Below are 115,343 nucleotides of genomic sequence, written 5' to 3'. Positions count from 1 at the left end.
GGCCTTGGCGGTGATTACGTACTGCTTGTTGATTTCGTCGAGAAAGCTGTTCTTGGTCAGCAGGGTCATGGTGGCGAAGTTACCGATCACCAGAGCCGTGACCGGTAGCGCCAGGTGCCAGAAGTAGTCGAGGATCTTGGCGCCCCAGCTCAGCTCCTCGAAGTTGTTGGACGTCAGCCCGCGTAGCGGAAACCAGTCGAAATAGCTGCCACCGGCAAACACCACGATCAACAGGATGGCAAACAGGAACGCCGGGATCGCATAGCCGACGATGATTGCCGAACTGGTCCATACGTCAAAATGGCTGCCATGACGGGTGGCCTTGGCGATCCCCAGGGGGATCGACACCAGGTACATGATCAGGGTGCTCCACAGCCCGAGGGAGATGGACACCGGCATCTTCTCCTTGATCAGGTCGATGACCTTGGCATCGCGAAAGAAGCTGTCGCCAAAATCCAGCTGGGCGTAGTTCTTGACCATGATCCACAAGCGTTCCGGCGCCGACTTGTCGAAGCCGTACATCTTTTCGATTTCCTTGATCAGCGTCGGGTCCAGGCCCTGGGCCCCCCGGTAGCTGGAGCCGGCCACCGACACTTCGGCACCGCCACCGGCGATGCGGCTGGTGGCGCCTTCAAAGCCTTCGAGCTTGGCGATCATTTGCTCCACCGGGCCGCCGGGCGCGGCCTGGATGATGACAAAGTTGATCAGCAAAATGCCGAACAGCGTCGGGATGATCAGCAGCAACCTGCGAAAAATATAAGCCAGCATGTCAGTCGCCTCCGCTCGCCGGGTCGGCGCTGGTGTCGGTGGGTGGCGTTGTGGCCGGCGGTGTGTCGGGTTTGATCCACCAGGTGTTGATGCCTACGTCGTAGCGCGGCGGGACCTTGGGGTGGCCGAGGTGATTCCAATAGGCCACACGGTAGGTTTTGATATGCCAGTTGGGGATCACGTAGTAGCCAAACTGCAGTACCCGATCCAGAGCCTTGGCGTGGGCCACCAGGCTGTTGCGTGAGTCGGCGTTGATCAACTGTTCCACCAATTCGTCGATGGCCGGGTCCTTGAGGCCGATGTAGTTGCGGCTACCGGGGTTGTCGGCACTGCCCGATTGCCAGAATTCACGCTGCTCGTTACCCGGTGACGAGGACTGTGGGAAGCTGCCGACCATCATGTCGAAATCCCGCGAGCGCACGCGGTTGACGTACTGCGAGACATCGACCCGGCGGATCACCAGCTCGATGCCCAGGTCTGCCAGGTTACGCTTGAAGGGCAGCAGGACGCGCTCGAAGTCGGTCTGGAACAGCATGAACTCGATGCTCACCGGCTTGCCGGTGGTGTCGACCATCTTGTCGTCAACGATGCGCCAGCCGGCTTCCTGCAACAGTTGGTAGGCTTCGCGCTGCTGGGTGCGGATCATGCCGCTGGCATCGGTTTTCGGTGGAGCGAAGGCCTGGGTGAAGGCTTGCGGCGGGACTCTGCCGCGCAGCGGTTCGAGAATCGCCAGCTCGGCCGGGCCCGGCAGGCCGGTGGCGGCCATGTCCGAGTTTTCAAAATAGCTGCGGGTGCGGGTGTAGGCGCCGTTGAACAGTTGCTTGTTGGTCCATTCAAAGTCCATCAACAGGCTGATGGCCTTGCGCACCCGCACGTCCTGGAACATTGGCTTGCGGATATTGAACACAAAACCCTGCATCCCGGTGGGATTGCCGTTGGGCAGTTCTTCCTTGATCAGCCGGCCCTCGGCCACGGCCGGGACGTTGTAGGCATTGGCCCAGTTTTTGGCCGTCATTTCCTGCCAGTAATCGAACTGCCCAGCCTTGAGCGCCTCCAGGGCCACGGTGTTATCGCGGTAGTAATCGCTGATGCGGTAATCGAAGTTGTACAGGCCCTTGTTGATCGGCAGGTCCTTGCCCCAGTAGTCCTTGACCCGCTCGTAGCGGATCGAGCGCCCCGGCTTGACCTCGGCCACTTTGTACGGCCCGCTGCCCAGCGGGACCTCCAGGCTGCTCTTGGCAAAATCACGGCCGGCCCACCAGTGCTTGGGCAGCACCGGCAACTGGCCAAGGATCAACGGCAGCTCACGGTTGCTGGTGTGCTTGAACTTGAACAACACCCGCAGCGGGTCTTCGGCCACCACTTCGGCGACGTCGGCGTAGTAGGTGCGGTAGATCGGCGTGCCTTGCTTGATCAGGGTTTCAAAGGTGAACACCACATCTTCGGCACGTACTGGATGGCCATCGTGGAAGCGCGCTTCGGGCCGCAGGTAAAAACGCACCCAGCTGTTATCCGGAGCTTTTTCGATCTTGCCGGCGATCAGGCCATATTCGGTGATGGGCTCGTCCAGGCCCTGCTGCGCCAGGGTGTCGTAGACCAGGGTGATGTTATCGGCCGGCACGCCCTTGCTGATAAACGGGTTGAGGCTGTCGAAGCTGCCCATGGCCGACTCACGGAAGGTGCCGCCCTTGGGCGCGTCCGGGTTGACGTAGTCGACGTGCTTGAAGTTGGCCGGGTACTTGGGCGGCTCGTCATACAGGGTCAAGGCATGTTGAGGGGCAGCAACAGCCTGGGTGCACAGCAGCAGGCCACTGATAATCGCAGTACGCAAAGCCATCATTGGGGTTTCTCCGATGCTTTCAGCCACCACGCGCTCAGGCCCAGGCTGTAGGGCGGCGTGGTCACGAAGGCGAACCGGTTACGGTACGCCAGGCGATGATAGTTGAGATACCAATTGGGAATACTGTAGTGCTGCCACAATAGGACCCGATCCAGGGCCCGGCCGGCGGCGACTTGCTGGTCGCGGGTTTGGGCGGCGAGCAACTGCTCGAGCAGGTGATCGACCACTGGGTTGGCGATGCCCGCGTAGTTCTTGCTGCCCTTGATCCCGGCCTGGCTGGAGTGGAAGTACTGCCACTGCTCAAGGCCGGGGCTGAGGGTCTGGTTGAGGGTCATCAGGATCATGTCGAAGTCGAACTGGTCGAGGCGCTGCTTGTACTGCGCACGGTCCACGGTGCGCAAGCGCGCATCGACGCCAATACTGCGCAGGTTTTCCACATACGGTTGCAGGATGCGCTCCAGGTTCGGGTTGACCAGCAGGATTTCAAACCGCAGCGGCTGCCCATCGCTGTTGAGCAGGCGTTGCCCGGAAAGTTTCCAGCCACCTTCGGCCAGTAGGCCGAGGGCACGGCGCAAGGTTTCCCGGGGGATGCCGCGCCCCTCCGTCTGCGGCAGGCTGAAGGCCTGGGTAAACAGATTGGCCGGCAGTTGCTCGCGGTAGGGCGAAAGCATCAGCCATTCATGGCCCACCGGCAGGCCGCTGGCGGAGAATTCGCTGTTGGGGTAGTAGCTCAGGGTGCGTTTATAGGCGCCGCTGAATAGGGTGCGGTTGGTCCACTCGAAATCGAACATCAGCCCCAGCGCTTCGCGCACCTTGGCCTGGCTGAAAGTGGCGCGCCGGCTGTTCATGAACAGGCCCTGGCTCTGGGTCGGGATCTGGTGGGCAATTTGCGCCTTGATCACTTCGCCGCGATTGACTGCCGGGAAGTTGTAGCCATTGGCCCAGTTCTTGGCCTGGTGTTCGATGTAAATGTCGAACTCGCCGGCTTTGAATGCCTCGAAGGCCACGTCGCTGTCACGGTAGAACTCCACCTCGACCTTGTCGTAGTTGTAGAACCCGCGATTGACCGGCAGGTCCTTGCCCCAATAGTCCTTGACCCGCTCGAACACCAATTGCCGGCCCGGTTGGACCTGGCTGATCCGGTAGGGCCCGCTGCCTAGCGGCGGCTCGAAGGTGGTGGCCTTGAAGTCGCGGTTTTTCCAGTAATGCTGGGGCAGCACCGGCAACTCGCCCAGGCGCAGGATCAGCAACGGGTTGCCGGCGCGCTTGAACACGAAGCGAATGCGGTGGGGGTTGAGTACATCCACCCGGGCCACTTCCTGCAGGTTGGTGCGGTATTGCGGATGGCCTTCGGTCAGCAACGTGCGGTAGGAAAACGCCACGTCGTCGGCGGTAATGGGCTTGCCGTCATGGAAACGCGCTTGCGGGCGCAGGTTGAACACCACCCAACTGCGGTCTTCGCTGTATTCCACCGATCGGGCAATCAGGCCGTAGCTGGACGTGGGCTCGTCGCCGGACGGCGCGTACTGGCCGGTGCCAACCATCAGCGGCTCGTTGAGCTCATTGACCCCGTATTGCAGGAAATTGGCGGTGGAGACCGGGCTTGAGCCCTTGAAAGTATAGGGATTGAGGGTGTCAAACGTGCCAAAGGCCATGACCCGCAAGGTGCCGCCCTTGGGCGCTGCGGGGTTTACCCAATCGAAGTGGGTGAATTTGGCCGGGTACTTGAGCGTACCGAACTGCGCATAACCGTGGTTTTCGGTAATGGTCGCATTCGCGCAAAAGCTCAAGGCCAGACTTATTAGTAGAAGGAGGGGACGCTTCAAGTCAGAGATCCGATCCGGGCGGCTTGGGCTTTATGATCGGTACAGTAACAGCTTGTTCCACTTGGAAAAAGACTGTTGAAAAGGCCATTTTCAGGCGCGGCGGGATCTTGAGCGGTGCATAGATCAAATGTGGGAGCTGGCTGGCCTGCGATGCACGCACCGCGGTGAATCAGTTACACCGCGTCGATGCAAGCGCAGGCCAGCCAGCTCCCGAACAAGCCTGCTTGCGCTTGGTTTATCTTGGTCCGGAAACCACCAGCATCTGCCCCGGCTTCAACGCCTGGCCAGTGCGAGGGTTCCAGCGCTTGAGATGTTGCATCTCGACGTTGAAGCGCTTGGCAACCATGTACAGCGAGTCACCTTTCTTGACCTTGTACTGCACCGGCTTCTTGCCGCCAGCCTTGGCCACCAGCTTGCGGGTGTCCTGCATCACCAGGGTCTGGCCGACTTTCAAGGCCTGGCCATTGAGCTTGTTCCAACGCTGCAGGTCATGCACGTCGACCTTGTTGGCCTTGGCAATCAGCGTCAGGTTGTCGCCGCTCTTGACCTTGTAGCTGCGCGAACGGCCGGCCACGGCCTTGTGCTCGACTTCGTCAAACACTGGCTTTTTCGGGCGCAGGCTCAACAATTCCTCGGGGTTCATCGAGGACAGGCTACTGGCCAGCAATTGCGCCTTGGAGGTGGGCACCAGCAAATGCTGGGGGCCATCCAGGGTGGTGCGTTGCTTGAAGGCCGGGTTGAGCTGGAACAGTTCGTCTTCGTCGATCTCGGCCAGCGCGGCGACCCGGGACAGGTCCATGCTTTGCTTGACTTCAACCATCTCGAAGTACGGCGTGTTGGCAATCGGGTTCAGGTTGACGCCGTAGGCCTCAGGGGCCAGCACCACTTGGGACAGCGCCAGGAACTTGGGCACGTAGTCCTTGGTTTCCTGGGGCAGCGGCAGGTTCCAGTAGTCGGTGGGCAGGCCGAGTTTCTCGTTGCGCTCGATGGCCCGGCTGACCGTGCCTTCACCGGCGTTATAGGCCGCCAGGGCCAGCAGCCAGTCGCCGTTGAACATGTCATGCAGACGCGTCAGATAGTCCAGGGCCGCGGTGGTGGAGGCGGTGATATCGCGGCGGCCATCATAGGCGCGGGTCTGGCGCAGGTTGAAGTAGCGCCCGGTGGAGGGGATGAACTGCCACAGGCCGACCGCATCGCTGCGCGAATAGGCCATTGGGTTGTAGGCACTTTCAATCACTGGCAGCAGCGCCAGCTCCAGGGGCATGTTGCGTTCTTCAAGGCGTTCGACGATGTAGTGAATATAGAGGCTGCCGCGTTCGCCGGCGTTCTCCAGGAACGATGGGTTGCTGGCGAACCACAGGCGCTGTTGCTCGATACGCGGGTTGACGCCGACACCGTCCTGCAATTGAAACCCCTGGCGCATGCGCTCCCAGACATCCTGGGGCACCTGCGGGCTTGGCTTCTCTGAGAGCCACAGGGGTTTTTGCTTGATCTTGGCAGTAAAAACGGGTTTGGGTTGCACGGTGGATTGTGCAGCGAAATGAGTGGTTTGGCAGCCCGCCAGAGTTGCGGAAACGGCCACCGCAATGGCTTGAGCCAGGCGGGTCAATGCGTCTGAATGGTTGGATTTACGAATAGATGACGACATTGGCTGGAAGTTAGTTCCGGGCAAAAATGTCGGGCGATTCTAGAAAGCGCTTTGGTTCCGGTCAACCATTCAGAAATTTCGTATCAGAAGCTGTCTGCTTAGAACGTATCTTTCCAAGCCCGCAAGCTAGCAAACACCTCGCTCCCAGGGCGGTTGTCGCGGCCATTCCGCTCGTCCGCTTTTTGTTTAACGGATGTTTCCGCGGTACGTAAGAAAGGGTTAGTCAATTTTTCCAGGGCCAGGGTCGACGGTAAGGTCATCTTGCCGGCTGCCCGCAGTTCGCCGACTTTTGCTACACGTTCGGCGATATCTGCGTTATCCGGTTCCACGGCCTGGGCAAAGCGCAGGTTACTTTGTGTGTATTCGTGGGTGCAGTACACCAGCGTATCAACTGGCAGGGCGGCCAGGCGTTCCAGGGAGTTGTACATCTGTTCTGGCGTGCCCTCGAACAAACGCCCGCAGCCGGCGGCGAAAAGGGTGTCGCCGCAGAACAGCAAGCCGTGATGATAAAAGGCTATATGTCCCAAGGTGTGTCCGGGCACGGCGAACACATCGAGGTCCCAGCCCAGCACCTGGATACGGTCGTTATCGTTGAGCGCGACGTCACGGGCCGGGATCTTTTCGTTGGCCGGGCCATACACCTTGGCGCCCGAGACTTGCTTGAGCTGCTCCACACCGCCGACATGGTCGTGGTGATGGTGGGTCACCAGGATGTCACTGAGGGTCCAGTCTGGATGCTGTTCAAGCCACGCCAGCACAGGCGCGGCGTCACCGGGATCGACCACCGCGCAGCGATGGCTGCGATGGTCTTGTAACAACCAGATGTAGTTATCGGTGAAGGCGGGCAGGGCACTGATCTGTATCATTCTTCTATTCGCCAAGCTGAACACATTGGTGCATCTTAGAACGTCTTGGCGAGTTGGAGAATGCAATGACTGATAAAGCGTTCGCCCAGGCCGATCCCGAGTGGCTGGCCTTGATCAGCGCAGCCCGTGAATGGCTGTCCGGGCCGATCGGGCAATTTCTGCTGGAACAAGAGCGGCTTATGCTCGAAGAAGAGCTGGAGCGCTTCTTTGGCGGCTACCTGGTGCACTACGGCCCTTCGGCCCAGAATCCGCCGCCTGCGCCCCAGGTGCAGCGCAATGTACGCCTGGGCGCGCCGTTGCCGGGGGTGGAGATTGTCTGCGAGGAACAGGCCTGGCCCTTGAGCGAGCATGCTGCCGATGTAGTGGTGATGCAGCATGGCCTGGATTTTTGCCTGTCGCCCCATGGCTTGCTGCGTGAAGCGGCGAGCGCCGTGCGCCCGGGCGGCCATTTGTTGATCGTTGGTATCAACCCCTGGAGTTCATGGGGCCTGCGGCACGTCTTCGCCCATGATGCGCTGCGCCAGGCCCGCTGCATCTCGCCCTCGCGGGTCAGCGACTGGTTGAACCTGCTGGGCTTCGCGCTGGAGAAACGCCGCTTCGGGTGCTATCGTCCGCCGCTTGCCTCGCCCAAGTGGCAGGGCCGTTTGGCTGGCTGGGAGCGCCGGGCTGGGGCCTGGCAGTTGTCCGGCGGCGGTTTCTACCTGCTGGTGGCCCGCAAGATCGTGGTCGGGCTGCGGCCGGTGAGCCAGGTACGGCGCGAGCCCATGGGCAAGTTGGTGCCGATGCCCCTGGCCAAGGTCAACCGTCGCTCCAGCGAGCCATAAATCACTTTTCTGGAATTCAGGTCGCAGTGTTCGACCTCGGGAGCTGCCGGTCGATTACCGGCAACCCGCTTTGATGGATAGCGTAATGACCGATAGCGTAGAACTCTTTACCGACGGCGCCTGCAAGGGCAATCCTGGTCCTGGCGGCTGGGGCGCCTTGCTGGTGTGCAAGGGCGTGGAGAAGGAGTTGTGGGGCGGCGAAGCCAACACCACCAATAACCGCATGGAACTGATGGGCGCCATTCGCGGCCTGGAAGAGCTCAAGCGCCGTTGCGATGTATTGCTGGTGACGGACTCGCAATACGTGATGAAAGGCATCAACGAGTGGATGGTCAACTGGAAAAAGCGCGGCTGGAAAACTGCAGCCAAAGAGCCGGTAAAAAACGCCGACCTGTGGCAGTTGCTGGATGAGCAGTGCAACCGCCACAACATCACCTGGAAGTGGGTACGCGGGCATATCGGTCACCCAGGCAACGAGCGGGCCGACCAGTTGGCCAATCGCGGCGTGGATGAAGTGCGCGGTTACAAACAGAGCTGACCGTCAGTCACACCGCAGCGGCCATTCGAGCTGCTGCTTCACGCCTCGCATCGCGCGGGGCGAATCCACCAGCACCGCATCGATTTTACGGCACGCCGCTGCTCGATAATCATCTTGGGTGTTAATGCCAATCGCCAGGATATGTACCTTGCCCCTGGACTGGAAACAGTCGATGGCAGGCCTTGTCCATAGCTTGGCATTCACCGGTGAGCGTGCTTCCCCAAGGGTGAAGGTTTCCACCAGCTCGACCTTGCGCTGATACTCAAACGCCACCCAACTTCCCGCTTCGGGGGCGGGCTGGCAGTTGTGGGCCAGGGCGACGTTGGCCAAGCGGTCGCGTGTTCGGTCCCTGGATTCGAACAGGCGGGCCTGGGGGTACTGGGCAAACGCGTGTTGGTAGCTGGCGTCCGTGGAGTAGATCAACACCCGGCCCCACGCATGGTTTTGCTCCAGTACCCGGGCCACGGCCCTGGCCTGGGTGTCGGCGGGCAGGGCTTTCATATCGAGGATGATCGGCGTGGTAGCCGGGATTACGGTCAACGCTTGCTGCAATGAAGGCAGCGGCACGGGACGGGTACGGTAGGGGTAGGTCACCTGGCCATTGGCCCCGTCCTGCTTGAATTGCCAGCCGGCATTGAGCTGTTGCAACTGGGCCAGGGTTTTTCCGGCCACGGCGCCGGTGCCGTCGGTATTGGCGCTCAGGTCTGTCGGTCGATACAACACCGGTACCTGGTCCAGGCTCAACTGCACCGTGAGCCATAGCACATCCACGTTATTGGCCAAGGCCTGGTCGATAGCCAGCAAGGTATTTTCCGGGAAGTCCGCCGTGCCCCCGCGATGGGCGACGATCTGCGGCAGCTGGCCAGTGGCGGCGGGCGGGGATGCGCAACCTGCCAAAAGAAGGCTGGTGACCAGCAGTACAACGGGATATCGGGTATCAATCATGGGTGTTTGCGTTCATCTATCACAGAATCAGGATCGCACCGGCGAGTTGCTCGTCAGTATCGCGTAAATCCGGCAGGGTGCGGCGAATATGCTGCAATGCCGATTCCAACTGAACGCCGCGTACCTTGCCCTGGCTGGCGACAAACGCTGCCGCATCGTCCTTTGCCGCCAGTACGACCTTGTCATCCTTGAAGCTGCTGCTGGTGCCTTTGGTGGCACTCATCGAGAGGCTGACCAAGGCGTCGGTGGTCATCACAAAGCTGGTGGCCTGGGCAGTGGCGGCGCCGATCAGGCACAGGGCGAGCAGGTGTTTTGGCTTGAGCATGGGCTGGTTTTTACGCATAGAAAGGAGCAGCGCAGGCTAACAAGGGCGGTGCAGGCAAACTGCGCAAGCTTTGCTAAACCTTGTAAAAAACTGTTGGACCAGGGTGCAAGGTGTCTGTCCATGGGGCGCTTGGGTTATAGAGCGTGCTAATATCCCGGCCCTTGAAATACACACACCGTTGAGAGCTGAACCCTGATGGCCATCCGATCCGTTGTACTCGATACCGAAACCACCGGCATGCCGGTGACCGATGGCCACCGGATCATCGAAATCGGCTGTGTCGAACTGATGGGTCGCCGCCTCACGGGCCGGCATTTCCACGTGTACCTGCAACCGGACCGGGAAAGTGACGAAGGCGCCATTGGCGTCCACGGCATCACCAACGAATTTTTGGTGGGCAAGCCGCGCTTTGCGGAAGTCGCCGATGAGTTTTTCGAGTTCATCAATGGCGCGCAGTTGATCATCCATAACGCGGCGTTCGACGTTGGTTTCATCAACAACGAATTCGCCCTGATGGGCCAGACGGATCGGGCCGACATCACCCGTCACTGCTCGATCCTCGACACCCTGATGATGGCCCGTGAGCGCCACCCGGGCCAGCGCAACAGCCTCGATGCCTTGTGCAAACGCTATGGCGTCGACAACTCTGGCCGTGAACTGCACGGCGCCTTGCTCGACTCCGAGATCCTTGCGGACGTCTACCTGACCATGACCGGCGGGCAGACCAGCCTGTCCCTGGCTGGCAACGCCTCCGACGGTAACGGTTCGGCCGAGGGTTCGGGCAACCGGCCTTCGGAAATCCGCCGTCTGCCGGCAGATCGAAAGCCCACCACCATCATCCGTGCCAGCGAGCAGGACATGGCCGAGCACGCGGCACGCCTGGAAGCCATCGCCAAATCGGCGGGTGCGCCAGCCTTGTGGACCCAGTTGACCCAACACTGAGTCGGGCTCATCACGGCCTGAAAGTGTGGGAGCGGGCAAGCCCGCTCCTACAAAAACCTTATCTCCATTCGCCACATTCGCTCCCAGCTTCTACCCTGAGTACATCGCCCTCAGGACGCCAAGCCCTCATGTACAAAGACCTGAAGTTCCCGATCCTGATCGTGCACCGCGACATCAAGGCCGACACCGTCGCCGGTGATCGGGTCCGGGGTATCGCCCGGGAGTTGGAGCAAGAGGGTTTCAGCATCTTTTCCGCTGTGGACTACGCCGAAGGCCGGCTGGTGGCCTCGACCCATCATGGCCTGGCGTGCATGCTGATCGCCGCTGAAGGCGCCGGGGAAAATACCCATCTGCTGCAAAATATGGTGGAGCTGATCCGGCTGGCACGCCTGCGTGCGCCCAACCTGCCGATCTTTGCCCTGGGCGAGCAAGTCACCCTGGAAAACGCCCCGGCCGATGCCATGAGCGAGCTCAACCAACTGCGCGGCATTCTCTACCTGTTCGAAGACACGGTGCCGTTCCTTGCCCGGCAGGTGGCCCGTGCGGCGCGCACTTACCTCGATGGCCTGTTGCCGCCATTCTTCAAGGCCCTGGTGCAACACACAGCCGACTCCAATTACTCCTGGCATACCCCCGGCCACGGTGGCGGCGTGGCCTATCGCAAAAGCCCGGTGGGGCAGGCGTTTCATCAGTTCTTTGGGGAAAATACCCTGCGTTCGGACCTGTCGGTGTCAGTGCCGGAACTGGGCTCGCTACTGGATCACACCGGGCCCCTGGCAGAAGCCGAAGCCCGCGCGGCGCGCAACTTTGGCGCCGACCACACATTCTTTGTGATCAACGGCACCTCCACCGCCAACAAGATCGTCTGGCACTCCATGGTCGGGCGCGATGACCTGGTGCTGGTGGACCGCAATTGCCATAAGTCGGTGCTGCATTCGATCATCATGACCGGCGCGATCCCCCTGTACTTGTGCCCGGAGCGCAATGAACTGGGGATTATCGGTCCGATCCCGCTGACCGAGTTCAGCCGCGAATCGATTCGCGCAAAGATCGAGGCCAGCCCCTTGACCCGCGGTCGCGAGCCCAAGGTCAAGCTGGCGGTGGTGACCAACTCGACCTACGACGGCCTGTGTTACAACGCCGAGTTGATCAAGCAGCAATTGGGCAACAGCGTCGAAGTCCTGCACTTTGACGAGGCCTGGTACGCCTACGCGGCCTTCCACGAGTTTTTCGCCGGGCGCTATGGCATGGGTACCTCGCGCACGCCGGATAGCCCGCTGGTGTTCACCACGCACTCGACTCACAAGTTGCTGGCGGCGTTCAGCCAGGCGTCGATGATCCATGTGCAGGACGGCGGGGCGCGGCAATTGGATCGTGATCGTTTCAATGAGGCGTTCATGATGCATATCTCTACCTCGCCGCAGTACAGCATCATCGCCTCGCTGGATGTGGCGTCGGCCATGATGGAAGGGCCCGCCGGGCGTTCGCTGCTTCAGGAAATGTTCGATGAGGCCCTGAGCTTTCGCCGGGCCCTGGCCAATTTGCGCCAGCACATCGCCGCCGATGATTGGTGGTTTTCCATCTGGCAACCGCCCTCGGTGGCCGGTATCGACCGGGTCGCGACCGCTGACTGGTTGTTGCAGCCGGAGGCCGACTGGCATGGCTTTGGGGATATCGCCGAAGACTATGTGTTGCTCGACCCGATCAAGGTCACCCTGGTCATGCCCGGCTTGACGGCGGGTGGCGCCTTGAGTGACTGCGGCATTCCCGCAGCGGTAGTCAGTAAATTCCTCTGGGAGCGTGGCCTGGTGGTGGAAAAAACCGGGTTGTATTCGTTCCTGGTGCTGTTCTCCATGGGCATTACCAAAGGCAAGTGGAGTACCCTGCTCACCGAACTGCTGGAGTTCAAGCGCAGCTACGACGCCAATATCAGCCTGGCCAGTTGCCTGCCATCGGTGTTCCAGCAAGGCCCGGCACGCTATCAGGGCATGGGCTTGCAGGATTTGTGCGACCAATTGCACGGCTGCTATCGCAGCAACGCCACGGCCAAGCACCTCAAGCGCATGTACACGGTGTTACCGGAAATCGCCATGAAGCCGGCCGATGCCTATGACCAGTTGGTGCGCGGTGAAGTCGAGGCCGTGTCCATCGATGCCTTGCCAGGGCGTATCGCAGCCGTGATGCTGGTGCCTTATCCGCCAGGCATTCCGCTGATCATGCCGGGGGAGCGCTTTACCGAGTCGACGCGATCGATCATCGACTACCTGGCCTTTGCCCGGGAGTTCGATAGCAGTTTCCCAGGGTTTGTCGCCGATGTGCATGGCTTACAACACGAAGACGACGGCAACGGTCGTTGTTACACCGTCGATTGCATCAAGTGTTAAGGATGGTTATGCAAGCTGTAATGAATCCGAAGTACCCGGGGCTCAGTGTACGAGTCGCCGACGAGGGATTTGACGCCTACGTATGGGGCAATGATTTCAGCTTCGAGGTGTGCGTGTATGGCACGCCCGAACTGGGCAAGCCTGTCGATCAGTGGGCGGTGGAGCAGATCTTGCCGTACCGCAAATGCTACGGCATCGACCCCGAGGAGTTCGCCAGCTACCGCAATGCCAGCGACAGCGCGGTATTCATGGCGTACCTGGATGATCGACCGGTGGGCCATATCGTCGTCAGTACCAATTGGAACGGTTATGCCCATGTCGATGAGTTGGCGGTGGTGCTCCCAGCCCGCCGGCATGGCGTGGCCAAGGCCCTGCTTGATGTGGCGCAGTTCTGGAGCCGCAAGAAAAACCTGCCGGGGATGATGCTGGAGACCCAGAACAATAACCTGGGAGCGTGCCGATTGTATGAACGCAGCGGCTACGTCATGGGCGGTATCGACCACCTGCGTTATCGCGGGATTGATCCACAGACGCGGGAAGTGGCGATTTTCTGGTATCGCTTGTTCAGCTGACACTCAAGACAGCAGGTCTTGGGCCTTCTGCGTGACAATCTCCAGCAATGCATTCAGCGCCGGGCTCGGGCTGCTGTCCCTGACCGTCAACCCATACAGGCTCACCAGGATCGGCGGTGACAGCGGGCAGGTATCCAGCCCCGCCTCCCGCGCGCCGCTGGCAGTGAACGGATCGACCACCGCCAGCCCTTCGCCGGCCTCGACCATGCTGCGCATCATCTGGTAGGTCTGCACCCGTGTCTGGATCACTGGCAACGGCCGCAGCGCTTGCAACTTACTGTCCAGCAACTGGCTCAGCGGGTCCTGGCCCTCCAGGCCGATCATCGACTGGCCGGCCAGTTCTTGCAGGGCGATGTATTTCTGCCGTGGCTTGAGCCAGCCATGGGGCGCCAGCAGTTGCAGCTTGCCCTGGGCCAGCACGGTGCTGGTGATTTGCGGGTGTTCGGGGTCATGCAGGCTCAGGCCCAGGTCGGCCTCATGCAGCAACAGGCTCTTGACGATGTCACGGGTCGGTTGGCTGGAAAGGTTGCAGGGCGTGTCCTGGAAACGGCGGCGCAACAACGCGATGCTTTGCGGCAGCAGTTGGTTGGCCAAGGGCGGCGTACACAGTGTGCGCAGCGGCGGGGCGTGATGGTGCTTGAGGCTGCTGGCCAGGCGCTGTATCGGTTCCAGGGCCTCGTAGAGGTGGGCGATCTGTGCCTGCATGGCCAGGGTTTCACGGGTGGCCTGCAACCGTCCGCGGACGCTGGCGAACAGCATGAAGCCCAGTTGCTGTTCAGCGTCCTTGAGGGTGGCGTCCACATCGGACACAGCCAATTGCAACCATTCGGCGGCGGTGCCGAGGTGTCCGGTCTGCAAAATGGCTTGAATCACTTCGATATGACGTAAACGCATGCATGAAGTCCATGTTCAGCAGGTAAGGGATTCACCGGGTGAATCCTAACCCAACTCCGTTCATATGACTTCTGCCTGGAGGCACAGCCTTATCAAACAGGCGTGTTTTCGGGTTCGCGGGTCAGGGAGATCTGCGACTGAACCAGGACGAAGGTGTTGTCATCAACTTTGTTGACCCGGTCACCAATCGCCAGTTTGTAGGAGATTACAGGTTCTGAACCACCGTCCGACGGAGTGGAGTCCTGGAATTCATGCACGGAATAAACGCGGCCTTCCGCGTCACGAGCATGGAATTGTCCGACAAGTACTGCTGCCATCTGTTTAGAACCTCTGGAGAAAACACCGATTTGCGGTTCTGTAGACCGTCTTTAACGCGGGTAGTTTACCTACATAGAAAAAATACTATTCGTTGATATTCCGCTTATTTTTCCTACAAACAAAAACATCCGCCGATTGGCTACTACCTGCTGGTGATCGCCCGGCGAAGGCTCTATAACTACAAATTCCCTTAGTCAGATGTCAGGAAGGCCCCATGAGCAAGGTCTACACGATTGCCGTACTGGTCGGCAGCTTGAGAAAAGAGTCGATCAACCGCAAGGTCGCCCAGGCATTGGCGCAGTTGGCGCCGGCCAACCTCAAGCTCAGCATCGTCGAACTTGGCGAATTGCCGCTCTACAACGAAGACCTTGATAGCGCAACGCCGCCTGCGGCCTACACCACGTTCCGCCAGCAGGTGGCGGCGGCCGATGGGGTGCTGTTCGTCACTCCTGAATACAACCGTTCGGTGCCGGCGGCCTTGAAAAATGCCATTGATGTAGGCTCGCGCCCATACGGCAAGAGCGTCTGGAGCGGCAAGCCAGGTGCGGTCATCAGCGTTTCGCCGGGGGCGATTGGTGGCTTTGGTGCCAACCATCATTTGCGCCAGTCCCTGGTGTTTCTGGATGTGCCGTGCATGCAGCAGCCGGAAGCCTACCTGGGTGGCGCGGGCAGTGCGTTTGATGAGTCGGGCAAGCTGTCGGAGAAAACCCAGCCGTTCCTGCAGGCGTTCATCGATGCCTACGGTCGCTGGGTCGCCAAGCAGAAGGGCTGAGCAGATCTGCCCGTTGCCTGCTAGGCCGGTTTCGCCCTCGCGCCCATGGCCCTTGCGCCGCGCATAAAAAAGCCCCGAAACCTGCGAGCCAGGTTTCGGGGCTTTTTGTTTCGCATCAGGGTCTAGCGACGACGGAATAGCGGCAACGGTTCATCCGTAGCCGCCTGGTACGTCACCGAGAAGTCCTTGAGGCTTTCCAGCGCTTCATACGGGTCTTTGTCGGCGCGCAAGGCGTAGGCGTCAAACCCGCAGCGGTGCAGGTAGAACAGCTGGTCGCGCAGCACATCGCCAATCGCCCGCAGTTCGCCCTTGTAGCCATAACGGTCACGCAGCAGGCGCGCGTTGGAGTAGTTGCGCCCGTCGGTGAAGGCCGGGAAGTTCAGGGCGATGACCTGGAAGTGTTCCACGTCGGCGCCAATCTCTTCGGCTTCTTCATCGGCGTCCAGCCACACGCCCAGGCCACCATCACGGGCCTTGAGGGCATGTCCGTGCTCACGCCACAAGGCCAGCGGCACGATCAGGTCGTCACAGTTGGAGATGCCATCGAACGACGCATCCTTGGGCAGCAGGTGCCAGGTTTCGTCGACGACTTGGTTGTTCTTAATGATTCGCTGCATAGACGCGCTCCTTGAACAGGTCAATGCCGATGCGCTGGTAGGTGTCGATGAAGCGCTCATCTTCGGTGCGCTGCTCGACGTAGACGTCGATCAGCTTGCCGATCACCTCGGGCATGGCTTCCTGGGCGAAGGATGGGCCGAGGATCTTGCCCAGGCTCGCATCGCGGCTGGCGCTGCCACCCAGGGACACTTGGTAGAATTCTTCGCCTTTCTTGTCCACCCCGAGGATGCCGATGTGGCCGACGTGGTGGTGGCCACAGGCGTTCATGCAGCCGGAGATGTTCAAGTCCAGCTCGCCAATGTCGAACAGGTAGTCCAGGTCGTCGAAACGGCGCTGGATCGATTCGGCAATGGGAATTGACTTGGCGTTGGCCAGGGAGCAGAAGTCGCCACCCGGGCAGCAGATGATATCGGTCAGCAGGCCGATGTTCGGCGTGGCGAAACCACCTTCGCGCAGCTCGCCCCACAGGGTGAACAATTGGCTCTGTTCAACGTCCGCAAGGATGATGTTCTGCTCGTGGGAGGTGCGCAGTTGGCCAAAGCTGTAGCGGTCGGCCAGGTCGGCAACGGCGTCCAGTTGCTTGTCGGTGATATCGCCAGGCGCTACCCCGGTCGGTTTGAGCGACAGGGTCACTGCGACATACCCCGTCTGCTTGTGCGCCAGGGTGTTGCGCGTGCGCCAGCGGGCAAAGCCTGGGTGCTGCTGGTCGAGCGCCGCCAGTTCGGCAGCCTGGTTGCCCAGGGCCTTGTAGTGCGGATCGACGAAGTGCTTGGCCACCCGATGCACTTCGGCGTCGGTCAGAGTGGTCTGGCCGCCGCGCAGGTGCTCCATCTCGGCGTCGACCTTCTGGGCAAACACCTCGGGGGTGAGGGCCTTGACCAGGATCTTGATGCGCGCCTTGTACTTGTTGTCACGGCGGCCATAGCGGTTGTACACACGCAGGATGGCGTCGAGGTAGCTCAACAGGTCTTGCCAAGGCAAAAATTCATTGATGAACGCGCCGACCACCGGGGTACGCCCCAGGCCGCCGCCCACCAGGACGCGGAAGCCCAGTTCGCCTGCGGCGTTGTACACCGGCTCCAGGCCGATGTCGTGGACTTCGATCGCGGCGCGGTCAGACGTCGAACCATTGATGGCGATCTTGAATTTACGCGGCAGGTAGGCAAATTCCGGGTGGAACGTGGTCCACTGACGAACAATCTCGCACCAGGGGCGCGGGTCGATCACTTCATCGGCGGCCACGCCAGCGAACTGGTCGGTGGTCACGTTGCGCAGGCAGTTACCGCTGGTCTGAATGGCGTGCATCTGCACGGTGGCCAGTTCAGCCAGGATGTCCGGCACGTCTTCCAGGGCCGGCCAGTTGAACTGCACGTTCTGGCGGGTGCTGATGTGGGCGTAGCCCTTGTCGAAGTCACGGGCGATCTTGGCCATCATGCGCGTCTGGCGCGAAGTCAGTTGGCCGTAAGGCACGGCCACCCGCAGCATCGGCGCAAAGCGCTGAACGTAAAGGCCATTTTGCAGGCGCAGAGGGCGGAACTCTTCTTCGCTCAGTTCACCTGCCAGATAGCGTCGGGTCTGATCACGGAACTGCTTGACGCGGTCCTCGATGATGCGCTGATCGTATTCGTCGTATACGTACATATAGGTCCTGTTCTCGGCAAATCTGCGCGCACGGCCGCGCACTCCCAACGGAGCCGGCGCACGATACCAGCTTGCGTTTATGCGCAAAAGTGATGTTTTAGTATATGCAAAGAACCAAATCGACTAATGAGAACGGTTATCGCGATACCCACATTTGTCATGCGGGCAATCATCGACTTTACTGTGGACGAGTCTTAATGCAATCAGCCATAAAACCGACAAGAGGCGATGCGATGAGCAATCCAACCAAAGCCCGTAAACCCGACAGTACCGTGGACGCCTGGGCGATTCTGTTCCTGATTATCCTGGTGGTTTCCACCGCCGTGTTCTGGGTCAGCCATCAGTAAAGGGAACTGATCACCACCAAACTGTCCGATCTGCCGTTAAATAGCCAAGATCAAAAGGCTTATTGCCACTATTATGATCTGTCAATTTCCGGGGTTCGGGCAGTAATGTTGAAGGTTCTCTGCGGGTGCTTGTGGTGGGTGGGGATGGCGTTCGGGACGATGGCCCATGCAACGTCGGTGGTGTTTCTCAACCCAGGTCTGTCTACTGAAACCTTCTGGATCAGCTATGCGCAATTCATGCAGGCCGCGGCCAAGGACCTCGGCCTGGATTTACGCGTGCGTTATTCCGAGCGTGATCCGCAAAACACCTTGCTGCAGGCCCGCGAAGCATTGCAGGGCCCGCAGCGCCCGGATTACCTGGTGCTGGTCAACGAGCAGTACATCGCCCCGCAGATCCTGCGCATGGCCCAGGGTAGCCAGGTCAAGCTACTGTTGGTCAATAACGCCCTGACCCCGAACCAGATGCAACTGCTGGACGCCGGGAAGTACCCGAACTGGATGGGCAGCCTCACGACCAACGACGAGGAGGGCGGGTACCTGATGCTCAAGGAGCTGCTGCGTCAACATGGCCGTGTGCCGTCCGGTGGCACCCTTGAGTTGCTGGCGTTTTCCGGCGCCAAGTACACACCGACCTCTCAGGCGCGCGAGCAGGGCTTGCAGCGGGCCTTGCGCGAACATCCCGAAGTGCATCTGCGCCAGTTGGTGTATGGCGAATGGAGCCGCCAGCGCGCATTCGAGCAGGCGACCCAGATGTTCAAGCGCTACCCCCGGGCTACCCTGGTCTGGTCGGCCAATGATGAAATGGCCCTCGGCGCCATGCAGGCCTTGAATGGCAGTGGCCGTGCACCCGGCAAGGACGTGTTGTTCAGCGCGATCAACAGCTCTCCCGATGTCCTCCAGGCGCGGCTGCAAGGGCGGATCAGTGCGCTGGTGGCCGGGCACTTTACGGTCGGTGGCTGGGCCATGGTGCTGCTGCACGACGATGCCGTGGGCGTGGACATCCAAAGCCATGGCGGGCGTGAGCGCCAGGTGAAACTGTTCCAGTTGATTGACGGGCCACAGGCCCAGCGCTTGCTGGACCTGCGTAACCACGAGGGCGACGGCGTGGATTTTCGCGCACTGTCGGCCCAGGGCAAGCCTGCGGCCTACCAATACCCCTTCAGCATGCAGTTGCTGTTGAAGTGACCGGGCCTAGACCCCGGCCAGATGCAGCACCAGCTTGACGATGGCAAAGAGCGCCAGGGCAAATACGGCGGTAAACAAAATGCCCAGCACGACAAAATGGCTGGGCTTGCCATGGGTAAAATCCCGCGCGCGGTTCTTCCCGCTCTGCACGCCAAATGCAGCAGCCATCACGCTATGAAGCATCTGCCAGAAGGTCGGCGGTTTGTTGTTCGGGTCGTCCATGAGTCCTCCTGCGAGGTCTGGGGGGAGTTGCTGCTCCCAACAGGATAGACGTAGTTACCGCGATTGGCCGTGACCCCCATGGTGTGCTGGGCCTCCTTTTCCCGGAGCCGCATCATGACCGACTTGCCCCCATTGCCGGCAACGCCCAGCATCCATCGCCCGTTATTGATCAGCGCCACGCCGCACTGGTTGATCGATAGCACAACCTCACGCCGCATGGCCCTCAAGCACAACCACAGCCCGCTGCCGCCAGCCTATTGGCATGCGACACCCGAGCAGCGCGAGCTATTGCACGACTGTTTTATCGCAAGTTTTACCGCCCAGACGGCTCTGGACCAAAGCCTGTCTGCCTTGCAGGACATCGACACGTTTGCCAGGCCGCTGCTGCTCCAGGCGCTCAAGGAGCAGTACGACGTTACCTTGGCCCCCCACGTCGCCACTTGGCTGAGCCTGCGAAAGGCCCTGCACATCACCGATCTGAACCTTGAAGCGCGAACCTACGACTTTTTGCAGCTGGAGCTGCTGCAGGCAGCGCTGCACAACTTCGAAGAGTCCGAGTCCGCAGAGGGGGCCTTTCACTCATCGTCGGGTTTTCGCTGGCAGGTGTCATCGCCTGGCGCCGCCGTCGCCCCGTTGCTGCCGGTCCGATTGGGGAGCCTCACGGTCTATCAGTTCATAGGGCTGTGCCGCCGCCTTGATCTGGGCGGGCAGTACCAGGCCTACCTCGCGGACTTTTTTTCCACCCACGAAACCACCCTGCGCCAACAATTCATTGCCAGCCAAAAGGCCGCGATGCGGGCGGCGGCCGAGTTGGCCCTGTTGCACGAGGACATTACCCAGGACGATTACCGCATGGTGCTGTCGGTGATCGCCGGCGAACGCGCGCCGCAGATGGGGGGGCAACCGGTATGGCTCTGCGACCTGGGCTTGATGAAGTTGCGCATGACCGGTTGCGTGCTGTTTCTGGCCTTCGATGATGAGCATGTCGATTCGCCAATCCTGTATATCCCTCAGGACCCATACCAGCCTCTTAAGCGCTATAGCGATCATGCGCAACTGCTGGCGACCTTGAAGCAACGCTTCAGTACGCCGGGCTCAGCCTCGACCCGTGTGGAGCGCCCCACGGCCTATCAGGCTTTTTTCAGTCAGTTCGTCGATTATGCCGAGCGCCCGCATTACTTCAGTCAGTTCACCGAGGATGCGCCAGACGCCACCCTGCGCGAGAAAATCGGCACGAACTTCCCCGGCATCGGCCAGTTCTATGAACTGCTCAGCCAGGTAACCCCGTTCAAACTGAAGAATTTTCCGCCCTTGCCCCTGGCCCCGCAGGTGCCCAACCCGGACCCCTATTTGGCGCCCGTGGCGCTGGCTTTCAAAAACCAGGTATTTGGTAGCGACAAAGTCGACCTGTGGACCTACCTGTATGAGCGGCACCAGGACAAGTGCCTCGCCGATGCCGCCGGCCATGCCGTGCCCACCGCAGATGTCGACGCCGGGGTGCGAACGCGCAAACTGGCCATGCTGCTCAACATCGGGATGTTCGGCTTGAGTGCGCTGGTGGGGTTTGTGCCAGTGCTAGGGGAGCTGATGATGGCCGTGATGGCTGAGCAGTTGTTGAAAGAGGTGTTCGAGGCGACGCAGCAGTGGGCCGAGGGCGATCGCAGGGCGGCCAGGGCGCACTTGATCGACCTGGCGCAAAACCTTGCGTTGCTTGGCGTGACTGCGGTGGGCGGCAAGGCCCTGAGCGCGTTGAGGCATGAGCCGGTTATCGAAGGCCTGGTCCCGGTGAAGCTACCGGATGGCCGGGTCCGCTTATGGAAGCCCGACCTGGGCGCGTACCCAAGTGAAGCCGCCCTGGCGCCCGGCAGTCAGGCCAATGCCCTGGGGCAGTACGAGGTCGATGGCAAACTCCATGTTCAGATCGATAACGTGCTCTACGAAAAGACCTTTGACCCGCAGCTCAAGCAATGGCGGATAAAACACCCGCGCGATCCGCTGGCGTACCAGCCGCTCCTCGAACACAACGGGGCCGGGGCGTGGCGGCATAGCCATGAGCGCCCCCTGACCTGGGACCGCCTGACCCTGCTGCGGCGATTGGGGCCGATTACCGAGGGTTTCACGGATGAAACCTTGAGGGTGGTTGGCAACGTCAGCGGTGTGCACGACGATCTGCTGCGCAAAGTGCATCTGGACGGTTTGCCGGTGCCCGCCGTGCTGGCCGATACCCTGGAGCGGTTCAGGGCCGACCAGGACGTTGGCGAATTGATCGAGCGCCTGCGCCGCGGCACCGGCCTGCAGGACCGCCATGAGTATGCCTTGCCCCTCACCGTGGAAATGCCCGGCTGGCCTCCCGGGCGGGTGCTGGAGGTATTTGAGGCAGTCGCCATCGTTGAGCGCAGCCAGCCGGTATCGACCAGGCTGGGCGAGGAGCAGGCCTGGCGCCTGTTGGGCACGCCACAGCGTGGTGACCGATTTGGGGTGCCCGTGACTGATGAGTGGGAAGGCGCGCGCCTGGAGCCGACAGGGCGCTCGGTTTGCTATGGCAGCCCGTTGTCGTTGGACGATAGTCGTCCGACCCTGAAAATCAGCCGCGCCGATGTGCAGCAAGGCAGGCTCGCCCAGATGGTTCTGAGCGGCCTTGACGAGCAGGAAATCACCGCTTTGCTGGGCAGCGGCAAGCCCAGGGAACAAGCCTTCAATGAGCGCCTGGCGGACTATGCCCTGCAACGGCAGACGGCGCTGTTCGACGCCCGGCTACAGGGAAATGGCGCGCCCATGAGCGACGGCAGGCCACTGCAGCGACGGTTTCCCGCGCTGTCCAGGCGTGCTCTCGACGAGTTGCTCAACCGCGCCAGTCCACAGGAATTCAGGCGCCTGCAAGACAGTGGGCATGTCAGCGCGCGGCTCGACCACCAGGCCCGTATCAGTTTGCAGCAGGCGCGCTTGAGCCGGGCGCTCAGCGGCCTGCACCGTGACCGGCTGGCCAATGCCGACAGCGACCGACTCGCCTTGCAGGGCCTCGCGCGCCTGCCCGGATGGCCCCCAGGTGTGCGCCTTGAGATGCGTTTGGAGGGCATTCACGGCCCTTTGCTGGACAGCATTGGCCCGGAGCACGCTGTTGTGCGCCGATACCTGGTCAGCAGCGGCGAGGGCTTCCAGGCCTTTGATGCAGGCGGCCGCGCACTCAATAGCGCGCCTGCCCATGGACGCAATCTTTTCCAGTCGATCATCGACGCGTTGCCCGATGAGGCGTGCAGGTCGTTGGGGTTGACCGGCCAGGCCGCAGATTTGCAGCAGGTGCTGGCGACCTATGCCAGTGGGCAGCGCGAGCTCATCGCCCGGGACATCCTCAAGCTGCGCACGCCGCGCTCTAGGCCTGCCTGGCGCCTGTCGAGCGGGCGCCTGGGGTATGAACTGTCGGGAAGGGGCGGGCTGTTCGCCATGGATGACGCGTTGATCGCCCATGCCCGTAGCGTGTATCCGAATATCAGCGAGTCCCAGGCTCAGGCGCTGATAGCTGCGCGCCGACGCGACGGCGAGAGCAATGCGCAAATCTGGCGGTTGTTTGCCAACCGCCAGCGCGAATTGACGGCCTTGCGCGCGACCCTTGAGCAGTGGGCGGGGGCATATGAGAGTCGCCAGCGCACGGTTGACGACCTCATCGATTGCTGGCGCCAGGGCTTTGATCGGGACAGTCCGGCCGATAGCACCCTGAGTCTACGAGGGGAGCAGGCGCTGCCCGAGTGGCACGCCGACTTTTCCCATGTCCGCACCCTGAACCTCACCGGGAGCAGATTTCTTGCCCAGGAATCCAGCCGCTTACTGCGGCCGTTTCCCAACGTGCGGCATTTGCAACTGGATGTGCGTCCCGAGCACCTCGACGCGCTGACAGAGCATTTGGCGAGTGCTCCCGGCATCACCCAACTGTCGCTTAGCGGCCCGTCGCTCACTTATTCAGCACAAGTGCTGCGCCCGCTTGAACGCATGCCTGAACTGCGCCAGTTATCCCTGGCCGGCAACCTGCAAACCCTGGATGTCCGCGGGTTGAGCGCGTTGCGCCGTTTAACCGTGTCCGGGCTCTTGGAAACCTGGCCGCAAGGCTGTCTGGAACTTGAGCACCTGGAGTTTCTGGATGTGGCCCAGACTCCGTTGCGCTCCTTGCCTGCGCCACTGTTTACCGGGCATCAACGCTTGTGGCGCGGCCTGCATATGAACTGGTCGGCCTTTGAGCCTGAGGAGTTCATGCGGGTATATGCGTACCTGCATGACAACCCGGCCCATCTGGTCGAAGAGCTGCGGCTGGTCCAGGCCTACTGCGAAGGCGCCCTGGGCAGCCTGCAGTCCGGTGGCCCGGGTTTTGCCGAGCGTGTCTTGGCCAGTTTCAAAACGCGCGGGCTGACTTCTCGCCAGCGTCTGGAGAGCGTCAACAGTGTGCGCGAAGAACACCGCCAGTTGGTCGATGACCTTGAGCAATGGTCTGATCGCGATTCAAACATTGGCAGGGTTGAGGTCGAGCGGCAGGTGGCGTCGCAAAAACTCCTTGATTGCTGGCTCGAAGGCCTGGAGCCGCGCATTGTTGGCGAGGGCCAGCCACCTGCTGGTGCCGCGATGCTGGACCTGTCAGGCGCCAACCTGATTGATTTGCCTAAGTTGCCCGCCGTGGGGTTTACCCATGTGCGCAGCCTGAACCTGAGTGACATAGGCGTGTCGCTGGAAGGCATCAATACCTGGCTTGGCCACTTCCCCCAACTCGACAGCCTGGGCTTGGCCCGCAACAATCTGACCGATCTGCCCTCGGCGCTGGGCCAATGCCCTTCATTGCGCGATCTGGACCTGTCCCATAACTGGCTGGTCATTACGGCCCCGATCCAGGCGGGGTTGAACCGGTTGACCGGCCTGGTATCGCTGCGACTGCCCTACAACCCCATCAGCCGCCTGGACGTGAGTGCGCTGCGCGAACTGCGCAGCCTCGACCTTAGCCATAGCGCGCTCAGCGAGTGGCCCGAGGGTGTGCTTGCACTGCCGTTGCGCAGCCTGGACTTGAGCCACAGCGCCGTGACCTCGATCCCCGAGGCGGCGCTGCAAGGGCATGACTTCCTGCTGTCCAATACCGACTTGCGCGGCTGTCGCTTGAGTGCGACGGCCCGCGCAGAAGCCCGGGTGTTTGCGCGACGCTACGCCCGCGAGAATCCGGCCGTCCCGCTGGAAAGCCCCCTGGGCATCCCCCGCGAACTTCTGGCCCAGGGTATGACCGGGGGCGAGCCGGAGTATTTTTCCGAGGATGCGTTGCGCCGCCCCGATTTGCTGGCTGCGCTGCCGCCCACAACCGCCGAGCTGCTGCCCGCGGCGCGCCTGCAACGCCTGGACCCGGCACTGGACGCCACGCAAGCAGCGGCATATATCGAAGAGTTACGCGCCGACGGCCTGGAAACGATGCAGATCCACGAGCGCCTGGCGCAATGGGAAGCGCAGTATGCGCAATGGGTGCCGCTGCTCAATGAGTGGATAGATGTGCATGGGTACCTGGACGGCGGCTGGATCAGCGCGTTGGACCGGCGGCGTGCAGCGGATCGGCTGCTGGAGAGCTGGCGCTACAGCTTGCGCGCCGGGTCTGTGGGGCCGGGAGTGAATGGGGTGGAGCGCCTGGATCTTTCCGGGCTGTCTATCGGTGATTTGCCGACGTTGCCTCAATATTTTGCCCACGTCAGCGAGCTGAACCTGAACCGCGTGCGACTCACGGCCGAGGGCTCCAACGGCTTCCTGCGCGCCTTCAGCCATGTGCGCAGCTTGACGCTCAGCAACAATGGCTTGCGCGCGTTGCCCGAGGCACTCAGTGAGTTCCGCGCTCTGCGTCGGCTGGACCTGGGCCGCAATGAACTGCAGAACGCGGCGCAGTTGCAGGCCAATCTGGCGCAGATGCCCGAGCTCGAATGGCTGGACCTGGGTGACAATATTTTCAGTGAGCTGGACGTAAGCGGCCTGCTGCGGCTCGACAGCCTGTACCTGCAACGCAACTTGCTGGACGACTGGCCGATGACAGTGCTCGAGTTGCCACGCCTGCGCACCCTGGACCTGAGTGACAACTGGATCGAGACCCTGCCGGATGAGGCGTTCGAGCCGCAACGTAATCTGTTGATGGCGGGGACCAACCTCTTGGGCAACCGCCTGGACCAGCCAAGCTGTGAACGCTTGCAGGAGTATCTGGCCCAGACCGGCAACGGCCTGGGGTTTTCCACCGAGCAGCTTGAAGTCATGCTTCTGGAGTATTGGGAGCGCGACGAACAAGGGGCTTTTGACTCACCTGACTACTCGCTGAACCACCCGGATATCGAAACGGCCCCGGTGCAAAAGGCCCAATGGTTTACTGACGTGCCAGCACACTCGTCAAAACACCGGATCTGGGACGAACTCAGGGCCCAGGAAGGCAGCGTCGATTTTTTCTTCACCCTCTCGCAACTGCGCAATACCGAGGACTTCCTGGAGGCGCGTGCCGAACTGACACAGCGCGTGTGGAAGGTACTGGAAGCCATCAGCCAAAACCCGGCCATGCGCCGCGACCTGTTTGCCCGGGCGACGGCGATGATGCCGGACGTCACCTGCGGCGATGGGCGGATCCTGATGTTCAATGCCCTGGAAACCCGGGTCCTGGAGTTTGATGCGCTAAAAATCGCCGAGCGTGGGCAGGACGGTGCCACGCTGCTGAAATTCGCCCGTAGCATGCTCCGCCTGGAGGCCGTGGAAGGCATCGCCAAGGCTACTGTCGAGAGCCGTCCGGATATCGACCCGGCAGAGGTCCGCCTGGCGTTGCGCATTGGGCTGGCGGCGCGCCTGGAACTGCCCCGGCAACCCGCCGGCATGCTGTACAGCGAATTGTCGCAGGTGACGCCGGCCGACCTGGATCGAGCCTATGGGACGATTGTGCAAGGCGAAAGCGCAGTGGGCTATGAAGAAAGGCTGGTGGGCCTTGAGTATTGGCGCAACTATCTGAAGAAAAAATACGCCACGAACTTCGCAGCCCTGGCCCGCGAGCTGGAGCACAAGACCGACGCGCTGGATGCGCGCTACCCTGACAATGGTGCGGATTACCTGCGCGACTATGCCGTGCTGGGCACCTGGATCAAGGAGCAGCGCGCGGCGCTGGCGATCCGCCTTACCCAGCAGGAGCGCGCAGCACTCAACCTATAAGCACAGCCGCATGCCGCTCTACTGTAGGCGCGAACTTGCTCGTGAAAAACCCAAGGGCGCCGCGTCGCCCTTGTCAGTTCGCTTCTATAAAAAGCCGGTCAGTTGTCGTAACCCAGGTTCGGTGCGAGCCAGCGCTCGGTCACGGCCAGGTCCTGGTCTTTACGGGCGGTGTAGCTCGTCACCTGGTCCTTGTCGATCTTGCCCACGGCAAAGTACTGCGCCTGCGGGTGGGCGAAGTACCAGCCGCTGACCGCCGCCGCCGGGAACATCGCGTAGTGCTCGGTGAGGAACACGCCGCTGCGGCCCGCGTGCATCTCGCGAGCCTGGGGGTCGAGCAGTTGGAACAACTGGGCCTTCTCGGTGTGATCCGGGCACGCCGGGTAGCCGGGGGCAGGGCGGATACCGCTGTACTGCTCCTTGATCAGCGCCTCGTTGTCCAGCTCTTCATCCTTGGCATAGCCCCAGTAGTCTTTACGCACTTGCTGGTGCAGCCATTCGGCGCAGGCCTCGGCCAGGCGGTCGGCCAGGGCCTTGACCATGATCGAGTTGTAGTCGTCGCCCGCATCCTGGTAGGCCTTGGCCACTTCCTCGGCGCCGATGCCGGCGGTGGTGATAAAGCCACCGATGTAGTCGGTCACGCCGCTGTCCTTGGGCGCCACAAAGTCGGCCAGGGAGAAGTTCGGCTTGCCGTCAGTCTTGATGATCTGCTGGCGCAGGTGATGCAGCTTGGCAATCGGCTGGCCATCGTCGCCGTACAGCTCCAGGTCATCCTCCTGCACCTGGTTGGTCGGCCAGAAGCCGAACACCGCGCGGGCGCTGATGAGTTGTTCGTCGATCAGCTTCTTGAGCATTTCCTGGGCGTCGGCGTACAGCGCGGTGGCGGCTTCACCCACCACCTCATCGGTGAGGATGCGCGGGAACTTGCCGGCCAGGTCCCAGGAAATAAAGAACGGCGTCCAGTCGATGTATTCGGCCAGCACCTTGAGGTCGATATTGTCCAGCACCTTGGCCCCAGTAAACTTAGGCTTGACCGGGGTGTAGGTGCTCCAGTCGAACTGTGGCTTCTTGGCGATGGCCGCCGCGTAGCTCAGGCGTTCGGTGCGGGCGCTGCGGTTGGAGGTGCGCTCGCGCACGTCGATGTATTCCAGGCGGGTCTTCTCGACAAACCCGGCCTTCAGCTCCTTGGACAGCAACTGCGTGGCCACGCCCACCGCACGCGAGGCGTCCGTCACGTAGATCACCGCGTCATTGCTGTACTTGGGCTCGATTTTCACCGCCGTGTGCGCCTTGGAGGTGGTAGCGCCACCGATCATCAGCGGCAGGTGGAAGTCCTGGCGCTGCATCTCGCGGGCCACGTGCACCATTTCATCCAGGGACGGGGTGATCAGCCCGGACAGGCCGATAATGTCGCACTTCTGCTCCTTGGCCACCTGCAGGATCTTCTCGGCGGGCACCATCACGCCCAGGTCGACGATGTCGTAGCCGTTGCATCCGAGCACCACGCCGACAATGTTCTTGCCGATATCGTGTACGTCGCCCTTGACCGTCGCCATGAGGATCTTGCCCTTGGCTTCCGGCTTGTCGCCTTTTTCCAGTTCGATAAACGGGATCAAGTGCGCCACGGCCTGCTTCATCACCCGTGCCGACTTCACCACCTGGGGCAGGAACATTTTACCGGCGCCAAACAGGTCGCCGACGATGTTCATGCCGGACATCAGCGGGCCTTCGATCACCTCGATCGGGCGCGCGAACGATTGCCGGGATTCTTCGGTGTCTTCGACGATATGGGTGGTAATGCCCTTGACCAGCGCGTGTTCCAGGCGCTTGTTGACTTCCCAGCCACGCCATTCCTCGGTCTCGGCTTCCTTGACGCTGCCGTCGCCCTTGTACTTGTCGGCGATGGCGAGGAGGGCGTCGGTGCCGTCCGGCGTGCGGTTGAGCACCACGTCTTCCACGGCGTCACGCAGCTCGGCCGGGATCTGGTCGTAGATCTCCAGTTGGCCGGCGTTGACGATGCCCATGGTCAGGCCGTTGCGGATCGCATACAGCAGGAACACCGAGTGGATCGCCTCGCGCACCGGGTTGTTGCCCCGGAACGAGAACGACACGTTGGACACACCACCGGAGGTCAGCGCATACGGCAGCTCGTCGCGGATGTAGGCACAGGCGTTGATAAAGTCGACGGCGTAGTTGTTGTGCTCTTCGATGCCGGTGGCCACGGCGAAGATGTTCGGGTCGAAGATGATGTCTTCGGGGGGGAAGCCCACTTCATTGACCAGAATGTCGTAGGAGCGCTTGCAGATCTCTTTCTTGCGCGCCTCGGTGTCGGCCTGGCCGGCTTCGTCGAACGCCATTACCACCACCGCCGCGCCGTAGCGCTTGCACAGCTTGGCGTGGTGGATGAACTGCTCGACGCCTTCCTTCATGCTGATGGAGTTGACGATGCCCTTGCCCTGGATGCACTTGAGGCCGGCTTCGATCACTTCCCACTTGGAGGAGTCGATCATGATCGGCACGCGGGAGATATCCGGCTCGCCGGCAATCAGATTGAGGAAGGTCACCATGGCCTTCTTCGAATCGAGCATGCCCTCGTCCATGTTGATGTCGATCACCTGGGCGCCGGCTTCCACTTGCTGCAGGGCGACTTCCAGGGCTTCGGTGTAGTTGTCCTCGCGGATCAGCCGGGCGAACTTGGCGGAACCGGTGATGTTCGTGCGTTCGCCGACGTTGACGAACAACGACTGGCGATCGATGGTGAACGGCTCCAGGCCCGACAGGCGGCAGGCCTTGGGAATGTCCGGGATCTGGCGCGGCGCGTAGCCGGCCACGGCCTTGGCGATGGCCTCGATATGCCCCGGCGTGGTGCCGCAGCAGCCGCCGACGATATTGAGGAAGCCGCTTTGGGCGAACTCTTCGATGACCTTGGCGGTTTGCGCTGGCAACTCGTCGTACTCGCCGAACTCGTTGGGCAGGCCGGCGTTGGGGTGCGCGGAAACGTAGGTGTTGGCCTTGTTAGACAGTTCTTCCAGGTATGGCCGCAACTCACTGGCACCCAGGGCACAGTTCAAACCCACGGAAATCGGCTTGGCGTGGCTGATGGAGTTCCAGAACGCTTCGGTGGTCTGGCCTGACAGGGTGCGCCCGGAGGCATCGGTGATGGTCCCGGAAATCATGATCGGCAACTCGACGCCGAGTTCTTCGTACACGCCCTGCACGGCGAAGATCGCGGCCTTGGCGTTGAGGGTGTCGAAGATGGTTTCGATGAGGATCATGTCCGCACCGCCTTCGATCAGGCCTTTGGTGGCTTCGGTGTAGTTCTCCACCAGTTCATCGAAGGTGACGTTGCGGTAGCCGGGGTTGTTCACGTCGGGCGACAGCGAGCAGGTGCGGCTGGTCGGGCCGAGTACGCCGGCGACGAAGCGCGGCTTGTCGGGGGTCTCGAGGGTCTTGGCGTCGGCGACCCGGCGGGCCAGGCGTGCGCCTTCCAGGTTCAACTCGTAGGCCAGGGCCTCCATGCCGTAGTCGGCCTGGGACACCTGGGTGGCGTTGAAGGTGTTGGTCTCGAGGATATCGGCACCGGCATCCAGGTATGCTTTCTCGATCCCGCCGATCACGTCCGGGCGGCTCAGGATCAGCAGGTCATTGTTGCCCTTGACGTCGCTGGGCCAGTCGGCGAAGCGTTTGCCACGGTAATCCTCTTCCTCCAGCTTGTAGCTCTGGATCATCGTGCCCATACCGCCATCGAGGATCAGGATGCGTTCCTTGAGGGCTTGGTGGAGGGCTTGCAGGCGAGTGCTACGATCGGACATGGGACTACTCTAATCAGGCATTACGGAGGGCGTGGATCATAGCAAACCTGTGCGCTTTTAGAGCCTGCCTGGGTTTTGCATGAATATCGCTCATGTTGATGGCGGGCCGACATCGGTAGAATCGCGGCAATTTTTCAGCGCACGCATTGAATCGGGACCGGATACATGTCATTTCGCCTCATCACCAGCGCCGTCTTGGCACTGGTCGCCTGCCTAGCACAGGCCAACGGACCCGCCCCGGCGTTTTCCTATACCCGCGATATCCAACCGATTTTCACCGAGAAGTGCGTGGCCTGCCACGCCTGCTACGACTCCGCCTGCCAGCTCAACCTGGGCAGTGGCGAAGGCGCGGCACGCGGCGCGAGCAAAGTGCCGGTGTACGACGGCGAGCGCAGCCAGGCTGCGCAGCCGACCCGGCTGTTTTATGACGCCTTTGGCAAGGCCGCCTGGCAGCGCCAGGGGTTTGCCTCGGTACTGGATGCCCAGGGCAGCCAGGCGGCGCTGATGGCGCGCATGCTGGAACTGGGCCATAACACCCCATTGGCGCCCAATGCCAAGCTGCCCGATGAGATTGTGCTGGGCCTCAACCGCCAAAACATGTGCCCGCTACCGGGGGAGTTCGACGCCTACGCCGGCGCGCACCCCAAGGAAGGCATGCCCCTGGCCGTCACCGGCCTGACCGACCAGCAATACCAGACCCTGCAACGCTGGCTGGCGTCCGGTGCGCCTATTGATGAGCAGGGCCTGGCGCCCAGCGCCCAGGAAGCCTTGCAGGTACAGCAATGGGAAAACCTGCTGAACCAGCCCGGCGCCCGGGAAAGCCTGGTGGCGCGTTGGTTATTCGAACACCTGTTCCTCGCCCATATCTATTTCGAGGGCGGTGAGCCGGGGCATTTTTTCCAGTGGGTACGCTCGCGTACGCCCAGCGGCCAGCCCATCGACCTGATCAACACCCGTCGCCCGAATGACGACCCCGGCACCCAGGTGTACTACCGCCTGTGGCCGGTGCAAGGGGTGATCGTGCACAAGACCCACATCACGTACCCGTTCAGTGCGGCGAAGATGGCGCGGATCAAGGCGCTGTTCTACAGCGGCGACTGGCAGGTCGTGGCGCTGCCCGGCTACGGCCCTGGGCGTCGGGCCAACCCGTTTGAAACGTTCGAGGCGATCCCGGCCAAGGCGCGCTACCAGTTCATGCTGGATAACGCCGAATACTTCGTGCGCACCTTCATTCGCGGGCCGGTGTGCCGTGGGCAGATTGCCACGGACGTGATCCGCGACAACTTCTGGACCCTGTTCCAGGACCCGGAACACGACCTGTACATCACCGATGCGCGTTATCGTGGCCAGGCCACGCCGTTGCTGGCGATGCCGGGGCAGAACGATGACGTGGGCAGTGTGTTGGGCCTATGGCTGGCCTATCGCGACAAACGCAATGAATACGAGGCCCTGCGTCGCGACAACTACGCCGACCTGCCGGCGCCAGGCTGGTCGAGCCTATGGGAGGGCAATAACAACGCGTTGCTGAGCATCTTCCGCCATTTCGACAGCGCTTCTGTGACCAAAGGCCTGATTGGCGAAGTGCCACAGACGCTGTGGTTGTTCGATTATCCGTTGCTGGAACGCACCTATTACCAGTTGGCGGTCAATTTCGACGTGTTTGGCAACGTCTCGCACCAGGCCCAGACCCGCCTGTATTTCGACCTGATCCGTAATGGCGCCGAACAGAACTTCCTGCGCCTGATGCCGGCGGACTCGCGCGATGGGTACCTCGATGACTGGTACCAGAACAGCGGCAAGGTCAAGCTGTGGCTGGACTATGAGGCCATCGACAACGACAAGCCCACCGGCCTGAAACTGGACCCGCAGGACCCCAAGCGCGACTTTGCCAACCAGTTGCTTGCCCGTTATGGCGATTTGAATGCCAGCCCGGATCCGATCAACCGTTGCATCAGCGCCTATTGCTCGCGTCCTGGTATCGACCCGCAACTGCGCGATGCCGAACAAACCCTCAGCCGCCTGACCTCCAGGCCGGCGGCCGGGCTCAAGGTGATCGAACAATTGCCGGAAGCCACTATGCTGCGCATCCAGACCCGCAGCGGCAAACGCGAGGTCTACAGCCTGCTGCGCAACCGTGCCCACAGTAACGTGGCGTTTATGCTGGGCGAGGCTTATCGCTATCAGCCGGGCCTGGATACCCTGACGATCTACCCGGGCGTGCTCAGCAGCTACCCCAACTTCATCTTCAACGTGCCGGCCGAGGATGTGCCTGAGTTCGTCGAGGACATGGAGCGGGCCAGGGACGCCAAGCGTTTTGAACGGATTGTCGAGCGCTGGGGCATTCGCCGCAGCCACCCGCAGTTCTGGGAGTATTTCCACGATTTATCGCAGTACGTCCGTGAAACCACGCCGGTGGAAGAGGGTGTGCTGGATATGAATCGCTACGAGAACCTGTAAATATGGATTTGCCTGACAAAAATACTAGGACTTTGTACCGCCGAGGCGATTGGCGTAAACTGCCAGCAAGCCTGTGAGGAGTTCCCATGACTGCCATAACCATTACCGACGCCGCCCACGATTACCTGGCTGACCTGCTGTCCAAGCAGAACACCCCGGGTATCGGCATCCGCGTCTTCATTACCCAGCCTGGCACCCAGTACGCAGAGACGTGCATTGCCTACTGCAAGCCGGGCGAAGAAAAGCCTGAAGACACCGCCCTGGGGCTCAAGAGCTTCACTGCGTACATCGACGCCTTCAGCGAAGCGTTCCTGGATGATGCGGTGGTCGACTACGCCACCGATCGCATGGGCGGCCAACTGACCATCAAGGCGCCCAACGCCAAGGTGCCGAACGTCAACGCCGACAGCCCGGTCAACGAGCGCATCAACTACTACCTGCAAACCGAGATCAACCCGGGCCTGGCGAGCCATGGCGGCCAGGTCAGCCTGATCGACGTGGTGGATGACGGCATCGCCGTGCTCAAGTTCGGTGGCGGCTGCCAGGGCTGCGGCCAGGCCGACGTGACCTTGCGTGAGGGCATCGAGCGTACGTTGCTGGAGCGGATTCCCGAGCTCAAGGGCGTACGTGACGTGACTGACCATACGCAGAAAGAAAACGCCTACTACTAAGGCGTTCGCTGCAAACAAAAAACGGCGCCCGTGAGCGCCGTTTTTTATTGATTTAAATTAATGAGTTACACGAGCTATCTAACAAAGAGAATCAACTGTAGGAGCGGGCTTGCCCGCGATGACGCTGTGCCAGGCGACTTATCTATCGACTGTTTCACCGCTACCGCAGGCAAGCCAGCTCCCACAGGTTGTCTTGCGTGGTGTCAGGGCCGGTAGAGGTGGGCATGGCCTGCGCGATACAGCGAGGATTCGCTAAAGCCGTCGCTGGCCAGCACCCGGCCCACCACAATCAGCGCGGTGCGCCGGAACCCCTTCGCCGCGACCTTTTCGACAATGTCCGCCAAGGTGCCAATGGCCCAGTCCTGATCCGGCCACGTTGCCCGGTGCACCACGGCAATCGGGCAATCCGCACCATAATGTGGCAGCAGTTCGGCGACGATTTTCTCCAGGTGATTGACCCCCAAGTGCACCGCCATGGTGGTGCCATGGCTGGCCAGGCTGTCGAAGGATTCCCCCGCAGGCATCGTGGTTTTGTCGGCATAGCGGGTCAGGATCACGCTTTGGGCGATATCCGGCAAAGTCAGCTCCGCCTCCAGCAGCGCGGCACACGCGGCCACCGCAGTCACCCCTGGAATGATCTGGAAGGCAATCCCCAGCTGGCGCAAATGACGGATTTGCTCGCCAATCGCGCCATACAGGCTTGGATCGCCGGAGTGCACACGCGCTACGTCCTGGCCTTTTTCGTGGGCGTCCTTGATCAAGTCAATGATCTGCTCCAGGTGCAGTTCGGCACTGTTGACCACCAACTGGGCCTGATGGCCTTCAAGCACCGCGGCAGGCACCAGGGAGCCGGCATAGATAATCACCGGGCAACTGCGGATCAGCCGCTGGCCTTTGACGGTAATCAGTTCCGGGTCGCCGGGGCCTGCGCCGATGAAGTAGACGGTCATGGGACATTCCTGTGAAAAAGCGGGCAAGGCGGGCTGTAGATGAAGACCGCTCATGATCAAGGACGGGGATTATCGGGAATTCAGCCGGCGCACGCCAATGCAAAGGTGGCTTGCGGGCTTTTCTGGCGGTTGATCAACAGGCGGGCAGGGCGCTGGGCCAGCTGCGTGGCCAGGGCCAGGGCGGCGCTTTCAGCGATGCCATGGCAGCCGGTATGGGCAAAGGCGACGGCAGAGCGGTGGCTCAGTTGCGCTTCATGGCTCGCCAGTTGCTGGGCACTGAAAAACTTCAGCGGCAACCCCAGGCTGGCGGCCAGGGCCAGTAAACCCGGCTCATCCTGCTTGCGGTCGATACTCGCCAGTGCGCTGATGTGCCGAGGGTCGATCCCTGCGCCAGCCAAGGCTTCATTGAACAGCGCCAATAACGCCTCGACGCTGCAACCACTCTGGCAACCCAGGCCGACCACCAGGGCCGGCCGGGTGTTGGCCGTTGTCATGCCGAGTACTGATCGTCGCGGTTACGCCGGAACAACCAGGCACTGATCAGGCCCAGGGCCAGCCAGAACGCAACGTTGGTCAGCTGCGAAGCGATCTTGAACTGTGCTTCCAGGGCTTCTGGGGCGAGCATCGAGTGCACTTCGGGCTGTGGCGCGCCAACCACATGGGGCACCGCCAGGATGGCCACGCCGAGGATCTTCAGCAGCCAGTTGCGACCAAACACAATCAGCGCAATGCCGGCGGCAGTGGAGGCTGCAGTGCCGATCCACCAGATCTGCCGTTGCGCCAGGTCCGCCGCAGCGGTGCCGGGCAGCTCCGGTGGCAGGCCGAGGGTCGGCGCCAACACAAAGGTGGCGTAGCCGGCCAGGCCCCAGAGCAGGCCCTGGGCGGTGCGGGTCGGGGCACGCAGGGTGTAGAGGCCAGCGAGCATCAGTGCAAAACCCACGGCGACCACCAGGTTGCCGCCAGTGGTGGAGAGCACGCGCTGCCAGCCATTTTCCGGCTCCCAGGCTTCGGCGTCGTGGCTGTGGGCCGCAACGCCAGGGGCATGCTCATGTACCTCGGTCGCGGCCGGGGCGTTTTCGAAGGTTTCTGCCTGCAGGATTAGCGGGGCCACCCAGAAGCTTTGCAGCAGGGTCAGCAACAGGGCGGCCAGCAGGCCGGTGAAACCTGCGGTTTGCGCAATTCGCTTGATCATGGCGGCAGGTCTCAGTGGCACGGGAAGGCGGCGCTGTGGCGCGTATCGTGGGCAGCGTTGTGCACGGCCTCGATGTGCGAGAACCCGGCGAAATACACCAGGCATGCACCGAGGATCGCCGCGCCGATGGCGGCGGTCAGGCGTTGGCTCAAGGTGGCGGAGCTGCTGGCGGTGTGTGAGGTGCTGCTGATGATCGACATGGCACGTCCCTTTCGAGTGGCAGGGTGACACGAGCGCATGAAAACCCCGCGAGCCGGGCACGCAGGGTTCTGAACAGCGCCCGCCCACCGCGGGTTTGTTATTTGATTTTTCGGGCCGGTCTCCGGGCTTGCGAGGGGGCTCTCCTGAGTCCTGAAAGCATCGCCTTCCCATGCCAAAAGCACAGTGGCTGTGACGCTTCGCTCGCTTACCGTTGCGGGGGCAGCACCGGATTGGTCATGCATGCATGATTGACCGGTTTCCCGTTTCACCCTGTAAAGGGCACCCGAAACAAGATGTGTAGGAGAGCATGGCCAGAGGGCGGGCGTCAAATAGACGAATTGACGCCTGCCTGATCAGCCAGGGCGACGCGGCGACGTGGAAACCCAATCTTCTGAGTAAAAAATACTGCCCAACCCAAATCTGTTGTCTGGTTTGCTTGGACGTGAGAGAGAGACAGGCTTTGTATCCAAATCCCAAAGCAGGTCAGGCCGCTTAAGAAGTTCTTGGGCAACTTTGGTTGCATTGTACGAAAAGTGGCGGGTGCTTCTTGTTTGGCGTGCGGCCTCTCGCAGTTCGTTAAAGTTTACATAATGATCTTTGGGACCTTTGGCAAATTCGCGAAAGTAAATTCTCGCTTGGTCCAGCAGGGCTGCATCGCTGAGACTTTTGAAGTCTCCAGCGATAAGAGCGACTTGGTCCCAGGTCACATTACCGGAGTGCGAACCAAAGAGTGACTTGACTAGTTCTGGGCGGTTGATGACCTGCTTTGCAAGCTCTACTTGCTCTTGTGTGGCATCTCGTCCGTCGTGTAGTTTGCCTCTCGCCATACTTTTAAGCTCATCCAAGCGAAAGCTGTTGGATGTTTTAGCGCCTGGGACTTCCAAATCTATGAAATGGGCCAGTAGTTTTTCGGCCAGCATCGAGTGGGTGTAGCTCTCAAAATACGGAATGTCCGATGAGATGTTTTGTGTCGGTGCTAAGGTGGGAGAAGCGTCTTTGGGGAGTGTAGTGCGAGGTGCGTTAAGCATAGGCGCACTGGGTTGAATGCTTGCTGAAGACTTCATCGTGTTTGTATCCCCATTGAATAGGTGGGCTTGGGGTTGGATTGTTTGGAAAGCTGCCTTGAGAGTGAGTGATGTTTTTCAAGGCTGCTGTTCCTCGTGCTAACTGCGAAATGGATTTCATTAAATTACAGCACCTCTTTAACTCGTGTGGGCTGGATAGCCAGGCTGGATTCAAGGCGGGCTTTTACATAAGGTGCTTTTACGGTCTGCACTACGTACAGGTCTTTGTAGTGCTGGCTAGTAACGCTCCTGAAAAGGCGATTAGGGGGCAGGTATGAGCAAACGTATAGTCAAAATTGTCCATGTCATAACGTTGAGCTGGTCTCCTGCCAGGTCAGGGTCTATCAGAAATACTATCGGCTGATGTCTACGACAAAGTACGGTGGGAAACATCATTGTTCAGTGTCTGCAAAGATGGGAGGTTATTGGTTTTAGGCGTTATAGCGAGTGATATTGGTTGAATTGCGTTTTCTGTTGGATTGATTGTCATCGTTCCAGCTAACGTGGATGCATATTCAGTGTATTCAGTGGGTTGGTGAGAGGTGCGATAGTTATGTAGTGTTCGCGGCGTGACGGTTTCACTTTGGGTCCCCAGAGGTGAGGTGCACCCTTGAGTCACTAGATGCGTTTAGCTGCGCGACGTTGACCAGCTGCCGGGCACTGCGTAGCCTTGCACGTTCGAGGTTCTTCGGCTGCGGCCGAAGCTAAGAAGGGAACGCGGTCCAAGCCGCGGCTGCCCCCGCAACTGTAAAGGGTTTATCTGACTGCCACGCCACTGCCTGTACCAGGCGGGAAGGCGCAGCCAGCGCCAGCCGCAAGGCCAGCAAGCCCCAAGCCAGGAGACCTGCCTCGCAACCGATTTTCCATTTCAACCGGGCGGGGTGATCCGGTGACGAATCCAGCACCTGCGCCGCCGCAGGGCCAGTCGTCCCGTATGCCCGCCCCAAAGGGCATCCGATGAAAACACTGGCCAAACTCCCCGTCACTATCGTCACCGGCTTTCTCGGCTCGGGCAAAACCACCTTGCTGCGCCACATGCTGGACAACGCCCAGGGCCGGCGCATTGCGGTGATCGTCAACGAATTCGGCGAGCTGGGCATCGACGGCGAGATCCTCAAGCAGTGTTCCATCGGTTGCACCGAAGAAGAGGCCAACGGCCGTGTCTACGAACTGGCCAACGGCTGCCTGTGCTGCACCGTGCAGGAAGAGTTCTTCCCGGTGATGCGTGAACTGGTGGCGCGCCGTGGCGACCTCGACCATATCCTCATCGAAACCTCCGGCCTGGCCCTGCCCAAGCCGTTGGTCCAGGCCTTCCAGTGGCCGGAAATCCGCAGTGCCTGCACGGTTGACGCGGTGATCACCGTGGTCGACAGCCCGGCCGTAGCCGCCGGCACCTTCGCCGCATTCCCCGACCAGGTCGACGCCATGCGCAAACTCGACCCCAACCTGGACCACGAATCGCCACTGCACGAGCTGTTTGCCGACCAACTGGCCAGCGCCGACCTGGTGATCCTCAATAAAACCGACCTGATCAGCCCCGAAGACCTGGCCCGTGTACGCCTGGAAGTCGCCGAAGAACTGCCGCCAGCGGTGAAAATCGTCGAGGCCAGCAGCGGCCGCCTGCCCCTGGACGTGTTAATTGGCCTGGGCGCCGGCTCCGAGGAGCATATCGACGGGCGCCATAGCCATCACGATCATCACCACGAAGGTGAAGACGATCACGATCACGATCACGATGCGTTCGATTCCATCTCCATCGACTTGCCCCAGGCTGATGAAGCGCTGCTGCTCGACGCCCTGAGCCAATTGGTGGTGCAGCACGGCATCCTGCGGGTCAAAGGCTTCGCCGCGATCCCCAACAAGCCGATGCGCCTGTTGATCCAGGGCGTGGGTACGCGCTTTGACAAGCACTTCGACCGCGCCTGGGGGGCTGACGAAGCACGCATCACGCGTCTGGTGCTGATCGGCCAGGATCTGGACGCAGCAGGCCTGGAAGCGCAATTGCGCGCTGCCCTCAGCGTTTAACCCATGCATCTGCTCAGGACCCAGCCCGGTGGCTTCGTCTCCGATGACAACATCGCCGACCTTGGACAGACCCCCGCCGAGCTGGTGATCCTGTGCAGCGGTGATTCCAGCCTGGCGCTGTTGGCCGAAGCCGCCCAGCAACTGCCCGACGACTACCCGAGCCTGCGCCTGGCCAACCCGATGCAGGTGCAGAATCACGCGTCGGTGGACCTGTATGTGGACGAGGTGTTGCGCCACGCCAAGGTCATCCTGATATCCCTGCATGGCGGCATCGGCTACTGGCGCTACGGTATCCAGCGCCTGGTGGAGTTGGCCGAGCAGGGCGTGCAGTTGATCCTGGTGCCGGGGGATGACCGTCCCGATCCCGAACTTAGCGGCCTGAGCACCGTGGATGCGCAGGCGCGTGACCGCCTGTGGCACTTTCTGCGCCAGGGCGGGCTGGGGAATGCGCTGGATTTCTATCGCTGCCTGGCCAGTAGCTACCTGGGCCGCGATTACCCCTGGGCCGAACCGCAAACCCTGTCGCGCACGGCGATTTATCACCCCCGCATCGCCAATGCGCGCCTCAGTGACTGGCAGGTGGACTGGAGCACCGATTGGCCGGTGGCAGCGGTGCTGTTCTACCGCTCGCACTTGCAGGCGGCCAATACCGCTTTTATCGACGTGTTCTGCCAGCGCTTGCAGGCGGCGGGCCTGAATCCGCTGCCAATGGCGGTGGCCAGTTTGAAGGAGACCGGCTGCCTGACGGTGGTCGAGGATCTGCTGGATGAGGTGCAGGCGGCGGTGATACTGAACACCACCGGCTTTGCCCAATCCAGCCCGGAAACGCCCCATTTGCGGCCGTTTCGCCGCAATATCCCGGTGATCCAGGCCATCTGCGCCCAGGACAACCAACCCGGTTGGGAAGCCAGCGAACAAGGCCTTGGCCCGCGCGACCTGGCGATGCACATTGCCTTGCCGGAACTGGACGGGCGCATCATCAGCCGCCCGATCAGCTTCAAGGACCTGGCCTGGCGCAGCGAGCGCAGCCAGTCGGACGTGGTGTGCTACCGCGCAGCCCCCGAACGCATGGACTTTGTGGCCGAACTGGCGCGGCGCTGGGTCGAACTGGCCCGGGTGCCGAATGCAGAGAAACGCATCGCCCTGATCCTTGCCAACTACCCGACGCGCGACGGGCGCATCGGTAACGGCGTGGGCCTGGATACGCCGGCTGCGGCTTTGAATATCCTGCTTGCCCTGCAAACCAAGGGTTATCCGCTGCCGCTCACGTTGCCGGACAGCGGCACCGCCTTGATCCACGAGCTGCTCGGCGGTGTGACCAACGACCTCGACAGCCTCGACCTGCGCCCCTGCCATCAAAGCCTGGGGCTGGACGATTACCAGGCGATGTTCAATCGCTTGCCCGAGGCCAACCGCCAGGCTGTGCTGGAACGCTGGGGCACACCCCATAACGATCCGATGTGCCGCGACGGGCGTATGATGATCGCCGGCCTGCGCCTGGGCCTGACCTTTGTCGGCATCCAGCCGGCGCGGGGTTACCAGGTGGATGCCAGCGCGGTGTACCACGACCCGGACCTGGTGCCGCCCCACGCTTACCTGGCGTTTTATTTCTGGCTGCGCCACACCTACGGCGCCCACGGCGTGATCCACGTGGGCAAGCATGGCAACCTGGAATGGCTGCCGGGCAAAGGCGTCGGGCTGTCGGAGAACTGCTGGCCGGATGCGTTGCTGGGGCCGCTGCCCAATATCTACCCGTTTATCGTCAACGACCCGGGCGAGGGCGCCCAGGCCAAGCGCCGCACCCAGGCGGTGATCATCGATCACTTGATGCCGCCGCTGACCCGCGCCGAGACTTACGGCCCGCTGCGTAACCTGGAACTGTTGGCGGATGAGTATTACGAAGCGCAGTTGCTCGACCCGCGCCGCGCCCTGGAACTGCAAAAGGACATCCTCAAGCTGGTGCGCGAAACCCGCATCGATCAGGAGCTTGCGCTGGATAACGAGGCCGACGCAGCCGTGTGGCTGCCGCGCCTGGACACCTACCTGTGTGACCTGAAGGAATCGCAGATCCGCGACGGCCTGCATATCTTTGGCGAATCGCCCGAGGGGCGCCTGCGTATCGATACCTTGTTGGCCCTGCTGCGCATCCCGCGTGGCGACGGGCGCGGCCCGCAATCAAGCCTGCTGCGCGTGTTGGCCAAGGCCTTCGAGCTGGGCTTTGACCCGCTCGATTGCGCCCTGGCCGAACCCTGGACCGGGCGCCGCCCCGACGTGTTGCAGAAGATCGACGGGCAGTTGTGGCGCACCGCCGGCGATACTCGCGAGCGTCTGGAGCTGTACGCGGCGCGGTTGATCGAACAGGCACTGGAAGGGCCCCTCGAACAGCTTGAGGAGCCCGGCTGGGAAGATGTGAAATCCGTGGTCGAAAGCCTGCGCATCGTCGTCGCACCGCGCCTGGATGCCTGTGGCCCGGCGGAAATGCGCGGCTTGCTGGATGCCTTGGACGGTCGTTTCGTACCGGCGGGGCCTAGCGGCGCACCGAGCCGTGGGCGCCTCGATGTGCTGCCGACCGGGCGTAACTTTTTCACCGTCGATGTGCGTAACCTGCCCACCACCACTGCCTGGCGTATCGGCTTCCAGTCCGCCAACCTGATGCTTGAGCGGCACCTGCAGGACCATGGTGACCATCTGCGCCAGCTCGGGCTTTCGGTGTGGGGCACCGCGACCATGCGCACCGGCGGTGACGACATCGCCCAGGCCATGGCGTTGATGGGCGTGCGACCGGTATGGGCCACGGGCAGCCAGCGTGTCGATGACTTTGAAATCCTGCCCATCAGCTTGCTCGACCGCCCGCGAGTTGACGTTACGTTGCGGGTGTCCGGGTTCTTCCGCGATGCCTTCGCCAACCTGATCCGCTTGTTCGATGCTGCGGTGCAGGCGGTCGCGGCGCTGGATGAACCGGACGACCTAAACCCCCTGGCGGCTAAGGTGCGCAGCGAGCGTGAGGCGCTGTGCAAGTCTGGCCTGGATGAAGAGGCTGCGGCCAGGCAGGCCGGCTGGCGCATTTTCGGGGCTAAGCCCGGTGCCTATGGCGCGGGCGTGCAGGGCGCCATTGACGCTCGCCTGTGGCAAAGCCGCGCAGACCTGGCCGAGGTCTACCTCAATTGGGGTGGCTACGCCTATGGTGGCTCTGATGAAGGCACTGCGGCCCGTGAACAGTTCGCCCAGCGCCTGAGCCAGGTGCAGGCCGTGTTGCAGAACCAGGACAACCGCGAGCACGACTTGCTCGACTCCAATGACTACTACCAATTCCAGGGCGGCATGCTCGCGGCCGTGGAAACCCTCAGTGGCAGCAAGGCTGCCAGCTATCATGGCGATCACAGCCAGCCGGACCTGCCGAAGATCCGCACGCTGAAGGAAGAGCTGAACCGGGTGATCCGCTCCCGCGCGGCCAATCCCAAGTGGATCGAAGGGGTCAAGCGCCACGGCTACAAAGGCGCGTTCGAGATGGCGGCAACGGTGGACAATCTGTTTGCCTTTGACGCCACTACTGCGCTGATCGACGATCACCAATATGCAATGCTGGCCGATGCCTACCTGCTCGACCCCGACACCCGGGCGTTTGTGCAACAGCACAACCCCGACGCCCTGCGCGACATGACCGAACGCATGCTGGAAGCCCAGCAGCGTGGCATGTGGCAGGAACCGGGGGCCTACCGCGAGGCATTGGAAAACCTGTTGCTGGACATAGAAGAAGACAGTTGATGACTGACATCCCCCATTTCCCACTGTCGGCAGTGGTCGGCGCCGACGACCTGAAGCTTGCCCTGTGCCTGACCGCCATCGACCCGAAGATCGGTGGCGTGCTGATCGAAGGCCCGCGCGGCATGGCCAAGTCCACCCTGGCCCGTGGCTTGGCGGACCTGTTGGCCAGCGGGCAGTTCGTCACCTTGCCGTTAGGCGCCACCGAAGAGCGTTTGGTCGGCACCCTGGACTTGGATGCGGCGCTGAGCGAAGGCCGCGCGCAGTTTTCCCCGGGCGTGCTGGCCAAGGCTGACGGTGGCGTGTTGTACGTGGATGAAGTCAACCTGCTGCCCGATCACCTGGTGGACTTGTTGCTCGACGTCGCCGCCAGTGGCACCAATCTGATCGAGCGAGATGGCATCTCCCACCGGCACTCGGCGCGTTTTGTGCTGATCGGCACGATGAACCCGGAAGAGGGCGAGTTGCGCCCGCAGTTGCTGGATCGGTTTGGTTTTAACGTGGCATTGAGCGGGCAGACTTTGCCGACCGAGCGCGGGCAGATCATTCGCCGGCGCCTGGATTTCGATAGCGACCCCGGCGCTTTCTGCGCGCAGTGGGCTGACCAGCAAGCGGCGCTGCGTGCGCGTTGCACCGAGGCCCGTGCACGCCTGGAAAGCATCGCCCTGGATGACCAGGCCCTGGCGCAGATTACCGAGCGCTGCTTTGCCGCCGGTGTCGACGGCCTGCGTGCCGATCTGGTGTGGTTGCGCGGCGCGCGGGCCCATGCGGCGTGGCGCGGGGCTGCGGCCATCGCCGAAGAAGATATAGAGGCGGTTGCCGAATTTGCCCTGCGCCATCGTCGCCAGGAGCAAGCACCGCCTGCCAGCAGGCCCGATCAGGGCCAGGCGCCCCAGCCTTCAGATAGCGCGTCGGGCCAGGGCCAATGGGGCGACATGCCCGCACCCGCATTGCCCACCGGTGCTCGCCGAGAAGTGCCTAGCTGGCCAAAAAAGTCCTAGGCATCCGCCCCCGACCTGACACGGGGGCGGATGCCCGTCCCAAAGCAGGGCGACTGGACAGGGGCCGCCAGGGCAAGGCGCGCAGCGCGCAGCAGGGCTCGGTCAACTGGCCGGGTACCTTGCTGGGAGGGCGGCCGCAATCCCGTGAAGACTTGCGCTACCACCTGCGCAGCCGCTCGGCCCATGAACTGTGGCTGGTAATTGTCGATGCGTCAGCGTCCACTCGGCGGCACCAGGCCTTGAGCGATGCCAAGGGCTTGCTCGCGCAGGTGTTCGACGACGCCTATCGGCAGCGGGCGCGCATGGCGCTGCTGACGGCCAGCGGGCAGGTGCCGAACTGGCAGGTCCAAGGCTTGAAAGCGGCGAAAGGCCTGGGGCGTTGGTTGGATGGGCTGGGCGCGGGCGGTGGTACGCCGCTGCTGGCGGCGTTGACCGAGGCTGGGCATTGGCTGGCGGCGCGGCGCAAGCGGTATCCGGCTGAGCAGCAGCGGTTGCTGGTGATTACCGATGGCCGGCTCAAAGATATCGGTCACTTGCCGGTGCTGGATTGCCTGGGGCTGTTGGTGGATATCGAACGTGGGCCGATCCGGCTGGGGCGGGCGCGGGAGCTGGCCGCCGGGTTGCAGGTGGATTATCGGCATATTGATAGCCTGTAGCGCTGCTGCTACCGCTATCGCGAGCAAGCCAGCTCCCACAGTTGACCGAGTACGTCCTTTGGAATGCGCCTGAATGTGGGAGCTGGCTTGCCTGCGATAAGGCCCTCAAACCCACCGCAAAACTATCAGCTAGCCCCCGGTACATTCGGCCAAAGATCCGCCACCAAAAACAGCCGCTCCGCTTCCTGCCAATCCCCGCCGTTGTGCATCATGCGCACCAACAATTGCGCCGGCGCCATCGGATCAAGGTCGGCCAGCCAGCGCTGCATCTGCTCCTCACTCCAGATTTTCCCTGCCGGGTAATGCGCCGGCGCGAGCCAGGCATGGCGGGGCAGGGGTTGCCAGCGGCCCGGCGGGCTGGCATTGATAAAAGCCAGCCAATCGCGCTGATGCAACCAGCTCCCACGCAAATGCTGTGGATGGGCACCGAGGGGCGGTTCGGCCTCGCCGGGCCAGGGGTACAGCAGGTAGCCGCCGAGCCACAGATGGGCGGTGAAATCCCTAATATCCAGGGCCGCCAGCATCTGCCGGCTTTGCGCGCTCGCCGAGATGGGCAGTTGATGGTCGGCCAGATGGGCCAGCTTGCGGTCCAGGCGGTCGTGACAACCGGGGCCCAGCCATTGCGCGGTATCACGGCCGTCGCCCTCTTGCGGGCCTAGGTAGAGCTTGATCGCCAGTTCCAGATGATGCACCCCGTCACGGTCGCGCAGCAGCATGTCCAGTTCCCCCAGGGTATGGCCGGCCTGGCGGATAGGCAGGTTGGCCGCGAGCAATTCCACGCCGGGCGCGTGTTGCACGGCAAATTGCCACAGGCGTTCGTAATACAGGCCCAGGCGCCGGGTACGTGCCAGGCTCAGCCAGTGCAGCAGGGGGCTGCTGTCCTGGTCCAGTTGCCGCAGCCATTGTTCCAGTGCCGCGGGTTGCTGCACCCAATCGCTGCCGGCCAGGGGATGGCGTTGCGGCCAGGGTGTTTGTTCCAGCATCGGCGGGGCGAGGATCACCCACGCCAGGTCCCGCACTTCGGGATGACGCAATTGACGGGGCAGGTACTGCAGGTCGGGAAACGGATTCATGGTCCGAGCATAGCTGTTTCCTACTCGCTGCGGGACCGTGGCGGGTGTTGAGAACCGTTGTCGTCTGGGCCCCGTGGCGACAAAGGATTTTGTCTAATGCGGCCTTTCGCCCATAATCGTTCTTTTTGCCAGACCCAAACCCTGCAGGAGCCCCATGGAGCAATTTCGCAATATCGGCATCATCGGTCGCCTGGGCAGTACCCAGGTTCTGGACACGGTCCGCCGGCTGAAAAAGTTTCTGCTTGAGCGCCACCTGCATGTGATCCTCGAAGACACCATCGCCGAGATTCTGCCGGGCCACGGCCTGCAGACCTCATCGCGCAAAATGCTCGGTGAAGTCTGCGACATGGTGATCGTGGTCGGCGGCGACGGCAGCCTGCTGGGCGCCGCCCGGGCCCTGGCGCGGCATAACGTGCCGGTGCTGGGGATCAACCGGGGCAGCCTGGGGTTCCTCACCGATATCCGCCCTGACGACCTGGAAGTCGAAGTGGCCAAGGTGCTGGACGGCCACTACCTGGTAGAAAACCGCTTCCTGCTGCAAGCCGAAGTGCGCCGCCATGGCGAAGCCATCGGCCAGGGCGATGCCCTCAACGATGTGGTGCTGCACCCCGGCAAGTCGACGCGGATGATCGAGTTCGAGCTGTACATCGACGGCCAGTTCGTTTGCAGCCAGAAGGCCGACGGCCTGATCGTCGCCACGCCCACCGGTTCCACGGCCTATGCGCTGTCAGCCGGCGGGCCGATCATGCATCCCAAGCTCGATGCCATTGTGATCGTGCCGATGTACCCCCATATGTTGTCGAGCCGGCCGATTGTGGTCGATGGCAACAGTGAGCTGAAAATCGTGGTCTCCAAAGACATGCAGATCTACCCGCAAGTCTCCTGTGACGGGCAGAACCACTTTACCTGCGCCCCCGGTGACACCATCACCGTGAGCAAAAAAGCGCAGAAGCTGCGGTTGATCCACCCGCTGGATCACAACTACTACGAAGTGTGCCGCACCAAGCTGGGCTGGGGCAGCCGCTTGGGGGGTGGAGGCGACTGATGCTCGATCCCGCGCGTAGCTACGACCTGATTGGTGACGTGCACGGTTGCGCTCATACCCTTGAGCACCTGCTCGACCAGATGGGTTACCACAAGCAGGGCGGCACCTGGCGCCATCCCTCCCGCATGGCGGTGTTCCTCGGCGATATCATCGACCGTGGCCCGCGCATCCGCGAGGCACTGCATATCGTCCACGACATGGCCGAAGCCGGCCAGGCGCTGTGCATCATGGGCAACCATGAGTTCAACGCCCTGGGCTGGAGCACCCTGGCGCCGCCCGGCAGTGGCAAGCAGTACGTGCGTGAACATTCGCCACGCCACGCGCGGCTGATCCACGAGACCCTGACCCAGTTTGAACACCACCCCGGCGACTGGCATGACTTCCTCGGCTGGTTCTACGACATGCCGTTGTTTGTCGATGCCGGGCGTTTTCGCGTGGTGCACGCCTGCTGGGATGCGGGGCTGATCGAACCGCTGCGCGGGCAGTTCCCCGACGGCTGTATCGACGAGCATTTCCTGCAGGCGGCGGCGGTGCCGGGCAGCTTTGCCTGCAATGCCTTCGATCGCCTGCTGCGCGGCACCGATATGCGCCTGCCGGACGGCCTGACGCTGACCGGTGGCGATGGCCTGACCCGTTCGTTCTTTCGCACCAAGTTCTGGGAAGACGACCCGAAGACCTACGGCGATATTGTGTTCCAGCCCGATGCCTTGCCCGACCCGGTGGCCCGTACGCCGTTGTCCTCGACCGAGAAAAACTCCCTGCTGCGCTATGGGGTGGATGAGCCGCTGCTGTTTGTCGGCCACTACTGGCGCAGTGGCAAACCGGCGCCGATCCGCCCGAACCTGGCCTGCCTGGACTACAGCGCAGTGCTCTACGGCAAGCTGGTGGCGTATCGCCTGGATCAGGAAACCTGCCTGGACCCCAACAAGTTCGTATGGGTCGATGTCGAGCGCCCTGAGGTGATTCATGAGTAACGTGGCCGTTTTACGCTTGCCGCTGACGGTTGACCTGGCTGGATTCGTCAAACTGTTGCAGCGCATGCAGGTGCCCCATCGCGTCAGCGAAGAGGCCGGCGAGCAGGTGCTCTGGGTGCCGGACGCGATCAGCGAAGACGTGCGCAGCCTGTATCAGCGTTTCCCTGCCGGCGATCCGCACCAGCAGCTGGATATTCCCCAGGAACCGGTAGCCAAGCGCGCCGGTTTTCTCCAGCAGTTGCGCCACAGCCCACTGACCGCGGGTGTGTTGCTGCTGAGCCTGATCGTCGGTGCGGTCACGATGCTTGGCGACAACTTGCAAGCCATGAGCTGGCTGACGTTCCTGAATTTCCACGTGGCCGGTGAATACCTGTACTTCACGCCCCTGGCCGACAGCCTGGCGGCGGGGCAGTGGTGGCGGTTGGTGACGCCGATGCTGATCCATTTCGGCATCCTCCACCTGGCGATGAATGGCATGTGGTACTGGGAACTGGGGCGGCGGATCGAGGCGCGCCAAGGCAGTATCAACCTGCTGGGCCTGACGTTGCTGTTCAGCCTGGCCTCCAACTACGCGCAATACACCTTTGGCGGCCCGGGCCTGTTCGGCGGCTTGTCTGGCGTGTTGTACGGCTTGCTCGGCCATTGCTGGATCTACCAGATGCTCGCGCCCAACCCGGCGTATCGCCTGCCGCGTGGCGTGCTGGTGATGATGCTGGTGTGGCTGGTGCTGTGCCTGTCGGGCCTGGTCTCGATGATCGGCTTCGGCGAAATCGCCAATGCGGCCCATGTCGGCGGCCTGGTGGCGGGTTGCATCACCGGTTTGCTCGGCGGGTTGTACAGCCGCCATAAACGTAACGCTTGAATCTCTGCCCATTATTTAAAGGAAGAGTCTTATGTCCTCTTTTGCTGAAATGATCGAAAACATCACCCCGGATATCTACCAGAGCCTCAAGCTCGCCGTGGAAATCGGCAAATGGTCCGATGGCCGCAAGCTCACCGCCGAACAGCGTGAGCTGTCGTTGCAGGCGATGATCGCCTGGGAGCTGCAAAACCTGCCGGAAGACCAGCGCACCGGCTACATGGGCCCGCAGGAATGCCAATCGAAGTCGACCCCGGTGGAAAACATACTGTTCAAGTCGGATGCCATCCATTGATTGAGATTGGCCGTGGTGCAGTCAGCAAGATGTCGGCGCAACTGGGTTCGCCGACCGTTCAATACGCTTTTCGTCTGGGCGACACCGAGGTGCCGGTCAATCCGTTGATTGGCACTCATGTGCGCCTGGAATACCTCGGTGCGATCCACTGCACCCACTGCGGGCGCAAGACCAAGACCAGCTTCAGCCAGGGCTATTGCTACCCGTGCATGACCAAGCTGGCCCAGTGCGACCTGTGCATCATGAGCCCCGAGCGCTGCCATTTCGATGCCGGCACCTGCCGCGATCCGGCCTGGGGCGAAAAATTCTGCATGACCGACCATGTGGTGTACCTGGCGAACTCGTCGGGGATCAAGGTCGGCATTACCCGCGCCACCCAACTGCCCACGCGTTGGCTGGACCAGGGCGCGAGCCAGGCATTGCCGATCATGCGCGTGGCCACGCGCCAGCAATCGGGCTTTGTCGAAGATGTGCTGCGCAGCCAGGTCGCCGACAAGACCAACTGGCGCGCCTTGCTCAAGGGTGACGCGGCAGCGGTAGACCTTGCGCAGGTACGCGACGAGCTGTTCGTCTCCTGCGCCGACGGCCTGCTGCAATTGCAGGAACGCTTCGGCCTGCAGGCCATCCAACCGGTAACCGATATCGAGCCCCTCGAAATCCGCTACCCGGTGGAGCAATATCCAACCAAGATCGTCAGCTTCAACCTGGATAAGAACCCGATTGCCGAAGGCACGCTGTTGGGGATCAAGGGCCAATACCTGATCTTCGATACCGGCGTTATCAATATTCGTAAATACACGGCTTACCAGCTCGCCGTGCATCAGTAGAAGGATTTCACGCATGCGCACCGAACAACCGAAGATGATTTACCTGAAGGACTATCAGGCGCCCGAGTACCTGATCGACGAGACCCACCTGACCTTCGAGTTGTTCGAGGACCATAGCCTGGTCCACGCGCAGCTGGTGATGCGCCGCAATCCCGAGCGCGGCACCGGCCTGCCGCCGCTGGTACTCGATGGCCAGCAGTTGGAACTGCTGAGCGTGGCCCTGGGTGACCAGGAACTGAGCGCCGCCGACTACCAGTTGAGCGACAGCCATCTGACGTTGCAACCGACCAGCGAGCGCTTCACGGTCGACACCAGCGTGCGCATCCATCCGCAAACCAACACCGCCCTGGAAGGCTTGTACAAGTCCGGCGGCATGTTCTGCACCCAATGCGAGGCCGAAGGTTTTCGCAAGATCACCTACTACCTGGACCGCCCGGACGTGATGAGCACGTTCACCACCACCGTGATCGCCGAGCAACACCGCTATCCGGTGCTGCTGTCCAACGGCAACCCGATTGCCAGCGGCCCCGGCGAAGACGGCCGGCACTGGGCGACCTGGGAAGACCCGTTCAAGAAACCGGCCTACCTGTTCGCCCTGGTGGCCGGCGACCTGTGGTGCGTCGAAGACACCTTCACCACCATGAGCCAGCGCACCGTCGCTCTGCGCATCTATGTCGAGCCGGAAAACATCGACAAGTGCCAGCACGCCATGAACAGCCTGAAGAAGTCCATGCGCTGGGATGAAGAGGTCTACGGTCGCGAATACGACCTGGATATCTTCATGATCGTCGCGGTCAACGATTTCAACATGGGCGCCATGGAAAACAAGGGCCTGAACATCTTCAACTCCAGCGCCGTGCTGGCCCGCGCCGAAACCGCGACCGACGCCGCGCACCAGCGGGTAGAAGCCATCGTCGCCCACGAATACTTCCACAACTGGTCGGGCAACCGCGTGACCTGCCGCGACTGGTTCCAGCTGTCGCTCAAGGAAGGTTTCACGGTATTCCGCGATTCGCACTTCTCCGCCGACATGAACTCGGCCACCGTCAAGCGTATCCAGGATGTGGCCTACCTGCGCACTCACCAATTCGCTGAAGATGCAGGGCCGATGGCCCACGCCGTGCGCCCGGACAGCTTTATCGAGATTTCCAACTTCTACACCCTGACCGTGTACGAAAAGGGTTCGGAAGTAGTCGGCATGATCCACACCTTGCTCGGTCCCGAGGGTTTCCGCAAAGGCAGCGACCTGTACTTTGAGCGCCACGACGGTCAGGCCGTGACCTGCGACGACTTCATCAAGGCCATGGAAGATGCCAACGGCGCCGACCTGACCCAGTTCAAGCGCTGGTACAGCCAGGCCGGCACCCCACGCCTGGTGGTGAGCGAGTCCTACGACGCTGGCGCTAAAACCTACAGCCTGACCTTGCGCCAGAGCTGCCCGCAAACCCCGGACAACGTGGAAAAACTGCCGTTCGTGATTCCCGTGGCCCTGGGCCTGCTGGATGCCAAGGGCGTCGACCTACCGTTGCGTCTGGCCGGTGAAGCCGCTGCGCAGGGCACCTCGCGGGTATTGTCGGTGACTGAAGCCGAGCAGACATTCACCTTCGTCGATATCGCCGAACAGCCGTTGCCGTCGCTGTTGCGCGGCTTCTCGGCACCGGTGAAGCTGAGCTTCCCCTACAGCCGTGACCAGTTGATGTTCCTGATGCAGCACGACAGTGACGGTTTCAATCGCTGGGAGGCGGGCCAGCAACTGGCGGTGCAGGTGTTGCAGGACCTGATCGGCCAACACCAGCAGGGCCAGGCCCTGGTGCTCGATCAACGGTTGGTCAACGCACTGCGTAGCGTGCTGAGCGATGAAAGCCTGGACCAGGCCATGGTCGCGGAAATGTTGTCGTTGCCGGGCGAGGCCTACCTGACCGAAATCAGCGAAGTGGCTGACGTCGACGCGATCCACGCCGCCCGCGAGTTTGCGCGCCAGCAGTTGGCCGACCAACTGTTCGAAGGCTTGTGGCTGCGCTACCAGGCCAACCGCGACCTGTCGCGCAACACGCCTTACGTGGCCTCGGCCGAGCACTTCGCGCGCCGCGCCCTGCAGAACATCGCGCTGTCGTACTTGATGCTCAGCGGCAAGCCAGAAGTGCTGGCCGCAACCCTGGAGCAGTTCGACGCGTGTGACAACATGACCGAACGCCTGACGGCACTGGCGGTGCTGGTCAACTCGCCGTTCGACGCCGAGAAGGCCAAGGCCCTGCAAGTGTTTGCCGAGAACTTCAAGGACAACCCGCTGGTCATGGACCAATGGTTCAGCGTCCAGGCCGGCAGCGTGTTGCCGGGCGGGCTCGCGCGGGTCAAGGCGCTGATGCAGCACCCGGCGTTCAATATCAAGAACCCGAACAAGGTGCGCGCGCTGGTCGGCGCCTTCGCCGGGCAGAACCTGATCAACTTCCACGCGGCCGATGGCTCGGGCTATCGCTTCCTGGCTGACCTGGTCATCGAGCTGAATGCCTTCAACCCGCAGATTGCCTCGCGGCAGTTGGCGCCGTTGACCCGCTGGCGCAAATACGACAGCGCCCGCCAGGCGCTGATGAAGGCGGAACTGGAGCGCATCCGCGGTTCGGGCGAGCTGTCCAGCGATGTGTTCGAGGTGGTCAGTAAAAGCCTCGCATGACGCCTGACTCACCGCTGGCTGCCTACCAACAGGCCCTGGCCGATGGTTTTGTGGCTGACGACGCGCAACGCCGAGCGGTTGAGGCGTTGCAGGCCTGCCATGCGGCATTGCACCAAGCCGCCGACGCACCGGTCACCGGGGTTTATCTGTGGGGGCCGGTAGGGCGGGGCAAGACCTGGCTGATGGATCAGTTCCACCAGAGCCTGCGGGTGCCTGCGCGACGCCAGCACTTTCATCACTTCATGGGCTGGGTCCATCAACGCCTGTTCCAATTGACCGGCACCCCGGACCCGTTGCAGGCGCTGGCCCGCGAGTTGAGTCGCGAGGTGCGGGTACTGTGTTTCGACGAACTGTTCGTCAATGACATTGGCGACGCAATCATCCTCGGGCGCCTGTTCCAGGTAATGTTCGACGAAGGGGTGGTGATGGTCTGCACGTCCAACCAGCCGCCAGGGCAGTTGTACGCCGATGGGTTCAACCGCGAGCGCTTCGTGCCGGCTATCGAGGCGATCCAGGCGCATATGCAGGTGGTGGCGGTTGATGGCAGTGAAGACCACCGCTTGCATCCGGGCACGGCCGTGCAGCGCTATTGGGTGGATCAACCCGAGGCGTTGGCCAGGGTCTTTGAGGATTTGAGCAAAGGCCAGGCATTAAGCAGTGCACCGGTGAGCGTGGGCTCGCGTGTGATTGCCACGGTGCGGTCCAGCGAAAACATCCTGTGGTGCCGCTACGCTGACCTGTGCGAGCAACCGTTGGCAGCCATGGATTTCATGCTGTTGTGTGATCGCTATCGTGCCATTTTACTGGGCGAAGTCCCCGGCTTGAGCGCCTCGACACGCCCTGGACGGATTGCCCGTGGTACCGAGGATGGCGCCCAGCGCGTGGAGGCGGGCGACCGTGAGTTGCCGGCGCTGTCGGTGCACGACGACAGCGTGCGGCGGTTTATCGCCCTGGTCGATGAGTGCTACGACCGCAAGGTGGCGCTGTACATCGAAGCCAAGGTGCCCTTGGCTGAGCTATACACCGAGGGTTACCTGGAATTTGCATTCCGCCGCACCCTCAGTCGTTTGCAAGAGATGCAGTTGCAACGTTTTGGTCAGTGATGGCTATTTGCCCATGCTCACTGGCGTTTACTTGTTGGCTTTTTCCCGCGCCAACTTGTAGTTAATCTCCTTCATCTAACGCCTACACCGCGCTTACAATCGAGCTTTTGCGGGGAGCTCATCCCTGCCGGGCAGTTATCGAGGAAGGAAATGGAAGCCGCAGAAATACTGGTACTGCAAGCCAGCTACAGCAACCCCGTGCACGCCGAGGCCCTTGGCCTGTTGCTCAACCACTATGCACAAGACCCCATGGGCGGCGGCCACGCCTTGTCCGCCGACCTGCTGCAACAGTTGCCGGCGGAACTGGCCAAGCGCCCCCATGCGTTCAGCGTGCTGGCCTTTGTCGGCGGGGAGCCGGCCGGGTTGGTCAACTGTTTCGAGGGGTTCTCGACCTTTGCCTGCCGGCCGCTGGTCAACGTGCATGACGTGGTCGTCAAGGAAGCATTCCGGGGGCTGGGCCTGAGCCAGAAAATGTTGCAAAAGGTCGAGGAAATCGCCCGCCAGCGTGGTTGCTGCAAGATCACCCTGGAAGTGTTGGAAGGTAATGCCGTGGCACAGGCGTCGTACCGCAAGTTTGGGTTCGACGACTCAATCTTCGACCCGGCCCATGGCCGCATGCTGTTCTGGAGCAAGGTCCTCTAACGGATCATTCCCACGCTCTGCGTGGGAATGATCGGGGGTGGGGTTAGCTCTTGGGTTGCTCGGCGTCCCGCGCCTGTTCGGCAGATCCGGATTCAGTGCCCTTGGCATCGGCAGCCGCGGTCTGTTCGGCATCGCCGTGGATTTGCTTCTGGACGAAGCTGAAGTTGTTGAAGTGCTCCTTCACGCGTTCCCCGCCGCCTTCAGCGAAGGCCGCAGCCGAGGTCAGGCCCAATAGGCCGGTGAGCATCAAGGTGGAAAGTTTCATCGCATGTATTCCCATTAAAAGTGACCGGTATCTGCACCGTCCCTGATCAGATTTATGGGAATAGTTTGTAGGACGCTTATTAAGTGCGGGTTAACGTCACGCCCCTCCAGAATTAACGTGAGGGGCGGGGTCATTTACTTCAGCACCACATTCTGGGGGCCGGTACTGGCCTTGGGCTTGATCAGGCTGAAGTCGATCAAGGCCTTCTGCGGACGCTGGTAGGGATCGCCAATCAGCAACGGCCGTGGCTTGAAGCTATCACTGACCAGGCTGCGGCTGCGGTCCAGTTCGTCGAAGCTCAAGCCGGCCAGGTCAGCCCAGGTGTGAATCAACTGCGAACTGCTGTACGGACGTTGCACATCACCCTGCATATTCCAGTCGTGGGTGGCGCGCCACTTCGGCGAGGCCCAGGTCATGAAGGGGATGGTGTACATCGGCGCCGTCGGCTTGCCCTCGTTGCGGCCCAGGGTGTCGTGGCCTGCCGAGTCGAACACATCCTCGCCGTGGTCGGACAGGTACAGCAGGAACCCATTGGGGTCGGTCTTGGCGTAATCCTTGATCAGGCTCGACACCACGAAGTCGTTGTAGCGCACCGCATTGTCATAGCTGTTGTAGGTCGGCAACTGGTCGTCACGCACGCCGTCCGGCACGCCCTGGCGGTCGGTAAAAGTGTCGAAGCTTGGCGGGTAGCGGTACTGGTAGCTCATGTGGGTGCCCAGCAGGTGAACCACGATCAGCTTGCGCTCGGCCTTGTCGGCGAGGGCCTTGGAGAACGGCTCCAGCACGTCGCCATCGTACTGGCGGGCGTTCTGGTTGCGGTTGTTGTTGAGGTACACCTGCTCGTCGGCCTGCTCGGAGAACGTCGTGAGCATGGTATTGCGCTTGGTCATGGTCTGCTGGTTGGTGATCCAGAAAGTCTTGTAGCCGGCCTGTTTCATCATGCTGACGATGGATGGGGTCTTGAGGTACAGGTCTGGATGCTCTTCGTCGGCAAAGGTCAGCACCTGTTGCAGCGCCTCGATGGTATAGGGACGCGGGGTGATGACGTTGTCGAACACGTCCAGTTGGTCACGCAGCTTGTCCAGCTCCGGCGTGGTCTTGCGGGGGTAGCCGTAGAGGCTCATGCGCTGGCGGTTGGTGGACTCGCCGATCACCAACACAAGCGTCGACGGTTGGCCGGCCATGCTGTCCTTGAAGTTGCTCAGGGGCGGGATCTTGCTGACGTTGTCGAGCATGCCCTGCATGTTGTTCAACTGCTGGGTGTAGCGACGATAGGCGACGATCATCTGCCATGGCACTGCAGGTTCGACACGGGTTTCGAAACCATCGATGGCCCGCTCCAGGGTGTCGTTGGTAGCGATCTGCTTGGCCAGCGGATAACCGACGATCGCCAGCACTATGGCGGTGGCTGCGACCATCGCCCGGCCCCGGGGCAGGTAGACCGGGCGTATGCGGGTCCAGAGGAAGATGGCCAGGGCGGTGTGCGCAATGAAGGCCAGTACGATCCACCAGGCAAAATACTGGGTGGCGTACTCGCCGGCTTCAGAGATGTTCGACTCGAACATGATGAAGATGACGCTCTGGGAAAATTCCTGCTGGTAAATAAAGAAATAGCCCAGGCTGGCCATGGAACAGGCCCACAACACAACACCGATCAAACCGGCCAGCAGCCGGGCGCGACGTGGGAATAGCAGCATGGGTGCCAACCACAGCGCGCTCATGAAGAACGCCTGGCGGAAGCCACTGAAACCGGAGGTGCCGGTCAGTTGGATCAGCAGTTGGGTAATGCCTGAGAAATACCAGAAAAACAGGAACATCCAGCCAAAACCTGCCCAATCAAACCCTTTTGCAGACTTCGTGCTGCGTTTGTACATCGCCATGCAGCGCTCCAACCCAATAATTACCACCGCCCATGCGTGAGGCGGCGTTCTGGCGGAGGATTATCGGGAAGGGCTGGTGAAAACTTCGTGAGTTGGATCTGAGGGAACGATCCTTTAAGGCGCCGGCAGGCCAGCGCCTACAAGGGCTCAGCAACTGATGGCTTGATTCGCGAGTTGGGCCTGCAACTGCGCGCGCAGACGGATGACTTCCTGTTGCAACTGCTCGCGTTCGTCTTTCAACTGGCGCAACTCGTCGCGGCGGACGGTGACGTAGAGGGTCTGTGGCGGGCGTGTCATCTGTGCAGTGCGCATTGCTTACCTCGCAAATAGCCGGTGTGTCGCGGTGCCAGAGCGCTTGAGTCGAGGCCCTCGGCAGGAGTCAGGGGGCGATTCTGATTTCTTTTTCAGCTCAAGGGAACTTTTTTATTTTTCAGGGTCGTTGTGACTTTTCAGGCGGTGATGGTGAAACGATGGCCCCTTTTTCTGATGAAACTAGTGCGATTGGCGCCGGACTAATTCGTCATTGCGCTATAAACTGTGTCACACATTTTTTTATTTGTAGTTGGGAGCATCAATACATGCAACTGGGGATTATTGGACTAGGCCGCATGGGCGGGAATATTGCGCGCCGCTTGATGCTCAATGGGCATACCACCGTGGTCTACGACCGCAATGAAGCATTCGTAAAAGGCTTGAGTGAAGAGGGCGCGACCGGCGCTGCCGATCTGGCCGCCCTGGTGGCCGGCCTGCAAAAGCCGCGGGCCGTCTGGGTCATGTTGCCGGCGGGCGAACCCACTGAAACCACGATCAACGACCTGAGCCAATTGATGGAACCCGGCGATGTCATCATCGACGGCGGCAACACCTTCTATAAGGATGACGTGCGTCGCGGCAAGGCCCTGGCGCAAAAGGGCCTGCACTACATCGACGTCGGCACTTCCGGTGGCGTCTGGGGCCTGGAGCGTGGCTACTGCATGATGATTGGTGGCGACGCCGAGACCGTCAAGCACCTGGACCCGATCTTCGCCACCCTGGCCCCGGGCCTGGGCGACATCCCGCGCACCAAGGACCGTACCGCCACCGACGACCGTGCCGAGCGTGGCTATATCCACGCCGGCCCAGCCGGTTCCGGGCACTTCGTGAAGATGATCCACAACGGCATCGAGTACGGAATGATGCAGGCGTTTGCCGAAGGTTTTGACATTCTCAAGACCAAGAATTCGGAAAACCTGCCGCCAGAACAGCGTTTTGACCTGAACGTGGCCGATATCGCCGAAGTCTGGCGCCGTGGCAGCGTCGTATCCTCCTGGTTGCTGGACCTGACGGCCGATGCCCTGGCGACCGACCCCAAGCTCGACGGTTACTCCGGTTCCGTGGCCGACAGCGGCGAAGGGCGCTGGACCATCGAAGCGGCCATGGAGCAATCGGTACCGGTACCGGTGCTGTCCAACTCGTTGTTCGCCCGGTTCCGTTCGCGCCAGCAAAGCACCTACGGTGACAAGCTGCTGTCGGCCATGCGCTTTGGCTTCGGCGGCCATGTGGAGACTTCCAAAAAATGACGGCCAACGGCAAGAAACCCAAGGCCGAACCCGCTCCACCCACTACCTTGTTCCTGTTCGGCGCCCATGGCGACCTGGTCAAGCGCCTGCTGATGCCGGCGCTGTACAACCTCAGTCGCGATGGCCTGCTGGGCGAGGGCCTGCGGATTGTCGGGGTGGATCACAACGCTATCAGCGATGCCGACTTCGCCAAGAAACTCGAAGACTTCATCCGCACCGAAGCCGCGAGCAAGGTCAAGGGCAATGCCGAACATGCACTGGACCCACAATTGTGGGCCCAGTTGGCCAAGGGCATCAGCTACGTGCAGGGCGATTTCCTGGACGACGGCACCTATGCCGACATCGCCAGCAAAATTGCCGGCAGCGGCACTGGCAACGCGGTGTTCTACCTGGCCACCGCGCCGCGCTTCTTCAGTGAAGTGGTGCAGCGCCTGGGCCGGGCCAACCTGCTGGAGGAAAGCCCCGAGGCTTTCCGCCGCGTGGTGATCGAAAAGCCGTTCGGCTCCGACCTGGCCACCGCCGAGGCGCTGAACGCCTGCCTGCTCAAGGTCATGAGCGAAAAGCAGATCTATCGCATCGACCATTACCTGGGCAAGGAAACGGTACAGAACATCCTGATCAGCCGTTTTTCCAACGTGCTGTTCGAAGCGTTCTGGAACAACCACTACATTGACCACGTGCAGATCACTGCTGCCGAAACGGTCGGCGTGGAAACCCGGGGCAGTTTCTTCGAGAACACGGGCACCCTGCGCGATATGGTGCCCAACCACCTGTTCCAGCTGTTGGCAATGATTGCCATGGAGCCACCCGCTGCCTTTGGCGCCGACGCGGTACGCGGCGAGAAGGCCAAGGTGATTGGCGCGGTGCGCCCTTGGTCCCTGGAGGATGCGCGGGCCAACTCGGTACGCGGCCAGTACACCGCCGGCGAAATCGGCGGCAAGGCGCTGCCGGGCTATCGGCAAGAGGCCAATGTGGCGCCGGACAGCAGCACCGAGACCTTCGTGGCCCTCAAGGTGATGATCGATAACTGGCGTTGGGTCGGCGTGCCGTTCTACCTGCGCACCGGCAAGCGCATGAGCGTGCGCGACACCGAAATCGTCATCTGCTTCAAGCCGGCGCCCTATGCGCAGTTTCGCGACACCGACGTCGATGAACTCAAGCCGACCTACCTGAAGATCCAGATCCAGCCCAATGAAGGCATGTGGTTCGACTTGCTGGCGAAAAAGCCCGGGCCGACCCTGGACATGGCCAACATCCAACTGGGCTTTGCCTACAAGGATTTCTTCGAGATGCAGCCGTCCACCGGCTACGAAACCCTGATCTACGACTGCCTGACCGGTGACCAGACGCTGTTCCAGCGCGCGGACAACATTGAAAACGGCTGGCGTGCGGTGCAGCCGTTTCTCGATGCATGGAAGGAAGACGACGGGATCCAGGCCTACAAGGCCGGCGAAGATGGCCCGGCGGCGGCAGATGAGTTACTGGCCCGCGATGGCCGCGCCTGGCATAGCCTCGGATGAGTGAGGCCGCGATTCAACCCATCCGTTTTTTGTTGAGTGATATGGACGGCACCTTGTTGTTGCCCGATCACAGCCTCAGCCAGCGCACCATCGACGCCGTGCGCGCGCTGCGCGAGGCCGGGGTGTTTTTCAGCCTGGCCACCGGGCGGCCGCCCAGGGCGATGTTGCAGCAGATCGAAGCATTGGGCGTCGACGTGCCCACGGCCGGGTTCAATGGCGGCACCCTGGTCAACCCCGATGGCAGCATCCTGGTCGCGCACCATCTGCCAGAAGAAGCCGCGTTGATCACGTTGGCGCTGTTAGGCGATCAACCCGAAGTAGAAATCTGGGTGTTTGCCGATGGCGACTGGCTGCTGCGTGACCCTGCGGGCCCCATGGTGCCTCGGGAACAGCATGGCTTGGGCTATGCGCCAGTGGTGGTGAAGAGTTTCGAGCCGGTCCTGGGGCGGATCGACAAGATCGTCGCCGCCAGCGCCAATGCCCAGTTGTTGATTGAACTGGAGGCGCAGCTGCAGCCCAAGGTCGCAGGCCTGGCCCAGGTCTCGCGTTCGCAGCCGGTGTATCTCGATATCACCGCGATGCAGGCCAACAAGGGCGATGCCCTGAAAACCCTGGCCGCTCATCTTGGCGTGGCGCTGGAGCACACAGCGGCTATCGGCGATGGCGGCAATGACCCCGCGATGTTCCAGGTGGCCGGGTTATCGATTGCCATGGGCCAGGCCGAAGAGGCGGTCAAGCGTCAGGCCGATGTGGTCACCGGCAGCAATATCGAGGACGGCGCCGCCCAGGCAATTGAGCGGCTTATCCTTCACAGCCAGTAACTGACCGCATACCAGCCCAGCACGCCCATCACCACGGTGTACGGCAGTGCCATCCACACCATGCGCCCGTAGGACAGGCGGATCAGCGGCGCAATCGCCGACGTCAGCAAAAACAGGAATGCCGCCTGGCCATTGGGCGTCGCCACGCTGGGCAGGTTGGTCCCGGTGTTGATCGCAATGGCCAGGGTCTCGAAATGCTCGCGGCTCATATGGCCGGACACAAACGCCTGCTTGACCTCGGTGATATAGATCGTCGCCACGAACACGTTGTCGCTGATGGCGGATAACAGGCCATTGGCAATAAACAGCATGCCCGGCTGTTGTTCGGCGGGCAGTGCCAGTACCCATTGGATCAATGGGGTAAACAGCTGCTGATCATGAATCACCGCGACCACCGCGAAAAACACCACCAGCAACGCAGTAAAGGGCAGGGCGTCCTTGAAGGCATTGCCGATGCGATGTTCTTCGGTAATCCCGGTAAAGGCGGTGATCAGCACGATCACCAGCAGGCCGATCAAGCCAACCTCGGCGACATGAAAGGCCAGGCCGGCGATCAGGATCAGTGCAGCCAGGCCCTGGACAATCAGCGCTGCCCGCTGGCGTGGGGTGCGTTCGGCGTTGTCTTCACGGGCGTAGTTGGCCAGCACCTGGCGCACGTTGTCCGGCAGTAGCGTGCCGTAGCCAAACCAGCGCAGTTTTTCCAGCAGCACGCAGGTGACCAGGCCCGCTACCAGCACCGGCAGCGATACCGGGGCAATCCGCTGGAAGAACTGGCTGAAATTCCAGCCCATCTCATGGCCGATCAACAGGTTCTGTGGCTCGCCTACCAAGGTACACACACCGCCCAGGGCGGTACCGACGGCGCCGTGCATCAACAGGCTGCGCAGGAAGGCGCGAAATTGCTCAAGGTCGGCGTGGTGCAAGCTGGGCAGATGGCGATCGTCGCTGTACTGGCTGTCCTGGCGCGGATCATTGCCCGATGCCACGCGGTGATACACCGAATAGAAGCCCACCGCGGCACTGATAATCACCGCAGTCACCGTCAAGGCATCGAGAAAGGCGGACAGGAAGGCCGACAAAAAGCAGAACATCAGCCCCAGCAGCGCCTTGGAGCGTACGCCCAGCAGCAGGCGCGAAAACAGGAACAGCAGCAAGTCCTTCATAAAGTAGATACCGGCCACCATGAACATCAGCAGCAGGATCACCGGGAAGTTATGCAGCAACTCGTCGTACAGCGCCTGGGGCGTGGTCATGCGCAGCAACAGCGCCTCGACCATCAACAGCCCGCCGGGCATCAACGGGTAGCAGTGCAGCGCCATGGCCAGGGTGAAAATGAACTGGGCCACTAGCAGCCAGCCGGCCGTCACCGGGCCAAATATCCAGAGTACCAAGGGGTTGAGGATCAGGAACGCGAGAATGCAGGCCTTGTACCAACGAGGCGAGTGCCCAAGGAAGTTATGGGCGAAGGCCTGGGCCATTGATCCGGACATGGGGTGCTCCTGGGGGCGAGAAGTGCGCAAGGTGCCCGAGGCTCACTGGAAGATCAAGTGATCATGGCATGGCTGCTATATAAAGAAGGGCGATACGAAAGTTTCAGGCACGCAAAACCCGTGGCGAGGGTTGAACTCACTCGCCACGGGTTTAATAGTCTTAACAAGTTGCAGCCGATATAAGAAGCGACGGTATGTCGCAGTAGCTGCGTTAACTTACTTGGGCATTGCCCAGGATTGAAGTTGATAACCTTCGCCATTCAATTCGGCGCGGGCTTGTAGCAGCAGGGCTTCCAGTTGCTCTGGATCGGAGTAGGTGCTGCTGGAAATCAGTGTGCGTCCGATGCGGGTTTCGGTGCGGTCGATCACGGCCAGGCTAAGTGCGCCAGTACCGTCTTGTAGTGCCCAGGCTACGCATTGAAAGGGTTCAAAGGCATGGCCGGCGATCAGCAGTGCTTCGTTGAAACGGAGCGGGGCGTTCATGGGGTCTTCTCTCTAAGTGCCCAATCAAAAGATGTGCCGTCGGTTGGGCTTACCGTTCGGCTAGTACCTGTACTGATGCACGATGACAGGGTACGGGTCACATGTTAGAGCAAGAAAATTCAACTTTTCGTGATTAACGTCATGTAAGGCGTGATTTTGAACGGTGAATGAAAGATTGCAGTAGTGTTCGTCGCGGGGCTTGATCGCTAAACGCTGTATCGGTGAGGGTTTTATCGCGAAACGATACAAGGGTAGTGTCAAGATCTTGCTAGGGTTATGAGCAGCTCGCCCAAACTGTTGTTTCTAAATAACTTTAATGATTTTGACGCCAAGGAATAGTCATGGTCGTTACACCAGCCCTGCGTCGCTTGCTTGTGGTCGATCCCTGTGACGACTGCCACCAGTTATTGCCTGGTTTGCGGGCGGCTGGCTGGGATGTCGACAGCTGTGCCCTGGAGGCGCTGGGCGAGCGAACCTGTGATGTAGGGCTGTTGCGCCTGCAGCCTTTTCACCTGCAGCGGCCCGAAGCGGTCAAGGAACTGATCAGTCGCAGCGGCACCGAATGGATTGCCGTGCTCAGCCCCGAGATGCTGCGCCTGCAAAATGTTGGCGACTTTGTGTGCGAATGGTTTTTTGACTTCCATACCTTGCCGTTCGATGTGTCGCGCGTCCAGGTCACCCTGGGCCGCGCCTTTGGCATGGCGAGGCTAAGGGGCAAAGGCGTGACCCATGTGGACGAGCCGGAGCATGAGCTGTTGGGTGATAGCCGGCCGATTCGCGAGTTGCGCAAGCTGCTGGCGAAACTGGCGCCCACCGAGTCGCCGATTTTGATCCGTGGCGACAGCGGCACCGGCAAGGAACTGGTGGCCAAGACCCTGCACCGCCAATCCCAGCGCCACGCCAAGCCCTTTGTGGCGATCAATTGCGGGGCGATCCCCGAGCATTTGATCCAGTCCGAACTGTTTGGCCATGAAAAGGGCGCATTCACCGGCGCCCATCAACGCAAGATCGGCCGCATCGAAGCGGCAAATGGTGGCACGCTGTTCCTCGATGAGATCGGTGACCTGCCGATGGAGTTGCAAGCCAACCTGTTGCGCTTTCTTCAGGAAAAGCATATCGAGCGGGTGGGTGGCAGCCAGCCGATCCCGGTGGATGTCAGGGTGCTGGCGGCGACTCACGTCGACCTGGAAGCGGCCATCGAGAAGGGCACCTTCCGTGAAGATTTGTACTACCGGCTCAATGTCCTGCAGGTGGTCACCGCACCGCTGCGCGAGCGGCATGGCGATGTGGGGATGCTGGCCAATCATTTTTCCAGGTTCTACAGCCAGGAGACCGGGCGCCGGCCGCGCAGTTTCAGCGAGGACGCATTGGTCGCCATGGGCAAGCATGGTTGGCCGGGCAATGTACGCGAGCTGGCGAACCGGGTGCGGCGTGGCCTGGTGCTGGCCGAAGGCCGGCAAATCGAAGCGGCCGACCTGGGTTTGCAAAGCCAGCAGGCAATCGTGCTGCCCATGGCGACACTGGAAGACTACAAGCACCGCGCCGAACGCCAGGCGTTGTGCGATGTGCTGAACCGCCATAGCGACAACCTGAGCGTTGCCGCACGGGTGCTGGGGGTTTCCCGGCCGACTTTCTACCGGTTGCTGCACAAACACCAGATCCGCTAGGGCGGGTAAAAAAAGCCCCGTCGCGACCCTTATCGCGGCGGGGCTTTTCCTTTTCTCAAACTCACCATTCCCTGTAGGAGCGTTTAGAAGTAGTACGGGAATTTCAGGCTGAAGGTGAAGTCTGGTGCGTCATCGGTCATGCCGATAGCCAGGTTGGGCACGATGGTCAGGTTTTCGCTGGCGGCAATGGTCATGCCGACGTTGAAATACCCGGCATTGGCGTCACTGGACACAATCGACTGCCAATCACCGCCATCAGGCTTGAGCTTGCTCTTGCGCTGGATCAGGTCCGACACCGAGAACGACATACTCATGCGCTCGTTGAGGGCAAACGCCACCCCCACGCCCAACTGGAAGCTGTCGCCCAGGCGCACTTTGCCACCGATGTTCTGGTTGACGTCACTGCTAATGTCGTCAAACGAGCCCTCGAAATTGTGGGTGTAGGAAATCGAACCGAACAGCACGGCCGGGTCGAAGGTCTTGACCAGGGAGAGCCCCGGGGTGATCGACCATACGCCGTTGCCGGTGGGCAGGTTCTCCGGCACGTACAGGTTGTCGTTGGCCGTCGAGCGCACCAGCTTGATCCCGAAAGGCTCCTTGCCGGTGGGGGCTTTGACGCGGACCGACACCACGGCATCGGGCATCGTCGGCGATTCGTCGAGGAACTTGTAGGCAATCCCGAAGTTGACGTCGCCGATGGTCGGATCCCGGCTCACGCTCTCTTCGGAAGTGGCCTGCGGGTCACCGCCACTGGCGCCACCGGACTGGTAGGTCGACTCGCGGTACACCACTGGCACGTTGACGTCGAACTGCCAGCGGTTGTCGAGGTTGTAGCGCCCGGTCAAGTCCAGGGTCCAGTTATCCGCCTTGATGCGGTCCAGGTTGATATTGCCGAGGAAGATCGAATCCAGCGCCAGGAAGCCGTTGAGGGTCAACTGTCGGGCGTCGTAGCGGGCGTAGGTGATGCCGGTTTCAAAACTGAACTTGCCGTTGCCGAAGAAACCGCTGGCTTCGTTATACAAGTTACTCACGCTTTGTGCTGGCTCTGAATCATCCTTGAGCGATTGCCCATAGGAACTGCCGCCGGCTGCAGCGCCCTTGCTGTCCTTGGCGCCGCTGGCGGCCACGGTGCTGCCGCTCTGCTTGAAGTCTGCCGGCGACTTGGCCAGGCGTTTGGGGGCTGGCGTCGCGGGCTGGTCTTCTACCTGGCGTACCCGTTGCTCGAGGACCGCCAGGGCCTTTTGTTGTACTTCGTAGCGCTGCTTGAGCTCCAGCAGTTCTTGTTTGAGGGTTTCGATATCCGCGTCTGGCGCTGCGTACAACAGACTCGCCGGCAAGAGCGTACTTAAACAGACAACGGCACGTAGTGATAACGATCGATGCATGAAATAAGCCGTCCTTTTCTAATGCGTAAGTGTCGAGGGTCAGCGTAGTTCAATAACCGAGTGTGCGTAGGCCCTTGAGTTGATCCAGATTGCAGTTCAATGCCCCGGCGCTCAGGCCATTGCTGCCAAGCGCGACGTTGAGCTGGGTCATGTTATTGACGAAGTTGCTGTTGCCTTGCAAAACCGTGCCTTGCAGCACGTTGCCGCCGCCGATCTGCTGCAACGCATTACCCTGGTTGTTATGGGCTGCGATGGCCATTTGCACGCCGCCATTGTTGGCGGACACACTGACCCGGCCCGCCGCGCTGTCTGTGGTGAACGAGCCGCCCGCCAGCAACGCATGCCCTGATTGCGCGACGTTGGCCGGCGACAGGCCGTTTTCACTGACATTGATCCCGACGTTGTTGTACGCCGTGTTGCCATCGCCTGCGGCGCGTACGGTCTGGGTCACGCCCTGGCCGCTGCCCAGCCCGGCGCCACCGACCACGGTGCCGGTGCCCGGGTCGCGGTTGGTGCCGTTACCCACCGAGCCGGTGGATTGCACATAGAATTGCGGGGTGATCGTGGACGAGTCGATATGCATGTTGGCGCTCACCGTACTGGTGTCACCCGCCGCATTGGTCCAGGTGGTGCTCATGACAATGCCGAAACTGACAATCCGCCCCGGCATCACGAAGCGGCCGCGCAGTTCAGCCAGTTCCGCGTCGTTCATTTCAATGGGCTTGAACGCCGATGAGGCATAAGCAGGCATCGAGGCTGCCAGGCATAGGGCCGTGAGCCAACGGGAAGTGTTCATCATCTGCTCCTGGGGCATCCTGCCCCTTATGGCGCTTCTAGAAGAAGTCGCTCTGGATGAAACCGAAGTCCATCAGCTCGGCGTCGCCCACGGGCCGGAACTCGTTCATTTTGGTCTTGGCGGTCAACGGCGTGGGGGGATCGAGCAGGGCGTTGGTCTTGTCATAGCCTTCACCGAGTACGGCGAAGACGATGCCATTCCAGCCTGCGAGGAAGTCATCCCGCGAAAGGCGCTTGTTGCCCAGTACCGGATCGCCGATGTAGACCCAGTCTTTTTCAGCCCGCTGCATCACCACAAAGTGCTTGTAGCCACGGATCTCCACCAGCACCACCACCGGGATCTTCACCGTCAGCAGGGTGTCGGGTCCGATCTTGTAGCCCCGGGCGCGCATGCCGATGCTCTCCAGATAACGCTTCATGTCCAGCATGGAAAAGCCCTGGGTGCGTACCAGGTCCTGGTCAGCGTTGATCAGCATGCCCTTGATGATGTGTTCTTCATCCACGTCCAGCCAATAGGCCTGGCGCAGGATGGTAGCGAGTGCCGCAGCACCACAGCTGAAATCGGTTTTCTGTTCCACCAGGTTGGCGAACCGGCGTTCGCGGATGCTCTCGACCTTCTTGAAAATCACTGCACCGCCGGGCATGGCGGAAATCGCCATTTGCCCTGCCCACGAGGGGCCGGCGAGCAATAACAGAAGGCAAAGCGTCGCGAGGCGCATGATCATGACCTGATGGACACTGGAAATAAAAAGGGCCTTGTTGCCAAGGCCCCGTTGCATCAGAACGCCAGTTTGCTGCCAGTGCCCGCTGCGCAGACGGTGCAGCCGCTGCCCAGGGTGAGGGTGTTGCTTTGTTGGTTGCCCGAACCCGCTGCCACGTTCACGCCGATGTTGCCCGAGGCGTTGTTGGCGGAGTTGAGCAGGCCAGCGTTGTTGACCACATACTGAGGCTTGTAGCTGTGTTTGGAGGCCGCTTCGTTGAGGAAGTGGTTATCCAGGGACACTTGTTCGGTGTTCGAGGCAGCCGCGACGTTTTTGCCGTCAGCCGTCACGATTGCCAGGTTGTTTTTCTGTTGGTTGCCTTGACCGGCCGCCACGTTGACACCGACGTTGCCGGAGCTGTTGTTGGCCGAGTTGACCAGCGAAGCATTGTTTTGCGTGCCTTTGTTGGTGAACTTGTTGTCTTTGCTTTCTTGATAGATATCGGCCAAAGCGAAGGTACTTTTAATATCATCATCAGCGCTGCTGGTGATTGCCGCAGCGTTATCTTGCTGGTTGCCCGAACCCGCCGCGATGTTGGCGCCCAGGTTGCCTTTGCTGCTGCTCAGCGAACCGTTGGCCCCGGCGTTGTTGAGGGTCTTGGTGTCGTCGAACTTGTTGTCCTTGCTCACTTGGGTGTCGGTCACGGCAGCGGCCACGGTGCCGGTTGGCGCTGGGGTTGGTTTCCATTTTTCGGCAGGACCTGCCTGTGCAGCAACAGCCATGAGCGCAGCCAGAGCGAAAACCAGTGGTTTGAGAGCCATTGTAGGTTTCATGGTGTATCTCCTTGCTTCTAATTAGTTGGTTAAGTGTTGGTACGGTCTAACAAACACCTATCAAGGGGTTACTTGATAGTCACGCCGAGGGTGTTAGCCATTCGGTTCCCCACCCCTGCACTCTGATTCACCTGTACCACTCCACGGCTGCCGGTGAAGGCCTGGTCGCTGGTAACGACCTGGCGGCTGCCAGTGGTAGAGGGGGATCGTGAGTCTGGTAACAACGTCATGTTCTGTTGCGACAGGACGCTGTCATCGATGCTTTGCGGACCTGTGCTGATCCGCACCGCATTGATCATCTGGTTATTGGCGCCGGCCGCCTGGTTGACGCCCAGGATGCCGTTGCCATTGCTAAATGAGCTGCCCTGGATCGCCGCGCTGGCGTTCAGGGCGGGGTCAACCTTGCCGTCGAGTTTCTGGATCAGCGCCTCGCTGGCCTGGCCACCGAGGCTGATCGCCCGACTGTTGATCTGCTGTTGTTGATTGCCGGCGGCCTGGTTGACCGACAGCACACCGGTGTACTGCTTGCCGGTATTGTCGATCGAGGCCTGGTTGCTGCTGTCGGCCATGGCCGCCGAACAGCCGAGTACGCTGAGTAACAGCCACGCGCGATTCATGGCTGGACCCCCATCATCGCGCCAATGTTGTTGAGCGGTGCCAGGCCGCGCTCGATCGAGCCGCTGATCTGCCCGCCCAGGGTGTTGCCGCTGGCATGCCCGGCCGCGGCACCGGCGCCCAGGCCAGTCGAGCTGTTGCCCAGGGTATTGCTCAAGCCGGGGAGGTCGCCGTTAGGCAGGATGGCGCGGGTGATGGTCGAGCCGCTGCTGACACCGGCGAAATCGTTATCGCTGAGTTCGCTGCCGGTAGCGCGCAGGATCTGTTGGCTGGGGTTGGCGTTGGCGGTGGAAGGGTACGGGTCCTTGCCAAACGCAGGCCGACCGACCATGAACCCTTGCACATTGCGACCTGTAACGATGATGCCGTCCTGCGCAGAGGCGGGCAGGCTCACACTGGCGCTGAGTACACAGCTGATCAGCAGTAGGCCTATGGAGCCTTGATTGAGAGTTGCCACGGCATCATTCCTTGTTCTATGACGCTGACCCTAAACAGCGCTGTAGGGAATAGAGCAGGAGCTGTGCCGTTTTTTATATTTGCAGCTTTTTCAAAGGCTTGGGATGTATGGCAGGGCGGGCAGGTGCAAAGGTGTATCAGCTATGAAACAGGACGCCAGCGGATGACCGGCACCTGGCATGGGCAGGCAGGGCGAAAGGGGTGTTTCAGCAGCGCAACACTATTGATGACCAATCGATGAATCCGCAGCCGCAGGGCGCTTGCGCGGCGGTGGGTGTTTCAAAAGTGGACATCATGGCGCGAGCAATCCCTTGGGGAGCGATTGCTGTTCAGCGTTTGGGAGTTTTGCGTGGGATCGAATTGAGCACGGTGTTGCCATCCTGGTTCTGGGTCAGGTAGACCGGCAGCACCTTGGGCAGGGAGGACACCAGATGGGTAACTTCATGGATATCGTAGATCCCGCCAATACGGATATTGCCGGTGCCGGTATCGGCCAGCATCACCGGTTTGCCCAGGTAGCGGTTGATCAGGGGCAAGGCATCTACCAGTGCCAGGTTGTCGAGGATCAACTTGCCCGTGCGCCAGGCCAGTGCCGGGTCGTGGGGAGAGAATGCCTGTAGCTGCGGTTGCGCATCACCACGGTTGTAGCTGGCCTGCATCCCGGGCGTGAGGTTCAGCCCGCTGTGGCTGGCATCGCTGGTGATCTTCACCGAGCCCTCCAGCAGCATGACCCGCACCTGCTCGTCATACTTCCAGACGTTGAACTGGGTGCCTGTCACACGGATCTGCCCGCTGCCGGCGCGCACCACAAACGGATGCTCGCGGTCGTGGCTGACGCTGAAGAAGGCCTCGCCTTTTTTCAGGGTCGCCCGGCGCTCGTTTTTATAGTTGCTGTAGACCAGCTCGGTGCCCAGGTTCAGTTCCACGACGCTGCCGTCGGCCAGTGTCACTTGGCGCAGGCCGTTTTCGGCGGCGTAATGCTCATAGGAACTGGGCAGCCAACCGGCTTCCCAGCCAGTGAAGGCGGCCAGGGGCAACGCCACCAGAGAGATGGCGGCAGCCACGGCATACTTGCGCCAGCGGCTGGGCGGCGGAACCAGCGTCAGGGGCGGGGTGGGTTCTTTGCTGCGGGGCAAATGGTCGGCTACATCCCAGATTTCCAGCATGGCCGCATATTCGAACGCATGCAGGGGATGTGCGTCGTGCCATTGCTCGAACGCCTGGCGCTCGGCCTCTGTGCAATCAAAAGCGTGCAGGCGCATGCACCAATGCGCGGCGGCATCGGTGATTGCGTCGTAGTCAGCTTCTGAAAGGGGTTGCTCGGTCATTGGTGCTTCCTGATTTCCTACATTCTAACCTTCCCGGCAGGGTGCCGAGAACAGCCATCATGGCGAATGAGCATCAATGTGGAACTAATTCGGGGTCCAAACACCCTAAAAATCTGGATCTGTAAGTCATTCTCTCTAACGGAGTAAGAAAATGCTGAAGAAAACCCTCACCGCCATGCTTGCCACTGCCACCTTGCTCGGCGCTGGCGCCGCTCTGGCCGACAAACCCGGGGCAGGTTGGATCACCATCGAGAAAGCCATTGAAACCGCCAAGACCAAGGCCGGTTACATCGAGGTCTACCAGGCCGAAGCTGATAACGACGGTTACTGGGAAGTAAAAGGTCGCAAGGCTGACGGTATCGTTTATGAAGCACGCATCGACGGCGCCTCGGGCAATGTACTGCGCGATCAAAAGGACTGATCCCCGCGGGGTCAGTCCAGCGATGCCCTTCGACTGGAGGGCACTGGGTCTAACTGACGTCCCAGGTTACTGATCATGAACGCCACCGAGTCGGCATTATCCAGCATGGTGTCGACTCGCCTTGCCAGGTTGCTCATGAAAATCCCCCTTGCGTTGCCCAAATTCGCGCCCCCGGTGGTGCGAAGTATCTGATCCCTGATGTACTCGGTGTCTGAGGCTTGTCCGAAGTCGCTCCATAGCGTGCCGCTCACGTCCGCAAACTTGAATAGCTGGCCCACGGGTGTCCTGCGCGAGTAGCTTTGGGATTGCTGTTTTTTCAGGGCGCCAGACAGAGTGCGCCCGGCCTCTGTCAACGTCTCGATCAGGTCGGAAAACGGCGCCACGGAGTCCAGGTACGCTGCATCGGCTGTCTCAGCAACCACATGGCTCAACTCATGAATCAGCAGCGTCGCCCGCGCATGGGCCGCCCAGTCGAAATGGTCGGGCAGGCAGTTGTCATAAATGCTCAAAGGCGGTGCAAAAAAATGCTCGGACAAGTAAATCCGCCGATCAGGATCTTTATCGATGGTGAACCCCCAATTGCCGTGTGGGTCCGTTCGATGAGAACCGGCCACGAAACGCTTGGAATCAAGCGCGCTGAGCTTGGGGTCCAATAGCGCTGCCAGGATCAGATCGACGATACGATGCAGCTTTTGCACCAGGAGTGGATCAACCACTTGCGGGCCCTGATCGGTGTCGATATCAATGCCAAAGAACTCATTGACGAAGCGATGGATACGCGTGACCGGCGCTACCCCAGGCTCCAGCAAGGCCAGGTTCAACTTGCAGTTCTGCACATAAAAAGTTGCCAGGTCGATCGCCTCGACAATCATCCTGGCCCGATCAGGGCACAGTTGGCGAATGGCCCTCATCCCGACAGCCTCGATATTCATTGTCCTGCGCGCTGATGCCCGGATTTCCCTGCGATCCAGCAGGCGACCAAAAGCCTGGCCATAGCGTGCGATATTGCCGCGGGTGTCGATCGCCCATTGCCCGGCGCTGTTGCGATGGATGAAGGGGCCGTTTTGATCGGGTGTGCGAATGCGCCAGTCGTTCCCCAGAGACAGCGCCTTGTACACCTTGCCAGCCAACGGAATATAGGCGGCCCCTTGATGCTGGTAAGTACCGTTGAGCTCATTCTTGTTCATGTTCACCAGGGCCACATCACTCACTTCGCTGGGTGCAAGCTGGGTGCGTTGTGGGGCGGTGATGTACAGTCCCGGCCACTTCACAAAGGTCTGCGGCGCAGCCTGGGGCGTTTGCTGCTCGGGATCGAAGAGCAATGACTGCGCGTCGTGCAATTGCTGAGCCAGTGACGCCATTTGCGCAATGCCTTCGATAAACGTCTGTAAGGCCCGGCGCCAATGATGGTCTTGCAATGCTTCGGCGGAGTCCATGAACAACGAAATGCTGCGCCAGATATTCCACGGCAGCGCCAGCTTGCCAGGCAGCAAACTCAGCACACTCTCGGCAGAACCGCTGAGCACCTGCTTGACGGTTTCCCATTCGGCCTGCGCCCCCTCGACCCATTGGACGCCGAGCCACTTGAGGAGCAGTTGCCGATTGTCGTCGAACAGCTGGCTGAACAGGTTGCCCTGGATTGGATTGAAGTCCAGGGTGATTTCCGAATCTCTCCCCAGCGTGCTGGCCAGCAGATTGCGATAGGTCGCGTCCTGAGGCGCGGCCAAGCGATTGAGGACGCAGTCTTGCAAGGCACCCGGCAGGTTCAGGGCTTCAAGAAACTGCGCTTCGCTTTCAAACTCGGTAAAGCTCAGTGTCGGGTGATAGGGTGCATACAACACCTGGATCCCCTCGCGTCCTGCGCTAATAAGGTAGAGGCCGAGCACGGGCGCGCGCGTGGCACCGGCCGTGGCTAGCAGCTCAAGCGGCCTGATGATGGCGCTCGCGCCTGCAACCGACGCGCGGGCAATCGCGTCTGGCATGTCGACAACTTGTTGGATCAGGTCCAAGCCTCGGTCTGACAGGCGCTCCTGTAATTTCAGGGCATGGGCATGCTGCAGCAGCTGCCACGGCAGTTGCTGGCTGAAGTCCCTGCGCCGCTGCTCGATTCCGGGCGCACCGCCAGCCAGGTGTTGCGCCAGGTAGGTATGGTAGTCATCGTGGACTTTCAACTGGGTCAGCATCTGGCGCACCACGGTTTCCGTAAGGTCGGCAGACGTACAGACCACATCGAACCTGGCACTTTGCAGGCTGGCGGGGTTCATGGCGAAATCCAGCAGGCTCTGGCGTAGCCCTGCCAGGGCCAGCTTGGGAACGATCTGCACCCCATCGGCAAACAGCGAGTAATCGACGAGCATTTCGTTAAGGCGATCCGACACATGCTGGCGCAATGACCGGAGCTCATAAAGATAGTCCCGGCCATGCAACGTACTGACGCGATATTGCTCGAGAATCTCCGCGTGGCGTCTTTGTTCCCTGGCCGGCGCGGCCCCGAGCCTGTCGGGCAGCGAATGCCTGAGTTCAGCCCAGCGGGCGATATCGATAGCGCGCTGCAGATTATTGGCCGGCAGTTGGCGCTGCACCTCGCCGAGCGCCTGGACCAATGACTGGGCATTGGTCTTGAACGCCAGAGTGTGTTGGCGCTGGGCGATGTGTTGATCGATCCACGATCGCTGGCACCTATGCAGCACCGGTTCTCTGATTGATTGAAGCGGTCCCAGCTCATAGCGTTGATGGGGGAGCCGCTTAAGCGCGTCCAGGTTTTCCAGCAGGCTCAGGCGTAGGGCCGAGTCGTTCAGCCGGTGCGCCAATGCGTCGCGCAGGTAACTGATCGTAGTAAAGGCTTCCACGCCGGTGGCGGGCGTCCACAACAACGCATGTCCGGAGTGATGCTGATCAAGCCCGCCGCGCTCGGTCAGCACAAAACAGTTGGCCAATTGACGCAAGGTGGTTTGGCCTTTCGCCAGCAGCGACAGGGTGAAGGCTTCGGGTGTGAAGCCGTTCAAGGTCAGAGGCTGGCGTGTGCTGGTGGTGTCCGGATTGAGGACGGCCCGCAGGATGCCGACATCACGTTCGTCCAGGGTTTTATCGAGCAGTCTGAGACTAGCCTCTTCAAGAATTCCCACTGCCATGCTGTGTGCCAGCGTGGGGATCAATGCCTCCAGGCCCGCGCGGGGAGTCTGGGCGACGGCCTGGAGGTTTAGCACGAGCAACCACTGGGTGAGCATGCTATTGAGTCGAGCAATGCTCAGTTCCGGCCGTTTTGCTGCCACGCCGTGGTTCCGTGGCCTGTACACGCCGTACTGCGCAGAGTCAGGGATGGCCTGTGCCTCTCCCTTCAGCCGGGCGATGCAATGGGCGAGGATGCTCTGGCTGGCTTGGGGCGTACGGCGTTCCTGAGCGTCGGCATGGGTGGCATAGCGGCTGATGTAGAGGTTTGCCGGATCCAGGGCGATCCCGGTAGAGAGGTTGAAGGTGCGGCGCAGTTGGTCGGTAATCAGCGTCTCAAGATTGGGAATCCGCGCTATCAGATCGCCCTGTGCGTTGACCAGGCTGTGCAGTTTGCGGATTGTCAGTCGCGCCCTTTCAGCGGGTACCGAAGGTGGCGATGGGTGAGTGCTCCACCGACCCTTGGCATCCAGTCCCAGTAGACGATGGTCAAGCATGGCACGGATATCCAGGCCGTGATCAAGCAGGGCGTAGGCATTGACCGTCCCCAGGTTACGCCGGTAGATATCCAGGCAATACTCGAGGTTCTGCCGCTGCTTGTTGATGATGCCTTCAAACAAGGTGTTGAATACCGGCCCATTGATAGAGGCCGAACTGATCTGTGGATGTTTAAAACCTATGAACCGCGCCCGTTCCTCCAATCCCAGGAAGCCGAAAAAATCATCTTCATGCCCCCTCGCCTGGGCCATTGCCTTGAGCGTTGCCTGCAAGTCGTCATAGCTTGCAAGTACTTGCAAGCCCTTGGATTGGGTGTAGAGACAGTTAAGGCTATCGGTAATCACCAGCGTACTGGCCAACTCGACAAAATGGGGTGGGTACTCCCATAGCCGGACTTTCTCGATAGGGATTGTTCCTCGGCGGTTGCCCTCCAGGTAAAGCGCTTGCAATTCTTGCCACTGTTGCGCCGAAATCACATCCTCCTGGCGCTTGAACAGCAGATCGACCCTGGATTTATCGCTCATCGCCTGGGCGAAGTACTCGCGCCTCGACTGCCCGGGATGGATGTCAGCGTTCCAGTAGGTCTCTATTGAGTTGAGGAGGAACAGATGTAGCTGGCGCGAGGCTTGTTTCAGCCCCTCTTCCCACAGTGTGTTGGTGCCCTGGGTCGCTGCCACCTCAGGGTTCACGAACTCCCGGCGCAGGCCTACGGGCCAGGACTGCTGGCGATAAAACAACAGCAGGGCATCGCGCAGGCGCAGCGCGTCGACCCAGCGGTCCTGCTCGGTAGGGGAGGCCGCCAGGGCATACAAAAAGACGTGGGTCTTGTGTTGATCAGCGTTGGGAAAGGCCTTGCGCAACGTGCTGTTCAGCAGTTGGTCCAGCAACGTCTCCAATAACGGCAACTGGCCCAATTGATCGAGCATTGCCTGCACATTCAGTTGTTGGTAACGCTCGATGCAGGCTTTTTGTTCGTCGAATACGTTGCCCTCGATCAGTTGCCGAGTGAGCGTAGAACCGGCCGCAAAGCTGAAATCTGCGCGTTGGCCAATGGACAGGAAATGCAATAGCTCGCCACGTTTGTGCTCATCGCCCAGCCTGGTTTTCAGTGCTTGCGACAATTGCCCGTAATCACTGAATTTCTCCAGTCCGGTCTGCGGGCCATAGAAAAAAACCGCGCTGTAGTCGCCCTCGGAACCCATCGCGAATGCCCCGGCCAGTTCAATCGGTTCCTTGCCTGGGCAGTTGAGCAGCAAGCGCTCGGCGATCATCGGCGGGGATTGGGCTTTACGGCCGGTGGCGCTGGCAAAGAACAGATTGCGCAGGAACTGGCGATCCTGGTCGCCGATATCGCGCTGGCGTTCGCGCTCACTCAGGCGCTTGGCCAGGCGCATGGCCTCGGGGAAAAAGTAGGGGAGTTGCAGGTCGTCCATCGCAAAGGCTCGGTGCAGGTTATAGAAGGCATCGAGCCTAGGCGTGGCGGGCATCCGCAGGGCCCTAAATAAATAGGCTTGAAACCGCAACGGTGGTTGACAGCTCACTTGTCACGCGTTGTTAATCAAGCAGCTGAATCCAGCAGGCTGTTGCCCCTTCCAATAACAATTCTGGAGCTTCAGATGTCAGCCACTCCCATTACCGCAGTGAATACTTCAATCGGCTTCACTGAACTTGTGACTCTACTCAAGGCTATTTTTACCCGTCATGGGGCCTCGCATGAGGTTGCCAGCGTACTGGCCGACAACTGCGCCCGCGCCGAGCAGGATGGGGCTCATAGCCATGGGGTGTTTCGCATACCGGGCTATGTCTCGACCCTGGACAGCGGCTGGGTCAATGGCCAGGCGGTGCCGCTGGTCGAGGATGTTGCCTCGGGCTTCGTGCGGGTAGACGCCGCCAATGGGTTTGCCCAACCGGCCTTGGCTGCCGCCCGCCCATTATTGGTGGCAAAAGCCCGCAGCGCCGGGATCGCCGTACTCGCGATTCGTAATTCTCATCACTTTGCCGCCCTGTGGCCGGATGTCGAACCGTTTGCCGAAGAAGGCCTGGTCGCCCTGAGTGTGGTCAATAGCATGACCTGCGTGGTGCCCCACGGTGCGGATCGGCCCTTGTTCGGCACCAATCCCATCGCGTTTGCCGCCCCACGCGCAGATGGGCCGCCGATTGTGTTTGACCTGGCCACCAGCGCCATTGCCCATGGCGATGTGCAGATCGCCGCGGGCAAGGGCGAACGGGTGCCGCCGGGCACCGGTGTCGACAGCCTGGGCCAGCCGACCCAGGACCCCAGGGCGATCCTCGAAGGCGGTGCGTTGTTGCCGTTTGGCGGGCACAAGGGCTCGGCGTTGTCGATGATGGTCGAGCTGCTGGCGGGGGCCTTGACCGGGGGGAATTTTTCGTTTGAATTCGACTGGTCCAACCACCCCGGCGCCAAGACGCCCTGGACCGGCCAGTTGCTGATCGTGATCGACCCGAGCAAAACCGCCGGGCAAGACTTCGCCCAACGCAGCCAGGAACTAGTGCGGCAGATGCATGCGGCGGGGTTGCGGCGTTTGCCGGGCGATCGGCGTCATCGCGCACGGGACAAGGCCGCGCTGGAAGGGATTATGTTGGATGGGGATGAGCTGGCGCGGTTGCGCGCGTTGGCGCAAGGCTGATGGCGGGCGCGGGCTGAGCCGCGCCAGCCGTGTTATCGATCAGTTGCGACGGCCCAGCAGCAGGCCCACTACCAGGCCGAAGCCTGCGGAAATCGCCACGGTCTGCCAAGGGTGGCCACCGATATAGGTTTCGGTGGCATCCACCACCGGCTTGCTGCGCTCGCGCACGCTGGACACCGAGTCCAGGGCCTGCTTGAGCTTGATCGCGACCTGTTCGCGCAGGGTTTCACCTTCTTCTCCCACCAGCGACGCGCTGCTCTTGAGCAGTTTGTCGGATTCTTCGATCAGGGCCTGGAGTTCGCTGAACGCCTGGTCCTTGATTTGCTCTTCGACAGCTTGGGCGGCGGTTTTACGGGCCATTGAGTAGCTCCTTGCGGGGTAAGTGGGCAGTGAACAATGGAGTCTTGCAGCACGGCAAAAGTTGCAGTTTTTTTTCGTGGGTTACTGAGTCTATGCAAAATCCGAATTCGGACCTTTCCACCTACAGTGTAAGATGTCACCTATTTGTGCAGCAGGTAATTCCACATGAGCTTCAATCTGGCCAACAAGCCCTTAGCCGAGCGTGCGGCGCTTGAAGATGAAAAGTCCCGTCTGTATGACTTGTGGCAAAGCAACCTGGGCAAGGCCAAGGGCGAGGGCGCGCGGCTGTTTGGCGAGCGCGCCAAGCGCAAGGGCAAATGGGCCGAATGGGTGCGTTCGGAACTGGACGGTATGTCGCCACCGGAATTTGCCAACATGGTACGCAGCGAAGTCAACCGCCTGATGGCCGCCAAGTAGGCCTGGCTGGCCGGTGCCTACAGCTGTTGTTTGAGCCACTCTTCGCGGGTGATTTCCCAGATGTTCTTGGGGAACGCCCCCTCCACGAACTGTCCTTCTTGCGTGCGGATCAAGCGCATCCCGGTTTTTTCGCTAAGCCTGCGTGAGCCCAGGTTCGGCGCCGCCTTGGGCACCCGCAGCACGGGTCGCCCAAGCACCTTGAACCAATACGCGGTCACTGCCGCGCTGGCTTCGCTCATCAACCCCTGGCCCTGCCATTGCGGCCCGAGCCAGAAGCCACGGTTGTTGTCTTGCTCATCCATCAGGCTCACGTTGCCGATCAACCGTTCGGGCGTCTCGCGCAGGCGGATCGACCAATGCCACTCGCGCCCCTGGGCCATGGCAGGCAAAGCCACCTGTTCCAGGTAACTGCGCGCACCGTCGGCCGGGTAGGGCCAGGGCACCAGGGCATTGAGGTAGCGCACCACTTCCCAGTGGGGAAACTGCTGCTGTATGCCCTCGGCATCGTCCAGGGTCAGCGGCTGCAGGATCAGGCGTTCGGTGTACAGGGTAGGCAAGGTGTCCATGCTATTTACCAAGTCACGGTGTTGGGCAGGTCCAGGGTACCGCGATCGACAAAGCGCATCGTGCCAAACAACCCGCCTGCCAGCTTGCCGCGCAGTACATAGGGCAGGTTGTTCAAACTCTGGGTCTGGCTCAGGCCCAGGGTCTGGCGCAATACCGAAAACGCTGAAACGCTGACCGGGACGGTCAGAACCGTCTCGGAGAAGCGCGGGATGGACCCCTGTTGATCAGCGACCCCAGCCGCCAGCGGCCGGCCATTGACCTCCAGGTCCAGGGCCACGCCGTTGTAGTCGATGGCCGTGTCGTTGGGGTTCTGCACCCGCAGCTTGATTGCAAAGCGCACTTCCAGGTCCTGGCTTTGCAGCGGCTCGATGCCCACCACATTGATATGCAGCGGGTCACGGTTGGGGAACAAGGCGCAGGCGCTCAGGCTGAGCAATATCAAAGACAGGGTCAGGCCGATCAATCTGCGCATAAGGGTTCCTATTTGGTCGGTTCCGGGTCCTGCATCACTTTGAGGGTAGAGGCTTCCGGGTCAAATTCATCTTCTTCCAGCTCTATGAACTCTTCAGGCAGGAAAATGTTCAGCAGGATCGCACAGAACGCACCCACGGTAATCGGCGACTCGAAGATGTTATGCAAGGCCTTGGGCAGTTCGCGCAGCACTTCCGGCACCGCCGCCACGCCCAGGCCCATGCCCAGGGAAATCGCCACGATCAGCACATTGCGCCGATGCAGCCCGGCCTCGGCAAGGATCTTGATCCCGGCCACCGCCACCGTACCGAACATGATCAGGGTCGCGCCGCCCAGCACCGGCTTGGGCATCAGTTGCAGTACCGCGCCAATCATCGGGAACAGGCCCAGCAACACCAGCAGGCCGGCAATGAAATACGCCACATAGCGGCTGGCCACGCCGGTCAACTGGATCACCCCGTTGTTCTGCGCGAAGGTCACCATCGGCAGGCTGTTGAAGGTAGCGGCCATCACCGAGTTCAGGCCGTCCGCCAGCAGGCCGGACTTGATGCGTTTGATGTACAGCGGGCCCTTGACCGGCTGCTGGGAAATCATCGAGTTGGCGGTCAGGTCACCGGCCGCTTCCAGGGGCGAAATCAGGAAGATCACCGCCACCGGGATAAACGCCACCCAGTCGAACGAGAACCCGTACTTGAACGGCACCGGCACGCTGATCAGCGGCACTTGGGGCAATGCCGCCAAGTCGACGCGCCCCAGCCACCAGGCCACCACAAACCCCAATGTCAGGCCGATGACAATCGAGCCCAGGCGCAGGAACGGGTTATTGAAGCGGTTGAGCACCACGATGGTCAGCAGCACCAGGGCTGCGAGCCCCATATTGCCCGCTGCGCCCAGGTCCGCGGCACCGTAGCCGCCTGCCATGTCGGTCACGGCGACCTTGATCAGCGACAGGCCCATCAAGGTGATGATGGTGCCGGTCACCACCGGGGTGATCAGCTTGCGCAATTTGCCGATGAACTGGCTGAGCACCACTTCGATAAATGCGGCGAAGAAGCAGATGCCGAAGATCGTCGAGAGAATCTCCTCGGTGCCGCCGCCCCGGGCCTTGACCATGAAGCCGGCACTGAGGATCACGCTGATAAAGGAAAAGCTGGTGCCTTGCAGGCACAGCAAGCCCGAACCCACCGGGCCGAAACGTCGCGCCTGGACAAAGGTGCCCAGGCCGGAGACGAACAGCGCCATGCTGACCAGGTAGGGCACTTCGCTTTCCAGGCCCAGTACGCCGCCGACGATCAGGGTCGGGGTAATGATCCCGACGAAGCTGGCGAGCACATGCTGCAGGGCGGCAAAAATCGCCGCCGTGAAGTGCGGGCGGTCTTCCAGACCATAGATCAGGTCCGATTTATAACGGGGGCGGGGGGCTTGAGCGTCAGACAAGATACGTGCTCGGGTCAGAAAATGGAGGCGCAGGATGCCAGAAAGCGCCCACTGTCAAAAGTGTGAAAATATATTTCTCCGGTTTGTGCAAAAAGCCTCAAGCCGGCCGATACCTCTTACAGGCCCACACAACCCTTATAACAGTGGCGCCGAACAGTCATCTCGGTGCGTTGACGCTAAGTGACCGTGTCGCGGCAAGGACGCTCGCAGCCATCCCTCTTTGAGAGCTTTCCTATGTCCCTCCGTAATTTGAATATCGCACCTCGGGCGTTTCTCGGTTTTGCGTTTATTGCGTTGCTTGTGATTGTTCTGGGGGTGTTTGCCGTCAACCGCATGACCCTGATTCGCCAGGCCGCGCTGGACATGGGCGCCAATCAGCTGCCGAGTGTCGGCTACCTGGCCAATATGACCGAGAGCGTATTACGCCTGCGCATTCTGTCGTTCCGGGTGCTGGTCAACCGCGAGCCTGGCGCCCTGCAAGATGCCCAGGCGCGCATTGATGTCCTGGTCGACAAGGCCCGCCAAGCCCAGGCGGGTTACGCCGCGATGCCGGCCGGCGCCGAAGAAGCGGCGCTTTACAAGACTTTTGCGGTGACGTTGGACAACTACCTTAAAGCCCAGGCTGAAATGCTGACATTGTCCCAGCAGAACAAGGTCGAGGAGATGCGGGCCCTGATCAACAGCCGGATCAAGGACGGCACCGATCAGATGGGTGAACAGCTCAACAAGTTGATTGCGATCAACGCTGCCGATGCCAAGCAGGCCGGGGACGACGCCGGGCGCAGCTACCGCGATGCGATCAGCGGGATAATCGTGGTGTCGGTGGTCGCGGCACTGATGACCGTATTGCTCGCCTGGCTGCTGACCCGCAGCATTGTCACGCCCTTGCGCAAGGCGGTGGCAGCCGCCGAGACCATCTCCAGCGGCGACCTGAGCAAGGTTATTGAGGATGATGGCCAGGATGAGCCTGCGCGGCTGATCAGTGCCCTGGCGACCATGCAGGGCAACCTGCGCCAGACCATCCAGCATATCGCCGGCTCGGCGACGCAATTGGCGTCCGCCGCCGAAGAGCTGAGCGCGGTGACTGAGGAAGCCTCCAAGGGCTTGCAGCAGCAGAACAATGAAATCGACCAGGCCGCCACCGCCGTCAATGAAATGACCGCTGCCGTGGAAGAAGTGGCGCGTAATGCGGTGTCCACCTCCGAGGCCTCGACCCAGTCCAACCAGGCCGCACGGGAAGGGCGCGACCGCGTGGTGGAAACCGTGGGCGCGATCCAGACCATGACCCAGGACGTGCAGAACACCTCGGTGTTGATCGAAGGCCTGGCGACCCAGGGCCGCGATATCGGCAAGGTGCTGGATGTTATTCGGGCGATTGCCGAACAAACCAACCTGCTGGCCCTCAACGCCGCCATCGAAGCCGCACGCGCCGGTGAAGCCGGGCGCGGGTTTGCCGTGGTGGCCGATGAAGTGCGCGCCCTGGCCCACCGCACCCAGCAGTCGACCCAGGAGATCGAAAAAATGGTCGCCGGCATCCAGAACGGCACGGGTGAGGCGGTGCAGTCCATGCAACAGAGCAACCAGCGCACCCAAAGCACCCTGGAAATGGCCCGCGCGGCGGGTGTGGCACTGGAGCAGATCACCCAGTCCATCAGCCTGATCAACGAGCGCAACCTGGTGATCGCCAGCGCGTCCGAAGAACAGGCCCAGGTATCGCGCGAAGTGGACCGCAACCTGGTGAACATCCGCGACCTGGCCACCCAATCGGCGGCCGGCGCCCACCAGACCAGCGCCGCCAGTCACGAACTGTCGCGCCTGGCAGTGGATTTGAATGCGATGGTGGCGCGGTTTGTTATCTAAGCAGGGAAGGCTTGGGTGCCTGGCATACCGCTATCGCAGGCAAGCCAGCTCCTACCTCTGATTTGTGGTGTGACCCAAACTTCTGCCCTGACGAACATCCCCTGTAGGAGCGGGCTTGCCCGCGATGGCGGTGGCTCAGCCACTGTTTGCGGTGGCTGGCATACCGCTATCGCAGGCAAGCCTGCTCCTACACGTGATTGGTGGTGTGGCCCAGACTTCTGCCCCGATGAAGATCCCCTGTAGGAGCGGGCTTGCCCGCGATAGCGGTGGCTCAGCCACTGTTTGCGGTGGCTGGCATACCGCTATCGCAGGCAAGCCTGCTCCTACATTTGATTGGTGGTGTGGCCCAGACTTCTGCCCCGATGAAGATCCCCTGTAGGAACGGGCTTGCCCGCGATGGCGGTGGCTCAGCCACTGTTTGTGGTGGCTGGCATACCGCTATCGCAGGCAAGCCAGCTCCTACATTTGATTGGTGGTGTGGCCCAGACTTCTGTCCCGATGAAGATCCCCTGTAGGAGCGGGCTTGCCCGCGATGGCGGTGGCTGGCACACGCCATTTGGTCGAGCTGTCAGGCTTTCCATACGCTGGGATTGACCAGGTTTTTCGGTCGTTCTCCCGCCAGTGCCGCCAGCAGATTATCCACGGCACACCGCGCCATCGCTTCCCGCGTTTCATGGGTGGCAGAGCCGATGTGCGGCGTCGCCACTACATTGTTCAAGCGCAGCAGCGGCGAGTCATGGTTCAACGGTTCGCGCTCGAACACATCCAGCCCCGCCGCGCGGATCGTACGCTGTTGCAGGGCTTCTACCAGCGCCGCCTCGTCCACCACCTTGCCCCGTGAGATGTTGATAAAGATCGTCTCCGGGCCCATGAGCGCGAATTCCCTGGCGCCAATCAGCCCCTGGGTCTCGGCGGTCAACGGCAAGGTCAGGCATACAAAGTCGGCTTGCTGCAACAGGTCGGGCAAGCTGCGGTATTGCGCGCCGAAGCGCTGTTCCACCGCAGGCTTGGGGGAGTGGCTGTGATAGATCACCGGCATGCCAAAGCCAAAATGCCCGCGCTGTGCCAGGGCTTCACCAATGCGCCCCATGCCAATGATGCCCAGGGTCTTGCCGTGTACATCGCTGCCAAAGTGCAACGGGCCGATGTTCTGGTTCCAGTTGCCGGCGCGCACCATGTTGGCCAGCTCCACCACGCGTCGGGCGGTGGCGAGGATCAGGGCAAAGCCGGTGTCGGCGGTGGTTTCGGTGAGCACATCCGGGGTGTTGCTGAGCAAAATGCCGCGTTGGGTCAGGTAGTCGATGTCGTAGTTATCGACGCCCACCGAAACACTGGCCACTGCCTCCAGGCGCGGCGCCAGGTCCAGCAGTTGCGCATCCAGGCGCAGGCTGGCGCCCAGCAGGCCGTGGGCGGTGGGCAATGCCTCACGCAGTTGCGCCAGGCCCGTGGCGTCGAGGCTTTCGATCAGGGTCACGGTGGCCGCCTCGTGCAGGCGGGCCATCAGCGGCGCGGAGAGTTTTTTGTACAGCACGACATGTTTTTTCATCAGGTTCTTACCTTCAAATCCAGGGAGTGCAACGGTGCTGCCGGGGACGGCTCACGGGCACCGGTCTTGAGAAAAATCGTCAGTACCACCGACAGCAGCAACGCGCCGCTCATCAGCAGGTAGGACGCACCGGGCGAGCCGGTGCTGCTGTTGAGATAGCCCACCAGGTACGAACCGCCAAACGAACCCAGCGCGCCCATGCTGTTGATCAGCGCCATGGCGCCCCCGGCAACGTTGGCCGGGAGGATTTCCGGGACGATCGCAAAAAACGGCCCGTAGGGCGCATACATGCAGGCGCCAGCAATCACCAGCAGGGTGTAGGACCACCAGAAATGCTCGGCCCCCAGCAGGTAGGAGCCATAAAACGCCACGGAAGCGATCAGCAGCGGTGGCCACACGAAACGTTTACGCTTTTGCAGCTTGTCCGAGCCCCAGGACACCACGAGCATGCCAATCACCGCCGCCAGGTACGGCAACGCCGAAAGCCAGCCGGCTTCGACCATGTCCATCTGCAAGCCGGCCTTGAGGATCGACGGCAGCCACAGCACAAAGCCGTACACGCCGATGCTCCAGCAAAAGAATTGCAGCGCGAGGATGATCACCTGTGGCGAGCGGAACGCTTCGGCGTAGTTTTTCACCGCCTTGAGCCCAACCTGCTCGGCGGCCAGGGCGGTTTCCAGGTCGTGCTTCTCGCCAGCGTTCAGCCACTTGGCATCGGCTGGGCGCTCATCGGCCAGGCGCCACCAGATAAAGGCCCAGAACACCGCCGGCAGGCCTTCGATGATAAACATCCAGCGCCAGCTGTAATGCTGCACCAGGTAGCCGGACACCACCGACATCCACAGCATGGTCACCGGGTTGCCGAGGATCAGGAAGGTATTGGCCCGCGAGCGTTCGGCACGGGTGAACCAATGGCACAGGTACACCAGCATCGCCGGCATCACGGCGGCCTCGACCACCCCGAGCAGGAAGCGGATGGCAATCAGCATGTAGGCGTTGGACACGATGCCGGTCAGCGTGGCCAGGCCGCCCCAGAGGATCAGGCTGACAAAAATCAGCTTCTTGACGCTGCGCCGTTGGGCATAGATCGCCCCCGGCACCTGGAAGAAGAAGTAGCCGAGGAAGAACAGCGCGCCGAGCAGCGAGGACATGCCCGGGGTGATCATCAGGTCTTCGGCCATCCCGGAGGCGGCGGCGAAGCCATAGTTGGCGCGGTCCAGGTACGCCAGGCTGTAGGTGATGAACACGATGGGCATGATGTACCACCAGCGGCGGGTGGCGAGTTTGGTCGTCATGGGTTTGCTCCTGAGCTTGTTGTAGTTGTGGCAACAGGTAACGGGTTTAGCGCCGGGGTCAGCCGGCCTTTTGCAGGGCTGGCAGGTCGGCGCGCATGGGCAGGCCTTCCATATCGCCACGACTCTGTACTGCGCGGCTGCCGATCCAGTTGGCGCGCTGTACCGCCTGGGCAAAGCTGAGGTTTTCGAGGAGGGCGCTGATCATGCCCACGGCAAAACCATCACCGGCGCCCACCGTGTCCACCACCTTGGCCACCGGCACCGCGGCGACAAACCCTTGGTCCAGATGGCTACGGTAGTAAGCGCCGTGGGGCCCGAGCTTGATCGCCACCGCTTCCACACCCTGGTCGAGGTAGAAGGCGGCAATATCCGCCGGGTCTTCGAAGCCGGTCAGCAGGCGACCTTCGCTCAGCCCCGGCAATACCCAGTGGGCCAGGCAGGCCAGGGCGTTGATTTCGCGGATCATTTTCTGCTCGCTGGGCCAAAGTGACGGGCGCAGGTTAGGGTCGAACGACACACTGCAGCCTGCCGCGCGCATCTGGCTCATCAACTCGCGCGACAGCTCGGCGGTGGCGTCCGACAATGCTGGCGGAATCCCGGTGGCGTGCAGGTGCCGTGCTTTTAGCAACTGTGGAGTGATCACGGCGCTGGACAGGTGACTGGCCGCCGAGCCACGACGGAAATACTCGACCTTGGGATCGTCGCCGCGCTCTTCCCGCGACTTGAGCTGAAAACCGGTGGGGTGCGCCGGATCGACCGCCACATGCCGGCAATCCAGGCCTTCGCTTTCTAGGGTATCGACCACAAAGCGGCCCAATGAATCATCCCCCACACGGCTCAGCCAAGCCACATTGAAGCCCAGGCGCGACAAGCCGATCGCCACATTGCTGTCGGCGCCGGCAATGCGTTTTTCAAAGTGACCGACCTGGGCCAGGTCACCGGTTTGTTCGGCGACGAACATCGCCATGGTCTCGCCGAACGAGAGGATATCGATCTCAGACATGGGCATTCTCCACACGCGGTTGGCCAAGGTGGGTGAGGGCGGCGACTTGCACGGTGGTGACCGCCACCAGGTCTGCGCCTTGCAGCGGGAATTCCACCGCGCGGCTGATACCTTGGGGCATCAGTTGCAGCAATTGTTCCCACAGATGCAGGTCGGCGGTGCCCGGCGGCAACGCCACCAGCTTGCCGTCGGCGCGACGCTCTACGGCCTTGCAGTGCAGGTAGTCGACATGGCGGCCCAGCAGGCGCGCAGCGGTGCGCGCCGATTGGTCCTGCCAGTGCCAGTTGCCGATATCGAAGGTCATTTTCACCGGTACCGCCAGGCGCTCAGCTTCATCGAAGAAACGTTGCAGCGGCTCGATGCGCCCGCCGTGCAGGGTCTGGTCGTTTTCCACCAGCAAGCGCACCGGGTGGTGATTGAGCAAGGCGCTGAGGCTGTGCAGGTCGTTGGTGTCGGTGAAGTAACCGAGGGACACCTTCAACCAGCGCGCACCGAACGCCTGGGCGCGGTCGAGGGTGGCGGCCAGCTCGGCGTTGGCTTGCGCCCGCCCGGCAACCCACAGTTCCAGGGGCGAGGAAAATACACACTCCAGGCCTTGCGCTGCGGCGGCTTGCGCCAGTTCAGCGGGCTGTTCGGTGGTCAGCAGTTCTTCACGCCATTCAATGCGCGTGGCGCCGGCGGCGGCCAGCAGGTCGACAAAACTCAGTTGGCCGCGCTGGCGGACCAGGTCGGCGCCGTAGCTGGAAAGGCTGATGGAAACGGGGTATCTGTGCATTGTTATTGATCTCTGAAACCGGTTTCATTTGAAGATAAAAAAATGCTCGTGCAGGCGGTTATGCCTACACGGGTTGGGTTGAGCCTCGGACGATCAGTTGCGGGGCAAAATCCACCGAACGGGTCGGCGCGGTATCGCCGCGCAAGCGCTTGAGCAAGCACTCAAAAGCACTGGCGCCAATGGCTTCGGTCGGCTGGGCCAGGGCGGTGATGCCGCTGCCCACCAGCGGGTACCATTCCAGATCATCCAGGGCGAGCAAGCCCACGTCCTCGAACAATCGGCAACCCAGTTCGCGCAGGGCTTTGGTACAGGCCAGCGCGGCAATGCCGTTGGCACAGAACAACGCTTTGGGCCCGGCTTGGCCTGCGCCAAGAAACGTCTGCAAGCGGTGGGGCAGGTCGCGGTCTATTTCCAATACGGCGCCGCGCATTTTTTTGCGACGGCGGATCTGGGCCCGGAAACTCTCCATACGCTCAACCCGCGAACTGGTGCCATCGGCCGCCTCGCTGACCAGCAAGATATCCCGGTAGCCCTGGTGTTCCAGGTGGTCCAGCGCCATGCCCACGGCCAGTGGGTTGTCCAGGCCTACCAGGTCGCTGTACAGGGCGTCGACCTTGCGGTCCACCAGCACCAGGGGCATTTCCCGTTGCAGTTCCAGCAGTTGTTCGAGGTGATGGCCCAGGGTGTTCACGATCAAGCCTTCGATGTTATAGGCGCGCAGGGCTGCCAGGTGCTGGCGCTCCTGCTCGTCATCGCGGTCGGTGTTGCACACCACCAGGCTGTAGCCGTGCTGGCGGCAGGCGGTTTCCACGCCATGCATCACGGCAATCGAATAGGGGTTGCGGATATCGGCCACCAGCATGCCGATCAGGCGCGTGCGCCCACGTTTCAGGCCTCGGGCCATCTGGTTGGGGCGGTAGCCCAAGTCATCAATAGCCTGCTCGATGCGCAGGGCGATGGCGTCGGAGAGCAGGGCGCGGTCATCGCCGATAAAACGCGACACGCTGGCCTTGGAGACGCCGGCGCGTTCGGCTACATCAAGCATGGTCACGCGGCTGCGTTGGGCGGCGGAGAATGAAGTCACGGCGGGGCCTTTCTTATTAGTGTGAGGTGGCAGTGCGCTGGGCATTGAAACCGGTTTCAGAAAACACCAGCCAGCCCCTTTCGTCAAGAAAATCTTTGCTGGAACACTGCCAAAACCGGCGGCGTGAAACCGACGAGCGGCGAGCCGACCTGTTAGTTCTGACAGTATCCGCAGCGCTGCTGGACGTGTTCAATTATCCCAACTGAGCCGCAAGCGCCGTGATCCATCGACGCCTTGGCGCGTGTCTAGGTGATGGGAGGTTTTGATGAGCACCCACAATGCTGGCCAATCCAATGGCCCAGGCGGCATCCTGGTGATTGAGGCGCCTATCGTCGTCGACGCGCTGCCTGACGGGTTGCTGCCGGCACAGTTTTATTTCGCTGATCTGCAGCTTGAGATTCCGACGCCCTGGGCGTTTTTACCCGGTCCGGGCAGAGATCAGTATCTGGTGTTCGAGTGGAACGTTCGCGGTGCCCGGCCCTTGGATACGCCGCCGATTTTGCTGCCTAACCCGATGACGCCTGCCGACTTTCCCTACGCCCTGCAGATACCTCAGGCATTCCTGCTCAACAGTGCAATTGTTGATCTGCGGTTTCGCATCCATAACCGCACGCCGAACAGCCCCAGCGTTGATGCCTCCGAGGTTGTGACCATCAGGATCGACCGCGATGCGCCCGGTGGGGGGGCGTTGCTGCCACCGCCCATTTTTCCCATCGATCCGATCACCGAGGCCTACCTGGTTGCCAACCCCCTGGTGCCCATGGAAATTCCCAAGGACTATCTGGATCGTGAGGTGGGTGATCAGGTGCTGATGTATTTTTCAGATATGAACACCTTGCCAACCGGCGCGCCTACCCTGGTTTCAGCGCCGCTGACCAGCGCCACCGGCCGTATATTCGTGAATGTGCCCAGCGCCGTGTTCCGCAGTTTCCCGGGCGCGCGCTGGATCTTCTGCTTCTATCGCCTGAAGGACCGCGCAGGCAACGTCAATCCGCTGTTTTCACAGGTGGAGCAAGCGGAGCTGCAAACCGGCCTGCCGCCGTCCAGGTACCCTCGGCCCAGTTTTCCGCAGGCGGAGTCGCATCCAAACCGTTTCCTGACCTGCAGCACCCAACCTGCGATCTGGTTGAGAGTCGAGGTGCATGTCGCGCCTCACGCCGACATACACGCTGGCGACCTGATCACGCTGCGGTTCCAGGGGTATGGCAAGTACCCGGATGTCAATCCGGACCCCAATATCGTGGAAACCCTCACGCATTATTGGGATGGGGTAGCCGATGCGGCGGGCTATACCTTCTGGATTCTCGATGTCGAGCGCGTGATTCGGCCCCTGAAAAAAAACGCCGGCGGCGAGGCCAGTTACACGGTGTCCCGGGGCGGCGCGGTGATCGGCCGTTCTTCTTCGCGCTATGTGGAGTTCGACCGCGTGGTGCCCACCTCACCGCCACCGCCCACGCCTATTTATTGCTGGATTGACGGCAATGGCCCCGAGGACTGAACACCCTACACGTTTGCTTTAACAACAGATGGGTAATTCGAAAGGTGGTTTGTTTGGCCGCGTGTTTTACGCGCTGGAGAGAGTGTTGCTGCGATTTCAGTCACCAGGCAATCACTCAAGTATCGGGCGATGGCGGCTTGGCCACCTAATGAGTGTTTGTGCGACGCCTACATTAAGTACTAAGGAGAGACTGATATGAGCAGCAACCCTGACGTCACCATTACACCAGTGCCTTTGGTTATTGATGCCCCCACGATTGCAGAAGCATTGGATGATGCATCCGGGCTCATCCCGGTAGCCGTTGCACGGGCGGGTATAACCCTTCAACTGCGAACCGGGCTGATTTCATTGCGCACCGACTGGCTGAGTGTCGAAATTCGCAGAACCACAGATACGGTGCCCAGTTGGACCACCTTCGTGCCCCCCTTCCAGATCAACTTGAACCCCGTGCCGGCAATAATCGATAGATTTGTTCCTGCTCCGGCTCCCGAGTTTGAGTTCGCCCATGGCTTTTATGAACTCAAAGTCACGCAATACCGTAATGCCGGTGGTGTACCGGGTCCTGCGATGGATGAGTCCAACCCCGCCGCATTCCGGGTTGACCTCATTGCGCCCTACGCCGTAGCGGCGTCCCGTGAACAACCGACCGCTCCAGTGTTAGTCAATGCCCCGCCGGGTACGGTTATCAACAATGCTTTCCTGATCAACCAGGGCGGCGTGGAGGTGCGTATCCTGGCAAACAGTTTCGGGCCGCAGCCCGGACGGTTTGAAGCGGGGGACGAAATTGACGTGTACTACAGCCCGGTCATGGACCCTCGGCCCGAGTATTTGGTCAGTGGTCCAGGTGTGCCTATGCTGCCGCCACCTGCGTCGAGCACTTTTTTCCTGCCAGCCAGCCTGATCACCTTGAGTGGGCTCTATTACTTTTTCTACACCATCAGGGACCGGGCAGGGAACGTCAGTCGCCCGTCGTTCAATGAGTTTCGTACGGTTTCGTTGTTGGCCGATCCCGTGCCATTGGCGCCGTTCCTGCCACTTGCGCCTGCCCCTCGTAATGGCAGCACTGATGACCTGCTCAGCATTGCGGACTATGTACAAGGGATCGATCTGCATATTGAGCAGTATGTTAATTTCGTGACCGGGCTGGACAAGTTCGAGACGCAATGGGAAGCCGAGCCCTTTGGCCCGCAAACTACCGAACTCACTGGTTTCCCGGTGGTGTTCAATAATATGAATGACGCAATCAAGGCCGCCTATACCGCGACTCTGGGCCCGCAGACGGTAAATGTGCGTTACCGGATCGAGCGCAACGGTGTGTTCTTCACCTCGCCAGATAAAACCCTGCAGCTCGATTTGTCGGTCGAAGGGCCGGTCCTGCCGGGCACACTGGAGCCAGGCGATGTGAACCCTGGGCTGAACCCGCCGCAAGTGTTTGGTGCCAACTCCAACGAGTTGAACACCCTGCGCATTGGGGATGCGAACCTGCCTGTCACTATTGTGATTCCCCTTTGGATCATTTCGGCGCTGCCTCATGCAGCTAATGAGTTTTACCTGTATTGGGGCACCTCCAGAGAGCGTGTCGGGCCGTTCCCTTTAAGCACTACAGTTCCCGGCGCCGACGCGACGTTTACCATTCCCTGGGACGTAGTGGCGCGCCACGGCAACAATATGCAACCGGTCAGCTACTCTGTGATTGGCCCCGGCACCACCAATGAAAACCCATCGCCCGTGACCATGGTCAATGTGATCGATGCCGTGACGGTGGAGCTGGCACCTGCAAGGTATGAGCGCCTCGTGTTTGATGAATGGAACTGTCAGTCGCTGGTACAAATCCAGCCTGGCTCGCCACCGGTACTGGCTGCCACTGTGTTGATCCCGGGCGATGCAAGACTGGTAGTGGGCAATACCGTGGATGTTACGATCACCATTACCAGCGAACGCCCAGGGCATCCGTCAGGGCCATTTACACTGACTATTACAACCCCGCCCTTGACCGCTGCCGAGGTGGCCAACGGTATTGAGGTAAATATCATCTACCGTCCGTTCCTGGCTCAAGTGGCGTTTGGGCCGTGCGAGGTCACCTACACCACGGGCGTGGCAGGTGGGGGACTCGGTCGCGGCGAGCTGGCCGAGGTATACACGGTATTCTCCAACCCTGACTCATTCTGTGATGGCGTACCGGCTAGCCTGGGAACCACTCTGATAAGTCAATAAACCGCTGCAAGCACAAAAGGGAAGCCTGGCTTCCCTTTTGTGCGTCTGCAAGCCTTGGATTGGTGCGTTTAGACGGTTCCGTCTGCCGGGGGCGCCACTTTCCATGCGTCTGCGCTGCCGATTAACACTGCTTGTTCAGATTAGTCCTACAGTCGTCGGTATGTTCACTACGTAACCTCTGCGCTGTACAGGTGAGGCCTCATTCCGCGGGGAACGAGCCAAGCCGTTTTTAGTGGCTCTACCCCCAGAGAGTGAACCCGATGTCAGCACCCATTAACTTCGAGCTCAAACCCTTGAGCAAGATGATGAAAGTCCCAGCCATGACTGTCCTGCTGTTTGCGGCAGTGCAAACCAATGTGCAAGCCGGCCATCTGATTGGCGAGTCCAAGGTCATTGGCGCCGATGAACCGACAAATCACTGGCAGCTCGATCAAAAGTCCGAGCTGACCATGAACGGCGCCCGTGCGGGCCATATCCTGGCCAACGATTCGACGCTGAATGTCAATTCCGGCAGCCTGATCGAGGATATCCGCGCGACACAGGGCTCCTCTGTCAGCCTTAACGGTGCCACGGTCAATTCCAACAACTCGACATGGGGCGCGGTGCGCCTGGATGACAGCACAGCCATCATTCGTGACAGCTCCATCAACAGCAACACCGTTGTCGGCCTGCAAGCGTTCCAGAGCTTCAACTCGCAAACGGGCGGCATTGCCCAGGTGTTCAACAGCATCATCCGCGGTGTAAAGGGTGGCGCAATAGCCAACGGCAACGCCGAGTTGCATTTCAACCAGAACACCGTGGTCGAAGGCACTGGCGCCGACAGCTATGGCGTGTTGCTTGATGGTGCAACGGCGACTGCCAGCCAGAGCAGCATCATCGGCGGCAAGAATGGCGTGCTGTTCACCAACAACCTTGGCAGCACCACTGCCGGCAAGCTGGTGCTGGACAATTCCAGCGTCGAAGGCCGCAGCGGCTCGGCCATTGTTGTCGAAGGTGAGCCTGGCGAGCCGATGGACGTTGAAATCGACGTGCGCAATGGTTCGACCCTGAGCGGCGGCAATGGCACGTTGCTGGAAGTCAACGGCGGCGCCCAGGCGAGCATGAACGTCGACAACAGCCGCTTGAACGGCAATATAATTGTCGAGGACGGCAGCACCGCGCACCTGAACATCGACAACAACGCCGGGCTGACGGGCCAGTTGCACAATGTCAGCAGCCTGAACATCGGCGACCAGTCCTACTGGGAATTGACCGGCGACAGCCAGGTGGGTGCCTTGAACCTGGCCGGCGGTACGGTGAAGTTCGGCGACAGCGACGCGTTCTATCAGTTGGACCTGGACAGCCTCGACGGTAACGGCACCTTTGTCATGGGCACCGATTTTGCCCGGGGTATCACCGACTTCCTGAATATCAACGGCCAAGCCAACGGCAACCACAGCCTGCTGCTTGAGGCCACTGGCGTGGAGCCGCTCAACCCTGAAGCGATTCGTATCGTGCACACCGAAGGCGGGGACGCGCAGTTCTCCCTGGCCAATGATTTCGTCGACGTGGGCGCCTACTCCTACGGCCTGAAAAAGGACGGCACCGACTGGTTCCTCGACCCGGAAAACCGTGTGATCAGCCCGTCCACCCGCTCGGTGATGGCGCTGTTCAACACCGCACCGACCGTGTGGTACGGCGAGGCGACCTCATTGCGTACGCGCATGGGCGAACTGCGTTTCGAGCCTGGTCAGGCGGGAGTGTGGATGCGCGGTTACGGCAACAAGTACAAGGTGGCCGAGAGCACCGGTGTGGGCTATGACCAGAACCAGCAGGGCTTCACCCTGGGTGCCGACATGCCGTTGGCCGACAGCCAGTGGCTGGTAGGTGTGATGGCCGGCCACAGTACCTCGGACCTGAACCTCAAGCGCGGTACGTCCGGCACCGTGAAAAGCTACTACGTGGGTGCCTATGCCACCTGGCTGGATGAGGAAAGTGGCCTGTACTTTGACGCCGTGGCCAAGCTCAACCGCTTCAACAACGAGTCCAAGGTCGGCATGAGCGACGGGACCAAGTCCAAGGGCAAGTACGCCAACACCGGTGGCGGCCTGTCGGCAGAGTTCGGGCGCAACATCAAGCTCGATGACGGCTACTTCGTCGAACCGTATGCACAATTGTCCACCGTGGTCATCCAGGGTGCCAATTACAACCTGGACAATGGCCTGCACGCCGATGGCGAGCGCACCCGTTCGATCATGGCCAAGGCCGGCGCGACGATTGGGCGTGATATCCAGCTCGACAGTGGCAGTGTCGTCCAGCCGTACCTGCGGGCAGCGATGGTGCATGAGTTTGCCAACAACAATAAGGTCAAGGTGAACAACAATGTGTTCAACAACGACCTGTCAGGCTCACGCACTGAGTTCGGCGCAGGGGTTGCGGTGAAGTTGTCGCAGAACCTGCAACTGCACGCTGACCTTGAGCACAGCAGTGGTGGCCGGGTCGAGCAGCCTTGGGGCGCCAACGTAGGTATGCGCTACAGCTGGTAAAAACAGGACGCTTATTAACGCCCGTATCGAAGGATACGGGCGTTTTTTTTCTTGCGTAAGCGATCAACTGGTTAGATCAAAGTTGACGTGTAGTGTATGTGTGTTGCCGTTTTCATCCGGATCGGTGGTACCGTTCAGTTCACCGCCGAACTTGACAGTGCCTGCTTGCAAGCGATTAACGATCAAAGTTCCTGTGGAACACCGCATGGAGTTAGGATTCGGACGGCCCTCAATGGAATACCAGACACTGACTTTATTGATCTGCCACTTATCCAGCTCTAACACCTGCCCCTGACGAACGGTGTCGGGCAGCCCAATCGTGATTTTTTTCACTATGGTTGAGTTATCAGCATGTCGCGCGTCAAGGCGGTAGATGGCCGCTTCATGGTCATGCAGCAGTTTCAAGGTCTGAAAGTGGAGCGGTATATTATCGATACGCGCATCGAATGTGCCAGTTGCAAGAAGGAGCCTGGGGTAAAGCAATTTTTTTTGCTCGGGGGTCAACTGTTGCGCTTGTTCGGTCATGATCGCTTCTCCATCGCTGATGATTGTGCGAGTAACAGAGATGTTGACGGCTCTGTCTGGTCATGAAATAGCACCGCACCTGCGCTGTAAACTGTCAGAACTAACAGTATACGAAGACAACGACTTATGAATGATCCAATGACAATCTAAGCACGCCGCTGTTAATACTCTTTGGCACTTAGACTAACCGAACAACCCCGCCGCGATGTTGATCGAAAAACCCAAGATCGCCGTATTGAACAAAAAACCGATCAACGATTGCCCCAACACCACTTTGCGCATGGCCCGGGTAGCCACCCCCACATCCGAAGTCTGCACGGCAACGCCGATGGTGAAGGAGAAGTACAGGAAGTCCCAGTAGTTGGGGGTCAGTAGCCCTTCGGCAAAGCGCAGCGCCGGTTCCTTGCCCTCCCAGGTGTAATAGAGGCGGGCGTAGTGCACGCTGAAAATCACCCCGATCAGCAACCACGAACCAATCACCGTCACCCCGGTAAAACCGTAATGCAGCAGGCGCTCGGTCGTGTCCAGGCCCTTGCTGCCGGCCAGGCCAACCGCAATGGTGGCCAGGCTCGCAATCGCCGCAATGCACACCATAAATAACACCAGGCCGGCGTTTTCATCCTCGACCTCGGCGATGCGCTTGACGTCTTCGGCCTTGGCACGGATGGTCAGGCGCAGCATCAGCACCAGGTAGGTCCAGACCCCGACGTTCCAGCCGATCAGGATTTTGCTGAGGATTGAGTCGACGGGCGCCAGGATGCCGATTGCCAGTCCCAGGACGGCGGCAGCGGACAGGCGAGGGTGGGTACGGGCGAGAAAAGGCATGATGGCTCACATACACAGGACATGTGAGCACCATAGCCTATTCCCGTAGGAGCCGGCTTGCCGGCCCCTACAGGGGGGGGTATCAATCTTTGCGTTTGCGCACCAGTTTCATGACGACCACAAAGAACACCGGCACAAACACCACCGCCAGCGTCGCAGTGATCATCCCGCCGATCACCCCAGTACCAATCGCCTGCTGGCTCGCCGAACTGGCGCCGGTGGCAATGGCCAACGGCACCACGCCCAGAATAAACGCCAGCGAAGTCATGATGATCGGTCGCAGACGCAAGCGAGCAGCCTTCAATGTCGCCTCGACCAAGTCTTCGCCCTGGTCATACAAGTCCTTGGCAAACTCGATGATCAGGATCGCGTTTTTCGCTGACAGCCCGATGATCGTGATCAGGCCGACCTTGAAGAACACATCGTTGGGCATGCCGCGCAGTGACACCGCCATGACCGCGCCCAATACCCCCAGTGGCACCACCAGCAGCACCGAAGTGGGGATCGACCAGCTTTCATACAGCGCTGCCAGGCACAGGAACACCACCAGCAGCGACAGCATCAGCAGCAGCGGCGCCTGGGAACCCGACAAGCGCTCCTGCAACGACAACCCGGTCCATTCCTGGCCCAGGCCCGCTGGCAATTGGCTGACCAGACGCTGGATTTCTTCCATTGCCTCGCCGGTGCTATGACCCGGTGAAGCTTCACCCGAAATAGCGATGGCCGGGTAACCGTTGTAACGGGTCAACTGCGCCGGGCCCTGGACCCAGCGCGCTTGGACAAACGCCGACAGCGGCACCATCTTCCCGGCGTTGTTGCGCACATGGATCTTCATCAGGTCTTCGACCTGGCTGCGCTGGTCGCCTTCGGCCTGCACCACCACGCGCTGCATGCGGCCCTGGTTGGGGAAGTCGTTGATGTAGGCCGAGCCAACGGCCGAAGACAGGATATTGCCCACATCGGCAAACGACACGCCCAGGGCGTTGGCCCGCTTGCGGTCCACCGCCAACTGCACTTGCGGCGCCTCGGCCAGGGCGCTTTCGCGCACATTGGCCAGGATCGGGCTTTTTTCCGCCGCCGCCAGCAGCTCGGTACGCGCCGCCATCAATGCGGCATGGCCCACGCCGCCACGGTCCTGCAAACGGAACTCAAAGCCGCTGGAGGTGCCCAGGCCATCCACCGGTGGCGGCAGCACGGCATAGGCCATCGCATCCTTGAGTTCGGTAAAGGCCATGTTGGCGCGATCGGCAATCGAGGCCGCCGAATCGTCGCTGCTGCGCTCGGACCAGTCCTTGAGCGTGGTAAACGCCAGCGCCGCGTTCTGCCCGGAGCCGGAGAAGCTGAAGCCCATGATCATCGTCGTATCACCGACGCCCGGCTCGGTGGCGTTGTGCGCCTCGATCTGCTCGGCCACCAGCACCGTACGGTTCTTGCTCGCGCCTGGCGGCAACTGAATATCGGTGATGGTGTAGCCCTGATCTTCCACTGGCAGGAACGAGGCGGGCAGGCGGCTGAACAGGAAGCCCAGGCCTACCAGCAGGACCAGGTAGATCAGCAGGTAGCGGCCGCTGCGCTTGAGGGCATAGGCAACCCAGCCTTCGTAGCGGTCGGTCAGTTGTTCAAAGCGCCGGTTGAACCAACCAAAGAACCCGCCCTTGGCATGGTGCTCGCCCTTGGCAATTGGCTTGAGCAGGGTGGCGCACAAGGCCGGGGTCAGGGACAGGGCAAGAAACGCCGAGAACAGGATCGAGGTGGCCATCGACAGCGAGAACTGCTGGTAGATCACCCCCACCGAGCCCGGCATAAAGGCCATCGGCAGGAACACCGCCACCAGCACCAGGGTAATGCCGATGATCGCCCCGGTAATCTGGCCCATGGCCTTGCGTGTGGCTTCCTTGGGCGACAGGCCCTCCGTGACCATGATCCGCTCGACGTTCTCCACCACCACAATCGCATCGTCCACCAGGATGCCGATGGCCAGCACCATGCCGAACATGGTCAGCACGTTGATCGAGAAACCCAGCAACAGCATGGTGGCGAAGGTGCCCATCAGTGCAATCGGCACCACCAGCGTCGGGATCAGGGTGTAGCGGATGTTCTGCAGGAACAGGAACATCACCGCAAACACCAGCGCCATCGCCTCCAGCAGGGTGTAGATCACCTTGGTGATCGAGACCTTGACGAACGGCGAGGTGTCGTACGGGATCTTGTACTCGACGTTGGCCGGGAAGTAGCGCGACAGCTCATCCATCTTAGCCCGCACCAGGGTCGCGGTGCTCAAGGCATTGGCGCCGGGCGACAGCTGCACGCTGACGGCGGTGGAAGGCTTGCCGTTCAAACGCGTGGAGAACTGGTACTCCTGGCTGCCGACCTCGACCCGCGCCACATCACCAATGCGCACGGTGGAACCGTCCGGGTTGGCCTTGAGCACAATGTCGGCAAATTCGGCGGGGGTGGAGAGCTGGCCCTTGACCAGAATCGACGCGGTGATTTCCTGGGTATTGGTGCCTGGCAAATCACCGATGCTGCCGGCCGAAACCTGGGCGTTCTGCGCGGTAATCGCGGCGTTGACGTCGGCCGGGGTCAGGTTGAAACCAATGAGTTTCTGCGGATCGATCCAGATCCGCATCGCCCGCTCGGCGCCATACAGTTGCGCCTTGCCCACACCGTCCAGGCGCTTGAGCTCGTTCATCACGTTGCGCGCCAGGTAGTCGCTGAGCGCCACGTCGTCGAGCTTGCCGTCACTGGAGGTCAGGGTTACCAATAGCAGGAAGCCGGCAGACACTTTCTCCACCTGCAGGCCTTGCTGGGTCACCGCTTGCGGCAGGCGCGGCTCTACGGCTTTGAGACGGTTCTGCACATCGACCTGGGCCATTTCCGGGTTGGTTCCCGGCTGGAAGGTCGCGGTGATGGTGGCCGAGCCGAGGCTGCTCTGGGATTCGAAATACAACAGGTGGTCGGCCCCGTTGAGCTCCTGCTCGATCAGGCTGACCACGCTTTCGTCCAGGGTCTGCGCCGACGCACCGGGGTACGTCGCATAGATTTCCACTTTCGGTGGCGCGACGTTGGGGTACTGCGCCACGGGCAACTGCGGGATGGCGAGGGCGCCGGCCAGCAGGATAAACAGGGCGACCACCCAGGCGAAGATCGGGCGGTCAATAAAGAACTGCGGCATTGTCTCTGATCCCTATGATTACTGGCCGGCTGCCTGGGCGACAGGCGCGGTGCTGGCATCCACTTCGACTTTTTCACCGGGGCGCGCATGTTGCAGGCCTTCGACGATGATGCGGTCCCCGGCCTTCAAGCCGCTGTTGACCACCCAACGATCATTGACCGCTGCGCCCAATTCCACCGGTTGCTGGCTGACGTTCTGCTCGGCATCCACCAGCAACACCATGGGGATACCGGCGCTGTCGCGGGTGATTGCGCGCTGCGGCACGCTCAGGCCTTGCTGGTCGACGGCCTGCTCCAGGCGTACACGGATAAAGCTGCCGGGCAACAGGTCGAGGTCCGGGTTGGGGAATTCGCTGCGCAGGATGATCTGCCCGGTGCCGGGGTCTACGGAAATTTCCGCGAACAGCAACTTGCCCGGCAGCGGGTAGAGGCTGCCGTCATCCTGAATCAGCGTGGCCTTGGCCTGGTTTTGGCCCACTTGCTTCAAATGCCCGGCGCGGAAGGCGCGGCGCAGGTCATTGAGCTCGCGGGTGGACTGGGTGAGGTCGGCGTGGATCGGGTCCAGCTGCTGGATCACGGCCATGGGCGTGGCTTCGTTCTGGCCCACCAGCGCGCCTTCGGTCACTAGCGCACGGCCGATACGCCCGGAGATCGGTGCGGTGACGGTGGCATAGCCGAGGTTGAGCTTGGCACGCTGCACCGCTGCCTGGTTGGCCGCGACCTCAGCGGCGGTTTGCCGGGCGGCGGCGCGGGCGTTGTCGTAGTCCTGGGCGCTGATGGCATTGCCTTCGACTAGTTGGCTATAGCGCTGCTCTTGCAGGCGCGCCTGGAAGGCATTGGCCTCGGCCTTGCGCAGGCTGGCCTGGGCACTGTCGAGGTCGGCCTTGAACGGCGCCGGGTCAATACGGAACAGCACGTCGCCCTGTTTGACGTCATGGCCTTCGTTGAACACCCGTTGCAACACCACGCCTGCGACCCGGGCGCGCACTTCGGCAATGCGTGGCGCGGCAATCCGTCCGCTCAGCTCGCTGCTGATGGACAGGGGTTTGGCTTCGAGGGTTTCGATCCGTACCTTGGCCAGGGGCATTTGCGGGGCGTCGTCCGCAGAGTTGCCACAGGCACCCAGGGCCAACGTCAGTGCCAGCAGGCAAAACGGCGCAAACAGATTCTTTGACATGCTCTTATCCCAATATTGACTGGCGCATCCTACGGACACCCCCGGCTCGGTGCTGTGAAGCTGTGTAGGTGGTGTGTGAAGAAATGTAAGGTACGGCGCACGCCGAGGCGCCTGCGTATATCCTTTACGGCCGTGGATCCTAACAAGCTCTTCTGATCAATGACGATCTAATGTGAAACTGTATTATTTGGAAGCACCATGCCCAACATCCTCCTGGTCGAAGACGACGCCGCGCTGTCCGAGCTGATTGCCAGTTACCTTGAACGCAATGGCTACCACGTCAATGTGCTCAGCCGTGGCGACCACGTACGCGAGCGGGCCAGGCTCAACCCGCCGGACCTGGTGATCCTCGACCTGATGCTGCCGGGCCTGGATGGCCTGCAAGTCTGCCGCCTGCTGCGCGCCGACTCGGCCGGCCTGCCGATCCTGATGCTCACCGCCCGCGATGACAGCCATGACCAGGTGCTGGGCCTGGAGATGGGCGCCGATGACTACGTGACCAAGCCCTGCGAGCCACGGGTGCTGCTGGCCCGGGTGCGCACCCTGTTGCGCCGCAGCAGCCTCAGCGAGCCACAGGCGGCCAATGACCAGATCATCATGGGCAACCTGTGCATCGACCTGTCGGAGCGCGCCGTGACCTGGCGCGACCAGGCGGTGGAGCTGTCCAGCGGTGAATACAACCTGTTGGTGGTGCTGGCCCGGCATGCCGGTGAAGTGCTCAGCCGCGACCAGATCCTGCAGCGCCTGCGGGGCATCGAGTTCAACGGCACCGACCGCTCGGTGGATGTGGCCATTTCCAAGCTGCGGCGCAAGTTCGACGACCATGCCGGCGAGGCGCGCAAGATCAAGACGGTGTGGGGCAAGGGTTACCTGTTCAGCCGTTCCGAGTGGGAATGCTGACAGCATGTTCCGGCTCCTGATCCGTCTCTACCTGCTGACCATCGTGACCTACAGCGCGGCGATCTACCTGATTCCCATGGGCATCATCGAGGTCTTCCATCATCGCTACATGAACTACAACCTCGAGCAATCCCGGGGCTTGCAGAGCCTGATCGTGCGTCAGTACCACAGCCGGCCGGTGGAGCGCTGGTCCGAGGTCACCGACCAGTTGGCCCGGGACTTTGCGCCCTTGAAGGTGCAATTGCTGCATCGCCAGGATGCCCGCTATACGCCGGCCGAGGAGCGGTTGCTGGAGCAGGGCAAACCGGTCATCCGCCTGGGGGAGTGGGGCTGGATGGAAGAAATCAGCTCGCCGCTCAATGACCAATTGGCGGTCAAGCTGACCATCCCGCCCGACCCGCTGGACATGAACCTGCTGTACTGGACCATGAACGTACTGATCGGCGCGGCGCTGCTGGGGGGCCTGTTGCTGTGGCTGCGCCCGCACTGGCGCGACCTGGAACGCCTCAAGGCCACAGCCGCGCAACTGGGCCGTGGTCATCTGGAAGAACGCACGCACATTCCGCCCAGCTCCAACATCGGCAGCCTGGCGGCGGTGTTCGACACCATGGCCAATGACATCGAACACCTGCTCAACCAGCAGCGTGACTTGCTCAACGCCGTGTCCCACGAGCTGCGTACCCCGCTGACCCGCCTGGACTTCGGCCTGGCCCTGGCGCTGTCCGAAGACCAACCGGCCGCCAGCCGCGAACGCCTGCAAGGCCTGGTGGCGCACATCCGCGAGCTGGATGAGTTGGTGCTGGAACTGCTGTCCTACAGCCGCCTGCAAAACCCGGCACAACTGCCCGAGCGGGTGGAAGTGGTGCTGGATGAGTTTATCGACAGCATCCTGGGCAGCATCGACGACGAACTGGAGAACCCCGAGATTGTGATTGATGTGGTGCTGGACTGCGCCGTGGAGCGTTTTACCCTCGACCCACGCCTCACCGCCCGCGCCCTGCAAAACCTGCTGCGCAATGCCATGCGCTATTGCGAGCGACGCATCCAGATTGGCGTCAAGGTCTGCGCCAAGGGCTGCGAAATCTGGGTGGATGACGACGGCATCGGCATCCCCGAAGAGCAGCGTGCGCGGATTTTCGAACCGTTCTACCGCCTGGACCGCAGCCGCGACCGCGCCACCGGTGGCTTCGGCCTGGGCCTGGCGATCAGCCGCCGGGCCGTCGAAGCACAGGGTGGCACACTCACCGCCCAGGCCTCGCCACTGGGTGGCGCACGCCTGCGCCTGTGGCTGCCTACCTGACTGTTTGTCTAGAGCGGGCCTGTGTGGGAGCGGGCTTGTCGGATCGCCGCATCGCCGCGAAGACGTCGGCCCAGCGAACATTGATGTTGACTGACCCACTGCTTTCGCGAGCAAGCCCGCTCCCACACAAGCCCGCTGCCACATTCATGGGTGTTTTTCTGCAGTCCTGCTTTTGGCATATGCGCAGCCTTACCGCCCCTGACGCACCCTTGCTATAGTTCGGCCCTTATCAGCCGCCAGCCAAGGATCACTGCCATGTCCGAATACCAAGCCTTTGTCGTCGAACTCCACGGCAACGTCGCCCATGTGCAGATCAATCGCCCAGAAAAAATCAACGCCATGAACGCGGCGTTCTGGAGCGAAATCATCGAGATTTTCCAATGGGTCGACGACACCGACGCGGTGCGCGCAGTGGTGTTGAGCGGCGCCGGCAAGCATTTTTCCTCGGGCATCGACCTGATGATGCTGGCCTCGGTGGCCAATGAGTTTGGCAAGGACGTGGGGCGCAATGCGCGCCTGCTGCGGCGCAAGATCCTGCAACTGCAAGCCTCGTTCAACGCCGTGGATAACTGCCGCAAGCCGGTGCTGGCGGCGATCCAGGGCTACTGCATCGGCGGCGCCATCGACCTGATCAGCGCCTGCGACATGCGTTACGCCGCTGACGATGCGCAATTCTCGATCAAGGAAATCGACATCGGCATGGCCGCCGACGTCGGCACCCTGCAACGCCTGCCACGCATCATCGGCGACGGCATGCTGCGCGAACTGGCCTACACCGGGCGCACCTTTGGCGCCGAAGAAGCGCGCAGCATCGGCCTGGTCAACCGGACCTTTGCCGACCACGCAAGCCTGCTGGCCGGGGTGATGGACCTTGCCGCGCAAATCGCCGCCAAATCGCCGATTGCCGTGACCGGCACCAAGGCCATGATCAGCTACATGCGTGACCACAGCATCAACGACGGCCTGGAATACGTTGCCACCTGGAACGCTGCTATGTTGCAATCCAACGACCTGCGCGTGGCCATTGCGGCCCATATGAGTAAACAGAAACCCGAATTCGTGGATTGACTGAACATGACCCCAGGCTGGATTACCACAACGCTGCTGGACAACGACGCCCCCGGTGGCTGGGCTGTGGCCCGCAGCCGCGAAGGCTTTTTGGTGGATGACAACGGGCCGCTGTTTCCCAGGGAGTGGCTCAAGCGCCAGGACCTGCCGGTGTTGGCCGAGCATGGCATTGGCCATCTGGACGGCGAGCCTGTGTATCTGCTGGAGCTGAACAGCCCCGGCGACGTGCCAGGTTGCCGTTGGCAAGGCTTGCGGGCCTTTATGCTGCAAGGCGATCACCGCCTGTACAAAGTCCTAGGCTATGCCGCGCAAATCGGCACCTGGGCCCGCGAGCACCGCTTTTGCGGCAGTTGCGGGCAGGCGATGATGCAGGTGCCCCGCGAGCGCGCGATGTTCTGCAAGGCGTGCGACCTGCGCAGTTACCCGCGTATTTCACCGAGCATGATTGTGCTGATCACCCGTGGCGATGAGATTCTGCTGGCCCGTTCGCCGCGTTTCGTCACTGGGGTCTACAGCACCCTGGCCGGGTTTGCCGAGCCCGGGGAGTCTGCCGAAGACTGCCTGATCCGCGAAGTGCGCGAGGAAGTGCAGGTTGAAGTGCAGAACATCCAGTACGTGGGCAGTCAGTGCTGGCCGTTCCCCCATTCCATGATGCTGGGCTTTCACGCCGAGTACGCCGGGGGCGAGATCGTGCCCCAGGCCGATGAGATTGAAGATGCGCAGTGGTTCAACATCCACCAGTTGCCGCCGCTGCCGGCCTCGCGCTCGATTGCCCGCTACCTCATCGACCTGTATGTGGCGCGCCGTCTAGGCCACGCTGAACCAGTGCTGCCAGGCTAGGCGCACGGTCAGGCCGAGGACCACGGTGATAAACACCGGGCGAATGAATTTGGCGCCGCCGCTGATGGCACTGCGAGCGCCAAAGAACGCGCCCACCATCACCGACAGGCCCATGCTCAGGCCGACAATCCAGTCCACCGAACCGTTGAAGATAAACACCGACAACGCCGCCGCGTTGCTGACGAAGTTCATGCTGCGCGCCACGCCGCTGGCCTTGACCAGGTCCACCGGGTACATCAGCAGCGTGCTGACGGTCCAGAACGCCCCGGTGCCGGGGCCCGCCACACCATCATAGAAACCCAGGCCGAAGCCTTGGGTCGACTGCCATTTCTTCTTGATCGGCGCATCGGCGTCCAGCGGCGCCTTGGGCGTGCCGCCAAACAACAGGTAGATGCCGCAGGCAAAGACGATCACCGGCAGCATCTTGTTCAGCCACTCGGCGGGCAAGTAATGGGCAACGACGGCCCCAACCAGCGCGCCGACCAGCGTGCCGACGATGGCATGCACCCATTGGCGCGGGTGGAACAGCTTGCGCCGGTAGAAGGTAAAGCTGGCGGTGGCCGAGCCGAAGGTCGAACTCAGTTTGTTGGTGCCCAGCACCAGGTGGGGCGGCATGCCGGCGGTGAGCAGGGCCGGGGTGGTGAGCAAGCCGCCACCGCCGGCAATGGCGTCGATAAAACCGGCAATAAAGGCAACCACGGCGAGGATGGCCAGGGTGGTGAGGTCAACGCTGAGTTCAAAAGGCATGGAGGCGACTTATTTTCGGCGAGGCGCAGAAAGGGGCTGCGCGAAAGTCCGATAGCTTACCTATAACCGATTGTCAGGGCGACTGTTGCGACACACCCGCGCAGGTGCGGTAGGTGTTGTGCCAGCAACAGTGATCCAACAAACCATCCACCAAGGCAACATTGCCCGGCCCAGGCTCGCAGGGGCCAAACGCCCGTGCCACGTGGCTTGGCCCACACTGGCACGCTTGCTGCTCCACCACTTGCACAATCTTTGTGTGCGAGGTACCGAGCCATGACTCAGCAAGCCGTGAAATTTGCCTATTGGGTGCCCAATGTCAGTGGTGGCCTGGTGGTCAGCAAGGTCGAACAACGTACCGACTGGGGCATCGACTACAACCGCAAACTGGCCCAACTGGCCGAGGAGGCAGGGTTTGAGTACGCCTTGACGCAAATCCGCTTCACCGCCGGCTACGGTGCCGAATACCAGCATGAATCCGTGGCCTTCAGCCACGCGCTGCTAGCCGCCACCCGCACACTGAAGGTGATCGCGGCGATCCTGCCGGGCCCCTGGCAGCCGGCGTTGGCGGCCAAGCAGCTGGCCACCATCGATCAACTGACCGATGGCCGGGTGGCGGTGAACATCGTCAGCGGCTGGTTCAAGGGCGAGTTCCAGGCCATTGGCGAGCACTGGCTGGAGCATGACGAGCGCTATCGGCGCTCCGAAGAATTCATCCGCGCCCTGAAGGGCATCTGGACCAAGGATGACTTTACCTTCAAGGGCGATTTCTACCGCTTCAACAATTACACCCTCAAGCCCAAGCCCCTGGGGCAACCGCACCCGGAGATTTTCCAGGGTGGCAGCTCCCGTGCGGCACGGGATATGGCGGCGCGGGTGTCGGACTGGTATTTCACCAACGGCAATACGCCGCAGGGGATCAAGGCCCAGGTCGATGACATCCGGGCCAAGGCCGCCGCCAATAACCATTCGGTCAAGATCGGGGTCAACGCATTTGTGATCGCCCGTGACACCGAAGAAGAGGCCCAGGCGGTGTTGGCCGAAATCATCGACAAGGCCGACCCGGACGCGGTCAACGCCTTTGGTGATGCAGCCAGGCAAGCAGGCAAGGCGTCGCCCGAAGGTGAGGGCAACTGGGCCAAGTCCAGCTTCGCTGACCTGGTGCAGTACAACGACGGTTTCAAGACCAACCTGATCGGCACGCCCCGGCAGATCGCCGAGCGCATCGTCGCGCTCAAGGCGGTGGGGGTGGACCTGGTGCTGGCGGGCTTCCTGCATTTTCAGGAGGAGGTGGCGTATTTTGGCCAGCGCGTGCTGCCCCTGGTGCGCGAGCTGGAAGCCAAGGCCGCGGCGGCCGGCAGCGCCAGGGCGGCGTTACCGGTATAGCACCACTGCCGCACGCAGTTGGTTGTTGCCAAAGCGGCACATCCGCTCGAACTCCCCATGGCTGACCGGCAGGTGCTGGCAGTCCATGGGCTGGCGGTGCTGGCTATGGTCCACGTCGGGATCATGCAGGTAGACAAACTCTTGATCGCAGTCGGTCACGATCACCCAATGCGGTGACTTGGAGCGCGTCAGCCGGTAACTGCTGATCAGCACCAGCGGCTGGCCGCCGCCGTCCAGGACCTGCGGCAGGTCCAGCGCACCGCCAAATACCTGCTGCACATTGCTGCGGGCCAACTCATCCGCGAATCCCTCATGCACCAGGCGCATCACCTCTTTTTTATGCAGGTTGCGCACGCCATCGAGAAACAGCGGCCCACGCACGTTGACCTGCATGCGTACAGCAAACCCCCGGCGCCACGCGGCCAGGGCCAGGCCCTGGGGGCTGCAACCGCCGTGGCCGGCGGTCATGAACACGGTGGTTGCTTCGCGCCAGATCTGCAGTTCTTCGCGGCGCAGCGCCTCACGCCCAGGTAACAGGGCGCCCATGGCCATCAGCAAACAGGCGGCGCCGCAGGTAAAGTCAGTGGTCTGCTGGTAGTAAGGGACACTCAAGGCGCGGGCGTGCGCGGGCTGGAGGATACGTTTTTCCAGGCGCAGGGCGTCGGTATGGTCGGCGTAATAGTCGTTGATCAGGGCAAAACGCCGGTAGCCAGCGCGCTCATACAACGCGATGGCGCCTGGGTTATCGGTGCGTACCTCAAGGCGCAGGTACGCACAGTCGTGGGCCACGGCGCAGGCTTCGATGCGCGCCAGCAACTGCCGGCCCAGGCCCATGCCCCGGGCCGGCGCGGCAATGGCCAGGGAGTACAGGCGCGCCAACGAGGTGCCGCGATGGAACAGCACCAGGGCATAACCGACCAATTGCCCGGCATTTTCGGCCACCAGCAACTGCGCGTGGGCACGGCTGATCATCCACTGGAAACTGCGGGCAGACAGCCGGTCAGTGGTGAAACAGTGCTGCTCCAACATTACCAATGCTGGCAAGTCTTCGAGGGTTGCAACGCGAAAGGAAAGAGTCATATAACCGCCGTAAAAGTTGCGTAACTAAACGAGACTTCTGTGAAAGATCGTGCTTAATAGAAAAGGTCAAGTTCTCTAGCGGATCAATCAATATGTCAGCGGTACAAAGTCATTGGCGAGAAGTATCCGAGCAAACCGTCGCGGCGACAATAACTTCCAGCGGATATTTTTCCACCCCGCCCAAGAGCCCAAGCCAAGTCGTGATTATTGTTGAACGCAAGGAAGACTGGGCCTCGTACTTCCCTAGCGAAGATATAGTCACCGCCCAGGAATACCTCGAACACTCCCGGGAAAACGAGGCAGGCAAACGGGTCCAGGTGATCAACCTGTGCCGCAGCTACAAGTACCTGGGGCATGGTTACTACTGCTCGCTGCTGGCCGAGGCGCGGGGGCACAAGGTGATCCCGTCGGTGCGCACCATCAGCGAGCTGACAAAGAAATCCTTGTATGGCCTGGCCCTGGATGACCTGGATAAAACCCTCGATAAAGCATTGAGTCACCACCTTTACAGCAATACCGAAGGTTTTACCCTGACACTTTATTTTGGCCGAACCAATATTGAACCGTTGCAGGATTTGGCCCGGCAGTTATTTGAGGCTTTCCCGTGCCCGATTCTGTTAGTTGAGTTTCGTAAACATAACGGCTGGCATATCGAAGGTATCAAGTCTGGAGTCTTACATAAGTTGCGCGATGATCAGGAAGATCAATTCGCCCATGCCCTGGACAACTTCAGTCGCCGGATCTGGCGCCAACCCCGTTCGCGGCGGCTGGCCCGTTATGACCTGGCGATCCTGCATGATCCCCAGGAGCAATTGCCGCCGTCCAATGCCAAGGCCCTGGAAAATTTCGTGCGGGTGGGCAAGGGCCTGGGGATCGATGTGGAGTTGATCGAACGCAAGGACTACGCGCGGCTGGCCGAATACGACGCCTTGTTGATTCGCGAGACGACCAGTGTCGACAACCATACCTACCGCTTCGCCAAGAAAGCCGAGAGTGAAGGGCTGGTGGTAATGGATGACCCGGCGTCGATCCTGCGCTGTACCAATAAGGTCTACCTCACGGATATGCTCAAGAGCCATCAATTGGGCATGCCCGCCACCGAGATTCTGTACAAGGAGCGACCGCAAGATTTCGAACGGGTCGGCGAGCGCCTGGGCTTCCCCCTGGTGCTGAAAATCCCCGACGGTTGTTTCTCCCGGGGGGTGATCAAAGTGGAAAGCCAGGAGGCGTTGCTGGCCGCCACGGCCGAGCTGTTCGAACACTCGGTGCTGCTACTGGCCCAGGAGTTTTTCTATACCGAGTACGACTGGCGCATTGGCGTACTCAACCGCAAGCCGATCTTTGCCTGCCAATATTTCATGTCCAAGGGCCACTGGCAGATCTACAACCACAAGGCCATCGGCCAGGATATCAACGGCGAATGCCGGACCCTGGCGGTGCACGAGGCCCCCAAGGCCGTCGTGGAACTGGCAGTCAAGACCGCCAACCTGATCGGCGATGGCTTGTACGGCGTGGACTTGAAGCAGTCCGGCGACAAAGTGGTGGTGATCGAGGTCAACGACAACCCGAACATGGACGCCGGGATCGAAGACGCCTACTTGCAGGACGACCTGTACTCCCTGGTGCTGGAAGAGTTCGTGCGCCGCCTGGAGCTCAAACGCCAGGGCCAGGTCTGGTGATCTGCTTTGAGCTCAACGAGGGTGCGCTGCGCCGCACCGAGCGCGACAATGCCGAGATCCTGCTGTTCAACAACCCCGACAGCGATGAGCGTGAATTGCTGCGCGAGCGCTATAAAGTCGATGAGCACGCGCTGGCGTCGGCACTGGACCCGGACGAGGTGTCGCGCATCGAATTCCACCCAGACAACCTGTTTCTGATCTGGAAGCGCCCGCAAAACTACTCCGGGGGCAGCAACCTGGTGTTTGAAGTGTCGTCCTGTGGCTTGCTGTTTTCCCCCGACCGCCTGCTGGTGATTGCTACCGACGACAGCCAGTTGTCGGGCCTCGGCGCGCGCCGACCGCTGCATACACCGCTGGACGTGTTGCTGGACCTGCTGCTGAACAACATCCACCACTACCTGGGCCACCTCAAGGTGATCAAGCTGGTCGCCCGCGAGTTGCAGCAGCAGTTCAACGCCTCCATGAGCAATCGCCACCTGATGCAGATGTTCAGCCTCAGCGAGAGCCTGATCTATTACATCAACGCGCTGCACAGTAATGGCGCGGTCTTGACGCGCTTGCGCAACCACGGCGAAAAAGAACACTTCAGCGCGCAGACCCTGGGCCTGATCGACGACCTGATCATCGAGAACAACCAGTGCTACAAGCAGGCGGAGATCTACTCCAACGTGTTCTCCGGGCTGATCGATGCCCGGGGCAACCTGATGAACAACAGCATGAACAACCTGCTGCGCAAGCTGACGCTGATCAACGTGGTGTTCCTGCCGCTGAACCTGATTGCCAGCATTGGCGGCATGTCCGAGTTCAGCATGATGACGGCGGGGACGCCGTGGTGGGTGGCGTACCCGCTGTTTTTGCTGGCGATGGCGTTGGGCGCGGCGGGGATGGTGCTGGGGCTGCGGCGGATTGCCAAGGGCGGCGGCAAAGCGGGGTGACCGGGCCCCGCATTCGCGCCAGTGCAGGCGGGCTTAGGCGCCGGCCTGCAGGGTCAATACTTCAAAACCCTCTGCGGTGACGGCCACCGTATGTTCCCACTGGGCCGACAGGCTGTTGTCACGGGTCACCACGGTCCAGCCATCCTTGAGACTGCGCACCTTGGCGCTGCCCTGGTTGAGCATCGGCTCGATGGTGAACACCATGCCTTCGCGCAGGGTCAGGCCGGTGCCTGGGCGGCCGAAGTGCAGGATTTGCGGCTCTTCATGCATTTCCCGGCCAATCCCGTGCCCGCAATACTCGCGCACCACGCTGTAGCCATTGGCCTGGGCGTGGCTCTGGATCGCATGGCCGATATCCCCCAGGCGGGCACCGGGCTTGACCTGGCGGATACCGGCCCACATCGCCTCTAAGGTCTGCTCCACCAGGCGCCGGGCCTTGGGCGCGACGGTACCGATCATGTACATCTTGCTGGAGTCGGCGATAAAGCCGCCTTTTTCCAGGGTGATGTCGATATTGACGATATCGCCATCCTTCAACACGTCCTTGGCACTTGGCATGCCATGGCACACCACCTCGTTGATGGAGGTGTTGATGCTGAATGGGTAGTCGTACTGCCCCAGGCTGGCGGGGCGGGCTTGCAGGTCCTGGCGGATAAATGCCTCGACGGCTGCATCCAGTTCCAGGGTGGTCTGGCCGGCCGCGACCCGGTTGTCGAGCAGGGTGAACACCTGGCCCAGCAGGCGCCCGGCTTCGCGCATCACGGCAATCTGTGCAGGGGTCTTGATCATCAGCTGCGCCCCCGAATCAGGTCGGGCTTGTCGAGCAACAGTTTGTTGATCAGGTCGTTGTAGGCCAGGTGCGGATTGAGTTCGGCCAGCAGGCCGATCTTGATCCAGAACTCTGCCTGGGCGTTGATGGAGCGGTCCATCGTGGCGCTGGCCAGTCGGATTTGTTCATGCAGTTGGTCGGTGATCTTGACGATGCCCATGGGGTTCACTGTGTAGAGTTTATATACAAAGCGTATACGTTTCGTATATTGCTCGTAAACCCCGGTGTTGACTTGCCCTGGACCGGCGGTTAGTTTTGTTGCATGACATTACAAACCTATCGTTCCCAGCCAAGCATTATTACCGCCATTCCTCATTTGGCGGGATAGCGTTCGGCTGTACCCAAACCCGCCCTAGAGGCGGGTTTTGTTTTTCCGTCTCCAGGGCTCTGTCAAACGCCAGGAGACACCCATGAGTAGCCCGCTGCCGCAGTCCACCGCCGACGATGGATTGCTTGAGCATTACGTGAAGAAAATCCTCGCCGCGCCGGTCTACGACCTGGCGGTACGCACGCCGTTGCAGGCCGCCCCGGCGCTGTCGGCGTTGCTTGGCAATCAGATCCTGCTCAAGCGCGAAGACCTGCAGCCGACGTTTTCCTTCAAGATTCGCGGCGCCTACAACAAGCTGGTGCAGCTTGGCGAGGCGCAAAAAGCCTGCGGGGTGATCACCGCCTCGGCAGGCAACCATGCCCAGGGCGTGGCATTGGCGGCGCGCGAGCTGGGGATCAAGGCGACGATTGTGATGCCCAGCACCACACCCGAATTGAAAGTACTTGGCGTGCGTTCGCGGGGCGCCGACGCGGTGTTGCACGGCGCCAGTTTCCCGTTCGCCCTGGCCCACGCGTTGCAGTTGGCCGAACAGTCGGGCGCGACCTTTGTGTCGCCGTTCGATGATCCCGACGTGATCGCGGGGCAGGGCACCGTTGCCATGGAAATCCTGCGCCAGCAACAAGGTGCACTGGACGCGATCTTCGTGCCCGTGGGCGGTGGTGGCTTGATCGCCGGCATCGCGGCCTACATCAAGTATTTGCGCCCGCAAGTGCGGGTCATAGGCGTGGAGCCTGAAGGCTCAAGTTGCCTGCTGGCGGCCTTGCGTGCAGGCGAGCGGGTGATATTGCCCAGCGTCGACAGCTTTGCCGATGGCACCGCAGTGGCGCAGATCGGCGCCTACGGCTTTGAAATCTGCCGCGAGCATGTCGATGAAGTGATCACCGTCAGCAACGATGAACTGTGCAGCGCGATCAAGCTGATCTACGACGACACCCGCTCCATCACCGAACCCTCCGGTGCCCTGGCGGTTGCCGGGATCCGCCGCTATGTGACACGCACCGGGGCCCGGGGGCAGACGCTGGTGGCGATCAACTCCGGGGCCAACATCAACTTCGATAGCCTGCGCCACGTGGCTGAGCGAGTGGCGGCGCAACAGCACAGCCTGAATGTAGGCGTTGTCGAGCGTTAGCGAGGCTACGATGGCGCCAGCAACTACACCTCGTCCATTGTGGGAGCGGGCTTGTCGGATCGCCGCATCGCCGCGAAGACGTCGGCCCAGCGAACATTGATGTTGACTGACCCACTGCTTTCGCGAGCAAGCCCGCTCCTACATCTGATGTGAGGCGCTACTGCACGCTGGCCTTCTCGACGGTGCTCGATGCCGACCAGATGCGGTAACGCACTTCGACATCTTTTGGAACATATATAACGATGGGTAACTTGCTGTTGTAGCGCAGCACAAAACCGTCGCCGACCACCGGTACAAAGTCCTCGCGGGTCTTGCCGCCGGGGCAGGCCATCATGGTGCTCATGGGGCCGCTGACATTCTCCAGGCGGTAGAACGGATAACCCCAACCCTCGAGGTTTTTCTCTTCCAGTACACCACCCAGTCGCTGCTGGTTGCAGTCCACAGGCAAGGTTTTACCGGCGAGGATTTCGACCTTGAAGTCCTGCTCCTGGGGCTTTGCGGGCAAGTGGATGACCTGGCGAACCTGCCCGGCATCGGCCTTGGGGTAGGGCGCGATATCTTCAAGCTTGGCGGCATGGGCCTGGGCGGCCAACATGCTCATGGCCAGTACGCAAAGGATGTTGAGTGCAGAAGAAGTCATGGGACGTCCTTATCTTGGGGGGCGCTGAAACGGTCACTGCCACGCTGCACGCCAACGTCCGGCCGTGCAAACCAGCAGCAACTTATATAAGGGTTGCTGGTGCTTATGAGGAAAGGATCCTACGCCAAAAAACACAAGGAGTAGGCTTTGCAATGGAACGTGCCTGCCAGGGTTGGCAAGGCAGCGGTCAGACTATTGATAGCTATAAAAATTCATTGGCGGTCTCAAAAAAAGGAGAGGTTCAGCCATGCTTTCGGAATTGGAACTACGCGGCCTTATTGAAGGAAGCTTCCTGCCCAGGCGTTGTGAATGCATCAAGGCCCAGGATGCGTCGTTGACCATCAGAATCTACGACGACGATGGCACCAACATGACTGTCACCGGCATCCAGGCCGATAAACTCGACAGCAGTCGTGCCATCTGTAACTTGATCACGACGCTGCGTGGAGACCTCCACCACGCCCACGCACCCGCCCCGCGCAGGGCCGGCGCCAGGCTCTACTGATCAGCCCACGTTGGGCTTGCGGGCCTGGATAAACTCCAGGCCCAGCACCAGCTCCGTGCCCACGGCCAACAGAATCCCCGGGCCTGCATGCCCATTGAGCCATTCGCCCATCCCCAGGGCGGCCAACCCCAGGCAACCGACAATAAAGCCGGACACCAGCGCGCTGCGCGTGGGTGACGGGGCGGTATGACGCAGGCGATAAAACATGATGCCGATTGCTAGGAACAGCATGGCATTGCGGCGCGCCACCAGGCCGCTGGCATCGGTGTATTGCACCCCCCAGAGCCACAGCAGCAGGTCGGGCCGCACACCCCAGGTAATCGCCAGGGCCAGGCATAGCACGGCAGTGAAGGTGGCGAGTGAGTGGAAGCTGAGGCGCATGGCGAGTCCTTTCGGCCGTTTCAGAAGGGCCCAAGAATAAGCTGTGCGGCAAGCCTCAGACAAATCCGATACGGCACGTTCCCATCTCGCTGCTAGTGTTTCGCCAAATCTGTCGGCAGTGGCTGAGGTAGTGCGTGCAACAAAAAATCGCAGCAGAGTTTCTCGGCACCTTCTGGTTGACGTTCGGCGGCTGTGGCAGCGCCATCCTGTCGGCCGCGTTTCCCGGCCTGGGCATCGGGTTTGCGGGGGTAGCGCTGGCGTTTGGCCTGAGTGTGCTGACCATGTCCTACGCGGTAGGCAGTATCAGTGGTGCGCATTTCAACCCGGCGATCACAGTTGGCTTGTGGGTCGCAGGGCGTCTACCGGCAATGGATGTGTTGCCCTACATCATTGCCCAGGTCGCCGGGGCGACGGTTGCGGCGGCGATCCTCGCGCTGGTCGCCAGTGGCCGGCCGGGGTTTGAAATCGGCGAGTTCGCCGCCAATGGCTATGGCGCCTTGAGCCCGGGGCAGTACAGCCTGCTGGCCGCGGTGGTGGTGGAAAGCGTGGGCACCTTCTTCCTGGTGTTTATCGTCATGCGGATGACAGCGCCCGGGGCCGCGCCCGGGTTTGCGCCGATAGCCATCGGCTTGACGCTGACCCTGATTCACCTGGTGTCGATCCCCGTGACCAACACCTCGGTCAACCCGGCCCGCAGCACCGGCCCGGCACTGTTTGCCGGCGCCGATTACCTGAAGCAACTCTGGCTGTTCTGGCTGGTGCCCCTGGCCGGGGGCATCCTTGGGGCCATGGTGGCCAGGGCCGTGCGGGAGCGGCCGTGAGCCGCTACCAGCTCATGCGGATGCCGGCGTTGCCGCTCACGCCCTCCAGGGTGTTGGTGTCCAGTTGGGTGCTGTAGTCGGCGGCCACGTACACGCTGACGCTGGCGGACAGTTTGGCGACCACGCCGACGCCCAGATCGGCATAGGCTGACTTGTGGTCAGTCTTGATCCGATCAATGTCATCGTAAGTCACCGTATCGCTGCCACCGAACGTGCGCCAGGCGTTGACCCGCAGGTAGGGTTCAACGGGGGTGTCTTGCAGCAGGTAGCGACCTTTCAAGCGGGCACCCACGCGCCCGGTCCAGTAATCCTGGGAGTCGAAGGACACACTGGAGATCCCGTCATTCTGGCGATCGAGGTCAATCTGTTGGTGGATCACCTGGGCCTGTGGCTCCACCACCCAGTTCGCGGAAACGGCGAACGGGTAGCCCGCCTCCGCAGACAGGGCCAGCGCATGGCCTTTGGTATCCATCTTTATCCCGCGCTCGGATTTGCTGTCACCGTCCAGGCGCGTGCCCATGGCCACCAGGTCCACGTACCAGCCCTTGGGATCGGTCAACGTCCAGTAAGCACCGACGTTGTCGCCGGTGAGTTTGACTTGCCCGGAACGCTGGTCTTCAAAACCCAGGGCAAAGCCTTTGACGTCACCCTGCAGGCGGCTCTGCCCGATAAACAGCCCCAGGCGCTGGAGTTGCCCGCCATCGGTGGCCCAGGCATAGAGATCATGGCCCACCTGATAACCCTTGACGGAACCGTCGAAACTCGGCGACACCGTGCCGGACCAACTCTGCTTGAAATCACTGCCATAGGCCCGGCCCCAGCCAGCCGGGGCGGTGCCGGTCTCGCCCAACAGGCTTTGCTCGCCCTGGCGGTCATGGAACGTGCCAAGCGCCTGCAGGGTCATGCGCTGGGCCGCCGGAACCACCACCGAGTACACCGGCACCTCGACGCGATACAGCGGGATCGGCTCGGCGCCGGCCACGGCGGTGGGCAGGGGCGGCGTGGAGTCGGCAGGGGTTGGCGAGACCTCGGCCGGGACCTGGGTCGGTGGTGGCGGCGCAGGCTCGACGGGAGCCACGGGCTGCGCGGTAGGGGGTTCGACCAAAGGCTCGTCGGGGCCGACCACCGGAGGCACGGCCGGGATAGGGGGTTCTGGCACGATCACCGGCGGCAGCACCGGCGGCGTGGGCACGGCGGGTGGCTGCACGGCCACCACGGAAGAGCGTAGATACCAACTGTTCTCCGAACCGGCCGTCACGCCGCCCTTGAACAGGAAGTACTCGTAGGCCCCGGCCGACACCGCGCCTTTGAGGGCAAACGCGTCGCTGCTGCTGGTCGCGCCATTGAGCGCCTGCACCACTTCAATCCCATTGTTGCGGGTCAACCCACCCAGGCCACCCAGGTTGCTCACGGCCAACTGGGTGTTACCGCTGATCGTGCCCTGGGACACCACCAGCTTGTCGGTGGCCGAGGTCTCGTCGCCCAACACCGTTTGCAGCCACAACTGGCCGTTGTTACCGACATAGTTGCCGTGCACCGTCAACGAATCCGTGGC

Annotated in this window: 95 protein-coding genes and 2 riboswitches (2 of these 97 only partly in view); of the genes, 43 read left to right on the top strand and 52 right to left on the bottom strand. The window is 61.3% G+C overall.

Annotation, left to right across the window (positions count from 1 at the left end; genetic code table 11):
• The 5 genes from HBO05_RS02450 to gloB form a co-directional block, all read right to left on the bottom strand.
• A protein-coding gene (locus HBO05_RS02450) for a microcin C ABC transporter permease YejB (RefSeq protein WP_169953246.1) crosses the window boundary here: on the bottom strand, positions 1–768 show its 5' portion. 306 nt of this gene lie to the left of the window's left edge; 768 of the gene's 1,074 nt are visible here — the first part of the coding sequence; the start codon lies at positions 766–768; its stop codon lies off the left edge, out of view.
• A gap of 1 nt (position 769) precedes the next feature.
• Positions 770–2,608 (bottom strand): extracellular solute-binding protein, encoded by a 1,839-nt coding sequence (locus HBO05_RS02445; RefSeq protein WP_172311531.1) that lies wholly within the window; start codon positions 2,606–2,608, stop codon positions 770–772.
• A complete protein-coding gene (locus tag HBO05_RS02440; protein ID WP_170041305.1) occupies positions 2,605–4,434 on the bottom strand; it encodes an extracellular solute-binding protein in 1,830 nt (609 codons plus the stop codon). The genes HBO05_RS02445 and HBO05_RS02440 overlap by 4 nt, the downstream gene beginning before the upstream one ends.
• Positions 4,435–4,669: 235 nt before the next feature.
• Positions 4,670–6,082, bottom strand: a complete 1,413-nt coding sequence (locus HBO05_RS02435; RefSeq protein ID WP_169953252.1) for a lytic transglycosylase domain-containing protein — start codon at positions 6,080–6,082, stop codon at positions 4,670–4,672.
• A gap of 98 nt (positions 6,083–6,180) precedes the next feature.
• Positions 6,181–6,948 (bottom strand): hydroxyacylglutathione hydrolase, encoded by a 768-nt coding sequence (gloB, locus tag HBO05_RS02430; protein ID WP_172311529.1) that lies wholly within the window; start codon positions 6,946–6,948, stop codon positions 6,181–6,183.
• A gap of 65 nt (positions 6,949–7,013) precedes the next feature.
• Here gloB and HBO05_RS02425 point away from each other — a divergent pair, with 65 nt between their 5' ends.
• Together HBO05_RS02425 and rnhA are read left to right on the top strand one after the other, a co-directional pair.
• On the top strand, positions 7,014–7,772 hold the full coding sequence (locus HBO05_RS02425) for a methyltransferase domain-containing protein (RefSeq protein ID WP_169953256.1): 759 nt from the start codon (positions 7,014–7,016) through the stop codon (positions 7,770–7,772).
• Between the two features lie 85 nt (positions 7,773–7,857).
• Positions 7,858–8,310, top strand: coding sequence for a ribonuclease HI (gene rnhA, locus HBO05_RS02420; protein ID WP_029291380.1), 453 nt, complete (start codon positions 7,858–7,860; stop codon positions 8,308–8,310).
• A 3-nt stretch (positions 8,311–8,313) separates the two neighbouring features.
• On the opposite strand, the gene HBO05_RS02415 is transcribed toward rnhA, so the two are convergent.
• Together HBO05_RS02415 and HBO05_RS02410 are read right to left on the bottom strand one after the other, a co-directional pair.
• Positions 8,314–9,255 carry a glycerophosphodiester phosphodiesterase family protein gene (locus HBO05_RS02415; protein ID WP_172311527.1) on the bottom strand — a complete coding sequence of 314 codons (942 nt, stop codon included), beginning with the start codon at positions 9,253–9,255 and terminating at the stop codon, positions 8,314–8,316.
• Between the two features lie 19 nt (positions 9,256–9,274).
• A complete protein-coding gene (locus HBO05_RS02410; RefSeq protein ID WP_169953260.1) occupies positions 9,275–9,580 on the bottom strand; it encodes a DUF2388 domain-containing protein in 306 nt (101 codons plus the stop codon).
• Between the two features lie 201 nt (positions 9,581–9,781).
• On the opposite strand from HBO05_RS02410, the gene dnaQ reads away from it, so the two are divergent.
• The 3 genes from dnaQ (at position 9,782) to HBO05_RS02395 (ending at position 13,478) form a co-directional block, all read left to right on the top strand.
• On the top strand, positions 9,782–10,522 hold the full coding sequence (dnaQ, locus tag HBO05_RS02405; RefSeq protein ID WP_162947798.1) for a DNA polymerase III subunit epsilon: 741 nt from the start codon (positions 9,782–9,784) through the stop codon (positions 10,520–10,522).
• Positions 10,523–10,650: 128 nt separating this feature from the next.
• Complete coding sequence (locus tag HBO05_RS02400) at positions 10,651–12,906, top strand: Orn/Lys/Arg decarboxylase N-terminal domain-containing protein (RefSeq protein WP_170041308.1); 2,256 nt, start codon at positions 10,651–10,653, stop codon at positions 12,904–12,906.
• Between the two features lie 20 nt (positions 12,907–12,926).
• Entirely contained in the window at positions 12,927–13,478 is a 552-nt protein-coding gene (locus tag HBO05_RS02395) for a GNAT family N-acetyltransferase (protein ID WP_169953322.1), read from the top strand.
• 3 nt (positions 13,479–13,481) lie between these two features.
• Here the strand turns inward: HBO05_RS02395 and HBO05_RS02390 are convergent, their stop codons facing one another.
• Together HBO05_RS02390 and HBO05_RS02385 are read right to left on the bottom strand one after the other, a co-directional pair.
• The gene (locus HBO05_RS02390) at positions 13,482–14,372 is read right to left on the bottom strand and encodes a LysR substrate-binding domain-containing protein (protein WP_169953263.1); all 891 of its coding nucleotides are present in this window, start codon (positions 14,370–14,372) and stop codon (positions 13,482–13,484) included.
• A 92-nt stretch (positions 14,373–14,464) separates the two neighbouring features.
• Positions 14,465–14,689, bottom strand: coding sequence for a hypothetical protein (locus HBO05_RS02385; protein WP_170041309.1), 225 nt, complete (start codon positions 14,687–14,689; stop codon positions 14,465–14,467).
• Between the two features lie 215 nt (positions 14,690–14,904).
• Here HBO05_RS02385 and HBO05_RS02380 point away from each other — a divergent pair, with 215 nt between their 5' ends.
• A complete protein-coding gene (locus tag HBO05_RS02380; RefSeq protein ID WP_169953267.1) occupies positions 14,905–15,462 on the top strand; it encodes an NAD(P)H-dependent oxidoreductase in 558 nt (185 codons plus the stop codon).
• A gap of 122 nt (positions 15,463–15,584) precedes the next feature.
• Here HBO05_RS02380 and HBO05_RS02375 read toward each other — a convergent pair whose 3' ends face one another.
• Entirely contained in the window at positions 15,585–16,079 is a 495-nt protein-coding gene (locus tag HBO05_RS02375; RefSeq protein WP_169953269.1) for a DUF934 domain-containing protein, read from the bottom strand.
• Entirely contained in the window at positions 16,063–17,721 is a 1,659-nt protein-coding gene (locus tag HBO05_RS02370; RefSeq protein ID WP_172311525.1) for a nitrite/sulfite reductase, read from the bottom strand. Before HBO05_RS02370 ends, HBO05_RS02375 begins: the two co-directional genes overlap by 17 nt.
• A 452-nt stretch (positions 17,722–18,173) precedes the next feature.
• Between HBO05_RS02370 and HBO05_RS02365 the strand changes: the two genes are divergently transcribed.
• Positions 18,174–19,253 carry an ABC transporter substrate-binding protein gene (locus HBO05_RS02365; RefSeq protein WP_169953273.1) on the top strand — a complete coding sequence of 360 codons (1,080 nt, stop codon included), beginning with the start codon at positions 18,174–18,176 and terminating at the stop codon, positions 19,251–19,253.
• Positions 19,254–19,259: 6 nt separating this feature from the next.
• Here the strand turns inward: HBO05_RS02365 and HBO05_RS02360 are convergent, their stop codons facing one another.
• Complete coding sequence (locus tag HBO05_RS02360) at positions 19,260–19,475, bottom strand: DUF2970 domain-containing protein (RefSeq protein WP_169953275.1); 216 nt, start codon at positions 19,473–19,475, stop codon at positions 19,260–19,262.
• 114 nt (positions 19,476–19,589) lie between these two features.
• Here HBO05_RS02360 and HBO05_RS02355 point away from each other — a divergent pair, with 114 nt between their 5' ends.
• Positions 19,590–26,660, top strand: a complete 7,071-nt coding sequence (locus HBO05_RS02355; protein WP_172311523.1) for an NEL-type E3 ubiquitin ligase domain-containing protein — start codon at positions 19,590–19,592, stop codon at positions 26,658–26,660.
• A gap of 98 nt (positions 26,661–26,758) precedes the next feature.
• Here the strand turns inward: HBO05_RS02355 and metH are convergent, their stop codons facing one another.
• Entirely contained in the window at positions 26,759–30,469 is a 3,711-nt protein-coding gene (metH, locus tag HBO05_RS02350; protein ID WP_169953279.1) for a methionine synthase, read from the bottom strand.
• Between the two features lie 165 nt (positions 30,470–30,634).
• Between metH and HBO05_RS02345 the strand changes: the two genes are divergently transcribed.
• Both HBO05_RS02345 and nfuA read left to right on the top strand, forming a co-directional pair.
• Complete coding sequence (locus tag HBO05_RS02345) at positions 30,635–32,926, top strand: fatty acid cis/trans isomerase (RefSeq protein ID WP_172311521.1); 2,292 nt, start codon at positions 30,635–30,637, stop codon at positions 32,924–32,926.
• A gap of 86 nt (positions 32,927–33,012) precedes the next feature.
• Positions 33,013–33,597: a Fe-S biogenesis protein NfuA gene (gene nfuA, locus HBO05_RS02340; RefSeq protein ID WP_003190728.1), complete on the top strand. Its 585-nt coding sequence runs from the start codon at positions 33,013–33,015 to the stop codon at positions 33,595–33,597.
• Positions 33,598–33,800: 203 nt separating this feature from the next.
• Here nfuA and cobM read toward each other — a convergent pair whose 3' ends face one another.
• From cobM to HBO05_RS02315, 5 genes are all read right to left on the bottom strand, one after another.
• A complete protein-coding gene (gene cobM, locus HBO05_RS02335; RefSeq protein WP_169953283.1) occupies positions 33,801–34,547 on the bottom strand; it encodes a precorrin-4 C(11)-methyltransferase in 747 nt (248 codons plus the stop codon).
• A gap of 80 nt (positions 34,548–34,627) precedes the next feature.
• Positions 34,628–35,041 (bottom strand): cobalamin biosynthesis protein, encoded by a 414-nt coding sequence (locus tag HBO05_RS02330; protein ID WP_169953285.1) that lies wholly within the window; start codon positions 35,039–35,041, stop codon positions 34,628–34,630.
• Entirely contained in the window at positions 35,038–35,739 is a 702-nt protein-coding gene (locus HBO05_RS02325) for a CbtA family protein (RefSeq protein WP_170057262.1), read from the bottom strand. The genes HBO05_RS02330 and HBO05_RS02325 overlap by 4 nt, the downstream gene beginning before the upstream one ends.
• Positions 35,740–35,750: 11 nt before the next feature.
• Positions 35,751–35,939 (bottom strand): CbtB-domain containing protein, encoded by a 189-nt coding sequence (locus tag HBO05_RS02320; protein ID WP_131696627.1) that lies wholly within the window; start codon positions 35,937–35,939, stop codon positions 35,751–35,753.
• 95 nt (positions 35,940–36,034) lie between these two features.
• Positions 36,035–36,242, bottom strand: a riboswitch (cobalamin riboswitch).
• Between the two features lie 51 nt (positions 36,243–36,293).
• Complete coding sequence (locus tag HBO05_RS02315) at positions 36,294–37,004, bottom strand: hypothetical protein (RefSeq protein ID WP_169953289.1); 711 nt, start codon at positions 37,002–37,004, stop codon at positions 36,294–36,296.
• Positions 37,005–37,668: 664 nt separating this feature from the next.
• Positions 37,669–37,871, top strand: a riboswitch (cobalamin riboswitch).
• Positions 37,872–37,961: 90 nt separating this feature from the next.
• Here HBO05_RS02315 and cobW point away from each other — a divergent pair.
• Genes cobW through HBO05_RS02295 form a run of 4 tightly spaced genes read left to right on the top strand, consistent with a single transcriptional unit; the run spans position 37,962 to position 44,448 of the window.
• Positions 37,962–39,029, top strand: a complete 1,068-nt coding sequence (gene cobW, locus HBO05_RS02310; RefSeq protein ID WP_170057263.1) for a cobalamin biosynthesis protein CobW — start codon at positions 37,962–37,964, stop codon at positions 39,027–39,029.
• Between the two features lie 3 nt (positions 39,030–39,032).
• Positions 39,033–42,794 carry a cobaltochelatase subunit CobN gene (cobN, locus tag HBO05_RS02305; protein WP_172311519.1) on the top strand — a complete coding sequence of 1,254 codons (3,762 nt, stop codon included), beginning with the start codon at positions 39,033–39,035 and terminating at the stop codon, positions 42,792–42,794.
• On the top strand, positions 42,794–43,792 hold the full coding sequence (locus tag HBO05_RS02300; RefSeq protein ID WP_172311517.1) for an AAA family ATPase: 999 nt from the start codon (positions 42,794–42,796) through the stop codon (positions 43,790–43,792). Before cobN ends, HBO05_RS02300 begins: the two co-directional genes overlap by 1 nt.
• 53 nt (positions 43,793–43,845) lie before the next feature.
• Positions 43,846–44,448 (top strand): VWA domain-containing protein, encoded by a 603-nt coding sequence (locus HBO05_RS02295; protein WP_172311857.1) that lies wholly within the window; start codon positions 43,846–43,848, stop codon positions 44,446–44,448.
• A 125-nt stretch (positions 44,449–44,573) separates the two neighbouring features.
• Here the strand turns inward: HBO05_RS02295 and HBO05_RS02290 are convergent, their stop codons facing one another.
• On the bottom strand, positions 44,574–45,521 hold the full coding sequence (locus HBO05_RS02290; RefSeq protein ID WP_172311515.1) for a DUF1853 family protein: 948 nt from the start codon (positions 45,519–45,521) through the stop codon (positions 44,574–44,576).
• A 154-nt stretch (positions 45,522–45,675) separates the two neighbouring features.
• Here HBO05_RS02290 and HBO05_RS02285 point away from each other — a divergent pair, with 154 nt between their 5' ends.
• The 8 genes from HBO05_RS02285 (at position 45,676) to HBO05_RS02250 (ending at position 53,937) form a co-directional block, all read left to right on the top strand.
• Entirely contained in the window at positions 45,676–46,566 is an 891-nt protein-coding gene (locus tag HBO05_RS02285; protein ID WP_010210870.1) for an NAD(+) kinase, read from the top strand.
• Positions 46,563–47,540 (top strand): metallophosphoesterase, encoded by a 978-nt coding sequence (locus HBO05_RS02280; protein ID WP_170041613.1) that lies wholly within the window; start codon positions 46,563–46,565, stop codon positions 47,538–47,540. The genes HBO05_RS02285 and HBO05_RS02280 overlap by 4 nt, the downstream gene beginning before the upstream one ends.
• Positions 47,533–48,402 (top strand): rhomboid family intramembrane serine protease, encoded by an 870-nt coding sequence (locus HBO05_RS02275; RefSeq protein WP_169951949.1) that lies wholly within the window; start codon positions 47,533–47,535, stop codon positions 48,400–48,402. The genes HBO05_RS02280 and HBO05_RS02275 overlap by 8 nt, the downstream gene beginning before the upstream one ends.
• Positions 48,403–48,433: 31 nt before the next feature.
• Positions 48,434–48,694 (top strand): DUF1315 family protein, encoded by a 261-nt coding sequence (locus HBO05_RS02270; protein WP_029291449.1) that lies wholly within the window; start codon positions 48,434–48,436, stop codon positions 48,692–48,694.
• On the top strand, positions 48,691–49,521 hold the full coding sequence (locus HBO05_RS02265; RefSeq protein WP_178123663.1) for a DUF2797 domain-containing protein: 831 nt from the start codon (positions 48,691–48,693) through the stop codon (positions 49,519–49,521). The genes HBO05_RS02270 and HBO05_RS02265 overlap by 4 nt, the downstream gene beginning before the upstream one ends.
• 13 nt (positions 49,522–49,534) lie before the next feature.
• Positions 49,535–52,192, top strand: a complete 2,658-nt coding sequence (gene pepN, locus HBO05_RS02260; RefSeq protein ID WP_172311513.1) for an aminopeptidase N — start codon at positions 49,535–49,537, stop codon at positions 52,190–52,192.
• The gene (gene zapE, locus HBO05_RS02255) at positions 52,189–53,295 is read left to right on the top strand and encodes a cell division protein ZapE (RefSeq protein ID WP_170057273.1); all 1,107 of its coding nucleotides are present in this window, start codon (positions 52,189–52,191) and stop codon (positions 53,293–53,295) included. The genes pepN and zapE overlap by 4 nt, the downstream gene beginning before the upstream one ends.
• Positions 53,296–53,445: 150 nt before the next feature.
• Positions 53,446–53,937 carry a GNAT family N-acetyltransferase gene (locus HBO05_RS02250; protein WP_169951944.1) on the top strand — a complete coding sequence of 164 codons (492 nt, stop codon included), beginning with the start codon at positions 53,446–53,448 and terminating at the stop codon, positions 53,935–53,937.
• A 43-nt stretch (positions 53,938–53,980) separates the two neighbouring features.
• On the opposite strand, the gene HBO05_RS02245 is transcribed toward HBO05_RS02250, so the two are convergent.
• The 3 genes from HBO05_RS02245 to HBO05_RS02235 form a co-directional block, all read right to left on the bottom strand.
• Entirely contained in the window at positions 53,981–54,202 is a 222-nt protein-coding gene (locus tag HBO05_RS02245) for a hypothetical protein (RefSeq protein WP_170041327.1), read from the bottom strand.
• A gap of 134 nt (positions 54,203–54,336) precedes the next feature.
• A complete protein-coding gene (locus HBO05_RS02240; protein ID WP_172311511.1) occupies positions 54,337–56,082 on the bottom strand; it encodes a phosphoethanolamine transferase CptA in 1,746 nt (581 codons plus the stop codon).
• Positions 56,083–56,229: 147 nt separating this feature from the next.
• Positions 56,230–56,394, bottom strand: a complete 165-nt coding sequence (locus HBO05_RS02235) for a DUF6026 family protein (protein WP_169951417.1) — start codon at positions 56,392–56,394, stop codon at positions 56,230–56,232.
• A 266-nt stretch (positions 56,395–56,660) separates the two neighbouring features.
• On the opposite strand from HBO05_RS02235, the gene gnd reads away from it, so the two are divergent.
• Genes gnd through HBO05_RS02220 form a run of 3 tightly spaced genes read left to right on the top strand, consistent with a single transcriptional unit; the run spans position 56,661 to position 59,982 of the window.
• Positions 56,661–57,641: a phosphogluconate dehydrogenase (NAD(+)-dependent, decarboxylating) gene (gene gnd / locus HBO05_RS02230; protein WP_172311509.1), complete on the top strand. Its 981-nt coding sequence runs from the start codon at positions 56,661–56,663 to the stop codon at positions 57,639–57,641.
• A complete protein-coding gene (zwf, locus tag HBO05_RS02225) occupies positions 57,638–59,161 on the top strand; it encodes a glucose-6-phosphate dehydrogenase (protein WP_169951935.1) in 1,524 nt (507 codons plus the stop codon). The genes gnd and zwf overlap by 4 nt, the downstream gene beginning before the upstream one ends.
• Positions 59,158–59,982, top strand: a complete 825-nt coding sequence (locus HBO05_RS02220; RefSeq protein WP_172311507.1) for an HAD family hydrolase — start codon at positions 59,158–59,160, stop codon at positions 59,980–59,982. The genes zwf and HBO05_RS02220 overlap by 4 nt, the downstream gene beginning before the upstream one ends.
• Here HBO05_RS02220 and nhaB read toward each other — a convergent pair.
• Both nhaB and HBO05_RS02210 read right to left on the bottom strand, forming a co-directional pair.
• The gene (gene nhaB / locus HBO05_RS02215; RefSeq protein WP_172311505.1) at positions 59,970–61,472 is read right to left on the bottom strand and encodes a sodium/proton antiporter NhaB; all 1,503 of its coding nucleotides are present in this window, start codon (positions 61,470–61,472) and stop codon (positions 59,970–59,972) included. The genes HBO05_RS02220 and nhaB overlap by 13 nt on opposite strands.
• 216 nt (positions 61,473–61,688) lie before the next feature.
• Complete coding sequence (locus tag HBO05_RS02210) at positions 61,689–61,955, bottom strand: hypothetical protein (protein WP_169951918.1); 267 nt, start codon at positions 61,953–61,955, stop codon at positions 61,689–61,691.
• 341 nt (positions 61,956–62,296) lie between these two features.
• Between HBO05_RS02210 and HBO05_RS02205 the strand changes: the two genes are divergently transcribed.
• A complete protein-coding gene (locus tag HBO05_RS02205) occupies positions 62,297–63,622 on the top strand; it encodes a sigma-54 dependent transcriptional regulator (protein ID WP_169951915.1) in 1,326 nt (441 codons plus the stop codon).
• Positions 63,623–63,705: 83 nt separating this feature from the next.
• Here the strand turns inward: HBO05_RS02205 and HBO05_RS02200 are convergent, their stop codons facing one another.
• The 7 genes from HBO05_RS02200 to HBO05_RS02170 all read right to left on the bottom strand — a co-directional run bounded on the left by HBO05_RS02200 (position 63,706) and on the right by HBO05_RS02170 (position 69,735).
• Complete coding sequence (locus tag HBO05_RS02200; RefSeq protein WP_169951912.1) at positions 63,706–65,007, bottom strand: hypothetical protein; 1,302 nt, start codon at positions 65,005–65,007, stop codon at positions 63,706–63,708.
• 49 nt (positions 65,008–65,056) lie between these two features.
• Complete coding sequence (locus HBO05_RS02195) at positions 65,057–65,803, bottom strand: hypothetical protein (protein ID WP_169951910.1); 747 nt, start codon at positions 65,801–65,803, stop codon at positions 65,057–65,059.
• Between the two features lie 37 nt (positions 65,804–65,840).
• Complete coding sequence (locus HBO05_RS02190; protein WP_170041332.1) at positions 65,841–66,521, bottom strand: C39 family peptidase; 681 nt, start codon at positions 66,519–66,521, stop codon at positions 65,841–65,843.
• Positions 66,522–66,580: 59 nt separating this feature from the next.
• Positions 66,581–67,336 carry a hypothetical protein gene (locus HBO05_RS02185; RefSeq protein WP_169951904.1) on the bottom strand — a complete coding sequence of 252 codons (756 nt, stop codon included), beginning with the start codon at positions 67,334–67,336 and terminating at the stop codon, positions 66,581–66,583.
• Between the two features lie 68 nt (positions 67,337–67,404).
• Positions 67,405–67,953: an adhesin gene (locus HBO05_RS02180; RefSeq protein WP_169951902.1), complete on the bottom strand. Its 549-nt coding sequence runs from the start codon at positions 67,951–67,953 to the stop codon at positions 67,405–67,407.
• Complete coding sequence (locus HBO05_RS02175; protein ID WP_169951899.1) at positions 67,950–68,408, bottom strand: hypothetical protein; 459 nt, start codon at positions 68,406–68,408, stop codon at positions 67,950–67,952. Before HBO05_RS02175 ends, HBO05_RS02180 begins: the two co-directional genes overlap by 4 nt.
• A gap of 328 nt (positions 68,409–68,736) precedes the next feature.
• The gene (locus HBO05_RS02170) at positions 68,737–69,735 is read right to left on the bottom strand and encodes a FecR family protein (RefSeq protein ID WP_172311504.1); all 999 of its coding nucleotides are present in this window, start codon (positions 69,733–69,735) and stop codon (positions 68,737–68,739) included.
• A gap of 151 nt (positions 69,736–69,886) precedes the next feature.
• Here HBO05_RS02170 and HBO05_RS02165 point away from each other — a divergent pair, with 151 nt between their 5' ends.
• A complete protein-coding gene (locus HBO05_RS02165; protein WP_169951895.1) occupies positions 69,887–70,156 on the top strand; it encodes a PepSY domain-containing protein in 270 nt (89 codons plus the stop codon).
• Positions 70,157–70,167: 11 nt separating this feature from the next.
• Here the strand turns inward: HBO05_RS02165 and HBO05_RS02160 are convergent, their stop codons facing one another.
• Positions 70,168–75,309, bottom strand: a complete 5,142-nt coding sequence (locus HBO05_RS02160) for a DUF6543 domain-containing protein (RefSeq protein WP_172311502.1) — start codon at positions 75,307–75,309, stop codon at positions 70,168–70,170.
• Between the two features lie 129 nt (positions 75,310–75,438).
• Here HBO05_RS02160 and HBO05_RS02155 point away from each other — a divergent pair, with 129 nt between their 5' ends.
• Entirely contained in the window at positions 75,439–76,470 is a 1,032-nt protein-coding gene (locus HBO05_RS02155; RefSeq protein WP_169951891.1) for an Ldh family oxidoreductase, read from the top strand.
• Between the two features lie 39 nt (positions 76,471–76,509).
• On the opposite strand, the gene HBO05_RS02150 is transcribed toward HBO05_RS02155, so the two are convergent.
• Positions 76,510–76,830, bottom strand: a complete 321-nt coding sequence (locus HBO05_RS02150) for a DUF883 family protein (RefSeq protein ID WP_169951888.1) — start codon at positions 76,828–76,830, stop codon at positions 76,510–76,512.
• 165 nt (positions 76,831–76,995) lie between these two features.
• On the opposite strand from HBO05_RS02150, the gene HBO05_RS02145 reads away from it, so the two are divergent.
• A complete protein-coding gene (locus HBO05_RS02145; protein WP_038441493.1) occupies positions 76,996–77,247 on the top strand; it encodes a hypothetical protein in 252 nt (83 codons plus the stop codon).
• A gap of 17 nt (positions 77,248–77,264) precedes the next feature.
• On the opposite strand, the gene HBO05_RS02140 is transcribed toward HBO05_RS02145, so the two are convergent.
• Genes HBO05_RS02140 through HBO05_RS02130 form a run of 3 tightly spaced genes read right to left on the bottom strand, consistent with a single transcriptional unit; the run spans position 77,265 to position 79,722 of the window.
• Entirely contained in the window at positions 77,265–77,813 is a 549-nt protein-coding gene (locus tag HBO05_RS02140) for a GNAT family N-acetyltransferase (RefSeq protein ID WP_170057279.1), read from the bottom strand.
• A 5-nt stretch (positions 77,814–77,818) separates the two neighbouring features.
• Positions 77,819–78,286: an LEA type 2 family protein gene (locus tag HBO05_RS02135; protein WP_170041338.1), complete on the bottom strand. Its 468-nt coding sequence runs from the start codon at positions 78,284–78,286 to the stop codon at positions 77,819–77,821.
• Positions 78,287–78,294: 8 nt separating this feature from the next.
• Complete coding sequence (locus HBO05_RS02130) at positions 78,295–79,722, bottom strand: nucleobase:cation symporter-2 family protein (protein ID WP_169951882.1); 1,428 nt, start codon at positions 79,720–79,722, stop codon at positions 78,295–78,297.
• A 234-nt stretch (positions 79,723–79,956) separates the two neighbouring features.
• Here HBO05_RS02130 and HBO05_RS02125 point away from each other — a divergent pair, with 234 nt between their 5' ends.
• Positions 79,957–81,582, top strand: a complete 1,626-nt coding sequence (locus HBO05_RS02125) for a methyl-accepting chemotaxis protein (protein WP_169951880.1) — start codon at positions 79,957–79,959, stop codon at positions 81,580–81,582.
• Positions 81,583–82,150: 568 nt separating this feature from the next.
• Here HBO05_RS02125 and HBO05_RS02120 read toward each other — a convergent pair.
• The 5 genes from HBO05_RS02120 to HBO05_RS02100 all read right to left on the bottom strand — a co-directional run bounded on the left by HBO05_RS02120 (position 82,151) and on the right by HBO05_RS02100 (position 87,285).
• Positions 82,151–83,128 (bottom strand): D-glycerate dehydrogenase, encoded by a 978-nt coding sequence (locus tag HBO05_RS02120; RefSeq protein WP_172311500.1) that lies wholly within the window; start codon positions 83,126–83,128, stop codon positions 82,151–82,153.
• Positions 83,128–84,423, bottom strand: coding sequence for an MFS transporter (locus tag HBO05_RS02115; protein WP_169951876.1), 1,296 nt, complete (start codon positions 84,421–84,423; stop codon positions 83,128–83,130). The genes HBO05_RS02120 and HBO05_RS02115 overlap by 1 nt, the downstream gene beginning before the upstream one ends.
• A 58-nt stretch (positions 84,424–84,481) precedes the next feature.
• The gene (locus tag HBO05_RS02110; RefSeq protein WP_172311498.1) at positions 84,482–85,426 is read right to left on the bottom strand and encodes a sugar kinase; all 945 of its coding nucleotides are present in this window, start codon (positions 85,424–85,426) and stop codon (positions 84,482–84,484) included.
• Positions 85,419–86,201, bottom strand: coding sequence for a TIM barrel protein (locus tag HBO05_RS02105; RefSeq protein ID WP_172311496.1), 783 nt, complete (start codon positions 86,199–86,201; stop codon positions 85,419–85,421). Before HBO05_RS02105 ends, HBO05_RS02110 begins: the two co-directional genes overlap by 8 nt.
• Before the next feature lie 64 nt (positions 86,202–86,265).
• Positions 86,266–87,285, bottom strand: coding sequence for a LacI family DNA-binding transcriptional regulator (locus HBO05_RS02100; protein WP_172311494.1), 1,020 nt, complete (start codon positions 87,283–87,285; stop codon positions 86,266–86,268).
• 265 nt (positions 87,286–87,550) lie between these two features.
• Between HBO05_RS02100 and HBO05_RS02095 the strand changes: the two genes are divergently transcribed.
• From HBO05_RS02095 to HBO05_RS02085, 3 genes are all read left to right on the top strand, one after another.
• Positions 87,551–88,783, top strand: a complete 1,233-nt coding sequence (locus HBO05_RS02095) for a hypothetical protein (RefSeq protein ID WP_172311492.1) — start codon at positions 87,551–87,553, stop codon at positions 88,781–88,783.
• Positions 88,784–88,978: 195 nt separating this feature from the next.
• On the top strand, positions 88,979–90,997 hold the full coding sequence (locus HBO05_RS02090) for a hypothetical protein (protein ID WP_172311490.1): 2,019 nt from the start codon (positions 88,979–88,981) through the stop codon (positions 90,995–90,997).
• Positions 90,998–91,257: 260 nt separating this feature from the next.
• The gene (locus HBO05_RS02085; RefSeq protein WP_172311488.1) at positions 91,258–93,522 is read left to right on the top strand and encodes an autotransporter outer membrane beta-barrel domain-containing protein; all 2,265 of its coding nucleotides are present in this window, start codon (positions 91,258–91,260) and stop codon (positions 93,520–93,522) included.
• A gap of 63 nt (positions 93,523–93,585) precedes the next feature.
• Here the strand turns inward: HBO05_RS02085 and HBO05_RS02080 are convergent, their stop codons facing one another.
• From HBO05_RS02080 to HBO05_RS02065, 4 genes are all read right to left on the bottom strand, one after another.
• On the bottom strand, positions 93,586–94,047 hold the full coding sequence (locus tag HBO05_RS02080) for a hypothetical protein (protein WP_172311486.1): 462 nt from the start codon (positions 94,045–94,047) through the stop codon (positions 93,586–93,588).
• 183 nt (positions 94,048–94,230) lie between these two features.
• Positions 94,231–94,872, bottom strand: a complete 642-nt coding sequence (locus tag HBO05_RS02075; RefSeq protein ID WP_170041349.1) for a DUF1345 domain-containing protein — start codon at positions 94,870–94,872, stop codon at positions 94,231–94,233.
• A gap of 82 nt (positions 94,873–94,954) precedes the next feature.
• Positions 94,955–98,047: an efflux RND transporter permease subunit gene (locus HBO05_RS02070; protein WP_172311484.1), complete on the bottom strand. Its 3,093-nt coding sequence runs from the start codon at positions 98,045–98,047 to the stop codon at positions 94,955–94,957.
• Positions 98,048–98,065: 18 nt separating this feature from the next.
• A complete protein-coding gene (locus HBO05_RS02065; RefSeq protein ID WP_169951855.1) occupies positions 98,066–99,223 on the bottom strand; it encodes an efflux RND transporter periplasmic adaptor subunit in 1,158 nt (385 codons plus the stop codon).
• A 198-nt stretch (positions 99,224–99,421) separates the two neighbouring features.
• Here HBO05_RS02065 and HBO05_RS02060 point away from each other — a divergent pair, with 198 nt between their 5' ends.
• The 4 genes from HBO05_RS02060 to nudC all read left to right on the top strand — a co-directional run bounded on the left by HBO05_RS02060 (position 99,422) and on the right by nudC (position 103,331).
• Positions 99,422–100,123 (top strand): response regulator transcription factor, encoded by a 702-nt coding sequence (locus HBO05_RS02060; protein ID WP_170057286.1) that lies wholly within the window; start codon positions 99,422–99,424, stop codon positions 100,121–100,123.
• A 4-nt stretch (positions 100,124–100,127) separates the two neighbouring features.
• Entirely contained in the window at positions 100,128–101,423 is a 1,296-nt protein-coding gene (locus HBO05_RS02055; protein WP_169951851.1) for an ATP-binding protein, read from the top strand.
• 255 nt (positions 101,424–101,678) lie between these two features.
• The gene (locus HBO05_RS02050) at positions 101,679–102,491 is read left to right on the top strand and encodes a crotonase/enoyl-CoA hydratase family protein (RefSeq protein WP_172311482.1); all 813 of its coding nucleotides are present in this window, start codon (positions 101,679–101,681) and stop codon (positions 102,489–102,491) included.
• Positions 102,492–102,497: 6 nt separating this feature from the next.
• Positions 102,498–103,331, top strand: coding sequence for an NAD(+) diphosphatase (gene nudC, locus HBO05_RS02045; RefSeq protein ID WP_172311480.1), 834 nt, complete (start codon positions 102,498–102,500; stop codon positions 103,329–103,331).
• Here nudC and HBO05_RS02040 read toward each other — a convergent pair.
• Positions 103,299–104,078 carry a TSUP family transporter gene (locus HBO05_RS02040; RefSeq protein ID WP_029291538.1) on the bottom strand — a complete coding sequence of 260 codons (780 nt, stop codon included), beginning with the start codon at positions 104,076–104,078 and terminating at the stop codon, positions 103,299–103,301. The two genes, nudC and HBO05_RS02040, sit on opposite strands and share 33 nt — an antisense overlap.
• A 273-nt stretch (positions 104,079–104,351) precedes the next feature.
• Between HBO05_RS02040 and sfnG the strand changes: the two genes are divergently transcribed.
• Entirely contained in the window at positions 104,352–105,461 is a 1,110-nt protein-coding gene (gene sfnG, locus HBO05_RS02035) for a dimethylsulfone monooxygenase SfnG (RefSeq protein ID WP_172311478.1), read from the top strand.
• Here the strand turns inward: sfnG and HBO05_RS02030 are convergent.
• Entirely contained in the window at positions 105,450–106,541 is a 1,092-nt protein-coding gene (locus tag HBO05_RS02030; protein ID WP_172311476.1) for a GNAT family N-acetyltransferase/peptidase C39 family protein, read from the bottom strand. The two genes, sfnG and HBO05_RS02030, sit on opposite strands and share 12 nt — an antisense overlap.
• Positions 106,542–106,633: 92 nt before the next feature.
• Between HBO05_RS02030 and HBO05_RS02025 the strand changes: the two genes are divergently transcribed.
• Entirely contained in the window at positions 106,634–108,220 is a 1,587-nt protein-coding gene (locus HBO05_RS02025) for a RimK family protein (RefSeq protein ID WP_178123665.1), read from the top strand.
• Complete coding sequence (locus tag HBO05_RS02020) at positions 108,214–109,155, top strand: magnesium transporter CorA family protein (RefSeq protein ID WP_169951979.1); 942 nt, start codon at positions 108,214–108,216, stop codon at positions 109,153–109,155. The genes HBO05_RS02025 and HBO05_RS02020 overlap by 7 nt, the downstream gene beginning before the upstream one ends.
• Positions 109,156–109,188: 33 nt before the next feature.
• On the opposite strand, the gene map is transcribed toward HBO05_RS02020, so the two are convergent.
• Both map and HBO05_RS02010 read right to left on the bottom strand, forming a co-directional pair.
• Positions 109,189–109,944, bottom strand: coding sequence for a type I methionyl aminopeptidase (gene map, locus HBO05_RS02015; protein WP_172311474.1), 756 nt, complete (start codon positions 109,942–109,944; stop codon positions 109,189–109,191).
• The gene (locus HBO05_RS02010; RefSeq protein WP_169951839.1) at positions 109,944–110,144 is read right to left on the bottom strand and encodes a ParD-like family protein; all 201 of its coding nucleotides are present in this window, start codon (positions 110,142–110,144) and stop codon (positions 109,944–109,946) included. The genes map and HBO05_RS02010 overlap by 1 nt, the downstream gene beginning before the upstream one ends.
• Positions 110,145–110,394: 250 nt before the next feature.
• Here HBO05_RS02010 and ilvA point away from each other — a divergent pair, with 250 nt between their 5' ends.
• Entirely contained in the window at positions 110,395–111,441 is a 1,047-nt protein-coding gene (gene ilvA, locus HBO05_RS02005; protein WP_169951836.1) for a threonine ammonia-lyase, biosynthetic, read from the top strand.
• Positions 111,442–111,598: 157 nt separating this feature from the next.
• On the opposite strand, the gene eco is transcribed toward ilvA, so the two are convergent.
• Positions 111,599–112,081, bottom strand: coding sequence for a serine protease inhibitor ecotin (eco, locus tag HBO05_RS02000; protein ID WP_172311472.1), 483 nt, complete (start codon positions 112,079–112,081; stop codon positions 111,599–111,601).
• A 247-nt stretch (positions 112,082–112,328) separates the two neighbouring features.
• Here eco and HBO05_RS01995 point away from each other — a divergent pair, with 247 nt between their 5' ends.
• Complete coding sequence (locus HBO05_RS01995; protein WP_169951832.1) at positions 112,329–112,586, top strand: DUF1652 domain-containing protein; 258 nt, start codon at positions 112,329–112,331, stop codon at positions 112,584–112,586.
• Here the strand turns inward: HBO05_RS01995 and HBO05_RS01990 are convergent, their stop codons facing one another.
• Positions 112,587–112,967 carry a hypothetical protein gene (locus tag HBO05_RS01990; protein ID WP_172311470.1) on the bottom strand — a complete coding sequence of 127 codons (381 nt, stop codon included), beginning with the start codon at positions 112,965–112,967 and terminating at the stop codon, positions 112,587–112,589. It abuts the gene before it with no gap.
• 134 nt (positions 112,968–113,101) lie between these two features.
• On the opposite strand from HBO05_RS01990, the gene aqpZ reads away from it, so the two are divergent.
• On the top strand, positions 113,102–113,788 hold the full coding sequence (aqpZ, locus tag HBO05_RS01985) for an aquaporin Z (RefSeq protein ID WP_172311468.1): 687 nt from the start codon (positions 113,102–113,104) through the stop codon (positions 113,786–113,788).
• A gap of 4 nt (positions 113,789–113,792) precedes the next feature.
• Here the strand turns inward: aqpZ and HBO05_RS01980 are convergent, their stop codons facing one another.
• Positions 113,793–115,343, bottom strand: partial view of an autotransporter outer membrane beta-barrel domain-containing protein gene (locus tag HBO05_RS01980; protein ID WP_172311466.1) — the 3' portion only. 1,104 nt of this gene lie beyond the right edge of the window; the window shows 1,551 of its 2,655 coding nt (coding positions 1,105–2,655); its start codon lies beyond the right edge, outside the window; its stop codon occupies positions 113,793–113,795.

The sequence above is a fragment of the Pseudomonas sp. WS 5079 genome (genome assembly GCF_012985465.1).
Classification (GTDB): domain Bacteria; phylum Pseudomonadota; class Gammaproteobacteria; order Pseudomonadales; family Pseudomonadaceae; genus Aquipseudomonas.
This window is presented reverse-complemented; position numbering and strand designations above follow the sequence as displayed.

What these genes read in the sequence shown, in the direction of transcription:
- HBO05_RS02050 (WP_172311482.1), top strand. Translation starts at nt 101,679, where the DNA reads ATGTCCGAATACCAAGCCTTTGTCGTCGAACTCCACGGCAACGTCGCC.
- HBO05_RS02080 (WP_172311486.1), bottom strand. Translation starts at nt 94,047, where the DNA reads ATGACCGAACAAGCGCAACAGTTGACCCCCGAGCAAAAAAAATTGCTT.
- HBO05_RS02445 (WP_172311531.1), bottom strand. Translation starts at nt 2,608, where the DNA reads ATGATGGCTTTGCGTACTGCGATTATCAGTGGCCTGCTGCTGTGCACC.
- HBO05_RS02145 (WP_038441493.1), top strand. Translation starts at nt 76,996, where the DNA reads ATGAGCTTCAATCTGGCCAACAAGCCCTTAGCCGAGCGTGCGGCGCTT.
- HBO05_RS02070 (WP_172311484.1), bottom strand. Translation starts at nt 98,047, where the DNA reads ATGCCGCAGTTCTTTATTGACCGCCCGATCTTCGCCTGGGTGGTCGCC.
- gloB (WP_172311529.1), bottom strand. Translation starts at nt 6,948, where the DNA reads ATGATACAGATCAGTGCCCTGCCCGCCTTCACCGATAACTACATCTGG.
- HBO05_RS02395 (WP_169953322.1), top strand. Translation starts at nt 12,927, where the DNA reads ATGAATCCGAAGTACCCGGGGCTCAGTGTACGAGTCGCCGACGAGGGA.
- zapE (WP_170057273.1), top strand. Translation starts at nt 52,189, where the DNA reads ATGACGCCTGACTCACCGCTGGCTGCCTACCAACAGGCCCTGGCCGAT.
- HBO05_RS02180 (WP_169951902.1), bottom strand. Translation starts at nt 67,953, where the DNA reads ATGAATCGCGCGTGGCTGTTACTCAGCGTACTCGGCTGTTCGGCGGCC.
- HBO05_RS02085 (WP_172311488.1), top strand. Translation starts at nt 91,258, where the DNA reads ATGTCAGCACCCATTAACTTCGAGCTCAAACCCTTGAGCAAGATGATG.
- HBO05_RS02270 (WP_029291449.1), top strand. Translation starts at nt 48,434, where the DNA reads ATGTCCTCTTTTGCTGAAATGATCGAAAACATCACCCCGGATATCTAC.
- HBO05_RS02250 (WP_169951944.1), top strand. Translation starts at nt 53,446, where the DNA reads ATGGAAGCCGCAGAAATACTGGTACTGCAAGCCAGCTACAGCAACCCC.
- HBO05_RS02275 (WP_169951949.1), top strand. Translation starts at nt 47,533, where the DNA reads ATGAGTAACGTGGCCGTTTTACGCTTGCCGCTGACGGTTGACCTGGCT.
- HBO05_RS02060 (WP_170057286.1), top strand. Translation starts at nt 99,422, where the DNA reads ATGCCCAACATCCTCCTGGTCGAAGACGACGCCGCGCTGTCCGAGCTG.
- HBO05_RS02150 (WP_169951888.1), bottom strand. Translation starts at nt 76,830, where the DNA reads ATGGCCCGTAAAACCGCCGCCCAAGCTGTCGAAGAGCAAATCAAGGAC.
- ilvA (WP_169951836.1), top strand. Translation starts at nt 110,395, where the DNA reads ATGAGTAGCCCGCTGCCGCAGTCCACCGCCGACGATGGATTGCTTGAG.
- HBO05_RS02115 (WP_169951876.1), bottom strand. Translation starts at nt 84,423, where the DNA reads ATGACGACCAAACTCGCCACCCGCCGCTGGTGGTACATCATGCCCATC.
- HBO05_RS02200 (WP_169951912.1), bottom strand. Translation starts at nt 65,007, where the DNA reads ATGCATCGATCGTTATCACTACGTGCCGTTGTCTGTTTAAGTACGCTC.
- HBO05_RS02365 (WP_169953273.1), top strand. Translation starts at nt 18,174, where the DNA reads ATGTTGAAGGTTCTCTGCGGGTGCTTGTGGTGGGTGGGGATGGCGTTC.
- HBO05_RS02125 (WP_169951880.1), top strand. Translation starts at nt 79,957, where the DNA reads ATGTCCCTCCGTAATTTGAATATCGCACCTCGGGCGTTTCTCGGTTTT.
- HBO05_RS02385 (WP_170041309.1), bottom strand. Translation starts at nt 14,689, where the DNA reads ATGGCAGCAGTACTTGTCGGACAATTCCATGCTCGTGACGCGGAAGGC.
- cobM (WP_169953283.1), bottom strand. Translation starts at nt 34,547, where the DNA reads ATGACCGTCTACTTCATCGGCGCAGGCCCCGGCGACCCGGAACTGATT.
- HBO05_RS02065 (WP_169951855.1), bottom strand. Translation starts at nt 99,223, where the DNA reads ATGTCAAAGAATCTGTTTGCGCCGTTTTGCCTGCTGGCACTGACGTTG.
- HBO05_RS02140 (WP_170057279.1), bottom strand. Translation starts at nt 77,813, where the DNA reads ATGGACACCTTGCCTACCCTGTACACCGAACGCCTGATCCTGCAGCCG.
- HBO05_RS02025 (WP_178123665.1), top strand. Translation starts at nt 106,634, where the DNA reads ATGTCAGCGGTACAAAGTCATTGGCGAGAAGTATCCGAGCAAACCGTC.
- HBO05_RS02010 (WP_169951839.1), bottom strand. Translation starts at nt 110,144, where the DNA reads ATGGGCATCGTCAAGATCACCGACCAACTGCATGAACAAATCCGACTG.
- HBO05_RS02090 (WP_172311490.1), top strand. Translation starts at nt 88,979, where the DNA reads ATGAGCAGCAACCCTGACGTCACCATTACACCAGTGCCTTTGGTTATT.
- HBO05_RS02205 (WP_169951915.1), top strand. Translation starts at nt 62,297, where the DNA reads ATGGTCGTTACACCAGCCCTGCGTCGCTTGCTTGTGGTCGATCCCTGT.
- rnhA (WP_029291380.1), top strand. Translation starts at nt 7,858, where the DNA reads ATGACCGATAGCGTAGAACTCTTTACCGACGGCGCCTGCAAGGGCAAT.
- HBO05_RS02315 (WP_169953289.1), bottom strand. Translation starts at nt 37,004, where the DNA reads ATGAAGTCTTCAGCAAGCATTCAACCCAGTGCGCCTATGCTTAACGCA.
- HBO05_RS02105 (WP_172311496.1), bottom strand. Translation starts at nt 86,201, where the DNA reads ATGCACAGATACCCCGTTTCCATCAGCCTTTCCAGCTACGGCGCCGAC.
- HBO05_RS02375 (WP_169953269.1), bottom strand. Translation starts at nt 16,079, where the DNA reads ATGCAGCGAATCATTAAGAACAACCAAGTCGTCGACGAAACCTGGCAC.
- HBO05_RS02410 (WP_169953260.1), bottom strand. Translation starts at nt 9,580, where the DNA reads ATGCTCAAGCCAAAACACCTGCTCGCCCTGTGCCTGATCGGCGCCGCC.
- HBO05_RS02290 (WP_172311515.1), bottom strand. Translation starts at nt 45,521, where the DNA reads ATGAATCCGTTTCCCGACCTGCAGTACCTGCCCCGTCAATTGCGTCAT.
- HBO05_RS02325 (WP_170057262.1), bottom strand. Translation starts at nt 35,739, where the DNA reads ATGATCAAGCGAATTGCGCAAACCGCAGGTTTCACCGGCCTGCTGGCC.
- map (WP_172311474.1), bottom strand. Translation starts at nt 109,944, where the DNA reads ATGATCAAGACCCCTGCACAGATTGCCGTGATGCGCGAAGCCGGGCGC.
- HBO05_RS02075 (WP_170041349.1), bottom strand. Translation starts at nt 94,872, where the DNA reads ATGCCTTTTCTCGCCCGTACCCACCCTCGCCTGTCCGCTGCCGCCGTC.
- HBO05_RS02435 (WP_169953252.1), bottom strand. Translation starts at nt 6,082, where the DNA reads ATGTCGTCATCTATTCGTAAATCCAACCATTCAGACGCATTGACCCGC.
- HBO05_RS02110 (WP_172311498.1), bottom strand. Translation starts at nt 85,426, where the DNA reads ATGTCTGAGATCGATATCCTCTCGTTCGGCGAGACCATGGCGATGTTC.
- HBO05_RS02245 (WP_170041327.1), bottom strand. Translation starts at nt 54,202, where the DNA reads ATGAAACTTTCCACCTTGATGCTCACCGGCCTATTGGGCCTGACCTCG.
- HBO05_RS02425 (WP_169953256.1), top strand. Translation starts at nt 7,014, where the DNA reads ATGACTGATAAAGCGTTCGCCCAGGCCGATCCCGAGTGGCTGGCCTTG.
- HBO05_RS02345 (WP_172311521.1), top strand. Translation starts at nt 30,635, where the DNA reads ATGTCATTTCGCCTCATCACCAGCGCCGTCTTGGCACTGGTCGCCTGC.
- HBO05_RS02355 (WP_172311523.1), top strand. Translation starts at nt 19,590, where the DNA reads ATGACCGACTTGCCCCCATTGCCGGCAACGCCCAGCATCCATCGCCCG.
- nfuA (WP_003190728.1), top strand. Translation starts at nt 33,013, where the DNA reads ATGACTGCCATAACCATTACCGACGCCGCCCACGATTACCTGGCTGAC.
- HBO05_RS01995 (WP_169951832.1), top strand. Translation starts at nt 112,329, where the DNA reads ATGCTTTCGGAATTGGAACTACGCGGCCTTATTGAAGGAAGCTTCCTG.
- HBO05_RS02120 (WP_172311500.1), bottom strand. Translation starts at nt 83,128, where the DNA reads ATGAAAAAACATGTCGTGCTGTACAAAAAACTCTCCGCGCCGCTGATG.
- cobW (WP_170057263.1), top strand. Translation starts at nt 37,962, where the DNA reads ATGAAAACACTGGCCAAACTCCCCGTCACTATCGTCACCGGCTTTCTC.
- eco (WP_172311472.1), bottom strand. Translation starts at nt 112,081, where the DNA reads ATGACTTCTTCTGCACTCAACATCCTTTGCGTACTGGCCATGAGCATG.
- HBO05_RS02285 (WP_010210870.1), top strand. Translation starts at nt 45,676, where the DNA reads ATGGAGCAATTTCGCAATATCGGCATCATCGGTCGCCTGGGCAGTACC.
- HBO05_RS02400 (WP_170041308.1), top strand. Translation starts at nt 10,651, where the DNA reads ATGTACAAAGACCTGAAGTTCCCGATCCTGATCGTGCACCGCGACATC.
- metH (WP_169953279.1), bottom strand. Translation starts at nt 30,469, where the DNA reads ATGTCCGATCGTAGCACTCGCCTGCAAGCCCTCCACCAAGCCCTCAAG.
- HBO05_RS02160 (WP_172311502.1), bottom strand. Translation starts at nt 75,309, where the DNA reads ATGCCCGCCACGCCTAGGCTCGATGCCTTCTATAACCTGCACCGAGCC.
- HBO05_RS01990 (WP_172311470.1), bottom strand. Translation starts at nt 112,967, where the DNA reads ATGCGCCTCAGCTTCCACTCACTCGCCACCTTCACTGCCGTGCTATGC.
- cobN (WP_172311519.1), top strand. Translation starts at nt 39,033, where the DNA reads ATGCATCTGCTCAGGACCCAGCCCGGTGGCTTCGTCTCCGATGACAAC.
- HBO05_RS02030 (WP_172311476.1), bottom strand. Translation starts at nt 106,541, where the DNA reads ATGACTCTTTCCTTTCGCGTTGCAACCCTCGAAGACTTGCCAGCATTG.
- HBO05_RS02240 (WP_172311511.1), bottom strand. Translation starts at nt 56,082, where the DNA reads ATGGCGATGTACAAACGCAGCACGAAGTCTGCAAAAGGGTTTGATTGG.
- sfnG (WP_172311478.1), top strand. Translation starts at nt 104,352, where the DNA reads ATGACTCAGCAAGCCGTGAAATTTGCCTATTGGGTGCCCAATGTCAGT.
- HBO05_RS02040 (WP_029291538.1), bottom strand. Translation starts at nt 104,078, where the DNA reads ATGCCTTTTGAACTCAGCGTTGACCTCACCACCCTGGCCATCCTCGCC.
- HBO05_RS02210 (WP_169951918.1), bottom strand. Translation starts at nt 61,955, where the DNA reads ATGAACGCCCCGCTCCGTTTCAACGAAGCACTGCTGATCGCCGGCCAT.
- HBO05_RS02195 (WP_169951910.1), bottom strand. Translation starts at nt 65,803, where the DNA reads ATGAACACTTCCCGTTGGCTCACGGCCCTATGCCTGGCAGCCTCGATG.
- HBO05_RS02185 (WP_169951904.1), bottom strand. Translation starts at nt 67,336, where the DNA reads ATGAAACCTACAATGGCTCTCAAACCACTGGTTTTCGCTCTGGCTGCG.
- HBO05_RS02170 (WP_172311504.1), bottom strand. Translation starts at nt 69,735, where the DNA reads ATGACCGAGCAACCCCTTTCAGAAGCTGACTACGACGCAATCACCGAT.
- HBO05_RS02055 (WP_169951851.1), top strand. Translation starts at nt 100,128, where the DNA reads ATGTTCCGGCTCCTGATCCGTCTCTACCTGCTGACCATCGTGACCTAC.
- HBO05_RS02370 (WP_172311525.1), bottom strand. Translation starts at nt 17,721, where the DNA reads ATGTACGTATACGACGAATACGATCAGCGCATCATCGAGGACCGCGTC.
- zwf (WP_169951935.1), top strand. Translation starts at nt 57,638, where the DNA reads ATGACGGCCAACGGCAAGAAACCCAAGGCCGAACCCGCTCCACCCACT.
- HBO05_RS02415 (WP_172311527.1), bottom strand. Translation starts at nt 9,255, where the DNA reads ATGATTGATACCCGATATCCCGTTGTACTGCTGGTCACCAGCCTTCTT.
- HBO05_RS02190 (WP_170041332.1), bottom strand. Translation starts at nt 66,521, where the DNA reads ATGCGCCTCGCGACGCTTTGCCTTCTGTTATTGCTCGCCGGCCCCTCG.
- HBO05_RS02320 (WP_131696627.1), bottom strand. Translation starts at nt 35,939, where the DNA reads ATGTCGATCATCAGCAGCACCTCACACACCGCCAGCAGCTCCGCCACC.
- pepN (WP_172311513.1), top strand. Translation starts at nt 49,535, where the DNA reads ATGCGCACCGAACAACCGAAGATGATTTACCTGAAGGACTATCAGGCG.
- HBO05_RS02380 (WP_169953267.1), top strand. Translation starts at nt 14,905, where the DNA reads ATGAGCAAGGTCTACACGATTGCCGTACTGGTCGGCAGCTTGAGAAAA.
- HBO05_RS02095 (WP_172311492.1), top strand. Translation starts at nt 87,551, where the DNA reads ATGAGCACCCACAATGCTGGCCAATCCAATGGCCCAGGCGGCATCCTG.
- nudC (WP_172311480.1), top strand. Translation starts at nt 102,498, where the DNA reads ATGACCCCAGGCTGGATTACCACAACGCTGCTGGACAACGACGCCCCC.
- gnd (WP_172311509.1), top strand. Translation starts at nt 56,661, where the DNA reads ATGCAACTGGGGATTATTGGACTAGGCCGCATGGGCGGGAATATTGCG.
- nhaB (WP_172311505.1), bottom strand. Translation starts at nt 61,472, where the DNA reads ATGTCCGGATCAATGGCCCAGGCCTTCGCCCATAACTTCCTTGGGCAC.
- HBO05_RS02135 (WP_170041338.1), bottom strand. Translation starts at nt 78,286, where the DNA reads ATGCGCAGATTGATCGGCCTGACCCTGTCTTTGATATTGCTCAGCCTG.
- HBO05_RS02155 (WP_169951891.1), top strand. Translation starts at nt 75,439, where the DNA reads ATGTCAGCCACTCCCATTACCGCAGTGAATACTTCAATCGGCTTCACT.
- HBO05_RS02165 (WP_169951895.1), top strand. Translation starts at nt 69,887, where the DNA reads ATGCTGAAGAAAACCCTCACCGCCATGCTTGCCACTGCCACCTTGCTC.
- HBO05_RS02235 (WP_169951417.1), bottom strand. Translation starts at nt 56,394, where the DNA reads ATGCGCACTGCACAGATGACACGCCCGCCACAGACCCTCTACGTCACC.
- HBO05_RS02330 (WP_169953285.1), bottom strand. Translation starts at nt 35,041, where the DNA reads ATGACAACGGCCAACACCCGGCCGGCCCTGGTGGTCGGCCTGGGTTGC.
- HBO05_RS02300 (WP_172311517.1), top strand. Translation starts at nt 42,794, where the DNA reads ATGACTGACATCCCCCATTTCCCACTGTCGGCAGTGGTCGGCGCCGAC.
- HBO05_RS02220 (WP_172311507.1), top strand. Translation starts at nt 59,158, where the DNA reads ATGAGTGAGGCCGCGATTCAACCCATCCGTTTTTTGTTGAGTGATATG.
- HBO05_RS02390 (WP_169953263.1), bottom strand. Translation starts at nt 14,372, where the DNA reads ATGCGTTTACGTCATATCGAAGTGATTCAAGCCATTTTGCAGACCGGA.
- HBO05_RS02360 (WP_169953275.1), bottom strand. Translation starts at nt 19,475, where the DNA reads ATGGACGACCCGAACAACAAACCGCCGACCTTCTGGCAGATGCTTCAT.